The following is a 115,343-nucleotide window of genomic DNA, read 5'->3' as shown; positions in this document are numbered from 1 at the left end:
GACCGTTATCCGGCACATCAACCGCAAACTGCTCCAGACGCGCAGGCGGAAAACGGCTGAATCCCTGTGGGGTGAACCACAGCTGACGATCGAGCCAAAGTAATTTAAAGCTATAGCGTCGACGAGGCTGCCCGCTGGAGAGATCGATCGCCGCTCGCCACGCGGTCACACCCGGCTGCGGCTGGCTGCGCTGCTTGTGCATAGCCAGCGAAATCTCTTCGTTATCGTTTTCTGCGCGTAGCGTCACCCGCTGGGGTGGATTTTCCCCCACCAGCCATAATGTAATCGTCAGTTGATCTTTGTTTTGCTTAACAAATGGGGCAACCGGAAGGTGCCAGGCGTTCAACATCACGTATCCCCTTTGATGATAATGACGTCACCTTGCCATAGCGAAGTGCAGGATCACTCATCATCTTAACGTTTATTGGGGGAGGAGTTCGGGGGAGGAGAAACTTGCCGGGTAACGCAAAGCTACCCGGCAAAAATATTACTGTGCTTCAGCCAGTTGGCGCTCGCGACGGCGCTTGAATCCCCATCCGACCAGCAGCAGGACAATCCACGCAAAGCCGACGTACAGCGAAATGCGGGTATCCGGATGATAGCCGATGAGCGCGATGATAAAGACCAGGAAAATCAGGCCAACAACGGTCGTCGTTACCCCACCCGGAACTTTAAATTTCAGCGCTTTGACCTCATCCGGCGGCAGACGACGACGGAAAGCAATCTGCGACAACAGGATCATAATCCACACCCATACCGTGGCGAAGGTCGCCAAAGAGGCGATCACCAGGAAGACGTTTTCCGGCATGATGTAGTTAAGATACACCGCAAACAGCAGCGCGATAGTCATCACCATTACCGTCACCCACGGCACGCCACGACGCGACGTCTTGGCGAACATTTTCGGGGCACTGCCCTGCTCCGCCATGCCGTGTAGCATACGCCCCACACCGAAGACGTCAGAGTTAATAGCCGACAGCGACGCAGTCAGAACCACAAAGTTGAGGATCCCGGCAGCAAAAGTAATGCCCATATGCTGGAACGTCATAACGAACGGGCTACCGTCGGTACCCACCTGGTTCCACGGGTAGATAGACATAATGACGAACAGCGTCCCCACATAAAACACCAGGATACGCATTGGTACGGAGTTGATGGCGCGCGGAATAGATTTTTCCGGGTCTTTGGCTTCGCCTGCGGTAATCCCGATAATCTCAATCCCGCCATAGGCAAACATCACCATTTGCAGCGACATCACCATGCCGAGCCAGCCGTTGCTGAAGAAGCCACCGTTGCTCCATAAGTTATGGATACCGGTTGGTTGCCCGCCGTTGCCAATCCCCCAAATGATGATACCGAAACCGGCGACAATCATGATGATAATGGTGGCGACTTTGAAGAACGAGAACCAGAACTCCAGCTCACCAAACACCTTCACGCTCATCAGGTTGATGGCGCAGATAATCAGCACCACGCTGAGTACCCAAATCCAGTGCGGTACCGCCGGGAACCAGACGCCCATGTATATGCCGAAGGCTGTCACGTCGGCAATGGCGACAATCAGGATTTCAAAACAGTAGGTCCAGCCGGTAATGTAGCCTGCCAGCGGTCCGAGGTTTTCCTGCGCGTAGCGCGAGAAGGAGCTGGCTGCCGGGTTATGAACAGACATTTCGCCCAGCGCACGCATAATAATGTACGCCGCGACACCGCCGATAATATAGGCCAGCAATACGCTTGGCCCCGCCATTTTGATAGCGTCGGCCGAGCCGTAAAACAGCCCGGTACCAATTGCTGAACCTAATGCCATAAAGCGGATGTGCCGGGTGCTCAGCCCACGCTTTAGCTTGTTATTACTTTCCATCGATTCCTAACCTGTTAACACAATAAAAAAACCACGGGGCCATGTTAATAGCCCCGTGGTTAAAACTTATTGTCAGTGATATTAGTGTGCGCTGGAGGTCACTTGTCGACCCGCGGCGCGATCCCAGATAACTGCCAGGACCACCATCACGACTGTTGGCATCAACCACGCCAGCCCCTGCTCCGCCAGCGGTAAACGCTGGGTCCAGGCCGGTAACACGTCGCCAATTGCAGAAGCTTTAATGCCATCAAGGATACCAAAAATCAGGCTGATAAACATCGCAGGAGCAATGACGCGGGAAGAATTATGCCACCATGAGCGGGTAAAGCTTAATACAACCAGTGCGATACATGGCGGATAGATAGCCGTCAGCACCGGAATAGAGATCTGAATCAGATGGCTCAGACCCAGGTTAGAAACCACCATCGAGAAGCCGCCGAGGATAAATACCAGCGTGCGATAAGACAGTGGAACGTACTGGGCAAAGAACTCTGCGCACGCACAGGTCAGGCCAACCGCGGTGACCAGACAGGCGATGAAAATCAGCGCCGCCAGCAGGAAGCTTCCTGCACCGCCAAAGGTGTGCTGAACATACGCATGCAGAATCGCCGCGCCGTTAGCAGACTGATCGACCAGAATCGCGCTGTCTGAACCCAGACGGAACAGCGCGAGATACAGCAGCGTTAAGCCCACACCCGCCATTAAACCCGCCCAAACGGTATAACGGGTCAGCAGACGCGCTTCAGTAACACCACGCGAGCGAGCGGCGTTAACGATAACAATACCAAACACCATCGCGCCCAGCGTATCCATGGTCAGATACCCGTTCACGAAGCCATTAGAAAACGCCGCAGTTTGATAGGCTTCCATCGCATTACTGATCGGGCCTGCTGGCCAGACGATTGCAGCGACAGACAGGACCACCAGCGCCAGAATTTTCAGCGGTGCCAGGAAATTACCCACCGTATCCAGCAGTTTGCCCGGATAAAGCGAAACCAGAATGACAATCGCGAAATAGATAACGCTATAGATAAACAGCGGCAGCGCAGAGTCACCAGTCAGCGGTGCAATCCCGACTTCGAAAGAGACCGTCGCGGTACGCGGGGTAGCGAATAACGGCCCAACGGCCAGATAGCAAACGGTCGCCAGCAGCAGACCGGCAACTTTACCGATAGGCGTGCTCAGTCGGTCCACACCACCGCCGACTTTCGCCAGCGCGACAACGGTAAGAACCGGCAGGCCAACGGCCGTAATCAAAAAGCCAAAAGCCGCAGTCCAGACGTGTTCACCTGCCTGCAAACCAACCATTGGGGGGAAGATGATGTTACCTGCACCAACGAACAGTGCAAATGTCATAAATCCCAAAGCGATAATATCGCGCGATTTTAACTGATGGGTCATAAAGTCTTACTGCCTGTGGATGTGGTGTTGAAAATAGTAAATTTTTGCCTTTCCCTGGGGGACAATACAGCGGCATTTTTGCTCAATTCCAGCGGGAAACACTCCCGACCTGGCGCGGCGAAGAATAGTTTTTCGATTTACCGCGTAAATGCAGTCGGTATGACAGCACCTGGAGCGCAATTTAAACGCTTATAACGTTTTAAAGCAAGGTGGGATCCAAAAACCAGAACAATATAGCGATATGAAAAATAGGGTTAGCACAAAACACCATTTCATGGAAAAAGGTATGGGTAATAATTCGAACAAAAAACAATCAAACGTCGTAAAATTCAGGAGGCATCTATTGACCACATAAAAAAAACCAGCTTGCGCTGGCTTTTGGAAAGATTATCTTACGAATACGTCTTAGCCGTTACTTTTGGCAATGAAACGTTCCGGGATCATGAAACTAAATCGCGTCTCTTTGCCTGGTTCGCTTTCGATGTTCAAACGGCTGTCGTGGTGATGCAGCGCATGTTTCACGATAGCCAGCCCCAGCCCGCTACCACCCGTTTGTCGCGATCTCGCCTTATCCACACGATAAAAACGTTCAGTCAAACGTGGAATATGCTCGGGGGCAATGCCCGGACCGTTGTCTTCCACGCAAAACTCCGCCCCCGACGCCACATGCTGCCAGCGTACGGTAATGTGCGTTCCCGCTGGTGTGTGGTTAACCGCGTTGTACACGAGATTCGAGATAGCGCTACGCAACTGCTCCTCGTTGCCTCGCACGTTCAGGCTGTTATCGACATCAAAGGTAAAGGTATGTTTATGCTGGCTCAGGGTTTGCGCTTCGTGCTCGATCACGCGCAGCATCATGGGCACATCGACTTTCTCATTCAGCTGCAACGTCGGCGCAGCTTCAATTTTTGACAGCGTCAGCAACTGCTTCACCAGGCCTTCCATACGGTACGTTTGCTCACGCATGGTATGCAGTGCTTTTTCGCGCGTTGTCCCTTCCAGCGGGTGCTCCTGCATCATTTCCAGGTAGCCTTGCAGCACCGTCAGCGGTGTGCGCAACTCATGGCTGGCGTTGGCGAAAAAGTTACGCCGTGAACCTTCCAGTTGGTGCATCTGGGTAACGTCGCGCGCCACCATCAACAATTGCTTATCGGTATAGGGCATCACGCGAATTTCCAGATGCCGTCCGGTATTGAGCACCAGATTGATTGGCCGGCTAAAATCGCGCGTTTTCAGATATTGTGTGAATTCCGGGTAGCGCAGCAGGTTAAGAATATTTTGCCCGCTATCGTCCGGCCAACGCAGTCCCAGAACCTGCTGAGCCAGTCCGTTACACCAGAAGATACCGCCTTCTTCGGTGGTCAACACCACCGCGTCGGGTAGGGATTCCGCCCCGCTGCGAAAACGTTTAATCAGGTTACCCAGTTCTCGACGGCGCTTTTTGTTGCGAAGCTGCATTTGATGCAGCCCATATAACAACGGCTCCCAACTGCCTCGCCCCGGCGGCGGCGTCATACTTCTGTCGACCCATAACCACCAGGATAAACGTAATAAATTCCAGAAATGCCAGATAAGCAGGCCCGTTACCGACGCCAGTAAAAACCAGGGCAGGTAACCGAAAAAAGCGCTAAGGATAAATGCCGGTATGCAGCACAGGATCAGCTCCAGTACCAACCTTTTCCATGACAATCGTTCTAGCAAACGTCTTACTCCATAAACGGCCTAATCCATCAGGCCCTGATTCTTGTCAGTCAAAAGCGGGTCGAAAAACGATATCCCGTCCCGCGAACTGTTTGCACCATACGATCGTGTCCGCTGTGCTCCAGCGCTTTACGCAAGCGGCGGATATGCACATCCACTGTCCGGTCTTCTACGTAGACATTGGTTCCCCAGACATGATTGAGGAGTTGTTCACGACTGTATACGCGTTCGGGGTGAGTCATAAAGAAGTGCAACAGTTTGAATTCGGTCGGCCCCATATCCAGCGGTTCTTCGCCGGTCATTACGCGATGCGAAGTGGGATCAAGACTCAGCCCCTGCATCTCAATAACCTCTTCCACCGCCATGGGGGAAATTCGACGCAGCACAGCTTTAATACGCGCCACCAGCTCCTTGGGAGAAAACGGCTTGGTAATATAGTCATCCGCACCGGTTTCCAGACCCCGGACGCGATCTTCCTCTTCTCCCCTCGCCGTCAGCATCATCACGGGGATCTCCCTCGTCATGGCTTCGCGCTTGAGATGCTTAATAAACTGTAGACCCGAGCCGCCGGGAAGCATCCAGTCAAGCAGGACGAGATCCGGCCAGGGTTCATTGAGTTGGTTCACAGCACTGTCATAGTCTTCGGCTTCTACGGGTTGAAAACCGTTTTGCTCGAGCACGAAGCAGACCATTTCACGAATTGGAGCTTCATCTTCTACGACCAGAATACGTCTCGCCATGATTTGCCCTGTTTATAATTAAATCGTTTGCCATCAATACGGTGCCATTATGCGTCAGTTTTATGACAGATTTATGAAAAGATAGTCCAGGTTTAACGCAGCCAGACGAATTATGACAGCCCGGAGACAAGATATTACCGTCTCTGAAAGGTTATAATCCCCGCCACTGTTTTATCGTCATGGAACTCTTATGCGCATCCTTCACACGTCTGACTGGCATCTGGGCCAAAATTTCTACAGCAAGAGCCGCGCCGCTGAACATCAGGCCTTTCTCGACTGGCTGCTGGAAACGGCACAATCCCAGCAGGTGGATGCCATTATTGTGGCGGGCGATATTTTCGATACCGGCTCACCGCCAAGCTACGCCCGTGAGCTGTATAACCGTTTTGTCGTCAATCTGCAGCAAACTGGCTGTCATCTGGTCGTGCTGGCAGGCAACCACGACTCCGTCGCCACGCTCAATGAGTCCCGCGATATTCTGGCGTTTCTCAACACCACGGTCGTTGCCAGCGCCGGCCATGCGCCGCAGGTGTTGCCGCAACGTGATGGCACGCCGGGAGCGATCCTGTGTCCGGTTCCTTTCTTACGACCACGTGACATCATTACCAGCCAGGCCGGGCTAACCGGACAAGAAAAACAGCAGCATCTGCTGGGGGCGATCACCGACTATTACCAGCAGCAGTATCAGGACGCCTGCACGCTGCGTGGCGATCGAAACCTGCCCATCATTGCGACCGGCCATTTGACCACCGTTGGCGCCAGTAAAAGTGACGCCGTACGTGACATTTATATCGGTACGTTGGACGCCTTTCCGGCGCAAAACTTTCCACCCGCGGACTACATCGCACTGGGGCATATTCACCGGGCGCAGGTTATCGGCGGGACGGACCATATTCGCTACTGCGGTTCACCGATTGCCCTTAGTTTTGACGAGTGCGGCAAAAACAAATGTGTACATCTGGTGAGCTTTGAAGCGGGGAAACTCAGCGCCGTTGAAAATCTCACCGTACCGGTCACCCAGCCGCTTGCGGTACTGAAAGGCGATTTAGCCGCCATTACCACCCAGCTTGAACAGTGGCGTAACGTGCCACAAGAGCCGCCGATATGGCTGGATATTGAAATCACCACCGACGACTATCTGCATGACATGCAACGTAAGATCCAGGCCTTAACCGAAGATTTACCGGTCGAGGTGTTATTGGTGCGCCGCAGTCGGGAACAACGTGAACGTATTATGGCCAATGAACGACGCGAAACGTTAAGCGAGCTAAGCGTAACGGAAGTTTTTGACCGCCGCCTGGCGCTGGAAGAGCTCGAGGAGCCTCAGCGTGAGCGGTTGAATCAGCTGTTTAGCGCAACCTTACACACGCTTGCCGGGGAGAGTGAAGCATGAAAATTCTCAGCCTGCGCCTGAAGAACCTCAACTCCCTGAAGGGAGAATGGAAAGTCGATTTCACGGCAGAACCTTTTGCCAGTAACGGGTTATTCGCCATCACCGGGCCAACGGGCGCGGGGAAAACCACCCTGCTGGACGCGATTTGCCTCGCCCTGTACCACGAAACGCCGCGCCTGAATACAGTGTCACAGTCGCAAAACGACCTGATGACCCGCGACACCGCGGAGTGTCTGGCCGAAGTTGAGTTTGAGGTGCGCGGCGAAGCCTACCGCGCATTCTGGAGCCAGAACCGGGCGCGCAATCAGCCCGAGGGCAACCTGCAGGTCCCGCGCGTAGAGCTAGCCCGCTGCGCTGACGGTAAAATCCTCGCCGATAAAGTCAAAGACAAGCTGGAGATGACAGCCGAGCTTACCGGGCTGGATTACGGGCGTTTTACCCGTTCGATGCTACTGTCTCAGGGCCAGTTTGCCGCCTTTCTTAATGCCAAACCGAAAGAGCGCGCCGAGCTTCTGGAAGAGTTAACTGGTACTGAGATCTACGGCCAAATCTCCGCCATGGTGTTTGAAAAGCACAAGTCAGCGCGTACGGAGCTGGAAAAACTGCAGGCCCAGGCCAGCGGCGTGGCGCTGTTAGCACCAGAGCAGGTGCAGTCCCTGACGGAAAGTTTGCAGGTACTTACTGACGAAGAAAAACAATACCTTACCAGCCAACAAACTCAGCAACAGCACCTCAACTGGCTTATTCGGCAAAATGAGCTTCAGACGGACATAAACCGCCATCAGCAGGCATTACAGGCAGCACTTCAGGCGCAAGAAGACGCGCAGCCGCAGCTGGCAGCGCTGAGCCTGGCGCAGCCGGCCAGAGCATTGCGCCCTCACTGGGAGCGAATCCAGGAACAAACGGCTACTATCGAGCGTACGCGCCAGAAGATTCAGGAAGTGAATACTCGCTTACAAAGCAGCTTAGCGCTGCGCGGGTGTATCCGTCAGCAAGCGCACACGCAATCGACCGCGATACTCGCCGAACAACAGACGTTAACCGACTGGCTGAACGAACATGACCGCTTCCGCTTATGGAGTAGCGAACTGGCAGGATGGAAAGCGCTGCTGGCGCAACAGTCCGACGCCAGCGCCCAGCTACGCCAGTGGCAACAGCTGCGGGAGAACGACACACGTAAGCTCGATGCACTGGCGCTTCCCACGTTGACCCTTTCGCCGCAGGAAGTGACAGAAGCGCTGGCTCAACATGTGCAGCTTCGTCCACTACGCCAGCGCCTCAGTAATCTGCACGGGCAAATCGTCCCGAAGCAAAAGCAGCTGGCACAGCTACGCGCTTCACTGCTGCAGCGCCAGCAAGAGCTGACCCAGCGCAACGCGGTACTTGCCGAGAAACGTCAGCGCTATAAAGATAAAAATCAGCAACTTGCCGATGTGAGACTCATTTGCGAGCAGGAAGCCCGCATCAAAGATCTGGAAAGCCATCGGGCATTACTGGAATCCGGCAAACCTTGTCCGCTTTGTGGCTCTACTACACATCCGGCTATCGAGCGTTACCAGACGCTTGAGCTGAGCGTAAATCAGGCACGACGTGAAGTGCTGGAAAAAGAGGTCAAAACGCTGGCCGATGAGGGTTCAACCCTGCGCGGGCAGCTTGAGGCGATAACGCAGCAACTTCAGCGCGATGAACATGAAGCACAGAGGCTTTCTCAGGAGGAGCAAGCACTTACTCAAGAGTGGTTGACCGTTACCGCCAGCCTCAACGTATCGCTACAACTGCAGGATGACATTGCCCCGTGGCTGGCCGCTCAGGAAGAGTACGAACAACAGCTTCACCAGTTAAGCTTGCGTCATACCCTGCAGGCGCAAATCGCCGCGCATACCGAACAGATTACTCAACTCCAACAGCATATTGACCAGCGCCAGGCAACGTTAACCTCAGAGCTGGACCGTCATGGTCTGGCCCTTCCGCCCGAGGATGAAGTCTCCTCATGGCTAAGAGAACGGGCGAACGAAGCGCAAATGTGGCAACAGCGCCAGAATGAACTGACTGAGCTACAGGCCCGGATTGCCCAGCTTGCGCCGCTGCTGGAAACGCTGCCAGAATCTGAGGCGCTTTCTGAAATCATTGAGGATCTGTCGCTGGAAAACTGGCGGCAGGTGCACGACGATTGCCTCTCTTTACAGGGACAGTGGCAAACCTTGCAGCAGCAGGAAGCACAGGACGTTCAGCGCGCCGCAGACATTCAGGCGCAGTTTGATGCCGCATTGCAGGCCAGCATCTTTGACAACCGTGACGCCTTTATTGCCGCCCTGCTGGATGAAGAGACCTTCAACCGTCTTGAGCTGTTGAAACAATCGCTGGAAAACCAGCAACAACAGGCACAAACGCTGCTTAATCAGGCCCAGCAGGCGCTGGTGACTCATCAACAGCAGCAACCAGCCGGGGTGGATCTCACTCTCACGGCACAACATCTTCGCGACACGCTGGCGCAGCTCACCCAACTGCTGCGGGATAACACCACTCGTCAGGGAGAAATTCGCCAGCAGCTCAGGCAGGATACTGAAAACCGCCAGCAGCAGCAGGCGCTGATGCAGGAGATTGAAAAAGTCGCGCAGCAGGTCGAAGACTGGGGCTATCTGAATGCGCTGATCGGCTCGAAAGAGGGAGATAAGTTCCGCAAATTTGCCCAGGGACTGACGCTGGATAACCTGGTCTGGCTTGCCAACAACCAGTTAACCCGTCTGCACGGTCGCTATTTGTTGCAGCGCAAGGCTAGCGAAGCGCTGGAGCTGGAAGTGGTCGATACCTGGCAAGCCGATGCGGTGCGTGACACGCGTACGCTCTCCGGAGGTGAGAGCTTCCTGGTGAGTCTGGCGCTGGCGCTGGCATTGTCCGATCTGGTCAGCCACAAAACGCGAATTGACTCCCTGTTCCTCGACGAAGGCTTCGGCACGCTGGACAGCGAAACGCTGGATACCGCTCTGGACGCACTGGATGCACTCAACGCTACCGGTAAAACCATTGGCGTGATCAGCCACGTCGAAGCAATGAAAGAACGCATTCCGGTGCAAATCAAAGTGAAAAAAATCAACGGGCTGGGTTACAGCAAACTCGACAACACTTTCAGAGTGGAATGACGCTGATTTTTCGACGTATTGATATTGCCGACAAGATCGGCAATATCATTCCCTGCATATTATTCTTACGCTTAAAAAATAACCGCTAGCGGTAAATCATATCAAAGGTCGCCGTGGCGTTGATTTCGCCGGCCCGCAAGTTCTCATTTAAACGTATGACGTGAGCTTTAAACGGCAGAGCGACGCTCCCTTCTGCACCATTTTTTATCGTGGACAGGAGCTCGCCAAAATTCACTAACCGATCGTTATATAAAATTTGCACACCGACACCTTGCGCAGACGTCGGAGAATCAAGATCATTTAATGTCAGAATAGTGCTATCGCCTGCTGCCGTTGTACCAGAAAATAATACATTGACATTGGTATCCTGATCGCACGTCAAATCAATTTTAAAATCAACCGCATCACCAGTATCACCCGGGTTATTCAGACTGACAGTTTTAAAGTAACGACCCAAATTAACAGAAATATTCTTACTATTAAGCACACAACTGGCACTGTTAACTACCACATCTGCATCGGTAAAGTTAATATGAAGTTGAGCGGCGGATTCATATATTCGGGAAGCACTAAATCGTGATAATTGCAAGGGAGTATCTGTAATAGGTTGCCCGGTTGAGATTAATCGCACCTCAAACATTGCCGATACATTTGTGTATTCACAGCCATTGCATGTTTTTGAACCTTCAGCCTTCGCCGGAGAATAAAAAATACGGGCATCACTTGGTGAGTAGCTTTTGCCACTATCAACAGACAACCACCAAATTTTAATCCCAATACCTGGGTTATTCGTCTGATAAACATATTCTTCAACACCATTTACCAGCGTCAATGATGAGTCATCATATCCACGATAGATTGGGTGCACCCCATTACAAAATATATCCGATTGATTTGGAGCACTAAGATAACCGCTATCCCATAGGACAGTTCCTGCAGGGACATCGCGCTGAGCGTTAATAGTCGGAACGGTGACCGTATAGGTTGCAGCTGTCGTATCATTTTTATAATAACATGAAGCATAACTTACCACTGACCAGTTTAGTACAAAAAATACAATCACATACCTAATGAAGGATATCATTATCACTTTCACCTTTATTTACACTCTGCCGCTAATATAGCAACGGTTTTGTTGGTAAGTTCATCGGCAGGAATAGCAATCTGCGCGGTACACTGCTGTGTTGCTTTCTCACCCCACTTCACCATAACGCGATCGCCTGCCGATACACCGGTTAAATAAACCTGTCCATTATCACCCACGATACTGGCATAATTTTTTTCGTTTTCCCCTGCCAATGCCGCAAGCGCGCCGAAAGGAACGTTATTTCCATTATGTTGTAGCGTTAACAAAACACGTATACCGGTGCGTGCAGAAAATGTTGCCAGTGTGACCGCACCACGCGAAGGAATCACCTGTTTGACGGGCTCCTCAATATCAACCTGCGGGTTACTTGCCGTATTCAATATAATGTTATTCGTTCGATAGGGTGAGGCATATGGAATAACAGCGTAGCCATAGGAATCAGTATATACGCCGGTACTGTTTTCTACTTTAATATCAGGCCCATCGTCGGCATCGACTAAGGTCACCGTTTCAGGTAGCGACTGTGCTAAAGTAAACCCGCCAGCATGGCCGATAATCCCACCTTGTAACTTATAATTCACTTGCCTGCTGTTGTTGTCATAATTGTACCCACCAGAAACAGAGCCAAATGAGCCTTGCCAGGTGGCATTCATACTTCCATTCTCCCCCATTCCATTATTCCCCCAGGACTGCTGGAGATTATAATTGAGGTTATCATCCTGCAATGCAGTACCACTGATCCCAATCAGATGTTGCTGACTACGATGACGGTTATCTGTATAAGTATAATTCGCCCAGGCACTGGGTAACCATTTATCTAAGGGAATACTGACAGTAAATGAAACCTGCTCATCTCGATGTGAGGTTGGCGTTTGCGTCAACGAATAGTTGAGCATAAATCGGATCCGTTCCCAGTTCTGGTTATAACCGACAGATACCGTGCGCTCATATCCCGCCAGTCCCCAGTAATCTTGCTGATAACCGGAGATATAGAAAGAACCTAGCTCATTCAGGCTCTGGCTGATATTTACCTGAAAGCGGCTACGACGGTTATTGGTATTGCGATAAGCATAAAAACTGTCGTCATCAATATCGTTAGTTCGGTTATTTAACGTTTCCGTAAACGTATAAAAATTACGGGTAGAGTAACGATAACTCGCAAGCGTAAGATTGGTGTTGGTCGTATCGATATTCTTCGCATACTGGGCACGATAAGACATCCCCTGCCAGACGTTATCAGCCACTTCGCTTCTGGCCGTTGTGGCATCAAACGAAAACGCGCCAAAATCATGAAGATCAATACCAAAACCTAATGCCGCGGAACGATAAAAATCACTGCCCAACACGCCGCTATACACGGTAAAACCATAAGGCAACCCATAGATAAGTTGCGCTTCGACCAGATTAGGATCCTCTGATGTATCATTATTTTGGTAATGCCCGGCGGCAACGCTATATTGCAATGCCCCCTGTCGCTGCATGATAGGTAAAGAAGACGACGTCTGAACGAAGCTACGCTCACTCCCATCAGCCTCCGTGATTGTTATATCGAAATCACTGCCGGAAGATACCTGCGGTACATCCGTAATTTCAAACGCCCCTGCGCTGACATAGGTTTGATAGAGAGTGTAGCCATTTTGCTTAATGGTCACCTTAGCATCGCTTTTCGCAATCCCCCGGATCACCGGCGCAAACCCTTGTTGGCTATAGGGCAGCATAGCGGTATCTGTTTGCAGACGAATACCACGAATCGGAAGGCTGTCAAAAATATCTCCCGCAGTAGAGCTATCACCGAGCGTTAGTTGGCTACGCAGGCGCTTTATATCCCGCTGAATATACGTCGAAATGTTTTCCCAACCATCTCCGCTTTGGTAATTTCCATTGTTTCGTATGCGCCACGGCCCTACATTCAGTCCACTGTTTAAACTCAGGTAATTTTGTGTCGACGAGCCCTGAGAGCTGTAGTGTGTTTTAGAGCCGCTATAGTAATAACCCAACAGTGCAGCAGGTATCCCATCATCCCAATTATCAGGGTCGATATACCCCTGCACTTCCTGATTAACAGCAACTTGCGGAACACGAATATCCAGCCGTTGTTGCTGAGTGGAGAAAGTCCAGGAAGCCTCTTCAATGTAACGTCCGATATCATCAACCGTGGCGTCATCAGACATCGTTTTCATCAATGGCATTTTGCTGACATTGACGCCATAGGCGGCCAGTTCTGATTTTTTTAACACGGGAATGAGTGCGGTATGGGCTTCATTAAGCACATACGTCACATTCTTTTTTTCAACAAAATGATTATTAAAATAAACAGAACTGAGGTAGACGCCTGGTGCAAGTGCATTATCGTCTAAAAAAGTACGGATCGCCTCTGCGCTGTCTATTGGGGAATCAAAACGTAGCGCATCAATATTAAACTCATCATCAGCAACTTGAGATTCAGCGATACAAAACGGACTACACAACATCAACGCGGTGGCAATAGCTGATAATTTCAATGAGAGAATTTCATGATTATTATTGATAGGCCGCATATTGTGGATATCCTTATCCGCCAAATTTAAAGTGACTTTTCCTGTTCGGAAGTGGCATTGCCGTAGTCGTCGATTGCACTCCATCGAACAGACTTAGCGTTCCCACCAGGAAGGGAATAGATCATTTTTGAATAGGGTGAAATCATCATAGACACAGCAGAAAGCGTATCTTTCGGCGGCTTTACCTCTTTGCCGTCAACGGTCATATTATGCAAAGAAATATAGTATGCAGTCGGGTTATCCACAGCCAAACGTCCACCTGAAACAGAAAATATCAGACTTTTGTATGCTTCTTGCGCGTCGTTTTTATTTAATCCTTTTGGTCGCCATATCAGCTTAATACGGCTGCGGGTAGCCAATTGTAGCTTACTTTGTTGTACTAACACTTTAGGCGTCGCTTCGATAGACTTGATATTAGCCCAAAAAATTTGTTCACGATCTTTTTTCAGGATGTCATTTTTATCGACTGAGATAAAATGTAGGATATTCGTCTGTCCGCCAATAAGTTTAAATAACGGAGGAGTAATAATAAGAGGAGGCTTACTTTTATCATTCTTATCGAAGTTATCAACCCATGCCTGAACAAGCTGATTTCCATTACCCGTATTTTTTACCGTTGCCTGAACTTCATCCACATCTCCAGGATAAATAATACGCGTATTACTAATTTGCACCCCCGCCGAAGCAGTGTTTTGAAAAAGAATGAATATTGCTGAAAACAGCAAACCAGAAATGTTGAGATTCATCATTCATCCCTTATGGCTAAATCTCGAAAAGAATTACAGGACATACCCTGATTATCCTATGGCATATCCTGTCTGAACTTACGTCACACCCACTCTACGTCCCTTATGGATAGTAAATGGTATAGGTTGTGGTTGCGGCAAACTCGCCGCCTTTGATACTCGCCGGATCAACGGTTGCCACAACTTTTGATGTGAAGTTAAACGTCAGGTCATTTTCTTCGCTTGCCCCGGTCGTTTGAGCAAAAGCAGAGTTCGCTTCGTCGTTAAAAACGACTTTATCATTGCTGGCATCAGCGCCATAAACCACAATACCAACACCGGTATCAACGCCGCCAGTAAGCGCTTTCAGCTGCGTATTTTCCGTTGCGGTATCACCTGCAAAGGTCAGGTTTACCACAGTATTTGCCGGGCACTTAGTCAATTTAATTGCAAATGGCTGAACCTGAGACGCTTCTTCGCCAATACCAGCAAAGGCGTTCGTCCCCAGCGGGGTAAAGGGTACCTGAACATCTTCGCTGTCTGTATCAACCTGGCAAGGTGGGTTAATAATAGTACCGGTAAAAGTGACGGTGCCCTGGTCATCAGTTAAGTCTGCCGCATGCGCAACATTGATAGCCGCAACAAGCAACAAAGAGGCAGAAAGGAGTACTTTCTTTTTCATGTGAAATTTCCCTATAATAAATTTTATTATCTTTCGAATGCTGCCTCTGAAATTTCCGCCAAAGACTTTTGCATATAAAAATCCCAAACAGTCCTCAGAAGAGGTCCGAAAGATAGAATCTTATGCGTTCTAACCCAATGGATATTGTGGTCGACATATATAATATAATATGATTTTTATTTCATCAATAGCGCAAAGACAAAAAACAATACCATTATAAAACAGCAAGTTAAATAAATTAATCACACAAAGAAAAACAATATTTAAATAATTTATAGCTATGCATTTTATATATAAAAAATAAATCACTATCGATTCATATTCGTTATGAATACAACAATCCATTCCCAACCAGAAACCGCCCATCAATAAAACATTATTTTAGTGTATTTTATATATTGAAAAGACTACAATTCCGAGTCCGTATGTTATCGGCATCTAACATGCAAATAATTGCTTTCAAGAATAATTGCAATCGTTCGTTCAGACTTCACAAATATGATAGCATTAGCCCTACTTAGCTGTTGTTGCTGCGTATGACAGGTGGTATGAAAAAAGTCATTTTCTCTTTAGCCCTGGGGACGTTTGGGCTGGGCATGGCCGAGTTTGGCATCATGGGTGTACTCACCGAATTGGCGCGGGACGTGGGAATTTCCATTCCTGCCGCTGGCCATATGATTTCGTTTTACGCCTTTGGCGTGGTGCTTGGCGCGCCCATTATTGCACTCTTTTCCAGCCGCTTTTCGCTCAAGCATATTCTGCTGTTTCTGGTCACGCTGTGTGTGATTGGCAACGCCATTTTCACCCTCTCCTCCTCGTATTTTATGCTGGCGGTGGGCAGGCTGGTTTCAGGCTTCCCGCACGGCGCATTTTTTGGCGTTGGCGCAATTATCCTGTCGAAGCTCGCCCGCCCGGGAAAAGTCACCGCCGCCGTCGCGGGCATGATTTCGGGTATGACCGTTGCCAATCTGGTTGGCATTCCCGTCGGCACCTGGCTGAGTCAGGAATTTAGCTGGCGCTATACGTTCCTGCTGATTGCCGTCTTTAATATCGCCGTGATGGTCTCGGTCGCTTTTTGGGTGCCCAACATCAGCGATGAAGCAAAAGGAAACCTGCGCGAACAATTTCACTTTTTGAAAAGCCCCGCCCCGTGGCTCATTTTCTCCGCCACCATGTTTGGTAACGCTGGGGTTTTCGCCTGGTTCAGCTATGTCAAACCATACATGATGTTCATCTCCGGTTTTTCCGAAGCGCTGATGACCTTCATCATGATGCTGGTAGGATTAGGAATGGTGTTGGGAAATCTGCTGAGCGGTCGGCTGTCTGGTCGCTATACGCCGCTGCGCATTGCGGTGATAACCGACTTCGTGATTGTGCTGGCTCTGCTGTTGCTCTTTGCCTTTGGCGGGATCAAAGCCGCGTCGCTGACCTTCGCCTTTATTTGCTGCGCGGGCCTGTTTGCCCTGTCGGCACCGCTGCAAATTTTATTGCTGCAAAATGCTAAAGGAGGGGAGCTGCTGGGTGCGGCTGGCGGGCAAATTGCCTTTAACCTCGGCAGCGCGATTGGCGCCTACAGCGGTGGCATGATGCTGACGCTGGGCTTTGCCTACAACTACGTGACGCTGCCGGCGGCACTGCTGTCGTTTTCTGCGATGTCGTCACTGTTGCTGTACGGTCGCCTGAAGCGCGCAGTACCCCAGATGACACACGCTGCCGGATAGCATCTGCGCTACCCGGCTACGCGAACCTTACTCCTGCGGCCACAGCCAGGCCGCACCGCGTACACCGCTGGAATCCCCGTGTAGCGCCTTGCGTAGAGGCGTTTCGCATTCGCCGCCAAAGACAAACTGCTTAATCAACGTCGGAACGTTTTGATACAGTCGGTCGACATTGCTCATTCCGCCCCCCAGCACAATGACGTCCGGATCGAGAATATTCACCACATGTGCCAGTGATTTCGCCAGACGACGCTCATAGCGGCTCAACGCCTGCTCCGCAAGAGAATCCTGCGCAGTAACAAGACTGATAATTTCATTGCCTTTGAGCTGCTTACCGCTCAGACGCTGGTAGTCGGTGGCAAAGCCGGTCCCGGAAATGAAGGTTTCAATGCAGCCTTGTTTACCGCAATAACAGGGGACTTCCTGTCGGAAACGCAGCTCATCTTCGTCCATCCATGGCAGCGGATTATGCCCCCACTCGCCCGCGGTACCGTTACCGCCCGTGTGCGCCCGACCATTCAGTGCCACGCCTGCGCCACATCCGGTGCCGATAATCACCGCAAACACGGTTTGCGCCCCGGCCGCCGCACCATCCACCGCTTCTGAAACCGCCAGACAGTTGGCATCATTTGCCAACCGCACTTCACGATTCAGACGCGAACTCAGGTCTTTGTCAAAAGGTTGTCCGTTAAGCCAGGTCGAGTTGGCATTCTTTACTACCCCGGTGTAGGGCGAGATTGAACCTGGAATGCCCATTCCCACGGTTCCCGTCTGCCCGGTGGCGTTTTCCGCCATCTCCACCAGCGTGGCGATGGTTTCTATCGTTTGCCGATAATCATCACGCGGCGTGGGCAGGCGATGGCGAAAAAGCTGCTCGCCCGCATCGCCAAGCGCAATAACTTCCGTTTTCGTACCGCCCAAATCGATACCTATACGCACTGTTTGCTCCTCTTCCCGATTAACAATGCAAGCATAGCGACAATTCGCTATCATGCCCGCTGGATTTAACGACAAGGCCGTGGAAATTATCATGCTGTGGTTCAAAAATTTAATGGTTTACCGTCTTAGCCGCGATGTTTCTTTGCGAGCCGAAGAGATGGAAAAACAGCTGGCATCAATGACGTTCACCCCTTGCGGTAGCCAGGATATGGCAAAAATGGGCTGGGTTCCGCCGATGGGATCGCACAGCGATGCATTAACGCATACCGCCAATGGCCAAATTATTATCTGCGCCCGCAAAGAAGAAAAAATTCTGCCGTCGCCGGTTATCAAACAGGCGCTGGAAGCCAAAATATTCAAACTGGAAGCTGAGCAAGGTCGCAAACTTAAGAAGACCGAAAAAGACTCGCTGAAAGATGAAGTTCTGCACTCATTGCTGCCGCGCGCCTTTAGCCGCTTCAGCCAGACAATGATGTGGATCGATACCGTCAACGATCTGATCATGGTTGATTGTGCGAGCGCGAAAAAAGCCGAAGATACGCTGGCGCTGCTGCGTAAGAGTCTCGGTTCGCTGCCGGTCGTTCCGCTGACGATGGAAAACCCTATTGAGCTGACGCTAACCGAATGGGTTCGCTCCGGCACCACGGCGCAGGGCTTCCAACTGCTGGATGAAGCTGAACTGAAAGCAATCCTTGAAGACGGCGGTGTGATCCGCGCGAAAAAGCAGGATCTGGTCTGCGACGAAATCGCCGTGCATATCGAAGCGGGCAAACTGGTTACTAAGCTGGCCCTCGACTGGCAGCAGCGCATTCAGTTCGTTATGTGTGACGACGGTTCCATTAAGCGTCTGAAGTTTAGCGACGAGCTGCGCGATCAGAACGAAGATATCGACCGCGAAGATTATGCTCAGCGTTTTGATGCCGATTTCATCCTGATGACAGGTGAACTGGCGGCGCTGATTAAAAGTCTGGTGGAAGGATTAGGCGGCGAAGCGCAACGTTAAGCCGTGTTTAGCGAATGGCGACTCAATATCGCCATTCGTCATTTTTACGCTTACAGGTAACGGCAAAGATACGATGTTGGCTCTGCTACCTGCAGATGAAACTCGCTGTTGCCCGGTACGTTAAACACGTCTCCTGCGGCATACACTTTCCACTCGGTTTCCCCTGGCAGCAGCACGTTCAGTGCGCCACTTACTACCGTCATCTCTTCAGGCGCCGCAGTACCAAAGGTATATTCACCTTCAGCCATCACGCCTACACTGGCGCGGCCAGTACTGCTGCTGGTAAAACCGATCGATTTTACTTTGCCGGAAAAGTATTCATTACTTTGAAGCATACAACTGGCCCTATCTCGTGATTAAGTTAGGAACCAATATAGGGGGCTGATGTTCCACCTGTCACGCAAAATTACGCCAGCAATTCCGAAGCCAGTCGAGCAATCAACACATTGGACAGCAAAACCGGGACATCCAGCGACTTTTGCAGTAAATCACGATGACGCTGATGAAACCCCAGGCAGTCCAGCATAAGAACATCAGCACCTTGCTCAAGGAGATATTTCCCGGCATCAATCAGCTGTTGTTCAGAACCTTCTACTGGATTCGCCACGGCGTACACTGGCGGAGTTTGTAACACCTGCCACTTTTGTGTCTGGGCTTTGAGCAATTCAGCAACAGGTACAATGACCCCAACCTGATGCCCTTCGACAATTGAAGCCACTAACGGGGGAATAATGCGTATGGGTTCCAACAAGATACTATTGCGGGCGGTCAGACGGGTGATTGAGGCGGTACTCATCAGCAGGATCACATCAAATCCCTGATTATCGAGAACCTCCACAATGCTTTGCAGCGAGCGTTCCACTTTCTGGCGTGAGACATGAGCAAGTTGGTGGTCGCTAAGCAGCGTTAATAACAGCTCGTCACCGGGTGAAGCCCCGTACTCGGCCATCACATCTTCTCGCTGCATCTGCCCCAGCAGACTGTGGTGAGTAATGTGCTGTTCATCAATATATTCCGTCAGGAGCGGTAACATCTCACACATCGGCACAACGCCAATCGTGAGGATAGCCAACGACGTACTCATTTGTTGCTCCACCGTCTTCTTACTTTGCTGTGAAATCCCGGATAAGTGCCGGGCGCTGACCTGTGCTACAAATGCTCAAAAGCGTAGCAGTAGATCGGCGGTGTATTGTGTAAAGATTCCAGATCATTCCAGTACTGGATTGTTATTGTTTAATTTTCAATTTTTACTGTATACGGCGAAATTTAAAATAATGTGATGCACGCCCGGACTGGCACTTTTAAGACTCGTGCCAGAGCGGTCTTCATATCAGGTTTTATCGGGGTCTTCGTAGCGTTTTTTAGCATCCATCGCTTCCTGAGCTGAAGGATGCTCACTGATCAACGAATTCGGTTTAGGGTGATCGGCACGAAGTTGATACCAGGTTACCGTCTGACCTGGCGTCCCTTTTTCAACCGTAACAATGGTCGCTTGACGTGGATAAGGTGGTTGTGTCGGCATAGTTCTTCCTTTTCACTGGATGAACATTAAGTATAGACACCGCCCTGCAACCGTGGCGCTGCCTGCGCCAGTATCCCAAGAATGTCTTCCACTACCTGCGAAGGCGGATTGGTGGCATCAACGATATAGTGCGCAGCCTCACGATACAAAACATCGCGCTGGGCGAGCACTTCCTGAACCTCTTCGGTCAACGGTTTGCCGGTTAGAGTCGGTCGCAATCCTTCTTCAGGCGTGGCCTCCAGACGATCAACCAGTACCGATACCGGTGCGCTTAGATAGATAACCACGCCGTGGCTGCGCATGTAATGACGATTAAATTCGGTAAGAATGATACCGCCGCCGGTCGCAACAACCGTGGCAGGAGCTGTAACAGCCTGCAGAGCGGTCGTTTCCTGGGCACGAAACCCTTCCCATCCTTCTCTTTCGACGATTTCCGCCACGGTCATTTGCACGTGCGATTGCAACCAGCGATCGGTATCAACGAACTGGAAATCAATAGCCTTTGCCAGCGCCATACCGGTTGTCGTCTTACCACACCCCCGGGGGCCAACAAGAAAAAGAGGTTGCGTCATCACAGAATTTCCCCAGAGAGCCGCCAACAAGCGGGATCTGATGCGGTTAAAAATATAATCATATCATCAAACTAGTACATCGCCAAAACCGTAAAGAAAAAATTACAGAAAGAATGGCAAGATGAGTTAACCCCTACTATAACAAGAATTCATAATGAATAAAGTGTAAATAATAAATTACACACTCTATTTTCTACGCTGAACTTCCAGCCACCACTTATCCAGTTCAGCCGCAAAATGCTGTCTGTCGCGGGGCGAAAGGCTGTCCGGCCCCCCGGTCTGGATACCGCTGGCTCGCAGTGTATCCATAAAATCACGCATCATCAGACGCTCGCGGATCGTGGCTTCGGTATAGCGTTCGCCGCGCGGGTTAAGCGCCGCCGCACCTTTTTCAATCACTTCAGCCGCCAGCGGAATATCTGCCGTTATCACTAAATCACCGGCGCTGCACTGACGCACAATCTCGTTATCAGCCACGTCAAAGCCCGCAGGCACACGTAATGTGCTGATGAAACGCGAAGGCGGGACGCGCAGGCTTTGGTTGGCCACCAAAACAAGCGGCATTTGCATGCGCTCAGCGGCGCGGTACAAAATGTCTTTAATCACATTCGGACACGCATCGGCATCCACCCATATTGTCATAACTTCTCCCCACTGGTGTGCTGTCGCACATTGTCGCGTGCTTTTACTTTCAGGCAAAGTGCTGTTTCTCCTTCTGAACATATTCATTCCGCGCTAAGCTTAGCTTTCCCAGATTTACCCTAAATAATTCGGGTTGCAGGCAGGCGGCAAGAGAGTGAGTCCCGATGAGCTTACTCTGGTAAGTAATTCGGGTGAGCGAACGCAGCCAACGCACATGCAACTTGAAGTATGACGGGTATAAAACAATGAATATCATCCATAGGGAGTGACAAGATGGACAAGAAAATTGGTTTTATCGGCTGCGGTAATATGGGCAAAGCCATTCTTGGCGGCATGATCGCCAGCGGTCAGGTTCTCCCCGGACAAATCTGGGTCTACACCCCTTCCCCCGATAAGGTCGCCGCGCTACACGACCAGTACGGCATTAATGCGGCGCAGTCTGCACAAGAAGTCGCGCAGATCGCTGATATTGTTTTTGGGGCCGTAAAACCAGGCATCATGATTAAGGTGCTGAGTGAAATTACCTCCAGCCTGAACAAAGATTCCCTTGTCGTCTCGATTGCCGCGGGCGTCACCCTCGATCAACTCGCTCGCGCGCTGGGCCATGACCGTAAAATCATTCGCGCGATGCCAAACACGCCATCGCTGGTGAATGCCGGAATGACCTCCGTCACGCCGAACGCCTTAGTTACACCGGAAGAAACAGCCGACGTGCTCAATATCTTCCGCTGCTTTGGTGAAGCTGAAGTCATTGCGGAGGGGATGATTCACCCGGTTGTTGGCGTCAGCGGTTCAGCACCGGCCTATGTATTTATGTTTATCGAAGCGATGGCAGATGCCGCCGTTCAGGGGGGGATGCCCCGCGCGCAGGCTTATAAATTTGCAGCACAAGCGGTAATGGGTTCGGCGAAGATGGTTCTGGAAACGGGTAAACATCCTGGCGAATTGAAGGATATGGTGTGCTCGCCAGGTGGAACCACCATTGAGGCGGTACGCGTCCTGGAAGAACGCGGTTTCCGTTCATCGGTGATTGAAGCGATGATTAAGTGCATGGAGCAGTCGGAAAAACTCAGCCGCTCCTGAGTTAACACCGCCGGACGTCAGGCCGCCGCTTCAGTGCGGTTACGTCCGGAATTCTTTGCTTTGTAGAGAGCCATATCTGCTGATTTTAACCATTCTCGATAGTGTTCAGTTTCAGACGTCAGCGGCGCAACGCCCACGCTAATTCGCAGGTCAACCTGCGGCGCGCAAGATAAACGCAGTTGGGTAAGCCGTTCGTGAACACGAGACATCGCTGCAATCGCGCTGCTCGCTGACGTGCCACACATGATTACCGCAAACTCATCACCGCCAAAGCGACCAATCACATCGCTACCGCGTAAGGTCATCTGTAACTGGCGGGTCAGTGCAACAATGGCCTGATCCCCGACGTCATGGCCCCAGGTATCATTGATACTCTTAAAATGGTCGATATCGATGATAAGGAGCGTGGCATCACGCTGATGGCGGCGGCAATTATCAAATTCATTCCGCAGCAACAGTTCCCAATGACGTCGGTTATAAACCCCGGTCATCCCATCTCGCGTACTCATAACCTGTAAGCGACGTTTATGTTCTGCCAGCCTGATGAGCGTCTGGTAACTCACCCAGGCAAATAGCAACGGGTAAACCACTAACACCGGCAGCGACAGCAGCACACTCAGTTGCGTACTGCTAAAAGCCACGGGAATATCCGTTAACTGTAACGTCACCAGGCAGGAAACCACCATCAACACGGCGCCTGCGATGAAGACACGCATACCCCCTGCGCCCATCAGGTTGATACAGATAATCATCAACAGCGCCGTGGATGGCAGCAAGTTTATCCCCATAATCCCCATCCACATCCCGGCGAGGATGGCATCGGCTTTTAAGTTGGTATATTCGCTATGCAGTGGATCGATAGCTTTACTTGCCAATTGCCATGCCAGATGCGGCCAGACAAACGCCCATCCCACCAGCAAAAGCCACCAGCCTCCGGTTATTGGCTGAGAAACTAATACCGACGCGATAGGGAAAAACATTCCCCCCAGTCCCACCGCTCGCGGCAGCCTGATTCGTCGGGCAAATCGCAGACCGGAACGTTGGTGGTCATTTTGATGAAGCAATATAAATGCTTCATTCGGGACGACCTTCTTTTGATAAAAGTTTTCATCATTCATCGTATTTGGGAATATTCTGAAACAAATTTCCCAAATTATAGGAAGGGGTCTGGTAGCGGAAGTATGATATTTCGGGTGAGCGATTTTACCTGCTCACCCGGAAGTGCTAAGCAGATTTTTTCAGGCAAGCGCTCATAAACTTATTACGATCATCGCCTTTCAGAGACTGTTCCGTCGCCTTGACGTTGCATTCACGCATTTTCTGTTGCTGTGGCGTCAGGCTCTTTTCCTCAGGTGCAGATTTACTGTTTTTCAGGCAATCACTCATATAGGTCTTACGCGCATCCCCTTTTAAGGTCTGCGCCGTGGCCTGCTGATTGCAGGTGGTCATACGCTGTTGTTGCGGGGTTAACGTCTTCTCGGCAGCACCGACGGTAGTTAAAAAAATCAGACCAAAAAGTAACGTCATTAATAATGTAATTTTCATAGCACCATCCTTTTCTGAACGACGACACACAGGTAAGTTTGGCTGCTAACGATAAAAATACCACCCGACGGCAAAAGTATTGCCGCCGGGTATCAGCTTATTTCAGTCCTAACGCCGCTTTCATGGTGTAAAACAGATCGGTTTGATCGGTCAGGCCAACCACATTCGCCGCATGAGGGCCATAGGCTGCAATACGCAGTTGGCTGCCGGTGTGCTCCTGGGACTCTTCTTCAGAGTTGCCATAGCTAATGACCATCACCGCGCCATCTTTAGTGTTCAGCGCCTGCGTCAAACCTGGCGCTTTGGTATCCGGTGCGACGATCTGGCTGGCATGCGCGTGGTCAGCGGTTACCACAACCAGGGTGTTGCCATCTTTCTTCGCAAAGGCAAGTGCACGCTGCACTGCTTCATCCAGATCGACCGTTTCACCAATTTGTCCACACGGGTTAGCGGCATGATCTTGTTTGTCGATTGACGCGCCTTCTACTTGCAGGAAGAAACCTTTCTCATTTTTGCTTAACAGCTCAATCGCTTTATCCGTCATCTGCGCCAGCGTTGGCACGCTGTCGTTACGTTTTGGATTTGGCGTACAGGTCACTACCGGCTTATCCAGGTTGCCGTGATAAGACGCTTTCGGCCCTTCCCAACGCACTGGCATATTACCGTCTGAGAACAGACCCAACAGCGGTTTATCCTGATTCGCTTCGCTAACAGCCGCCAGCGTCGCGGCATCACTCACCATCTGGTAACCACGGGCCTGGGCTTGTTCTCGCAGCGTTTTACCCTGCCACTCACCTGCCGTAGCGGTTTCAGTAAAAGTCTTTGCCCCGCCGCCTAACGTAACATCCGCACGAGCATTCAATAATTGTTCGGTAATTGACCCTTTACCGCCTTTTTCCAGCGCGTTCGTCGGGCATTTTTCAGCCGTCACGCTCGGGCCATAGCATTTACGCGAAGTGACATGGGCAACCAGTGAGGCCGGCGTGGCATCCTGTAATTCAGCCGTGGAAACGTTGCCTGTCGCCAGACCTGCCGCTTTGGCCATTTCCAGAATCGTGGTGTGATCTTTTTCATGAATATCCACACCCAGTGCCCCATTATAGGTCTTCACGCCGGTTGTCCATGCTGTCGCAGATGCTGCTGAATCTGTCACATAATCGGGCTTGCCCGTTTTCTTATCCAACGCATAATGTGTGTATTGTCCGGTCAACGGTAAAGCATCAATACCTTTAAAAAAGCCGCCCGCGCCTTCAGCATAATTTCGCGCTGCCGTTATTTCGGAGTCGCCCATCCCATCGCCAATCAGTAAAATTATATTTTTGGCCGGTTTATCGTTCAGGGATTCGCGCAGAGCTGCCGTTTGATCGGCAGACAATCGGCGAGCGCCACCCGGCGTGGTGATATCTCCCTGAGCAGCACGATTATCCATAACCGCTACAGTAGATGTTTCTGCATTAATAACCGGGGTAAACAGCAAAGGTAACAGGGCAATAGCCAGAGCGCTTTGTTTCACTTTATATTCTCCATGTATAAATACGGTAAAATTAAAACAAAGCGACTATAAGTATTTGATGTGACACTTTTATGATAATTTGCGGTTACCCCACCACAGATGGATCACAACGCTTTTGGTACGCACTCGCCAGCATTATGTATGTTCGTCAGAAACGCGGGCATGCGGTTTCCGCCAGCCAGCGCCCCCTCAATTTGACGAATAAATATTTGCCGATCGTTCCACGCCATATTGCTCAGCATTTCGATGATTACCCGCTCTAACGTTTCGACCTGTGCCGCCAGATCTTGCGATTCTTCTTCTTTTTGCGCGAGCTTAAGTAACAACTCAGTGACGAGGTTTTTCATTTGCCTATTCCCTTAACAAAATATGGGTCACGTTATCATTAAGGCTCACGACTGCCTAGAGGATGAAAGTTGTATTTTTATAAGAAATAAAACGATTTGCGAAAACAATCACAACACAAAATAAGGGAAAATGAGTCCTGAAGCAGAATGATTCAATATAAAAAGGTAAGAAAATTAATAATCACACAAATATATAAAACACAATTATGGATTAACAACGCTGACAAGCAGCGTTGTTAATCAGGACCTCAACGAGCCGCGCGCCGACGTCGCAACGCGATAGCCAGTTGCCAGATATTGATAAGCACAATGCTTGCTGTAGCAATGAACACCCAACGGAACCCCGCCATTGCCGAAACCGTTGCCCCCATCAATGGCCCTGCGACGTTGCCAAGGTACATAAATGACTGGTTATAGCCAAAGATGCGTCCGGTTATCTGGTCGCTGGAGTATTTCACCAACAGCGTCTGCACCGCCGGCAACATCGCACCATCAGCAAAGCCGAGCAGAAAACGTAGAATTCCCAACTGCAACGGCGTGGTAACCCACGACATGGCAAAAAACAGCACCACCGCGAAGATTAACGTCGCCATTAAAATCCGCTCAGTACCAATACGGTCGCCTAATTTACCAAGTCGGGGCGCGGAAATCAGAGCAGAAATGCCCGGTACTGAGGCTATCAGCCCACTGAGAAAAGCAATATTCGAACTGTCCGGGACCATCGATTTAATAAACAGCGCCAGAATAGGCCCAATTGAGCCGTTACACAGTTGAATCACCATAGTGGTAAAAAATAAGCTGATCACCAACGCCGGATGCGAAAGCGAGGCAAACACGGCCTTCCCACTCAGACGTTCGCTTTTTTTAATCGTCGGGCGAACGCCCTCTTTGATCAAGAACAGTGTGACCAGAAAACTCACCACCAGCAAGGCGGCGGTAATACAGAATACCGCCCGTAAGCCAACATGATCGGCGATAAAGCCTCCCATCAGCGGTCCGCCAATGACGCCGCTAATTTGCGCCGTAGAGAGCGTACTCAGCGCCCAGCCGCTGCGCTCGCGTGGAACCTGGGACGCAACCAGCGCCATCGCATTAGGAATATAGCCGGAGGTTAACCCCATCACCCCGCGCAGCAGAAAAAGCTGCCAGACGTTAGTGGCAAATGCCTGTAGCAAAATCGCAATGGCCATCCCCAGTGAGGCCCGCAGCAGCATCAGCTTGCGTCCTTTGCGGTCGGCCAGACTGCCCCACATCGGAGAAACAATGGCTGAAATCAGGAAGGTGACGCTGAACGTTAATCCGGACCACATTGATAGCGCTTCATGCGAGGTCACGCCCAGTTGGGAGATATAGAGTGGTAAAAAAGGCAAGATTTGGCTAATCGCCAGTCCGGTAAAAAAGCACCCGAACCAAACGGAAATAAGGTTAACTCTCCAGGATTCCATAAGGACTCATAACGATAATTAGCTGAAAACTGCGAGCAGCTTAACAAATTACTTAGCCGAATAAGGGTCTACAGGTGCGATAAATCACAGTTTAGGATTTTATCTTCCCGCTCATCATATTTGTGATATAGCTCACATCAAACCCATAATATAAACAGGGGATTGTGCTTCCCGCGCGATCTGCGTGTATGTCCCCTTCTAATCCCCTGTCATTCGCCAAAACAATCTGCCAGAAGCCGAGGAAACCTGCGTTTTGTCGTGGTAATGTATGTGCTTTGCATTCATGGAATGGGTTTTTAAGATGGCAAAGTTGCGGGTAGGAATCGTATTTGGTGGTAAATCAGCGGAACATGAAGTGTCATTGCAATCGGCAAAAAATATTGTCGATGCCATCGACAAGACTCGCTTTGACGTTGTGCTGTTAGGTATTGATAAACAAGGGCAATGGCACGTCAGCGATGCCAGTAACTATCTGCTCAATTCAGACGATCCGGCGCATATTGCGTTGCGACCTTCTGAGACCAGCCTGGCGCAGGTACCGGGTAAACAAGAGCACCAGTTGATCGATGCACAAAACGGTCAACCGCTGCCGACGGTCGATGTTATTTTCCCGATCGTACACGGTACTTTGGGTGAAGATGGCTCTCTGCAGGGCATGCTGCGCGTGGCGAACCTGCCGTTTGTCGGTTCTGATGTGCTGGGTTCTGCTGCCTGTATGGATAAAGACGTGACCAAACGTCTGCTGCGTGATGCCGGGTTAAATATCGCGCCATTTATTACGCTCACTCGCGCGAATCGCAACAGCATCAGCTTTAGTGAAGTGGAATCCCGCCTGGGTCTGCCGCTGTTTGTAAAACCGGCCAACCAGGGATCGTCCGTTGGCGTCAGTAAAGTAACCAGCGAAGCCCAATACGATCAGGCCGTCGCGCTGGCATTTGAATTCGATCATAAAGTCGTTGTGGAGCAAGGGATCAAAGGCCGCGAGATCGAATGTGCGGTACTGGGCAACGATCATCCGCAGGCCAGTACCTGTGGCGAGATCGTGCTGAACAGCGATTTTTACGCTTACGACACTAAATACATTGACGATAACGGTGCCAAAGTTGTCGTTCCGGCAGCAATTGCGCCAGAGATTAACGATAAGATCCGCGAAATCGCCATTCAGGCCTACCAGACTCTGGGCTGTGCCGGCATGGCGCGCGTGGACGTCTTCTTAACTGCTGAAAACGACGTTGTGATCAATGAGATCAACACGCTGCCTGGCTTTACCAACATCAGTATGTATCCGAAACTGTGGCAGGCGAGCGGTTTAGGCTATACCGATTTGATCACTCGCCTGATCGAACTGGCGCTGGAACGCCATGCTGCGGATAGCGCGCTGAAAACCACTATGTAAACCCGTCAGGATGCCTGATAGAGCTATTGGGCATCCTTTGCTTCATCATCTTCAACGCGGCGGCGGATGATTAATCCGGCCAGCCAAAAGCTAATCACCCAGGTCACCAGCCCCACCGCATAGGTTTGCCATCCCTGCGCTTCAAAACCTAATAACCCCACCACGCCATTCAGAATAAAGATAAGCCCAATAGCGAAGGCATAGTAGTGCCAGTCTCGGCGGATTTTTACAGGCAGGTTCATAACAGCTCCGGTGGAAATACAACACAGTAAGGCATCCTCGCACATTTCCCCGAGGGCGTCTGTGGCCTGTGCGGAATTTCTTAAATGTAACTCAGTTTAACTTAAGGTTACATAATTGTGACCGCCAACAAAAAACCGAAATCCAGGAATAATCTCTACCCGAAATTACCATCATTCTGATATTGACATTGCCGATCACCTGTCAGACTCACTCTCAGTTCCAGGCATTACGTCAAAAAAAGCAGGTTATTTCCGGAGGTCTTTATGGCTGATTTTACGCTCTCAAAATCCCTGTTTAAGGGCAAGCATCGGGATCCCTCCTCCCTGCCCGGCAACATTGCGTATGCCGTATTTGTGCTGTTTTGCTTCTGGGCGGGTGCACAGATTTTAAATCTGTTGGCCCACGCGCCCGGCATCTATGAAGAACTGATGCAGCTGCAAATGCAGGAGACAGGACGCCCGCGGGTTGAAATCGGTTTAGGCGTCGGTACCCTCTTTGGACTGATCCCCTTCCTGGCCGGAAGCCTGATTCTTGGCGTCATAGCGGCGGTCATGCGCTGGCGTCACCGTCATCATAAAGATGACTGATTCATACACTTCGCCCGACGATCGTCCACCCGTTTAGCAAACCACGCAGTAGTCAGATTACGCGTGATCTTCGGGCTTTCCAGTTGAATGCCCGGCAGCATTTCACGGGGTAACGTTTTCCCGGTCTTCGCTTCCGCCAGCTTATAAACCTTTTCGTACAATGCGGTTTTTTCAAAGGCCAGGCTGTCACCTTTTTGCAGTTGCAGGCGGATCTCACTCTCGCTCATCCCTAGCTTCCCGGCTAGTTTACGTACCGCCAGCTCCGTTTTGCCCGGCTCACTGCTGCCATAGAGAATCAAATCCCCGTCCATCGCCAGCTTCACTCCACTGGCTTTACTGACCGCATTCTGGAAAGCTGCATTGCGGCTCGCATACCATCCGGCATTAAAATCGGCGAAGCGGAAGATTGGCGCACTGTAATTCGCCGGGTAGTTGAGCAGATGATACGTACCGAACCACAACCCACCACGGCGGCTAAACACTTCCTGACGTACCGTCCCCGCCATTTTCCACGGATACCCGCTGGTGTGCTGCTCAGCAAACGCGATACTGACCTGCATTGGACCACCGGTATGTACCGGATTAAGCGATCCGAACAATGTCTGCCCCATCGGCACCATGTTGATGAAATCATCAAAGATGGCGCTAAGCTGTTTTTCCGTCTTCACCGTATCCAGACGCTCGCTGTAGCTTTTCCCCGTTGGCGAGTTAATCTTTAGCGCGGTATGCACGACAAACAGCGGGATATGCATGCGTTCTGCGCGACGGTCAATCTCTTCCCAGGCGATTTTGCTTAAACCAGGAACAGCCGGATCGGCCTGGAAGTTTGACTCCTGCTGCGCTACCGCCAGCACCGAACAGATGTTTTCAACCGTCGGTGCCAGCTTCTGGCTTTCAAAGGTCTTTGCCAAATCCTGCGCCCACGCGTCCCGGTCTTTCACGCTGGCGGGCATTTTCTGGCGCACCACGCTCGCCACATCGACGGCTTTCTCCCCCTTTTTTAGCGGCTGCGCAGGTTGGCTACTACATCCCACCAGCACCAGTGCTGCCAGACCGGACAAGGGGTAAAGACGGGAAACCGTCGACATAACATCTCCTTATTATTAACTCAGCGTATGGGTAACTTCCTGAATATCCTGACCATCAAGCTCTCGTTCAAAGCTGCGCAGACGCTTATAAATAGACATCAGTTCTACTAACGTTGTCCAGGAGTTAATCAGATACTGGAACGAGCCGCGCACCTGGCCAAACACGTTAGTGATTTGCGTCATCAGGCCGAGCGTAATCGTACCGGCAACAATCGACGGAAACAGCAGGAACAAGCCGAAAACGTTATCAACCTGCAGGTAAAGAATACGGGCAATATTGAAGTACATATAGTGAAAATAGAGACGGAAGTAGTTTTGCCGTACCGCATGGAACAGTTCACGCACCGTCGGTGGCGTCGCACGGTTGCCATCATCTTCGCCATAGACCAATTCTTTACGATAGGCCGCTTCCACGCGCTGGTTTTTAAACTCCAACCCAGGAAGTTTTATCCCGACCACGGCCAGCAAACCGGTTCCCATCAGCGACCAGACAATCGCGGCAATCACCAGGCCATAAGGCACATGTCCAACAATCGGCAGGTCAGGAACATGGGCAGAGAGCGTAACCAGTACAGGCAGGAAGGCAATCAGCGTCATAATTGCGTTGATAAAGCTGACGCCCATATCTTCCAGCGTAGAAGCAAAACGCATGGTGTCTTCCTGCACACGCTGCGCTGCGCCTTCGATGTGACGCAAATGCTGCCAGTGCGCCATATAGTGTTCGTTCATCGCGGTACGCCAGCGGAACACATAGTGGCTGACGAAGAAGTTGTTCATCACGCCAATGACTACGGCTATCAGCGCAATACCGAGAAAAATGCCCACTTCATGATAGAACTGCTCAATCTTCACCTTGTGTGGTGCGCTGAGCGCAGTTTGAATCAGGTCATAAAATGGCGCATACCAGGCGTTGACGGCGACGCCGACTTCAACCAGAAACCAGGTCACAAAAATAATCAGCGATGTGCCCAGAATAGACCAGTACTGCCAGCGGTGTGGACTGTAGAGAAACCAGAACAGCGCGAACACCCCGACACAAAGAATGTAGTACGCATAAAAAATCAGGTAATCCAACGACCAAAAACGCGCTGCGCTAATAGGTACGTCTCCCGACGCGCCGGTAATATGTGCAACCCAGGCTCCCCCACCTGCTTGCCAGAATACAACGGCGACCAGTGCCCAAATAAATGCCGAAATAAAGAACGGCCCCGGCTTTGGGAAAAAAGACTTAAACATAGTGCTCTCCTGCTAACTTCTTATCGTTATGACGACTGCTGTGCATTTGCCACCGTAGAGTGCGGAGGCCAGACGGCTTACGCCCAAAAACACAAGCTGAAACCGACAATTGTGACCAAAACCGAGGCACTTAGTTCGCACCTCGGTTATGAAGAATTGTTTCTGTGGTTTTCACACTCGACAACGTTCCAGTATGTGCAGATTATCACAGCGTGAGATCACAAAAGCGAACATCCGCAATCCAGGAAACTCCTGTGTTTACTCATCGTTACGTTTTTCCCACTATCATTGGTTGATAAGCGCTTTGCAATACGCCGATGAGTAGTATAAATACGCATACGCACGACATCCTTTTTCACTTTCTCTAACTCATGGACACCACCGTTGAAACGTAGTCTGCTTTTTTCTGCCGCGCTGTGTGCGGCGTCATTGACATCTGTCCAGGCGGCACAGCCTATAACCGATCCGGTCTTCGCCTCTGATATCGTTGATCGTTATGCCGACCATATATTTTACGGCAGTGGTGCTACGGGGATGGCGCTCGTGGTGATTGATGGTAATCAGCGTGTATTTCGCAGTTTTGGTGAAACACGCCCCGGCAATAATGTTCACCCGCAACTGGATTCCGTAATCCGCATTGCCTCAATTACCAAATTAATGACCAGCGAAATGCTGGTGAAATTACTCGATCAGGGCACGGTCAAACTCAACGATCCATTGAGTAAATATGCACCTCCTGGCGCACGCGTACCCACTTATCAAGGAACACCAATTACGCTGGTGAATCTGGCGACGCATACCAGCGCATTGCCGCGCGAACAGCCAGGCGGCGCGGCCAAGCGCCCGGTATTTGTCTGGCCAACCCGCGAGCAGCGCTGGAGCTATCTCTCAACGGCTACGCTTAAAGCCGCACCAGGATCGCAGGCTTCTTATTCCAACCTGGCGTTTGATCTGCTGGCCGATGCGCTGGGTACCGCGTCCGGTAAGCCTTATCCGCAGCTGTTTGAAGAAAAAATCACCCGTCCGCTGGGGATGAAAGACACCACCTTTACGCCATCTCCCGATCAGTGCCGACGCCTGATGGTCGCGGAAAAAGGTGCCAGTCCTTGTAACAATACGCTGGCAGCGATGGGCAGCGGCGGCGTCTATTCAACGCCTGGCGATATGATGCGCTGGATGCAGCAGTATCTTTCTTCTGACTTTTATCATCGTAGCCAGCAGGCCGACCGGATGCAGACGCTGATTTACCAGCGTACGCAGTTAACTAAAGTGGTGGGAATGGACGTTCCAGGCAGAGCCGATGCGCTTGGTTTGGGCTGGGTCTACATGGCGCCGAAGAATGGCAGACCGGGAATTATTCAAAAAACCGGTGGCGGCGGTGGCTTCATTACCTATATGGCGATGATCCCACAGCAAAACGTTGGGGCATTTGTCGTAGTGACGCGCTCTCCGCTGACCCGTTTTACCAATATGAGCGACGGTATCAACGAACTGGTTGCAGAGTTGAGCGGGTACAAGCCACAGGTCATTCCTGCATCCTGATTCAATACTCAAAAGGCAAACGGTTAATGCACACCAGTTTGCCTTTATTCATTTCAATGTAACCGCCTTTACGCAATGCTGCGAGAACCTCAGCGACAACCGAGCGTGAAATTCGTGTGCGTTGGTGAATATAGTTCATAACGCCGATGCGTGAACGAAGGGCTTCATCCCATTTCGTCATAGAGATCAATGTCGCGCGGATCTGATCGTAGGAGTTGTTGCCGATCAACTGCAGATCGCGTAATTCAAGCATGGAGTTTTGCCATGCCAACCAACAAAAAGCTTCACGCCAAAGCTGGCACTCTTCAATTATATTAATTGTTTGCGAGGCGGGTAGATGGTATCCCGTACAATCGCTTTCCGTGATTAATCTGTATTGTATATCTGTTTTTATCACACCATCTGAAAGCCCCATAATAAACGGTGCCTGCGCAATACCGACCAGCACATTCTCCCCTCGCCTCAGGGAAATTACACCATTTAAAATGATAAAGGTATCGTCACTGTTTATATCACTGGAATAAATTATTTCTTTATCGTTATCACACTCAAAGTGTTTGCCATATTTTGACAAACATTTATCAAGCTTACCAAATTCCACAAGCGGTTTATTTGCAGACAACATTTGGGCATCCCTTGCAATAAATGCCCGTCAAATCCGTGACGGGCATTTTTCTGAGTTAGATTATCTTTTCTTTAACAACAAGAGATGTCTTACCAGGTATATTTAACACCAACATTTGCAGACCAGTCTTGATCAACATCGCCACCACCGAGGTAGTTAGCATCGGTGTATGCGCTGAAGTTTTTGGTAAAGCTGAACTGAGTACCCAGTCCAACACGTACCGCAGAACCTTCTACACCGTTGTCGATAGAGTCGCCGTTTACGTCAGAATCGTTGTTAGAGTCGTCGTAAACGTAGGCCAGTTTGAAGTACGGGGTCAGCGCCTGGTCGTCGCTATAAGCGAAGGTATAACCTGCATCGACACCGAGTTCATAACGCATGCTGTCATAAGACTGACCGTCAACTTTCATGTCGTTGCTCAGCTTATAGTCATCACCAGACTGGAACAGACCGGATACGCTGCCGTATGGCGTTACGTAACCTGCGTCACCCAGTTTCAGGTCATAACCCAGTTTCAAGCCAAAGCCCCAGGCATCAGAAGAGGTGCTTCCATCAACATACTGACCGTTGCTCATGTTAGCAGTCAAATCGTTGTTGAAGTGAGAGTAGCTTAAGTTACCGTCAACAAAGATGTTGTTGGCAAAGTGAGCAGAAGAGTAGATGTAGGCAGTCTGGCTATCCTGATCCACCTGACCGGTACGGTCGCTCATATCACCTTTCGCGAAGCCTGCTGCAGCACCGACAATCCACTTAGCGTTGTTACCATCAATTTTGGAATCAACACCGACCATGATGCCGTTAACATCCTGATCGTAGTTAATGGTGCCATTATCTGCATCGAAGCTACCACCGAAGTAGCTAACCCATGCACCACCGTTATCAACCAGACCATGACGCGCGTTAGTCAGACGAGTACCAACGGTATCTTGTTCCAGGTTCCAGATATTGGTGTTAGCAGACGGAATGCTCAGCGCCATGTTCGCGTAGTCTGTCAGTTCCATCTGCTGCAGAACAACGGTGTTACCCTGCTGCTGTGCCTGATAGGTGTAAGCACCCAGGTCAGCTTTGTTAGCTGCAGAGAAGGTCGCAGTGCTGTTCGCGTCGTTAACGTAGACCAGCTCATTACCCTTGTAATCCGCAACAGAACCTGCGCCAGTCGCGTTGTCGATACGGACTTTATAGTTACCGGTTGCCGCCGCTACATGGTCACCATAGTTATCAACTTCAGACTGATCGCCTGAGGTGTCGGAATCGCCGTTACCGTTGATAGTCAGATGACCATCAGAGTTCATCGCGATCACGCCATAACCGTAGTTAGACTGAGATTTATCGTTAGTGCGATCGTTGGTCAGATCAGCATTCAGCACATAGTCAGTGCTGTTGATGTCGAAAACACCCGCGTTAACATGGTTATAAGCGTCGGTGTAGCTAGTCAGGTTCAGGGTATCAACCTGCAGTGCATTACCGGTACTGTTACCCACATCCAGAACGCCGTTGTTAGTGACGTTAATGGTGTTTGCATACAGCGCAGCTTCAAGCACATTCCAGCCAGCAGAAACATCATCGGCGATTGTGACAGTACTGTTGTCGATAGACAGCGTATCCGTCGCAACGTGACCATCTTCGTTGATGTTCAGTGCAGAAGCACCGGTCAGAGAGATAGAGTCAGCAACCAGCTCAGAATCACCCACGTTGACGACAGAACCGCTGTTGATGCTCAGGGTATCAATCAGGGAAGTTTTGGTAGTATCCCACTGTGAAGCACCGTTCAGCGTGACGTTGAACAGGCCGCTCTGGTAGACAGCGTTGCCAACTACATGACCATTTTCGTCATAAGAAGTTGTGTCGCTATCAATACCGTAGGTTGAATCCGGCCACAGGCTGTTAGCGGTGATGTCGATCAGCGTAGCGGTGGCTTCAGTGCCTGCAGCGTAGCTGTCATAAACGCCGTCACCATCGGTGTCAACCTGGTGCACGGACATTGCCGCGCCGACCCACTTACTGCCGTTGTTCAGTGTCAGATCCAGACGGTCAGTACCGTCCCAACCATTGGTATCCAGGTCAGCATCGGTATCACGATAAGTGTCAGCACCGTTCGGGAAGAAGTTCTCATCGAAGTTGCTGGAGAACAGCACGTCACCCATCAGTGTGGAATTGTTAAACGTTGCGGTGGTCTGCATCGCGTTATCCGCATTTGGATTAGCAATAACCGCTAATGCAATATCGTCTGCAGTATAAGAGCCGCTGTAGTCGCTTGCATTGCTGGTGTTACCAAACCAACCGGTGGTGCCTTCGTCAGTCCATGAACCAGAGGTCAGGGTAGAATCGCTGACAGCGATAGTGTTGTTAAATACTTCACTGCTGTTTACGCCAGTGCTGACGGTATTATCGTCAATGTCTGCCCACTCGTAACCCTGAGTCAGGGTTATGCCAGCGACATGAGAGTTGGCGGAGATAGACAGATCAACTTCTTGATCCAGAGTGATAGCCGTACCCAGGTTATAAACGTCGACAACGTGTGTGTCAGCTGCGTCATTATACGTACCGTTGTAGGTATAATGTTCGTAGTTGTCATCGATAGTTGAATTGATGACGTTCATCGCCAGGCGATCGTAGTAATAGTCAGTACCCGAACGGTTAGTACAATCCGTGGTCATACATTCGGATGTCACCATACCGTGAATGGTGCTGTTTTTAATCGTCAGGCTATTGTTATTGGTGTTAGTAGACAGCCCATCATCCAGATAATAAGTAGAAATAACGCCGTTGACAGTGGCGTTATTGATTACCGGATAAATATCACCGTTATAAATACTATCGGTGTCGTAATTGTTCCAACCAACATATCCATCATAATAGACGCCATCCGCATAGGATGCGTCATTATAATGAGCAAACGTTGTGTAGGTGGTCCCAGAGATATCAGTTGAAGCATTCGCCTGAGAAGTGATTGCCAAAGTGCAGGCTAATGCTAATTGTGAGACTACAAGTTTCTTTTTCCAAGTGTGCATTTGTCATCCCTCCTCAGGGACGTAATATAGTTGATCCATCAATTATCAATGCAAAGAAAACATTTTATGTTTCGCGGGGAAGATTATGCGGTTTCACAAAGGAAAGGTTCAATTATTCTTTGGTTTAAGTCCGATTACGGACAATAGACATGCAAATTATTCGAAACAGCAAATAAACGTAAAAATCATTTTTATTTTAGACAGTTACATGTAAAACCATTGGCAAAACAATATATTAAACTTATGATTAACTTAAAAATTAAACGTCAGTAAATAAATACCGTTAAATCTCGCCACTTAATTAAAAATTAAATTAAACTAAATTCACCATAAAACTAATCACTATTTAAAATAGTCATAATTGCAAAAATAGAGATAACACATAATACCAAGCATTGATAACATCAACATAACCTCGGCATAACGCCAACTTTCGTAAACCCCTCGCCCTCAGGTTCGGGTATACTACGGCCTTCGATTCCACAAACATCAGGCATACCATGACAGACCTAATCCAACGCCCTCGTCGCCTGCGCAAATCCCCTGCGCTGCGCGCTATGTTTGAAGAGACAACACTCAGCTTAAATGACCTGGTGTTGCCGATCTTTGTTGAAGAAGAACTCGACGATTACAAAGCTATCGACGCCATGCCCGGCGTGATGCGCATACCAGAGAAACACCTGGCGCGCGAAATCGAACGTATTGCTAATGCAGGCATCCGCTCGGTCATGACCTTCGGGATTTCTCATCACACCGATGAGACCGGCAGCGATGCCTGGAAAGAAGACGGTCTGGTGGCGCGCATGTCGCGTATCTGTAAGCAGACCGTACCGGAAATGATCGTCATGTCCGATACCTGTTTCTGTGAATACACCTCGCACGGTCACTGCGGTGTATTATGCGAACACGGCGTTGATAACGACTTAACCCTTGCTAACCTCGGCAAACAGGCAGTTGTTGCCGCAGCAGCGGGCGCAGATTTCATCGCCCCTTCCGCCGCAATGGACGGCCAGGTACAGGCGATTCGCCAGGCGCTGGACGCCGCGGGCTTCACCGATACTGCGATCATGTCCTACTCCACCAAGTTTGCCTCTTCTTTCTACGGCCCGTTCCGTGAAGCCGCAGGCACGGCGCTGAAAGGCGATCGTAAAACATATCAAATGAACCCGATGAATCGCCGTGAAGCGATTCGTGAATCGCTGCTGGATGAAGCCCAGGGCGCAGACTGCCTGATGGTGAAACCGGCTGGCGCGTATCTCGATATTCTGCGTGATATCCGCGAGCGCACCGAGCTGCCGATTGGCGCTTATCAGGTCAGCGGTGAATACGCGATGATCAAATTCGCGGCGATGGCAGGTGCAATAGATGAAGAGAAAGTGGTTCTGGAAAGCTTAGGCTCGATCAAACGCGCTGGCGCGGATCTGATCTTCAGCTACTTCGCACTGGATCTGGCCGAGAAAAAAATCCTGCGCTAGCCACTTTGTTGCCGAATGGCGACTTCGCCTTATCGGGCCGACAGTTCCAGGCCCGATAAGTAAAACCCCACCAACAATCACCCTGCCCGATAAAAAGGCTGATCCCCGAGGATCGTCGCCCGGTGCATAATACGCCGCTGCGGCAGATAATCCGCATTGGCATAATGTTGCGTGACGCGATTATCCCAAATCGCCACATCGTTGGGCTGCCAGCGCCAGCGCACCTGAAACTCCGGTTTGGTGATATGGGCGAATAAAAAGCTTAGTAACGCCTCGCTCTCTTTTTCCGTCACATCGACAATTCGCGTAGTAAATCCCTCATTCACAAACAGTGCCTGTTTACCGCTTACCGGATGGGTCCGCACCACCGGATGTAGCAACGGTGGATGTTTAGCGACCGCCTCCAGCCAGCGCTGATGCTCTTCTGGTGTCTTGCGGTATTTATATTCCTGGAACGATTTACGGAAATCATGCTCTGCCCGCAGGCCACTCAACAGCTGACGAAACGGCTCAGACAATGCGTCATAAGCGGCAATTCCGCTGGTCCATAGAGTGTCTCCCCCGGCCGATGGCAGCTCTTTTGCTGCCAGAATCGCCCCGGCAGGCGGCGTGTCGATAAAGGTGACATCGGTGTGCCAGTTGTCGTTATCCGGCGGATTATCGTTATGGGTATCCAGCACGATAATTTCCTCTACCCCTTCGGCATGTGGATAGACAGGGTGAATATGCAGATCGCCGAAACGCAGCGCCAGTGCCCGCTGCTGTTGTGGCGTAATCACCTGCTGCCGCAGAAACACCACCTGGTGGCGCAGTACCGCATGATAAAGCTGTTCAAACTGATTATCGCTCAGCGGACGCGTCAAATCCGCACCAGTGATTTGTGCGCCAATGTACGGCCCCAGCGGGGTAATGCTCAGACGTTCACTCATTGTACTTCTCCATGCCAGGGCGTCAGGCGACGCTGAAGCGCGCGCAGACCCAGTTCTAAAATAAATGCGATAACGGCAATGACCGCAATCCCTGCCAGCACCACATCCGTTGCCAGAAACTCACCGGCTGACTGCACCATAAATCCTAACCCTCGCGTGGCAGCGATCAGTTCAGCTGCCACCAGCGTCGACCAACCCACGCCAAGCCCGATGCGTAACCCGGTGAGGATCTCCGGTAATGCCCCCGGCAAAATAACAAACCACAGCACCTGCGCACGGCTGGCCCCCAGCGACTGCGCGGCGCGCACTCTCACCTGCTGCGCACTTTTCACCCCCGCCAACGCCGACATCGCCACAGGGGCGAAAATCGCCAGATAGATCAGCAGGATCTTGGAGGTTTCACCGATGCCAAACCAAATGACCATCAGCGGTAAATAGGCCAGGGGAGGAACCGGACGATACAGTTCAATGATCGGATCGAGAATGCCGCGCATCGTCGGACTCAGCCCCATCGCGATCCCAACCGGAACGCCCAGCAGCACTGCCGCCAGCAGCGCGATAACAATACGTGTCAGACTCGCCGCCAGATGCTGCCACAGCGTGGCATCCATAAACCCTTGCGGCCCGGCAATGACGATCAGCTTTTGTAAAACCTGTCCCGGCGGCGGTAAAAACAGCGGACTGATTAACTGCAGCGCCGCCACCGTCCACCACACCGCCAGAATGACGGCCAACGTACCAAGGCTTAAGGTAATCTGCCGCGAGAACGGCCAGCGCCAGTTCAGCACCCGCTGGCGACGGGGTTTATCATTAATCACCACGCTCATGAGAATGCCTCCCGTTGTTCAAAGACACGACCTAACACGTACTCGCGCATGGCGATAAACTGCGGATCGGACTTAATGCTGCGGCTCGACTCTCCGGCCACAAAGCGACGGGCGAAATTGAGCGGCAGACGTTCCAGTACCCGGCCTGGTCCTGGGGACAGCAATACCAGTTCTGTCGCCATAAACACCGCTTCTTCAATATCGTGGGTAATCAGCAGCACCTGTTTGCCAGTCTCATGCCACAGCTTCAGCAGCAGGGTTTGCATCTGCTCGCGGGTAAAGGCGTCGAGCGCACCAAAGGGTTCATCCAGCAGCAACAGCTGCGGGTTGGCCGCCAGCGCCCGCGCAATGCCGACGCGCTGACGTTGTCCACCGGAAAGTTGCCAGATAAAGCGTTTTCCCGCGCCCTCCAGCCCGACTTTCTGCAACATCTCCAGAGCAATACGCTGACGCTGCGGCTTGTCCACGCCCGCCAGCTGCAGCCCAAAAGCCACGTTGTCCTGCACGTTGCGCCAGGGCAGCAGTCCTTCGTTCTGGAACACGACCCCGCGATCTGCCCCCGGACCGTCAACCCTGTTACCCGCCAGCGTGATGCTGCCATGCTGATACGGCACAAACCCGGCAATCAGATTTAACAACGTGGTTTTCCCGCAACCGGAAGGCCCGAGTACCACCAGCAGTTCACCGCTATCGAGCGTCAGGTTGATATCCTCCAGCGCCGGTTTTCCACCGTAGCTGGCGGCAAGATGAGAGATTTGCAGCATCATCGCCTCCTTATTTATTGCACGAAGCGATCGGTAACGTACTGGCTGTAATCTGTCGCGACAGCAGGGACTTTGCCCTGCTCTTTAAGGAACTGCGCGGTGTCGATAATCGCTTTGTTCACCGGGCCGGTTAGCTCAGCGGTTTGCTGTTGCGGTGTCAGATAAGTGTTACCTTTCACCAGCCCCGGAACATCCGCCTCCGGTACGCCGCTCAAACGCGACAGTTTGCTGATATTCTCCGGCTGCTTCAGCCATTCATCAGGATTAGCGATATAAGGCTGCTGGGCATCGATAGCGCTTTTGGCAAAGGCTTTCACCACCTCAGGATGCTTCTCGGCAAAATCTTTGCGCACCACCCACACGTCCAGCGTCGGTGCCCCCCACTCGCCAACCTGCGAGGAGTCGGTTAACACCTTTCCGTCTTTTTCCAACGCGTTGACCGCAGGTGCCCAGACATATGCACCATCAATATCTCCGCGCTGCCATGCGGCAATAATCGCTGGTGGTTGCAGGTTCACAATCTCCACCTGGCCGGGTTTAATCCCCCAATGTTTCAACGCCGCCAGCAGGCTGTAATGGGTGGTGGATATAAACGGCACGGCAATGCGTTTGCCAATCAAATCTTCCGGTTTACTGATGTTTTTCTTCACCACCAGCGCTTCAGAATTGCCGAGCTTTGATGCCAGCAGGAAAACCTCAATAGGCACCTGCTGACTGGCAGCGACCGCCAGCGGGCTGGAGCCAAGATTACCGATCTGCACATCACCGGATGCCAGCGCACGAACGATGCTCGCCCCGCTGTCGAATTTGCGCCAGTCAACGGTCGCCCCGCTCTCTTTGGCAAACGTGTTGTCCGCCTGCGCCACTTTGGCAGGTTCGGCGGAGGTCTGATAAGCAACGGTGACGTTCACCGCCTGCGCCTGAAATGCGATGAATGCCAGTGCGGCAAGAAGTGCGTTACGCGATGAAATAGCCATGATTGTCTGCTCCCCTGTCTTGTTATGGAGGCAGTATTTCGTTGCGGCACATTTTGATAAAGGAATTAAAAATTCTGGCTAAGAACAAAGCGTTTTTAGAAAAAAAGCGGCAATAGTTAGCTATTTCGCTCATTACAGAACGTAGGCCGGATAAGGCGCTTGCGCCGCCATCCGGCAATCAATGCCTGATGCGCTGCGCTTATCAGGCCTACACTCGCTACAACACCCGGCAAATTATTGCGATTTTGTTACATTCGTTACATATCCGCGCCACGATGATTGCCAGCGCGGCGCTGGCAGGCATCATAGAGGCCATTGTCAGCAAGAGAGCAATATCATGATTCATGTTGTGCTGGTGGATGACCATGTGGTGGTGCGTTCCGGCTTTGCGCAATTACTCAGTCTCGAAGACGATCTGAACGTTACCGGTCAGTACAGCAGCGCGGCGGAGGCCTGGCCTGCACTTCTGCATGATGATGTCAGCGTCGCGGTAATGGATATCGCCATGCCGGATGAAAATGGCCTGAGCCTGTTAAAACGACTGCGGGCGCAGAAGCCCGGTTTTCGCGCCATTATTCTCAGCATTTATGACTCGCCCACGTTTGTGCAAAGCGCGCTGGACGCTGGCGCCAGTGGTTACCTGACCAAACGCTGCGGCCCGGAAGAACTGGTGCAGGCGGTACGCTCGGTGGGCTTGGGCGGACATTACCTGTGTGCCGATGCGCTGCGTGCGCTACGCGGCGGCGAGCAGCCCGCGCAGGTTCTGGAAGTTCTGACCCCGCGCGAGCGTGAAGTGTTTGATCTGTTGGTCAAAGGCGACAGCGTAAAAGAGATCGCCTTTAAGCTCGACCTCAGCCACAAGACGGTGCACGTTCATCGGGCGAACGTGCTGGGCAAACTGCAATGCCACAGCACCATCGATCTGGTGCATTTTGCCCTCGACCACCAGCTATTGACGGGGCATTAATGTCGCGTAGCCTTCGGCATTGGGTTATTTCTCTGTTTATTCTGCTGTCCTGGGGATCGGGCTGGCTGATGCTGTGGACGCTGGGGTTTTACCTGACCCACAACGGCCAGCAGGCGGCGCTATTTCTGCCGCACGGCGTCTATCTCGCGCTGTTAATTCTGCTTTCTCGCCGTTACTGGCCCGCGCTGATACTGCCGCCGGTGTTGATGTTGTTCTGGCTGCACAGCGAGCAATTACTGAATGGCTATATCCTGCTGGCTGCGCCGTTAATTAGCCTGATTCCGGCGAGCATCGGCCAGTCATACTGGCACCGCTTTCCCCTTTACTGGCAACGCTTAACGCTGCTGCTGGCCGCCGTAACGCTCACCTCATTGCTCAATACCGCCCTGCTTTCACCGTTTATCCAGAGCCCGGCAACGCTGATTGGCCTGGCGTCGTTTACCGGCGGCGTGTTGCTGACGCCGTTTGTTTATCTGATCTATGAATTTCTGCGCCAGCAGCACCGCTATCATCTGCTCGGGCTGGATACCACCAATCCCCCGCTGCGCACCTCGCTTATCATCTGGTGTAGCCTGTTTTTTATTATTGGCATCGGTACTCAGATGGTGCTGTCGCCGGAGATCGAGCGCCTGTTGCTAATCGTGGTGTTTTTACCAAACGTGGTGATGGCGTGGAAATTTGGCTGGCAGGGCGGCGTGTTGTCAGGATTGCTCGGCAGTATGATGATCACTATCGCCCGGCAAATCGGCGTCGGGTTCAGTAACTTACTGGAGCTGGAGATTTTCCTCGCCACCCAGGCTCTGCTGGGTATAGGGCTGGGGATCGCCATCAGCCGCCAGCAGCATCTGGCGCAAAACCTGCACCATTATCGCCAGCGTCTGGAAACCGAACTGGCGGCGCGTCGCGCGCTGACCGAACAGCTGATCCGCACCGAAGAAAACACGCGCAAAAGCCTGGCGCGGGAACTGCACGACGAAATTGGTCAGAACATCACCGCCATTCAAATTCAGTCGCAACTGGTCAAACGTGCACCGGGTCGTGAGCAAACGCTTGAGGCTGCGAATCAAATCAACGACCTGGCCCGGCGTATTCACCACTCCACCCGTCAGCTGCTGCGCCAGCTGCGCCCCCCCGCGCTCGATGAACTGTCTTTTAAAGATGCACTACATCATCTGGTGAATGAATTTGCTTTTGCTGAACGGGGTATTCGCTGCCGCTTTGATTATCAGCTAGAAAATACGCCAGAAAACGAAACGGTGCGCTTCACGCTGTATCGCCTGTTGCAGGAGTTACTCAATAACGTCTGCAAACATGCCGATGCCAGCGATGTGTCGATTACGCTGCGCCAGCGGGAACATTGCTTGTTTCTGGACGTCGCTGACAACGGCGTTGGTATTCTGCCAGAAAAAATTCCCGGTTTCGGTATCCAGGGGATGCGTGAGCGGGTGAGCGCCCTTGGCGGTGAACTGACGCTCGAATCAAACAACGGCACGCGAGTAATTGTTAACCTGCCCACAAATTTGCAACAAACCAGCCGCTAACCAGGAAAAAGTCTTAGTCACTGCGGACTTTCTCTCATCCCCTTTTGCTTTCACTTTCCTATAGTCAGCACAAACGGAGACTGCCATGCATACACGCTCAGCCAGCGAAACAGACCAACAATACCGGGCGCTACGCCCCCGGCTGCTGATGTGTATGGTAATTGGTTACGCCGCGTTTTATCTGACGCGCAAAAGCGTTAACTATGTCCTCCCGGCGCTGCAAACGGATCTGGGTCTGGATAAAGGCGATATCGGCCTGCTTGGGTCACTGTTTTATCTGACCTATGGTCTGTCGAAATTCACCGCCGGGCTGTGGCACGACAGCCACGGACAACGTGCGTTTATGGGTATTGGTCTGTTTGCTACCGGCGTTTTAAACGTGCTGTTCGCCTTTGGTGAATCGCTGACGCTGCTGCTGGTGGTCTGGACGCTGAACGGATTTTTTCAGGGCTGGGGCTGGCCGCCCTGTGCCCGACTACTAACCCATTGGTACTCGCGCAATGAACGTGGCTTCTGGTGGGGCTGCTGGAATATGTCGATCAACATCGGTGGCGCCATTATCCCACTAATTAGCGCTTTTGCCGCCCACTGGTGGGGCTGGCAGGCGGCCATGCTGGCACCGGGGATAATCAGTATGGCACTGGGAATCTGGCTCACCCTGCAATTGAAAGGCACGCCCCAGGAAGAAGGGTTACCCACGGTTGGGGAATGGCGGCATGACCCGCTGGAGCTACGTCAGGAGCAGCAAAGCCCGCCGATGGGGCTGTGGCAAATGTTGCGCACTACCATGCTGAAAAACCCGATGATCTGGCTGCTCGGCGTGTCGTATGTATTGGTCTATTTGATCCGCATTGCGCTGAACGACTGGGGCAACATCTGGCTGACGGAAAGCCACGGTGTGAATCTGCTCAGCGCTAATGCCACGGTGATGCTATTCGAAGTTGGCGGTTTGCTGGGGGCGCTGTTTGCCGGATGGGGATCGGATCTGCTGTTCAGCGGTCAGCGTGCGCCGATGATTTTGCTGTTCACGCTGGGGCTGATGGTTTCCGTCGCCGCACTGTGGCTGGCACCAGTGCACCACTACGCGTTACTGGCAGTGTGTTTCTTTACCGTGGGCTTTTTTGTGTTTGGCCCACAGATGCTAATTGGCCTCGCAGCCGTTGAATGCGGACACAAAGCGGCGGCAGGTTCAATTACCGGTTTTCTCGGGCTGTTCGCCTATCTGGGGGCCGCGCTGGCGGGTTGGCCGCTGTCGTTGGTCATAGAACATTACGGCTGGTCGGGAATGTTCAGTTTGCTCTCGGTTGCCGCTGTCTTTATGGGTTTATTGCTGATGCCGTTGCTCATTGCGGGCATTACCCCTTCTCTCAGTCAAAGGATAAAACAATGAAACTGACGCTTACCTCTACCCTGATCGCTTCCGCTCTGACGCTGGCAGCCTTCAGCAACGCAGCCCAGGCGCAGGGCCGTCTGGTGGTGTATTGCAGCGCCACCAACGAGATGTGCGAAACCGAAACCAAAGCCTTCGGTGAAAAATATGATGTGAAAACCTCATTCATTCGCAACGGCTCTGGCAGTACGCTGGCGAAAGTGGATGCAGAGAAGAAAAACCCGCAGGCGGATGTGTGGTACGGCGGTACGCTGGATCCGCAATCCCAGGCCGGTGAAATGGGTCTGCTGCAGCCGTATAAATCACCAAACCTCGAACAGATCATGGAGAAATTCCGCGATCCCGCGAAGGTCAAAGGTAATCTCTCTTCGGCGGTTTACGTCGGTATTCTGGGCTTTGGCGTTAATACCCAGCGCCTGAAAGAGAAAAACCTGCCGGTGCCAAAATGCTGGAAGGATCTGACCAAACCGGAATACAAGGGCGAAATCCAGATTGCTGACCCGCAAAGCTCCGGTACCGCCTACACCGCGCTGGCGACCTTTGCTCAACTGTGGGGTGAAGATCAGGCCTTTGATTACCTGAAACAGCTAAACGCCAACGTCTCTCAATACACCAAATCCGGCATTGCCCCGGCGCGTAACGCCGCCCGCGGCGAAACGGCTATCGGCATTGGCTTCCTGCACGACTATTCGCTGGAAAAAGAACAGGGCGCACCGCTGGAGCTGATTTCTCCATGCGAAGGCACCGGTTATGAAATCGGCGGCGTCAGCATCCTGAAAGGTGCGCGCAACATCGACAACGCCAAACTGTTCGTTGACTGGGTGCTGTCGAAAGACGCGCAAGAGCTGGCGTGGAAGAAAGGGAAATCCTATCAGATCCTGACCAACACCACCGCCGAGACCTCCCCTAACTCGCTGAAGCTCGACGACCTGAAGCTTATCAATTACGACATGGATAAGTACGGCTCGACTGACGTACGTAAGGCGTTGATCAATAAGTGGGTTAGCGAAGTTAAGATGGGTAAATAAGCCCACGTTGCGTTCATTTGCCGGGTACGGCGTAAACGCCTTACCCGGCCTACATTACCGGAAACGCTATGTCACACACACTTGCACTCCATCCCGTGAAAAAACGGGATGCGATATTTCTTTGGGTTTTGCTCGGCTGGCTGGCGTTTGCCCTGCTGCCTAGCTGGAGCCTGGACTACGGTCTGCTGGAGTCAACGCGGGAAGAAATACTCGCCGCCTACGGCTGGTCGCAGTTCAATATCAGTTGGCTGTGGTATCTGCTGCCAAGCCTGCTGCTGGTGCGCCCATTCCATGAAGCCAGGCGCGAACAGCGCAGCCGCCATTATCTTGACGCGGGTTGGGCATTTTTCTGTATGGCCTTTATTGTCGCCAGCGCCACCCTTGAGGGGCGCGGCTTAGGCTATGCCACCATCGTGCTGTTTGTGGCGCTTGGCGCAATCATGACCCTGGCGCTCACCCGCCTCGAATGGCTGGGCGGTGACCGTTTCGTCATCGGCTCGCTTACCGCGATTGTCGCGCTGATCGGTATTTTTATCGTCTGGCCGAGTATCGCCATTTTCATTCCGATGTTCACCAACGACGCCGGGGAATTTGCCCCGTTGGCGTTTATGAATGTGCTGTCGCAGGCACATATTATTCAGGTGATCCTCAACTCAATTATGCTGTCGATTGCCGTCGGCGTCGGCTGTACCTTCTTTGGTCTGGTACTGGCTATCTACACCACCCGTATCGCCAGACGTAGCGCCATAATCGGACGTATCTTCTCGATTTTGCCGATCGTCACTCCGCCGTTTGTCGTCGGTTTAGGCGTCACGCTGATGATGGGACGCTCCGGTTACATCACCGAGTTTATGGTCGAATGGTTTGGTTTAACCAACACCAACTGGCTGTATGGCTTTACCGGCATCTGGCTGGCGCAGGTTCTGGCCTTTACGCCGATGGCGTTTATGATCCTCGACGGAGCAATCAAAACCATTCATCCGTCGCTGGAAGAAGCGTCATACACCCTGCGTGCCAGCCGCTGGCAGACCTTTAACGGCGTGTTTGTCCCGCTGCTGAAACCCGCACTGGCTAACGCCTTTTTGATTGTGGTCGTGCAGTCGCTGGCTGACTTTAGTAACCCGCTGGTGCTCGGCGGTAACTTCGACGTGCTGGCAACGCAAATCTACTTCTACATCACCGGTTCGCAGCTTGACTACCAGGCCGCCAGTACGCTGGGTGCCTTCCTGCTGCTGTTTTCGCTGCTGGTGTTCTGCGTGCAGTATATGTGGATTGGTAAACGCTCATACGTCACCGTTTCCGGCAAATCCTACCGGGGCGACGTACAGCCGTTGCCGGTAACGCTGGTATGGAGTGTGGTCGCGCTGCTGGCAGTGTGGATTGCCTTTAACGCCCTGCTCTACGGCAGCATTTTCTACGGCAGTTTCACCGTCAACTGGGGCGTGGACTACACCCTGACGCTGGCGAACTTTACCAAACTGTTCGGTCAGGGGATGAGCGACGGCGCGTGGCCTTCACTGCTCGACACCCTGCTCTACGCCGGGATTGCCGCGCCGATCACCGCGATCTTCGGCCTGCTGATCGCATGGATCGTGGTGCGCCAGCAGTTTAAAGGCAAGAAGACCATCGAGTTCACCACCATGCTGTGCTTTGCCGTTCCGGGCACCGTCGCGGGCGTATCGTACATTCTGGCATTTAACAGCGCCCCGGTGTATCTCACCGGCACCGCCGCCATCGTGATTATCTCGATGGTGATGCGTAACGTCCCGGTCGGTATCCGCGCAGGCATCGCGGGCTTGGGCCAAATCGATAAATCACTGGATGAAGCCTCACTCAGCCTGCGCGCCGGTTCTCTGCGTACTATTACGCACATCCTGCTGCCGCTGCTGCGCCCGGCGATCCTCTCGGCGCTGATTTACAGCTTTGTGCGCGCCATTACCACCGTCAGCGCCATCGTGTTCCTCGTCACGCCGGATACCCGCGTAGCGACGGCCTACATCCTGAACCGCGTGGAAGATGGCGAATACGGTGTAGCGATTGCCTACGGTTCCATTCTGATCGTGGTGATGCTGGCGATTATTTTCATCTTTGACTGGCTGATCGGTGAATCACGTACCTCCCGTTCAAAAGCCAAAAACCAGGCGTAATGGAGCGCACTATGACTCAGAAAAATTTCGTTGAACTGCGCAACGTCACTAAACGATTTGGCAGTAATACGGTAATCGACAATATCAACCTCACCATCCCGCAGGGGCAAATGGTGACGCTGCTCGGACCATCCGGCTGCGGCAAAACCACTATTTTGCGCCTGGTTGCCGGGCTGGAAAAACCGAGCGAAGGGCAAATTTTCATTGATGGCGAAGACGTCACCCATCGCTCTATTCAGCAGCGCGATATCTGCATGGTGTTTCAGTCCTATGCCCTGTTCCCGCATATGTCGCTGGGAGAGAATGTCGGTTATGGCCTGAAAATGCTCGGTGTACCGCGCGCAGAGCTGAAAGCCCGCGTCAAAGAGGCGCTGGCGATGGTGGATCTGGAAGGATTCGAAGACCGCTTTGTCGACCAGATCTCCGGCGGTCAGCAGCAGCGCGTGGCGCTGGCCCGCGCGCTGATCCTCAAGCCGAAAGTGCTGCTGTTTGATGAGCCGTTGAGTAACCTCGACGCCAACCTGCGTCGCAGCATGCGCGACAAGATCCGCGAGCTGCAAAAGCAGTTTGATATCACCTCGCTGTACGTCACCCACGATCAGAGCGAAGCCTTTGCGGTTTCCGATACCGTGCTGGTGATGAACAAGGGACACATCATGCAGATCGGCTCACCGCAGGATCTTTACCGCCAGCCCGCCTCCCGCTTTATGGCGAGCTTTATGGGCGATGCCAACCTGTTCCCGGCAACCTTCAGCGACGGATACGTTGATATCTACGGCTATCATCTGCCGCGCCCGCTGCACTTTGCTACACAGGGTGAAGGGATGGTCGGTGTGCGCCCGGAAGCGATCACGCTCAGCGATCGCGGCGAGGAGAGCCAGCGCTGCGTGATCCGCCATGTCGCCTATATGGGGCCGCAGTATGAAGTGACGGTGGAATGGCACGGGCAGGAGATTTTATTGCAGGTCAACGCTACGCGTCTGCAACCGGACGTCGGCGAGCAGTATTATCTTGAAATCCATCCGTACGGCATGTTTGTTCTGGCGGATGCGGCATAACGTTTTGTGGCTTTGTAGGCCGGATAAGGCGCTTGTGCCGCCATCCGGCAATGCCTGATGCGCTGCGCTTATCAGGCCTACAATGAACGATGTAGGCCGGATAAGGCGCTTGCGCCGCCATCCGGCAATGCCTGATGCGCTGCGCTTATCAAGCCTACAATGAACGATGTAGGCCGGATAAGGCGCTTGCGCCGCCATCCGGCAATGCCTGATGCGCTGCGCTTATCAGGCCTACAATGAACGATGTAGACCCGATAAAACCCTCAGCTTCGCGCTTTTAGCGCGGCAATATCCGCAGGCGTGGTGCGACAGCACCCGCCAATTAACCGTGCGCCAGCGGCCTGCCACTGCGGCAGATAATCCGCCAGCTGCGCGCAATGTTCACCGTGATGATGCCAGGTTTTGCTCACGGCATCGTAATGCTCGCCCGAGTTCGGATACACCACCAGCGGCAGCACCGTTAAACCGTGTAAATGCTGCAACGCAGCGGTGGTGTTTTCCAGCGCAATACAGTTAATGCCTAGCGCCACCACCTGCGGATAACCCGCCAGCAACGCAACCACGTCACGCAGCGGCGTACCGTCGCTCAGGTGCTCGCTGTCGCGCAGGGTAAATGAGAACCACGCCCGCGCACGCGGATATGCGGTCAACAGCTCAGCCAACGCCTCAATCTCGGCGAAATTCGGCAGGGTTTCGCAGGCCAGCAGATCGGCCCCGGCATCCAGCAAGGCTTCCACGCGCGGGCGATGAAACGCCTGAAATGCCTCAACGCTACAATGATAATCGCCACGGTATTCAGAGCCATCCGCCAGATACGCGCCGTAAGGCCCGACGGATCCCGCCACCAGCAGCGTTCCCGCCTGCGGGTTCTCTGCCAGATACGCTTCACGGGCTTTACGCGCCAGCTCCACGCTTTTGCCAATCAGCGCTTTCGACTGCGCTTCATCCAGACCTCGCGCGGCGAAGCCCGCCGGCGTCGCCTGATAGCTGGCAGTGATCGCGCATTGCGCCCCCGCCCGATAGTAATCAAGATGCACTTCGCGGATAAGCTCCGGGTTTTCTACCAGCACTTTGGCTGACCACAGGCTGTCGGCTAAGTTACACCCTCGCGCTTCCAGCTCCGTCGCCATCGCGCCATCCAGCAGCAGGATATCCTGTTTATCGAGGAGAGCGCGTAACGGATTATTCTGCGACATGTTCTGGCTCCTGTTTTGCGTTTCGGGGTTGAGTAAGGAAATAAGCACCATAGCACAACGCAACAAACGGTAACCCGCACCACAACGCAATTCTCTGCGCTGGATCGAATGCCAGCCCTACACAGGCCACCAGGCACAGCACAAAACCTAATACTGGCACCAGCGGATACCACGGCGCGCGATAATGTAATTCACTCAATGCCTTACCTTGTTGCAGATGACGGCGACGAAAAACAAAATGCGAGGCGCAGATACTCAGCCACACCGCTACCACCGCAAACCCGGAGATTGCCGACAGCGCAACAAATACCGTGTCCGGGGCCACCACGCTGGAAAACAGCGCCAGCACACCACCGAGCATACTGACCGACAGCGCCGTCAGTGGCACGCCGTTTTTCGTTACTCGCGCAAAACAGGCCGGTAGCGTACGTTCATTCGACAGCGACCACAGCATGCGCCCGGAGGCATATAACCCGGAGTTCGCTGCAGAAAGAATAGCCGTCAGGATCACGAAGTTAAAAATATCAGCGGCGTACGGGATCCCTACTTTCTCAAACACCAGCACAAACGGGCTTTTCTCCACGCCCGCCTGCTGCATCGGGATCAGCGCTGCCAGCACAAACACGGTGCCGATAAAGAAAATAATCAGTCGCGCGATGGTAGTACGAATCGCTACCGGGATAACTTTGCGCGGGTTTTCCGTTTCACCGGCGGCAATGCCGATAAGCTCGGTACCCGAAAAAGCAAAGTTCACTGCAACCATAGTCATCAGAATCGGTAAGCCACCGTGCGGGAACCAGCCTTCCGCCGTGATATTACTCAGCCCCGGCGCGGGCGAGCCATCCTGCATCGGAATAAAGCCGAAAATCGCCGCCCCACCGAGGATGATAAAGGCGATGATAGTGACCACCTTGACCAGGGAGAACCAGAACTCCCCTTCGGCAAAAAAGCGCGTGGAGATAACATTCAGACCAAAAATAATCGCGCAGAACACCACGCACCAGACCCATACCGGCACCTGTGGAAACCAGTACTGCATACAGAATCCGGCGGCGGTAAAGCTCGAACCCAGCGCCACAGTCCAGGTCAGCCAGTAGAGCCAGGCCACGGTATACCCGGTAGCCGGACCAAGATAGCGCGCGGCATAAACGTGAAACGCCCCGGTCTCCGGCATCGCGACCGACAGCTCGCCCAGACACTGCATAACCAGCCAGACCACCAGCGCGCCAATCAGATAGGCCAGCAGCGTTCCCGCCGCTCCAGTGGTGGAGATGATGTACCCGGTATTGAAGAATAATCCTGTGCCAATCACGCCGCCCAAGGAAAGCATAATCAGGTGACGCGTTTTCATTGTGCGCTTCAGTGGCGCATTTTGTTGTGTTGTTTGCATATAACCTTCTAAACGTATGGACATCTAAACATCCAAAGAAGGTTTGTTATACCGCGTTTGTTAACAGAATGCAAAGTCAACCCTGCACCAGACGCAGATGACCGCGTCGGGCGCTTAATAGCGGGTGGGGATTAATAATCAGATACAAAAAGGGCCGCCAGCTCATAACGCCTCCGTTGCCATGTTTTATCTAAACTTTGGCAACACAGTTGACTGACGGCGTTCACCCGGAAGTAGGAACCAAATCTCCCCACTCACACAACCGGATGAATGCTTAAGCACCGCTGGCCGGGAGCGGCATCTGCGATTTGCGGCTCATCAGAATAAATACCGCCAGGCCTGCCAGCAAAATGCCCGGCGCAGAAGCCGCCATCACCCCTACCGTTCCGGTACCGAGCGCTAACATTTTCCCTGCCAGCAGCGGGCCGCTCATCGCCCCCAGACGCCCGACTGCGACGGCGGTGCCCACACCTGTGGCGCGGATCTGCGTGCTGTAAAACAGCGGCGCCAGCGCATACAACACGCTTTGCCCGCCGGTGGCGAACATCCCGGCCACAAATCCCGCCATTAGCATGCCGCTCAATGACGACACCGTACCCAGCGCCAGCAGCGAAGCCAACATCCCAGTGTAGATCAGCAGCGACATCACCACCGGGCGCAGTTTATCCATTAACGCCCCGAGAATTAACGTGCCGCTGGCCGCGCCAATTTGCAGAGCAAACATTACGCCTGCCGCCTGCGATGGTCGAAAGCCCTGCTCCACCAGCAGCATCGGCAGCCAGTTGATCAGCATATACACCACCAGCAGGGTGAAGAAATAGCACAACCACAGCAGCAGCGTGGCACTCGCCGTCGCTGGCGCAAACAGGGCACGCAGCGGTGCGGCGGCCACTTGCGTTTGTTGGGTATAAACCTGTGATTCCGGCAGCCAGCGCATCAACAGCGGCACCAGCAACAGCGGGATCACCCCGCCTACCCAGAACACCGTTTGCCAGGCGGAGGCCAGACCGCTAAACCCAAGCGCCGCCGCCAGCGCCGCGCCAATCGGCACGCCGCAGTACATCAGGCTCACCGCCGTACCGCGAAAACGCGGGCCCGCCGCCTCGGAGGTCAGCGCGATCAGATTCGGCAACGCCGCGCCCAGCCCGACACCGGTCATCAGACGGGCAAAAACCAGCGATGAGAAATCCCAGGAAATCGCCGTCGCCAGCGAGAACAGGCCGAACAGCGCCACAGAGGCAATGAGAATACGCTTGCGGCCGTAGCGGTCAGCCAGCATGCCACCCACCAGCGCACCGGGCAGCAGCCCGAGAATGCCCGCACTGAAGATCCAGCCCATCTGCATTTTATCCAGCGCAAACGCGTGGGCGATACCGACGGCAGCGATACCGGCGGCCTGTAAATCCAGCCCTTCCATCAGGGCAACTAAAAAGCAAAGCCCAACGGTCAACGTCAGGCGGTAAGATGCGGGGGTACGGGTCGTCATAAGATGTCCCTCTGAGGTCACGATGCAGGTGAATCGCGGCTGATACGTTGCCAGCCGCGTTATCATTTTTTATTTGCGGTTGCGCAGGTCCAGCGCTACGTCGACGATCATATCTTCCTGTCCGCCCACCATCCGACGTTTGCCCAGTTCCACCAGAATATCTACTGCGCTCAGGTCATAACGTGCTGCCGCCACTTCGCAATGACGCAGGAAGCTGGAGTACACCCCGGCATAGCCCAGCGCCAGCGTTTCACGATCCACCCGCACCGGGCGGTCTTGTAGTGGACGCACTAAATCGTCGGCGGCATCCATCAGTGCATAGAGATCGGTGCCGTGCTGCCAACCAAGCTTATCCGCAGCGGCGATAAATACCTCCAATGGCGCGTTGCCCGCGCCTGCGCCCATCCCGGCCAGGCTGGCGTCGATACGGTCACACCCCTCTTCTACCGCGGCAATGGAGTTCGCCACCCCAAGACTCAGGTTGTGATGCGCATGCATTCCGGTTTCTGTTTCCGGCTTCAGCACCGCTTTCAGTGCGCGGAAGCGGGCGCGAATATCGCTCATGTTCATTGCGCCGCCGGAATCGACCACATAAATACAGGTCGCTCCGTAGTTTTCCATCAGCTTCGCCTGCTGCGCCAGGTTCTCCGGTGTGGTCATATGGCTCATCATCAGAAAGCCGACGGTATCCATGCCAAGCTCACGCGCATACTGAATATGCTGGGCCGACACGTCTGCTTCAGTGCAGTGGGTCGCCACGCGCACTACCCGTGCGCCGGCCTGATATGCATTTTTTAGGTCATGAATAGTGCCGATACCCGGCAGCAACAGCGTGGCAATTTTGGCATGCTTCACCACGTCCGCCGCCGCTTCAATCCACTCCAGGTCGCTGTGCGCACCAAAGCCGTAGTTAAAGCTGGAACCTTGTAAACCGTCGCCGTGGGCCACTTCAATAGAATCAACCCGTGCGTCGTCCAGCGCTTTGGCTATCTGGCGCACATTCTCCAGCGAATATTGATGACGAATGGCGTGCATACCGTCGCGCAGGGTCACGTCAGAGATATAGAGTTTTTTACCGTTCATGCTGCTTCTCCTGCCTGACGAGCGAGGGACTGCGCCATCTTCTCAGCGGTCGCCAGCGCGCTGGAGGTCATAATGTCGAGGTTGCCCGCGTAGGCTGGTAAATAGTGCGCCGCGCCTTCCACTTCCAGATACACCGCGGTTTTCAGCCCAGAGAACTGGCCGATACCCGGCAGATTCACCGGTTTATCTTCCGGGATGACTTCAAACTGGACACGCTGTTTAAGGCGATAGCCCGGCACGTAGGCCTGCACCGCCGCCGCCATCTCATTAATCGACGCTTCAACTTCAACCTCAGAGGCCGCTTCGCTCAGCACATACACCGTGTCACGCATCATCAGCGGCGGCTCGGCCGGGTTAAGGACAATAATGGCTTTGCCTTTTGCCGCGCCGCCGACCACTTCAATCGCCTTCGAGGTAGTTTCGGTAAACTCGTCGATATTGGCGCGGGTACCCGGCCCCGCCGATTTACTGGCGATCGAGGCGATAATCTCGGCGTAATGGACTTTTGCCACGCGAGAAACTGCCGCCACCATTGGGATGGTTGCCTGTCCGCCGCAGGTCACCATATTGACGTTCTGCTGATCAACGTTGGCTGCCAGATTCACCACCGGCACGCAGTAAGGACCGATTGCCGCGGGCGTCAGGTCGATCAGGCGGATGCCTGGTTTAACGGCACGTAGCGCGGCGTCGTTCTTCACATGCGCGCCTGCGCTGGTGGCGTCAAACACAATGTCGATATCAGCGAATTCCGGCATGTCGATAAGCCCTGTCACCCCTTCATGGGTGGTGGCAACGCCCATGCGTCGGGCACGCGCCAGGCCATCAGATTCTGGATCGATACCGACCATCACCGCCATTTCCAGATGCACGCCGTGACGCAGAATTTTTATCATCAAATCGGTACCGATGTTGCCGGAGCCGATAATGGCGACTTTACGCTTACTCATGACTGACTTCCTTTTGTAACCGCCGCTGAAAAGGTGGCGGCGACTGAACCAATACCGTCGATATGGGCTTCAAAACAATCGCCCGCATTCACCGCCACCATCGGACCTAACGCTCCGGTGAGAATAATGTCTCCGGCACGCAGCGGCTCGCCGAGGCTGGCCATTTTGCGCGCCAGCCAGACGGCGGCGTTGATCGGATGTCCCAGGCATTCGCTGCCGCGCCCGCTGGAGACCTCTTCGTTGTTGCGCGTCATTTTCATCGCGCAGTTTTTCAGATCTAATCCTGCCGGACGCTGTGCCGGACCGCCGACCACATACACGCCACAGGAGGCGTTATCCGCCACGGTATCAACAAATTTGATCGACCAGTCGCGGATACGGCTGCCGACCACTTCCAGCGCGGGAAGTACCCACTCTATGGCGTTGTAAAGCTCGTCAAAAGTGGTGTCGGTATTGGACAGATCGCGGTTCAGCACCAGCGCAATTTCGGCTTCAATACGCGGTTGCAGCACACGGGAAAACGGGATGGTTTCGTTATCGCCATAACACATATCAGCAAACAGCGTACCGAAGTCCGGTTGATCGACACCCAGCTGTTGCTGCACTTTCGGGTGCGTCAGCCCCACTTTGCGCCCGACCACGCGACGCCCGCGCGCCACGTCGTACTGCACGTTGATGCGCTGAATGGCGTAGGCCGCTTCGGCGTTATCCACACCAATTAATTCACGCAGCGGGGCGATGGCTTCCCCTTTTTCTTCAGCCTGACGTAAATCGGCGGCTAGCTGCTCAAGATTACGATTCGTCATGTCCGTTCCTTAAGGGCGTGTGAGGAAATTCAGCACCAGTTGGTTAAAGGCATCCGCATGTTCCCACTGCGCCCAGTGCCCGCAGTCGCGGTAGATGTGCAGTTCAGAACCGGCAATCCCGGAAAGCAGGCGCAGACCGGCATCCATCGGCACAAAGCGGTCATTGCGTCCCCAGACAATCAGGGTCTGGGCTTTGATTTCACCCAGACGCGGGCTGAAATCCGGGAACTGTTTCGGGTTGGCCTCCAGACTCTGGACAAAGTTTTCCAGGTGATCGCGACGCGACAGCATGTTATTCAGGCGCGCCTCAAACAACGCCTCGGTCAGGTCGCTGGTGTCGAAGACAAAGATCTCCATCATCAGCTTCAGGTTCTCGATGGTCGGCTCACGATACAGCTGATTCAGGCGCTTGATACCTTCGGTCGGCATCGGGGTAAACAGGCTCATGCCGCCCGTTCCGCCGCCCATTAATACCAGTTTGCCCACGCGCTCCGGCCAGCTCAGGGTAAACGCCACAGCACTGTGACCGCCCATCGAGTTACCCAGCAGGTGGACTGTTTGAATATCCAACTGATCGACCACGCTTTTCAGGATGCGGGCGTTGAGATCGGATCGCGAACCGCGGTTAACGATCCCATCGCTTTTGCCCCAGCCAGGACAATCCAACAGGATCACCCGGTATCCGGCCTGTACCAACGGATCGATATTACGGCTGAAGTTTGCCCAGCCCGTCGCGCCAGGACCAGAGCCATGCAACAGCACGACGGTCTCATCGCCCTGCCCACAGTCATTGAAATGCACGCGTAGGGTTTCGCCTGCTTCCTGCACCTCCAGAAAACGACTGGTAGCGGCTTCGGTTTGCGGTTGGTAAGTCATGATGTTCTCCTGCATATTCAGTTCTGTTTTAGTTCTGTGTAGTGGCGCTCAGGGAGCCGAATCCGGCGATCCACTCCGGGATCGGGCGGTAATAACGGCCTTCGCTGCGCCAGTTGCCAAAAGCAGAAATGGCGGCAAAGGCGGCAACCCAGGTTTTAACTTCGTGCGTTGATTTGCCCGCCATCGCGGACAGCTCTTCGTTACTGACCGCGTCCAGCTCCTGCAAACGCCCCTGCTCAAGCAGGGTCATAAAACGGTTATCCCAGACAGGGTTAAGCGGGTGTAGCGTGTTTTGATCGACCACAAACTTCTCGGCGGCGCTGATCACCCGCTGCTGGCGCAGCTCGCGCTCGTTTTCAGGTAACAGTTTGCCGCTGCCGAGCAGGCGGTCACGCATATGAGCATCAGCCTTCGCCAGCTCCGGTACCGGCGGCTGATGCGACAGACCACCGGAGCCTAAAAACAGCACGCGCTTATTCAGCGAGCTGGCGAAACGGCCAATCGCTTCACCGAGCATGCGGGTACGCTGAAAGCCCGGCAGCGGCGTGGCGACGCCGTTAATAAACACTGGCAGCACCGGCACCTTATCCAGGCCGCCGAGCAAAAACTCCAGCGGCTGCGCGAAGCCATGATCGACCTGCATGTTGTAGGACACGGCGAGATCGATACCGCTTTTCATTACCGCGTGGGCGCAGGCTTCAGCCAGATCTGTCGGCACCGGCAGTTCCCCCGCCGCGCTACCAAAATCGCCGATCGCCGTAGCTCCAACGCCTAAACAGAACGGCGGCATCACGTCGTAGAAAAATCCGTTGTAGTGATCGGGGGCAAACAGCACGACCAGTTCAGGTTCGAACGCCGCAATACGTGCCCGAGCGCTGGCGATCACGCCGTTAACCTCGTCGAGCACAGCCTGTGCCGGGTCGACATAGCCCACCAGCGGCGAGTGGGAAAGACAGTGAAGATAAGCGTGCATATCAGGCAACCTTTTCAACAGGAATGTCGGCAGTAGCGCGAGTGAGCGTCATCACCGACGCCAGTTTATTCAGGGTGCTGCCCAGGGTTTGCGGAATGGCGATGGCGGCCACGAAGCGGTCCGGGCGCATTACTACCAGCGCGGCGTTGTGCTGGGCAAACCACGCGCGCAGGCGGTTTTGCGTATCGCCAATGCGGGTAACGCCGTCGTGGTTATCCTGATCGGTATGTATCTGCGTATCCGGCACGACCTGGATAAAACGCGTCCCCAGCGCCTGCCACTGTTGGATCTGCGCCTCGCTCATGCCCCATAGTGGGTTACAGCCCCAGCCAATCACCGCGAAATTCGGTCCGATGACGTTGTCGAGCAACGTCACTTCGCCCGATTCCAGCGTCACCTTCGGCTGGATAAACATCTTGCCGACCGGTGAAGTTTTCGCGTCGCCTTCACGCACCAGCGCCCCGGCGTGGTACTGCGGCATCGGCTTAAACCGCATTTCAAGGAAGTAGCGTTTGACCGGCGGAATATAGTTCAACAGCCAGGAAACCCCATCGCGTACCGCGCCGTGCCAGCGTTTGGGCGGCGCAAGTACGTTGCCAGCGGTCACGGAGAGGTCGATCATCGCTTTGGCGTGGTCGCGGCGTTCCTGCTGGTAGGTATCCAACAGCGCATCGTCGGCTTTACCGTTAATCACCAGCGCCAGTTTCCATGCCAGGTTGAAAGCATCGCGCATGCCGCTGTTGTATCCCTGACCCTGCCAGACCGGCATAATGTGCGCCGCATCGCCCGCCAGCAGCACGCGGTCAATACGAAAACGTTCGGCCAGACGAGCATTATGGGTATACACGCGCTGGCGGATCAGCTCGACGTTGTCCGGGTTCGGCAGCACTTTGCTCAGCAACTGGCGCATATTCTGCGGCTCGCTAAGCTGCGCTTCGGTTTCCCCCGGCATAACCATAAACTCAAAACGGCGCACCGCGTGCGGCAGCGCGGCGGAGACATACGGGCGCACCGGATCGCAGCACAAATACACATGCGGCGTGCTGAGCGGATCGTTGGCAATATCCACCACAATCCACTGATTCGGCGCGGTTTTACCTTCAAACGGCACGTTCAGAGAACGTCTGACGTTGCTGCCGCCGCCGTCGCAGGCCACCAGCCACTGGGCCTTCACCGTTTCACGTTGACCGTCTGGCGCTTTCAGATTTAGCGTCACTTCGCCGTTTTGCTGGCTGAAGGCCTCCAGTTCGCGGGAGAACAGGCAGCGCACGTTGGGAAAACGCGACAACCCTTCCAACATCACCGCGTCCACCTGCGGCTGAATAAAAGCATTGCGGCGCGACCAGCCAAATTCGTCAGTCATCGGTTGGATATCAGCAAAGCAGCGGCCTTTCGGGGTGAGAAAGCGCATTGCGTGCCACGGCGTGGTGTGCGGCAAAACGTTCTCGACCAGCCCTACAGACTGCATAGTGCGCAGCGCTTCATCGTCAATGCCGATGGCGCGAGGATAGTCGATCAGCGTGTCGAGCTTCTCCACTACCAACACCTCAATGCCCATCTGACCAAGATAGTTGGCCATCATCAGCCCTACCGGACCAGCACCGGCAATCGCCACCTGCGCGGTATGCTGCACAGCGGGTTGGATATCCGGGTTTTTTGTTGTCATTTCAGAACCTCACGACTCGGACAAAACACAATTGCGGACCCTGGTGAGGCGCAATTTGTTTTGTTAAAAATATGTGAATAATTTTTTGTTGTGCGGTCAGTATAGAAGCGAGTTTTTGCGCTACAATCAAAACATGCCAGGATGTGCACTAAGTGCACAACGTTGTTTTATCTGTAGATTTGTCAATGAATATGAAAAATGACGAGAGCACTGAGTACAAAACCGTACGCGGATTAACGCGCGGATTAATGTTATTAAATATGTTAAACCGGCTCGATGGTGGGGCCAGTGTTGGCTTGCTTGCTGAGTTAAGCGGCCTGCATCGCACCACGGTCAGACGGCTGCTGGAAACCCTGCAGGATGAGGGTTACGTCCGGCGCAGCCTGTCTGATGACAGCTTTCGCTTAACCATTAAAGTCCGCCAGCTCAGCGAGGGGTTTCGTGACGAGCAGTGGATTTCTGCACTCGCCGCCCCGCTGCTGGGAGATTTGCTGCGCGAGGTCATCTGGCCGACCGACGTTTCCACGCTGGATGTGGACGCGATGGTGGTACGTGAAACCACCCACCGTTTCAGCCGTCTGTCGTTTCACCGGGCGATGGTAGGGCGTCGTTTGCCACTGCTGAAAACCGCATCCGGCCTGACCTGGCTGGCATTTTGCCCGGAGAATGAACGGCAGGAACTGATTGAAATGCTTGCCTCCCGATCGGGAGAAGAGTTCCAGCTTGCGCGCGAGCCGCTGAAGCTCAATGCCATTTTGACCCGCGCGCGAAAAGACGGTTTTGGGCAGAACTTTCGCGGTTGGGATCAGGAGGAGAAAATCGCTTCTATCGCCGTCCCCATCCGCAGCGAACAGCGGGTGATCGGCTGCCTGAATTTGGTGTATATGGCCAGCGCCATGACCATCGAACAGGCCGCGGAAAAGCATCTTCCGGCCTTACAAAAGGTGGCGAAACAGATAGAGGACGGCGTCGAATCGCAGGAGATTTTGGTTGCCGGGAGGTGAGATGGATCACAGTTATGCGGATCATCTGATTGATAGCTGGCATAACTCACTATCCGGCCGATAAAACTCTGTGACCTCTTGCCCAAAAAATATCTTCATTACATAGTGTGCATTCGTTTTCTGCCAGGAGGCTGCATGTTAAAGGTCATTGCTGAGGATTTCATCAAACCTGAGTATATTGAAACTGTTCTCCCGTTGTATCGTGAGCTAATAGCGGCAACGAAGAAAGAACCGCACTGCATTGCTTACGACCTCTATATTGATGAAAAAGATCCGGGGCATTTTATTTTTATCGAAGAATGGCCAAACCACGCGGCTCTCGATGAACATTGTGCCAGCGAGCATTTCCAGCGACTTGTACCATTAATCGATCAATACACGCGCCAGGAAGCACGTTACATACTGATGGATGACGTGGTAAATCCGGCAGTCTCGTGATAATGAAGAAAGTAGTTGGAATACTGTTAATTATGTTTTTGGCAGAATGCTCAACACCAGGAAAGACAGTCTTTTACTTCCCTGGTCGCTGAGGGCTTAAAGCCTCTTCAAAAGAGGCTTTAAGCTTTGCAACAATGCATCCCACGGATTACAAAACGGAATCATCACTGTTCCAGATATTAAGCGCATTTTTACGAGGCCATTTTCATCGCGGCACCAATAACTGCCATACACATACTGCTCGCAAGTAAAACAATAAACCAATATATATAATTATTAAACTTTGTAAATAACCAGATAAATCTAAGCAATGACAATGCAGCAATAGAAATAGAAGACACAAACATTGTAAATATATAAATACCAGAAATTATCCATCCTGCTTCTTCGTAAATACTCTTCATTGTAAAAATAAGGATAGATAAGTAAAATGCTGATAAAGCAAGCCCGCTCAGAAAATCATAATAATCGATGTATGTGATGTTTTTATCTTTCTGCGGAAGAGCTATAAACTTTTCAAGTTTCTCATTGTCTACTCGTGACAAAAACCGATTAATTAGCGGAGTAAACATCACTAAAATCATCACCAAATGAATGAATAGTAAAGAAAGTTTAATTCTGTCATCAACCGATTCATTCTGTGGCCAGATAGATATTATTTCATAATCCATTTTTGCAAGGAGAAAAAAGCAAATGGCCGATGGTATATATTCAGAAGATATAGCTTTCCATATTTTTTTAAAAATCACTTATATTACCCCATTAGTTATACCGGTGAATCACTATTAGTTAACCGCGCTACTAATCTGCAAATAGTTGGCGATCATATTTATTTAATACGGATAATATATACCTATTCAGAAACGGATTGCTACCTACTAATTTTATCACTACATACCTGAATCACGTAAATTACACATATCAAAAAAAAACCGAAACCCGCTCCTGAAAAGCGCGGCGTTCCGGTTTTTATTCAGTCCGAAGGGTTTCAGACTTTAAGCAGTTTCACCGTCGCGTCAATGTCGATTTCATCTTCCGAGAAGATCAGCGTCGTGCCCTGGAAGGTGGTGATAGCCAGCTTTTTCAGCGTGCGCATTTCACCAGGCTTCACGTCTGATTTCGGTCGGATGCTGTTCATCAGCACGCCGACAGACAGCACAGCATTTTCTTTGTCGATACGGGTCTCTACAGGGACTTCTTCGCTGTAGACCAGGAATGACTTGATCGAGGTGAGCTTCAGACGCTCGCCTGCAATATAGATGTACTTGCTGTCTGGTATGACTTTTACCGCGTAGGCAGACAAGCCTTTGTTGTTGGTGGTGGGCTCAAAAGTCACCGCCGCGTCTTTCTTGATCAGCTCAGGATTAGCAACCTTAATCACATGAAAATAGCGGTTGTCGCCGTTTTCATCTTTGATAAATCCAAAGCCTTTATCTTTAAACCACGTTGTGATTGTTCCGTTCATTGCTGTTTCCGCCTGATTAAACCTATTACTTGTAGAGTATACCTACTCAATTTGCGCGCAGTGTAAAACACAGGCCATGTCTTTGGCTACTCGTTACCCCAACGATTGAGGAACTCCGCAATATCATCGATACGCTGAGCGTCGACACCTGCCACGGTAGCCATCTCCTGCTGCGCTTCTTCGCTGATCTCTTCGTTGTTCATCAAACGAGTGATCAGCTGCTGGAAGTAGTGCGCCAGCGCGTCACGTTCTGTGTCGCTCACCGGCTTTGCGGCCTCGGTCGCGTACTCGTCGGCGATATCATAATATTTTAGTGGAATGTCGTTGTTCATCAGTTGCTCCGGGGTAAATGCGTGTGCCAGCAGTTGCCTGCCGCGTCTGGTGTGAATGATAGCATTCTTATTTCATGGTTCGCGATCTGTTTTATTGGTCACTATGCATTACATATATCAATAATGTTTTCCGGCACAACTTCGCATTTAATAAACCTTTCCGTATTTAAATAACAGCATTCTTATTCAGTTCGATATAATAGCTACTTATTAAATAACGAGCCACCAAGGAAATATTAAATTACTTTAATTCTAATTACATTATCGACATCTGTAATCCGCAGTTGGCCCAATCCCATCGCTAGTCGCCCATTTGCCCACATTCATCTTCTGGACAACACTCTACGATGACACCACTGACCCAACACGTGGAGCAAACACCATGAACATCACGCAAATCCGTAACGCTACGCAGCACATCACTTTTGGTGGCAAAACCTTTCTGATCGACCCTATGCTGGCGGCAAAAGGTACTTATCCGGGCTTTGCCGGTACGGCTCGCGCCGAGATCCGCAACCCGACCGTTGATCTGCCTGTCGATATCGACACCCTGCTCAACGTTGATGCGCTGATCGTGACCCATCTGCATGAAGACCACTGGGATGAATCCGCGGCTCGTGTCGTACCGAAAGACAAACCGATTTATGTGCAAAACGATCGCGATGCGCAGGTACTGCGGGAACAAGGTTTCACGCAACTGACCGTACTGACGCAAAACACTGCGCTTGGTGATATCACCCTGCGTAAAACCGGCGGCCAGCACGGTTCGGATCGCGCTTACGCCATCCCGCAAATGGCTGAGCGTCTGGGTGATGCCTGCGGAGTTATCTTCCAGCATCCGGCGGAAAAAACGCTGTATCTGGTCGGGGACACCATCTGGCGCGACGAGGTGGAAACCAACATGCGGACTTTCCAGCCAGGCGTGGTCATTCTGAACGCAGGCTTTGCTCACGTTATCGGGTTTGGCCCAATTATCATGGGCGCGGAAGATGTGCTAAAAACCCACTTCACGCTGCCCGAAGCACAAATTGTGGCGACCCACATGGAGGCGATTAACCACTGTCTGCTGACCCGCGCAGCCTTGAAAGAGTACGCCTGCGACAACCAGATTGCGCAATTCGTTAACGTGCCGGAAGATGGCGAAACCCTGACGTTTTAAACTCCACAGAGGACTCGTATGCAACCGCTTAACGTCGCCATTGTTGCCGTGGAAGATTTCAGCCCGTTTCACTTCTCGGTGCCGTGCATTATTTTCAGTGACAAAGTGGCGACGAAAAAGCGTTTTGAGGTGCAACTGTGTGCAGAACAGCCGGGCATCGTTTCCTCGCAGGATGGCTTCTCCATTAACGCAGCCTGCGGCTATGAAGCGGTGGAGGCCGCCGACATTGTGGTGATCCCCTGGTGGGGTACCACGGCACATCGGCCACCACAAAGCCTGCTTGATGCGCTCAATCGTGCGCGACAAAACGGCGCGCAGATTGTTGGGTTATGCCTGGGTGCGTTTGTGCTCGGCTACGCCGGTCTGCTGGATGGCAAACGGGCGGCTACGCACTGGGAGTTCGAGCAGGATTTTCAGGCCCGCTTTCCGGCAGCTCATCTGGATATCAACGCGCTGTACGTGGATGACGACGGTATTATTACCTCGGCAGGCACCGCCGCTGCGCTGGATTGCTGCCTGTACGTCATCCGCCAGCGTTTTGGCAGCACGGTGGCGAATCAGATTGCCAGACGGATGATTGTGCCGCCACATCGCGAGGGCGGCCAGGCACAGTTTATCGAGCAACCGGTGGCGAAAAATACCAAAGATCAGCGCATCAACGCCCTGCTCGACTATTTGCGCCAGCATCTCCATGAACCGCATAATCTTGACGAGCTGGCGCAACGGGTGATGATGAGCCGTCGCACCCTCACCCGTCATTTTATGAAGGCCACAGGGTCAAGCGTGGCCGAATGGTTGATTGCCGAGCGCCTGCGCCGTAGCCAGACGTTGCTGGAGTCCAGCCAGTTACCCGTTGAACGCATCGCAGAACAGGTTGGTTTTCAGTCGCCCGTCACCTGGCGCCAGCATTTTAAATCCCACTTTGGCGTTAGCCCGGCTGAATGGCGTAAAACCTTTCGCGGTGATTAGCCTCTTTTTTGCGCCAGCCAGATGGTGTGCCCGGTGCAGTGCGGATCTTCCATCACCATCTCGACCACCGCAAAACCGTGTGCTGACAGCAGTGCGCGGTATTCATCCGGCGCGAGGCTGGCGTGAAACAGCGGCTCACCTTCAAATTGCCCCATCGCGATGCCGTTGTCCGTACCGCTGGTAAACATCAGCGCGCTACCGGGATGGCTGAGGCGGTCAAAAATCGGGAACATCTTTTGCTGGTCCTGCTGAGTTAAATGGAAAAAGCTGTCCCAGGCGATCAGTCCATCGAAAGTCTCATTGAGTGCCAACTCGCGCATATCCTGTTCCAGCCAGCGCTGTGCAGGATAAGTGTTTCGGGCCCGCGCCAGCATCGCCGGGGAACCATCAACGCCGGTAAGATGAAAACCTTGCTGGATAAAATAACCGGCGATCGGCTGACCGTTGCCGCAGCCAATATCCACAATGCTGCCCTGCCCGCCCATCACGGAAATAAATTTATCGAGCCAGCTTTTCTCGAACAAGGTGCGCGAGCGCTGGCTGGCAAAAGCATCCGCATGGCGTCGGTAGATGGACAGAATATTTTTTGCCGCAGAATCGCTCACAATGTCCTCACTTTTTTCTTCTGTTAGGTATAACGCCGATAAATCCTTCAGCACGCTATCCTCAAACCCTGGAATGCGCCTCGCAGAACCCATGCGCAAATACCCCAAAACCGTCCCGCTGTGGCATCATAGCGCACAGATAACGTCATTACAGGGGTGATAAACGTGAAACCGGTAACGCTATACGATGTGGCAGACCATGCAGGTGTCTCTTACCAGACCGTCTCTCGCGTCGTGAACCAGGCCAGCCACGTTTCCGCAAAAACCCGACAGAAAGTTGAGGCCGCGATGGCGGAACTCAATTACATTCCTAACCGCGTTGCACAGCAGCTGGCTGGCAAACAGACGCCACTGATTGGCGTTGTGACGGCAAACCTTGCCCTGCATGCCCCCTCACAAATCGTTGCTGCCATAAAATCCCGCGCCGACCAGTCCGGTGCCAGCGTGGTGATCGCCATGGTCGAGCGCAGCGGCGTTGAGTCCTGTAAAGCCGCGGTCCACAATCTGCTTTCTCAACGCGTAACCGGGCTTATCATCAACTATCCGCTGGATGAAGAAGATGCCATTGCCGTGGCAGCTGCCTGCGGTACAGTGCCGGTGCTGTTTCTCGATGTCTCTGACTTGACGCCAATTAACAGCGTGATTTTCTCTCATGACGACGGCGCGCGCCTTGGCGTTGAACATCTGGTGCAGCACGGACATCAACAGATCGCCCTGCTGAGCGGGCCGCACACTTCCGTTTCGGCAAGGCTTCGGCATGCGGGCTGGCACAAGTATCTGGCACATTACCAGCTACAACCCGTTGTGGAGCTGGAAGGCGACTGGAGCGCGATGTCTGGTTTTCAGCAAACGATGCACATGCTGAATAACGGTAACCTCCCTACCGCCATGCTGGTCGCTAACGATCAAATGGCGCTGGGCGCGATGCGGGCAATCAGCGAGTTCGGTCTGCGGGTTGCGGTGGATATATCGGTAATTGGCTACGATGACACCGAAGACAGCGCCTGTTACATCCCACCGCTGACCACCATCAGGCAGGATTTTCCGTTGCTGGGTGAAACCAGCGTCGACAGGCTATTGCAACTCCCCCGTGGCGGCTCCAGCGTGGGTAACCAACTGCTTCCCGTCACCCTGGTCAAGCGCAAAACGGTTCTGCCTCCCGATACGCAAACCACCACTCCCCAGGCGCTGGCTGATTCACTGATCCAGCTGGCGCGGCAAGTTTCTCAGCTCACACCCAAATTGTGAACGCATAACAATTGTGTGAGTCAGTTCACTTATTGAACGCCCCATCCTTTACAGCAAGGAGCGCTTGTTCGTATTTTGATTGAAATTGTGAGCGAGTAACAAATTCAAACAGGATACCGTTATGAACCTGAACACAGATTCACTCTCCGCTGTTCTGGCCCGCCGCGACTGGGAGAATCCCGGCGTCACGCAGCTCAACCGGCTGGAAGCAAATCCGCCATTCTGTAGCTGGCGCTCAGCGGATGATGCACGTACCAATCAGCGTTCGAGTCAGTTACGCTCGCTGAATGGCCAGTGGAAATTTGCCTGGTTTGCCGCGCCGGAGGCTGTCCCAGAAAGCTGGCTGACAAGCGATCTGCCACAGGCAGACATCATCAACGTCCCCTCTAACTGGCAGATGGCCGGTTATGATGCGCCAATTTATACCAACGTCACCTACCCAATCCCGGTGAATCCTCCGTACGTTCCGGCACAGAACCCGACAGGATGTTACTCGCTCACATTTAATGTTGAAGAGGCGTGGTTAGAGGAAGGTCAGACGCGCATTATTTTTGACGGCGTGAACTCCGCGTTTCATCTGTGGTGCAACGGTCGCTGGGTCGGCTACGGTCAGGATAGCCGTCTGCCGTCTGAGTTTGATCTTAGCGATTATCTGCTGCGCGGCGAAAACCGTCTGGCTGTGATGGTGCTGCGCTGGAGCGACGGCAGCTATCTGGAAGACCAGGACATGTGGCGCATGAGCGGCATTTTTCGCGATGTCTCCCTGCTGCATAAGCCCACTACGCAAATCCGCGACCTGCGCATTAATACCCGTTTTAATGACGACTTCAGCCGCGCCACGCTGGAAGCGGAAGTCAGAGTGGGTGGCAACGAGAACGAAGATTTACGCGTCACCCTGCAATTGTGGGAAAGTGAAACGCTCACCCACGAAACGACCTCACCGCTCGGCAGCGAGATCATTGATGAACGCGGCGCTTATCATGACCGGGTGACTCTGCGTCTGAACGTCGAAAAACCGGCGCTATGGAGTGCCGAAACGCCCAATCTGTATCGCGCCGTTGTGCAGTTACACACCGCAGGCGGAGTACTGATTGAAGCGGAAGCCTGTGACGTTGGTTTTCGTCAGATTTGTATCGAAAACGGCCTGTTGCTGTTAAACGGCAAGCCGCTGTTGATTCGCGGTACCAACCGCCATGAGCACCATCCGGTCAACGGCCAGGTGATGGATGAGGCGACGATGGTGCAGGACATCATCCTGATGAAGCAGAATAACTTCAACGCCGTGCGCTGTTCCCATTACCCGAACCATCCGCTGTGGTACACCCTGTGCGATCGTTACGGCCTGTATGTGGTCGACGAAGCCAACATTGAAACCCACGGCATGGTGCCGATGAATCGCCTCACCGACGATCCCGCATGGTTGCCTGCCATGAGCCAGCGCGTCACGCGCATGGTGCAGCGCGATCGCAACCACCCGAGCATTATTATCTGGTCACTGGGCAATGAATCCGGCCATGGCGTCAATCACGACGCGCTCTACCGCTGGATAAAATCAGAAGACCCGTCACGTCCGGTGCAGTACGAGGGCGGTGGAGCTGATACTGCCGCCACCGACATTATTTGCCCGATGTACGCCCGCGTCGATCAGGATCAGCCCTTCCCCGCAGTACCCAAATGGTCGATTAAAAAGTGGCTGTCGATGCCCGGCGAACAGCGTCCGCTGATCCTTTGTGAATACGCCCACGCTATGGGCAACAGCTTTGGCGGCTTCGCCAAATACTGGCAAGCGTTCCGTCAGTATCCGCGCCTGCAGGGCGGATTTGTCTGGGACTGGGTGGATCAGTCGCTGACCAAATATGATGAGAACGGCAAAGCATGGTCAGCCTACGGTGGCGATTTTGGCGACACGCCTAACGATCGTCAGTTTTGCATGAACGGGCTGGTGTTCGCCGATCGCACTCCGCATCCGGCGTTATATGAGGCCAAGCATGAACAGCAGTTTTTCCAGTTCACGTTACTGCCGGGCGCTGAACGCCAGATTGAAGTGACCAGCGAATATCTGTTCCGCCGCAGCGATAACGAAGTTCTGCACTGGTCGATTGCCCTTGACGGCAACCCGCTGGCCGCCGGAGAAATCATTCTGGATATCGCCCCACAGGGTCGCCAGGTGATTACCCTGCCGAACGTTCCGATGCCGGACACCGCAGGCGAACTGTGGTTGACGGTGCGCGTAGAGCAGCCTCAGGCGACCGCATGGTCAGAAGCCGGGCATATCAGCGCCTGGCAACAGTGGAAGCTGGAAGAGAAGCTCAGCCTGGTACGTCCATCACGCGTCAGCAGCGCACCACAGCTGGATGTTAGTGAGAGCAATTTTACCGTGGTGGCCAACAACACACGCTGGCAATTCGATCGTCATTCCGGCCTGCTAACACAATACTGGATTAGCGATGAAGCCCAGTTGGTAGGCCCGCTTACTGACCAGTTCACCCGCGCGCCGCTGGACAACGACATCGGTGTGAGCGAGTCAACCCGCATCGACCCTAACGCCTGGGTTGAACGCTGGAAGGCCGCCGGTCACTATCAGGCTGAAGCAACGTTACTGCACTGTGCTGCCGATACGCTGAGCAATGCGGTACTGATCACCACCGAACATGCGTGGCAGTATCAGGGCGAAACGCTGTTCGTCAGCCGAAAAAGCTACCGTATTGACGGCAATGGTGAAATGCAGGTAACGGTGGATGTCGACGTTGCCAGCAGTACGCCACATCCGGCCCGCATCGGCCTGAGATGCCAGCTGGCGCAGGTTGCGGAGCGAGTGAACTGGTTAGGTCTCGGCCCGCATGAGAACTACCCGGACCGTCTGGGCGCCGCCTGTTTCGATCGCTGGGATCTGTCGCTTGATGAGATGTACACCCCGTATGTTTTCCCGAGCGAAAACGGTCTGCGCTGCGGTACGCGCGAACTGTACTACGGTGCGCACCAGTGGCGCGGAGACTTCCTGTTCAACATCAGCCGCTTTAGCCAGCAGCAACTGATGGAAACCAGCCACCGCCATCTGCTGCAACCTGAGGCGGGCACCTGGCTCAATATTGATGGCTTCCATATGGGCGTCGGCGGCGATGATTCGTGGAGTCCTTCCGTATCGCCGGAATTCCAGCTGAGCGCCGGACGCTACCACTTCCAGTTCGTCTGGGGCCAAAAAAAATAATATAAGCAGGGCAGGTTGATACCTGCCCGCATTTATAGGAAGTCTGTTATGTATTATTTAAAAAACACTAACTTTTGGATGTTTGGCTTTTTCTTCTTCTTTTACTTTTTTATTATGGGTGCGTATTTCCCCTTCTTCCCTATCTGGTTACACGATGTAAACCATATCAGCAAAGGCGATACCGGCATCATCTTCGCCTGCATCTCACTGTTTTCTTTGTTATTCCAGCCAATTTTCGGACTACTGTCCGATAAGCTTGGCCTGCGTAAACATCTGCTATGGGTAATTACCGGCATGCTGGTAATGTTTGCCCCGTTCTTTATTTACGTATTTGGCCCATTATTGCAGGTTAATATTTTACTGGGTTCAATTGTCGGCGGGATTTACCTTGGCTTTATTTACAATGCCGGTGCCCCAGCGATTGAAGCCTATATTGAAAAAGCCAGCCGCAGAAGCAACTTTGAATTTGGTCGCGCGCGCATGTTTGGCTGCGTGGGCTGGGCGCTGTGCGCCTCGATTGCCGGAATTATGTTCACCATCAATAACCAATTCGTCTTCTGGTTAGGCTCTGGCTGTGCGGTCATTCTGGCATTGCTGCTGTTATTTTCAAAAACAGATGCCCCCTCTTCTGCAAAAGTTGCGGATGCGGTAGGCGCCAATAACTCGGCATTCAGCCTGAAGCTGGCGCTGGAGTTATTTAAACAACCAAAACTTTGGTTCCTCTCCCTGTATGTGGTCGGCGTTTCCTGTACTTACGATGTGTTTGACCAGCAGTTCGCCAACTTCTTTACCTCATTCTTTGCCACCGGCGAACAGGGTACCCGCGTGTTTGGCTACGTCACGACGATGGGAGAATTACTCAACGCCTCGATCATGTTCTTTGCACCGCTGATTGTGAACCGAATTGGCGGAAATAACGCCCTGCTGCTGGCCGGTACGATTATGTCGGTAAGGATTATTGGCTCGTCATTCGCCACCACTGCACTGGAGGTCGTTATTCTCAAAACGCTGCATATGTTTGAGATACCGTTCCTGATCGTCGGCTGCTTCAAGTACATCACCAGCCAGTTCGAAGTACGTTTCTCGGCCACGATTTATCTGGTGTGTTTCTGTTTCTTCAAACAGTTAGCCATGATTTTCATGTCAGTTCTGGCCGGGAAAATGTATGAGAGTATTGGTTTCCAGGGAGCTTATCTGGTGCTGGGGATTATTGCGCTGAGCTTCACGCTGATTTCCGTATTTACCCTTAGCGGTCCGGGGCCCTTTTCCCTGCGGCGTCGTCGCGAAAGCGTCGCGCTGTAAAAGCCTCTTTGCCGGATGCACCACTCGCGTGGTTTATCCGGCCTACGATACTAAAAGGCCCGGTAAGCATTGCGCCACCGGGCATCACACGATGTTACTCTTCGATCGCCTGACGGATTTGCTGCAACGACGCGGGATCGTCAATGGTCGTTAGATCGCCAGGATCGCGGCCTTCACAGATCGCCTGGATCGTCCGTCTGAGCATTTTGCCAGAGCGGGTTTTCGGCAATTGCGACACAAACCAGACGTGCGCCGGGCGGCCAAAATTACCAATCTGACTGTCCACCAGCGCCATAATCGCCTTCTCTTCCGAATGTGCGATGTCGCGATCTTCAAGGCTGTCGCTCTGTTTAGGAATGACAAACGCGACCGCGACCTGCCCCTTCAGCGCGTCCTTCACGCCGACCACAGCCACTTCGGCAACGTTCGGATAGCTGGAAATACTCTCCTCTATCTCACGCGTCCCCAACCGATGCCCGGCCACGTTGATGACATCATCCGTACGACCAAGGATGAAGTAATAGCCGTCCGCATCGCGAATCCCCCAGTCAAAGGTGGCGTACACCTGACGAGAAAACAGCGACCAGTAGGTATTCACAAACCGCGCGTCATCACCCCAGATAGTCTGGATACAGCCCGGCGGCAGCGGCCCTTCAATCACCAGCATGCCCTTTTCATTCGCTTCGCAGGGCTCACCGGTCACCTCATTGAGCAACTGCACGTTATATCCGTACATCGGCACGCCTGGGCTGCCCAGCCGCGACGGGCGGTCGTCCAGCCCGCGAGCGATCGCCATAATCGGCCAACCGGATTCAGTCTGCCAGTAGTTGTCGATAACCGGGACGCCCAGCGTTTCCGTTACCCAACTGGCGGTCGGTTCATCCAGCGGCTCACCCGCCAGATACAGCACCTCCAGCGAGGAAAGATCGTGATTGCGGATTTGCGCGGTCGGGAATTTCTTCAGCACGCGGATGGCGGTTGGGGCGGAGAACATCCGGCTGACCTGATACTTCTCAACAATTTTCCACCATACGCCACAGTCTGGATACGTTGGCAACCCTTCGTAAACCACTGTCGCCATCCCCGCCAGCAGCGGGGCATACACGATATACGAATGCCCAACTACCCAGCCGATATCCGACGCGCAGAAGAACACACCGCCCGCTTTACCGCCGAAAATGGTGTCCATCGAGGTCGCCAGCGCGACCGCGTAGCCGCCAACGTCGCGCTGGACGCCTTTCGGTTTACCGGTTGTCCCGGAGGTGTAGAGAATGCAGGACGTTTCGTTCGACTCCAGCCAGGCAACCGGTACCCGCGCGCCGAGATGCTGCTGGCGCAGCGTGGCAAAGTCGAGGTCTCGCCCCTCTACCCGCGCCATTTTCGCCAGACCGCGATCGACTAATACCACATGACGCGGCTGATGCTGCGCCTGATCGATCGCATCATCGAGCAGCTTTTTATACGGCAGGACTTTACCGCCGCGCGCCCCGGCATCCGCCGACACGATAACCACCGGTCGGGCGTCGTCGATACGCGCCGCTACGCTGTGCGAGGCGAAACCACCGAACACCACCGAATGGATCGCCCCTATACGTGCGCAGGCCAGCAGCGTAATGTGCGCCTCGGCGATCATCGGCATATAAACCAGTACCCGATCGCCACGCTGTACGCCCAGCGACAACAACATCGCCGCCGCGACGTTCACTTCGTCATACAGCTGACGAAAGGTAAACGTGCGTTCTTCTTCAGTTTCTGAAGAAACGGCAATCAGCGCCAGCGCGTCAGGCTGTTTCTCCAGCCAGCGGTCAATGGCGTTGTGGCACAGATTGGTCGTACCGCCGCAAAACCAGCGGGCAAACGGCGGATTACTGTGGTCCAGCACCTGCGTATACGGCTGCTGCCAGTCAATACGCTGGGCCTGTTCGGCCCAGAACGACTCCGGCTGTGTAATAGAACGTTGATAAAACTCGCTATAAGACATAATGCTCTCCTGTTGAACTTACGCCTGATGAGTCGGGTTTTAGATAACGAACAAATCCAGATACTCATTGACCGGCATCTGCTCCAGGCGAGTTCTGTCCAGGGAGACATCCAGGATGCGCTGCTGCTGACGGGTCGGGAACTGACGCGCCAGGTTAATTTTGAACTTCTCGACCAGCTTCGGCATACCGTCGTTACGACGGCGCGCGTGGCCGATTGGGTATTCCACTACCACTTCTTCAAAGCGTGAGCCGTCGGTGAACTCAAGCGTGATGGCATTCGCGATGGCGCGTTTTTCAGGGTCGTGGTAATCCGCAGTGAAGGTCGGATCTTCGAAGCAGTTAATCTTTTCACGCAGCGCATCAATGCGTTTATCCTGCGCCACGCCGTCTTCGTAATCTGCCGCCGTTAAGCGTCCGAACAGCAGCGGGATAGCCACCATGTACTGGATGCAGTGGTCACGATCCGCCGGGTTATTCAACGGGCCTTTTTTATCGATGATGCGGATACAGGCTTCGTGCGTACGAATGGTCACTTTTTCGATATCGGCAGCGGTCTTACCTGCAGCCTGTAACTGCTCGTACAGCGTCATCGCCGCTTCTACCGCGGTCTGCGAGTGGAACTCTGCCGGGAAGGAAATTTTAAACAACACGTTTTCCATCACGTACGAACCGTACGGGCGCTGGAAGCGGAAAGATTCGCCTTTGAAAGAGACATCATAGAAGCCCCAGGTTTTCGCCGTCAGTGCAGATGGGTATCCCATTTCACCGGTTTTCGCCATCAGCGCCAGACGCACAGCACGTGAGGTGGCATCGCCAGCCGCCCAGGATTTACGCGTGCCGGTATTCGGCGCATGACGATAGGTACGCAGCGACTGACCGTCGACCCACGCCAGCGAGACGGCGTTGAGAATTTCATCCCGGTTCAGGCCAAGCATCTCGGCAACCACCGCCGTGGAAGCGACTTTTACCAGCAGGACGTGATCCAGACCGACGCGGTTGAAGGAGTTTTCCAGCGCGATACAGCCCTGAATTTCATGGGCTTTAATCATTCCGGTTAACACTTTTTTCATGGTTAACGGCGCTTTACCCACCGCCACCGCATTGCGCGACAGCCAGTCAGCCGTCGCCAGAATACCGCCGAGGTTATCGGAAGGATGACCCCATTCTGCGGCCAGCCACGTGTCGTTAAAGTCCAGCCAGCGGATCATCGCACCGATGTTAAACGCCGCCTGCACCGGATCGAGCTGGAACTGGGTACCCGGTACGCGCACACCGTTCGGGACGACGGTACCCGGTACAACCGGCCCCAGCAGTTTTTTACAGGCCGGATATTCCAGCGCTTCCAGGCCACAGCCAAGGGTATCAAGCAGGCAATAATGCGCGGTGTCATACGCCACCTTCGAGGTGATCTCGTAGTTCATGACATAATCAACGATATCAACGATTTCACGGTCAAATTCAGGGCGGACGTTCGAAATATGTGCAGACATAGGGTACATTTCCTGTTTTTTATCTTTAGAGGTTTTGCATTAGCAACGTTTTTCAATCGAGACAAATACGCGATCTTCCGGGCCGGTATAGTTGGCGGAAGGACGGATAATTTTGTTGTCCTGACGCTGTTCGATGATGTGCGCCGCCCAGCCAGTGACGCGGGCGATAACGAACAGTGGTGTGAACATTTCAGTGGGGACGCCCATCATGTTGTAAGAGACTGCCGAGAACCAGTCGAGGTTGGGGAACATCTTTTTCGTTTCCCACATCACCTCTTCCAGACGGTCGGCGATGTTGTACATTTTCAGCGAACCGCCTTCCTGAGAAAGCTGTTTCGCCACGCTCTTGATCACCTGGTGGCGCGGGTCGGCGATGGTGTAAACCGGGTGACCAAAGCCAATCACCACTTCTTTATTTTCAACGCGTTTACGGATATCTGCTTCGGCTTCATCCGGCGTTTCATAGCGTTGCTGGATCTCCAGCGATACTTCATTCGCTCCGCCGTGTTTCGGCCCACGCAGTGCGCCAATCGCACCGATAATCGCGGAGTACATATCAGAGCCAGTTCCCGCAATCACACGCCCCGTGAAGGTAGAAGCGTTAAACTCGTGCTCGGCGTACAGCACCAGCGAAATGTGCATCGCCTTTTCCCAGCTTTGTGATGGCTTTTCACCATGCAGCAAATGCAGGAAGTGACCGCCAATAGAATCATCGTCGGTTTCCGGCTGAATGCGCTCGCCGTTATGGCTGTAGTGATACCAGTACAGGAGGATAGAACTGAGCGATGCCAGCAGTTTGTCGGCAATATCGCGTGCGCCGGAGACGGTATGTCCTTCTTTTTCCGGCAGCGTACAACCCAGCGCGGAAACACCAGTGCGCATCACGTCCATCGGATGCGAGGCGGCAGGCAGCGCTTCCAGTACGGTACGCACGTTAGCGGGCAATCCGCGCAGCGCTTTCAGTTTGCTTTTATAGGCGGTGAGCTCATCGCGGGTGGGTAATTTCCCGTGAATCAGCAGATGCGCAACTTCTTCAAATTCGCACTGTTGTGCCAGATCAAGAATATCGTAGCCACGATAGTGCAGATCGTTACCGCTTTTACCCACGGTACATAAGGCAGTATTTCCGGCAGCGACGCCTGACAGCGCAACCGATTTTTTGGGTTTAATGACATGGGTACTATTTTGCAGGATCGTTGTGTCGCTCATGTTGTCCTCGTCATTATTGTAATATGTAGGGTACTAATTTATTGCCGGATGGCGGCTACGCCTTATCCGGCCTACGACGGTTACTTTTTTGTGTACAACGCGTCGAGTTTCTCTTCGAACTGGTAGTAATTGATGCTTTCATACAGCTCGTTGCGCGTCTGCATAATGTCGATAACGTTCTTTTGCGTACCTTCCTGACGCAGCACGTTGTAAACCTTCTCCGCCGCGCGGTTCATGGCGCGGAAAGCTGACAGCGGGTATAGCGCCATCGCAACGTTCGCGCTGCGCAGTTCATCGGTGGTAAACAGCGGTGTGGCGCCAAATTCAGTAATGTTGGCGAGAATTGGTATCTGTACCGCATCGGCAAACTGGCGGTACATCGCAAGTTCGGTAATGGCTTCCGGGAACAGCATGTCAGCGCCCGCTTCGACATACGCCTGGGCACGATCGATGGCAGCCTCTAATCCTTCTACCGCCAGCGCATCGGTCCGCGCCATAATCACAAAGTTGGGATCAGTGCGCGCATCAACGGCGGCGCGGATCCTGTCGACCATCTCTTCTTTCGAGACGATCGCCTTGTTCGGACGATGACCGCAGCGCTTAGCGCCAATCTGATCTTCAATATGCAGCGCAGCAGCACCCGCTTTGGAAATCGACTTGACGGTACGCGCCACGTTGAATGCAGACGATCCAAAACCGATATCCGCATCCACCAGCAATGGCAGCGGGCAAACATCCGTAATGCGACGAATATCAGTCAGCACATCATCAAGGGTAGAAATGCCGAGATCCGGCAGCCCCAGCGACCCCGCAGCGACACCGCCGCCGGAGAGATAAATCGCTTGATACCCGGCACGTTGAGCCAGCAGAGCGTGGTTGGCGTTGATGGTGCCAACGATTTGTAATGGGTTTTCTTTAGTGAGCGCAGCGCGAAACGCCAGCCCTGGGGAGTGTAGAGACATATCCCGTCCTCTTGTTATCAACTTGTTATCGTTCGTTGATATTTCTAAAGCAAGGGGTATGCCAGGGAGCTTATTTTCTCTTCAATTTAATTTTTATCTTTTAAAACAACAGATTAAATACAATTTTTCTATTTTTGTTGCACAAAAGCGTGTCAGCTATCGTTTCATGAAACGTTCCTTCACGTTTCATTGCAACATTTATGAAACACAACTAAACCCTACTACTCGGTTCCTTAATTTTTGGGGTTAGTTATGGCAGATACGCATCTACCGCCGCGTGTGAACGACGACAAACCGGTTATCTGGACAGTCTCGGTCACCCGCCTGTTTGAACTGTTTCGCGACATCAGTCTGGAGTTCGACCATCTGGCGACCATCACCCCCATTCAGCTTGGTTTCGAAAAAGCGGTGGCCTATATCCGTAAGAAGCTGGCCACCGAGCGTTGCGATGCCATCATTGCGGCAGGCTCCAACGGCGCATATCTGAAAAGCCGTTTGTCTATTCCGGTGATCCTGATTAAACCCAGCGGATTCGACGTGCTACAGGCACTGGCAAAAGCGGGAAAACTCACCTCGTCAATTGGCATCATTACCTATCAGGAACCCCTCCCGGCGCTTCTCGCGTTTCAAAAAACTTTCAATTTGCAGCTTGAACAGCGTAGCTATATCACCGAGGAAGATGCTCGTGGGCAAATCAACGAGCTGAAAGCTGGCGGTACACAAGCGGTAGTTGGTGCGGGGTTGATTACCGATCTGGCAGAAGAAGCAGGCATGACCGGCATCTTTATCTATTCGGCGGCCACCGTGCGCCAGGCCTTTGTCGATGCGTTGGATATGACCCGCCTGACATTACGCAGAAACGGTCAGTACGCCTCTGGCGATACGTTGCGCACTCGCTACGCGCTCGGAGATATGCGCGGTCACTCTGCGCAGATGGAACAGGTACGGCACACCATTATGCTGTACGCCCGTTCGCGTGCGCCGGTCCTCATTCAGGGCGAAACAGGAACGGGTAAAGAGCTGGCCGCACAGGCCATTCACCGTGAGTTTTTCACCCGTCAGGAGAATCGGCGCGGTAAACCCTCACCGCCGTTTGTTGCCGTCAACTGCGGGGCAATCACCGAGTCATTGCTGGAAGCGGAGCTGTTCGGCTATGAGGATGGCGCCTTTACCGGCTCTCGCCGAGGGGGACGCGCGGGCCTGTTTGAAATCGCTCACGGCGGAACCCTGTTTCTTGACGAGATAGGCGAGATGCCGCTGCCGTTACAAACCCGACTGCTGCGTGTGCTGGAAGAAAAAGAGGTTACCCGGGTCGGTGGACATCAGCCGATTCCGGTCGATGTCCGGGTGATTAGCGCCACGCACTGTAATCTGGAACAGGAGATGAAGCAGGGGGAATTTCGTACCGATCTGTTTTATCGGTTGAGCATTTTACGCCTCAAGCTGCCGCCGCTGCGCGAACGGTTGCCCGATATCCTGCCACTGGCGGAAGGCTTTTTAAAACAGTCGCTGGCGGAACTGGACGTGCCGTTTTCTGAGCCTGTTCGCAAGGGGCTGGGGTTAAGTCAGCCGACGTTGCTGAATTATGGCTGGCCGGGGAATATCCGCGAACTGCGTAATATGATGGAGCGCCTGGCACTGTTTTTAAGCGTCGAGCCGCAGCCAGAGCTGAATGTGGATTTTTTACAACAGCTGTTACCGGAACTGGCCATTGTTGCAGACTCACCGCAAGCATCGTCATTGCTGACGCCGCAACAGGTGTTGGCACAATTTGATGGTGACAAAACTGCCGCCGCGCGGTATCTCGGAATTAGCAGAACCACGTTCTGGCGCAGGCTAAAAGAAAAACCGCCGGTACAATGACCGGCGGGTATCGTGTCTTTTACAGTAGCGCGTTATTTTTTCTTGTAAATATTCGCTGTGCCATGGATTTTGTTATCCGTTTGGCCGGAGGTTAATACCACCACGTCAGCACCTTTCTCTTCAGCTTTCTTCAGAAGGTCTTCTTTAGCATCCGAAGTAGAGACTTCATTACTCGTTGAAATATCACCGATTTTTGTATACTGAGACTCAACCTTTTCAAACTCAACCTTCGTCATAAATTCCGCGGCGTACGCGTTGGTCACAACAAAAGCTAACGCACCAATAAGTACTTTAATTCCAGTTTTCATATAAAAGCTCCAGATTTTGTTATATATGCCATCATCGACCCCTGAACATTCGACATGCGAGTCAAGGATGATTAATAAGTAGTTCAGCCTGGCAAAAAGATCCAGAGCAGGCGGAAATATAAAGAGATTTTGCGAATCGTTGATAACAGAAAACCTGTGCCGTCGCGTTATCTGACGCGCCAGGCTTGCACAAAATAGTCTATGAAGTCATTTGCAAATCTCAGCGCGTTTCACTGCGCAGTGTGAGTGAATACGCAGAATGATGAACACACTAAAATTATAGTGTTAGCTGTCACTTAAGCGCTTACTAATGGAAACGTTGTCTATGGAACCTTTGCACGCCGTTGTACTCACCGTCAGCCTGTTTGTTTTAACCTTTTTTAACCCCGGCGCAAACCTGTTCGTGGTAGTACAAACTAGCCTGGCATCCGGACGACGCGCAGGTGTGATGACCGGTCTGGGTGTTGCCTTGGGTGATGCGTTTTACTCCGGCCTTGGGCTTTTTGGTATGGCAACGCTAATCACCCAGTGTGAAGAGATATTTTCATTGATTAAGATTGTCGGCGGCGCCTATCTGCTGTGGTTTGCCTGGAACAGCATCCGCCATCAGGCCACGCCGCAAATGCCCACTCTACAGCAACCGCTTTCCGCTCCCTGGTATGTGTTTTTCCGCCGTGGATTACTAACGGATTTATCAAATCCGCAAACCGTACTGTTTTTTATTAGTATCTTCTCGGTCACCTTAAGCGCAGACACGCCTACGTGGGCCAGACTGATGGCCTGGGCAGGCATTGTGTTGTCTTCCGTTATCTGGCGTATTTTTCTCAGCCAGGCATTTTCTTTGCCTGCCGTGCGACGGGCGTATGGTCGCATCCAACGCGTTGCCAGCCGGGTGATTGGCGCAATAATAGGTGTTTTCGCGCTAAGACTTATTTATGAAGGTATTAGCCATCGATAAGAGAGTTTAACTTGACCATTGTGAGGTAATTGTCCGTAATACCGCCTGAATTTTTAATCGCAGGTTGAGTGGCAGTGAGATGGAACAGGTTGAACCGGTAAACGACACATTACTCCTTACAGAATGGCAGGCGCTGATACGACAAACATCGCCTGACGTTCACACGCTCCTCACATCGTTAAGCGATGAAGAGATCCGCCATTTAGTGACCGTTTTTTATGACTATATGCTCTCCCATGCCCAGAGCGCATTGTTCCTCAATACAGAACAGGTCAGTACCCGCCTCAGCGGCAGTATGTTTGACTGGTTACGCAGCGTGCTTGGCAGCGCGCACGAAGATCTACCGCAGCTGCTGGCCAAACAGCGAGAAATTGGCGTGGTGCATGCCCGTATCGGCCTGCCCATCGATCTGGTAAACCGCGGCGCGCGTAAGCTCAAGGATGAGCTGTATCGGGTATTGAAAACCAAAGCTGACGACTCGTCTTCCCTGCTGAGCAATGCTATCTGTTTCAGCAGCCTGGCAATGGATACTGCGCTGGAGGCCATGACCGTCTCCTATTCCCCAAGCCACCAAAACTCTCTGCATACGCAGGAGCAGTATCGCCTGCAGACCATTTACGATGACGTTAACGTCGAACGCGAACGACAAATTCGCTCATTTACCGACTGGGAAAATCAGTTTATCTATAACATCGCCATCGGTATGCCTTTCGGTGAGATGGTATTTCTGGCAAATTCTGATTTTGGTATGTGGTTCTCGCATAAAGGAAAACACATTCTCGGCAACAGCAATCTGTTGAAAGAAATGGAATCGCTGATAGCAGAGATCGACAACCGCATGACGACCACCTTTTCGCATCAGCATCAGCCAACAGAACCTGAGAGGATGAGCCTGTTGCAGGATGTCCGCCAGCTATCGGCAAAAATCCATTTCCTGCTCGCCTCAATGTTTGACGCACTGGTTAAACAGGAAAATGGTAAAGACTCGCTGACCCAGTTACTTAACCGCCGCTTTATTCCAACCATCATGCGGCGTGAGATTTCGTTAGCGTTACATGCGCGGAAGCCCTTCACCCTGGCGATGCTGGATATCGACTACTTTAAGCAAATTAACGACAACTATGGGCATAATACTGGTGATATGACGCTCAAAAACGTCGCAGCGGTCATTTATGATCATATCCGTAGCAGCGATTACGTGTTTCGCTATGGTGGTGAAGAATTTATGATCCTGCTCGTCGAGTCAGACAAGTCGCAGGCCAGTATTATCCTCGAAACGCTGCGTATGAAGATTGCCGAGATGTGCATGGCGGCATCGGCGGCAGAATCATTTTCTATTACCGTCAGCATTGGCATCGCCGAATATGACTATCATCCCGACTATAAACAGTTGGTTGATAAAGCCGATCGCGCGCTTTATCTGGCGAAAAGTAATGGCCGCGATCGCATAGAGGTATATCAGGAATAACCTTCTCCGCCATAGAGAAATAAATACCCCATTCAGGGTATTTATCTGATCGGCGATAAATACCGAGCTGTTATTTTTATTCAGGCATATTGGCATGATGAAAATAACAGCCACGTAATAAGATGCAAATCAAATACACCAAATCTGAATAGCGCTAGCATATCCCGGTGATGACGCCTTCTGAATGCAGAAGGGGAAATATGAGGGATAGTATAAAACCATGAACGGGAAGAAGAGAACACGCTGGCAGCGCCGTCCAGGCACGATCGGAGGCAAACTGCCGTGGAATGACTGGCGCAACGCCAGCAGCTGGCGAAAAGCCACCCAGTTTCTCCTGATGGCTATTAATATTTATATTGGCGTAACGTTCTATTACTGGGTCCGCTATTTCGAAACCGCCGGCACCAGCGTCTATATTCCAAGGCCAGGTGGTATTGAGGGATGGCTACCAATCGCGGGTTTGATGAATATCCGCTATACGCTGGAGACTGGTTTTCTTCCGCCTATCCATGCCGCCTCCATGCTGCTGTTAGTTGCGTTTATCCTGATTAGTCTGTTGTTAAAAAAAGCCTTCTGTTCGTGGTTATGCCCGGTGGGCACGCTGTCCGAACTGCTCGGCAATCTGGGGAAAAAAGTATTTGGTCGCAACTTCACGCTGCCGCGCTGGCTGGATATCCCGCTGCTCAGTCTGAAGTATTTGCTGCTGAGTTTCTTTTTGTATATCGCCCTGTCGATGCCTGCACAGGGGATTCAGTATTTTCTAATGTCGGCCTATGGCATGATTATCGACGTGAAGATGCTCGATTTCTTTCGCCATATTGGCTCCGCTACGCTCATCTTTGTTGTCGTTATCAGTGTCCTGAGCCTGTTTATTCGCAATGCCTGGTGCCGCTATCTGTGCCCTTATGGTGCGCTGCTCGGTTTGTTCTCGCTGCTCTCACCGTTTAAAATCCGCCGTAACGCAGACAGCTGCATCGACTGCGGAAAATGCGCGAAAAACTGCCCGTCGAATATCCCGGTCGACAGACTGATTCAGGTGCGTACCGTGGAATGCACTGGCTGCATGACCTGCGTTGAATCCTGCCCGGTGGCCTCAACGCTGAGCTTCTCACTGCAAACACCACCGGGGGCGCAAGACAACGGTAAACCGTTATGGCGACAGAGGACGCTATCAGGTGTTGCCATGACGCTACTGGTGCTTGGCATTCTGTTTGTCACCATTGGTTATGCCGTTTATGCCAATGTCTGGGATACGCCAGTGCCCGATCATATGTATTTCCAGCTGATCCCGAAGGCAAAGATGATCGGCCATTAATTTTTTTATCAGTATGTTCAAAACCCTGCCAATTCTGGCAGGGTTTCCCGCCTGTCCTGCCATTTTAAGACAATTGAACTTGTGCCATCGCGCTCTCGTTTATACAACCTTAAATATCATCTGTAATAATTTTTCTATTTTGTTATGGGCGACTGGGATCAAAATAATGAACGGGATAACATCATGACTAAAATAAAACTGGCACTGCTATTACCTCTGTTTATGGCAGGTTGTACGATGAATGACGGGGAATTAAGAAACGCTTACGCTCAGCATTATCAGCAACCTACCGCTTATGTAGATGCTTATAAACAGAAAATAGCCAGTATGGATATTCATGCGCTGGCCCAATATGCCGCCGCAGAAGATAAGAAAAAAATGCGCGGGCAGCCAAGACTGAAAATCGACGAATTTATTACCATTGAGAACGTGCAGGCGAAAGGAAATCGGGTGGTCTACGATTACTCACTGTCCGAAAGCTGGCTGGCGCTGTCCGCAGATAAACAGCGCGAAAAGCAGACCAATATGAATAAAGACCTGATCTACCGTACCTGCTCGCTGGAAACGGTACGTCTGGCGCAGGCAAAAGGGCTGGAAGAAGAGCATAACTATTACAGCCAGTACCCAGACAAAGTCGCCTTTACGCTGAGAACCAGCGCGCAGATTTGTCTGCAGAACGGTTTTACACAATAGCCGCAATCACAAAGCCTGATGCGCTGCGCTTATCAGGCCTACGATTTGCACGCTGCCGTAGGCCGGATAAGGCGCCAGCGCGCAGATTTGTCTGTAAAACGGTTTACACAATAACCGCAATCCACTATGCCTGATGCGCTGCGCTTATCAGGCCTACGATTTGCACGCTGCCGTAGGCCGGATAAGGCGCCAGCGCGCAGATTTGTCTGCAGAACGGTTTTACACAATAACCGCAATCCACTATGCCTGTTGCGCTGCGCTTATCAGGCCTACGATTTGCACGCTGCTGTAGGCCGGATAAGGCGCCAGCGCCGCATCCGGCTAAAACATCAGAATTTCCAGGACACACTGCCGACAATGCTGCGCTCGGCGCCGAAGTAGCAGTATGAGAGCGAGTTACAGGCTGCAACGTAGCGCTTGTCGGTCAGGTTGTTAACGTTCAACTGCGCGCTCAACCCTTTAATGCCGATATTCGTTAAGTCGTAACCAATCACCATATCCACCAGTGTGTAGGACGGCAGGGTGTGAGTATTCAGGCGATCGCTGGTAATACCGTTAACGTAGCGCACGCCTGAACCCAACGTCAGGCCGTCCAGCGGACCGCTTTTCACATCGTAGCTCAGCCAGGTACTGGCCTGGTTACGCGGGGCGTACACTGCGCGCTTGCCCTGTTCTTCCGGGCTGCTTTTCTTATAGCGAATGTCGGTATAGGTATACGCCGCCTGCAAACGGAAGCTATCCGTCAGTTGGCTAATTGCCTCCAGCTCCACCCCTTCAGATTCAATTTCCCCAATCGAGCGGTACGGATCGGTCGGCTCTTCTTTGGTGGCTATATTCGTCTGATTGATACGGAATACCGATGCGCTGAACTGGCTGTTGAGTCCTTCCGGCTCATATTTCAGCCCGGCTTCCCACTGCTTGCCTTTCATCGGATCCAGCAGATTGCCGTTCTCATCGGCAAAGCTGGTTGGCGTAAAGGCAGTGGAATAACTCACGTACGGCGCAAAGCCGTTATCGAATAAATAGAGCAGCGCGGCACGGGTACTGAAGTTGTTTTTATCCAGATCGCTGCGAGTATCCTTGATCTTATCAATGTTAGAAACGCTGACCTGATCGTAGCGACCACCGAGCGTAATACGCCAGCGATCCCATGACATCTGATCCTGCAAATAGTAACCCGTCTGGCGCAGCTTGTGTTTCTCACGCGCATACATGTCGATGTAATCAGGCTTCGCGCCGTACACTGGGTTAAAAGCGTCAATCGGCGGGAAAGCGCCGTAGTAACCGGTAGTATTGTTGCTGCGATCCTGATAGTCGATCCCCACCAGCAGACGGTGGTTTACCTGCCAGGTATCAAAGCTGCCGTCGAGCTGGTTATCCAGCGTAATCGCCGACATTTTTTCATCGGAGCCGGAGTAACCGCGATTAAGCTCGGTTTCATTCAGCCAGCCCGCCGCATACACCTGATTCAGCTCAACGTCGGTATGCAGATAGCGCAGCTTTTGCCGCACCGACCAACCGCTATCAAACATATGCTCAATGTTGTAGCCCACCATGTTTTCACGGCGATCGTATTTGTCGTAATCATCCTCGCCTTCGTAAAAGGTGTTGGAGATCTTTTGCCCGTAATGCGGAACCACGGTGCCGTCATACGGCAGACCGGAGTGGCTACCGCCTTCCGGGTCGCGGTGCAGATAGGCCATCAGATCCAGACGCGTCTGGTCGGTGATACGCCAGGTCAGGCTGGGCATCAGCGCGTAACGCTCTTCCTTCAATGGACCAAACTGCGAGTCCGCGTAACGCGTCATCCCGCTCAGTCGCGCCGCCACGCGATCGTTATCATCCAGTGCCCCGGTGACGTCAAACGCCGCGCCGCGCTGGTTATTGTTGCCGGCAAACAGCTTCACCTCACCGCCCGCATCAAACGACGGCTTACGCGAGGTCAGAGCCACAATGCCACCCGGGGAGGAACGGCCATACAGTACGGAAGCCGGGCCACGTACGACTTCGATATCTTCGAGGAACCACGGATCGACCACCAGCGAGCTGTGTGAGTTGGTGTCGCCCATCATCTTCAGACCATCAAGATAGACGTTATCCAGGCTACCGTCAGAAAAGCCACGCAGCACGATGTAGTCAAAGCGGTTGGAGGCGCCAATCTGATTGCTGTACACACCCGGCGTATAGCTGACGGCCTGGCGCACGCTGGTTGCGCCCTGCTCTTCAAACTGTTCACGGGTAACGATCGATACCGACTGCGGCGTTTCAATATCCGGCGTGGCAAGCTTCGTGGCCCCGCTCTGCATCTGCGAGGTGACAACCACCGTATCGTTTTTTGTTGTTTCCTGCGCCAGCAGAGGAAAAGCCACGCTGCCGGTAACCCATCCCACCAGCAGCGCCAAGCGAGTCTTCGCGAACATGAATATCTCCAAAGGCATGTCTAATTGTAAGTGAGAATTATTACCTTTTTGCTGGCGGAGATAGCTATGCCGGATGCCAGGTTGCCTATGCGCAGTGCCAAATTGTCAGGAAATCACGTGCGTAAAACGCAAATATGGATTAGCAAAGTTTGAGCAAATCACCGGGTGAAAAGCCGTAACGGCGGCGAAAAGCGGTAGAAAAGTTGGTGGCGTGCTGATAACCCGACATCCAGGCCGCCTGCTGTACGCTATATCCTTCCAGTAGATAGCCGCGTGCACGTTCCAGACGGCAATCGCGCAGGTAGTCGAACACCGAACAGCCATAGGCTGCGCGAAACTTACTGCGCAGGCTGCTGGGACTCATCGCTGCGCGTTGGGCCAGTTCATTAAGGGTGTAATCATTTTCGGGACTCTGCTCCAGCAATCGGCGAACGACCTCCAGCCGCTGCTGCTCACCGCTCGCCGCAAGACGTTTACCGCTCTCGACCTGACACACGCTGAGGCCATGACCAAACAGTTGTAATATCAGCCCTTCCAACATCAGCTGACGAGAAACATGGCTAATTGTGCTCTGCTGCGCGTACTGCAGTCCGCTGAGTAAAAACCCCGGCACCTGCCAGATAAGCGTCGGCGTCTGGCATCTTTCCCACTCACGCATCAACGATTCGAGCAACCCCGTGCGACACGCGCCGTCGGGATACAAACCGAGCGATAATGTCCGCAGTTTACAATCAGCATGATGACGGGCACGCATCGTCTGGTGCTCACTCAGGCGTGAGCTAAACGCCATGCCGGAGCGCACCACGTGCTCCTGTCCGTTAAGCGTCAGGATCACGCAGCCTTCCAGTACCACCAGCATATACAAAGGGCTGTCGTGACGAGAGGTGGTTTCGTAGGGTTGCAATACCTGTACGTCGGAGTGCGTCACGCACATCCCACATGGGAGAGTCATCTCCTCAATTTCACCTTGCAGAACAGGGCTGCCAGACGGTAAATCCGGCCTTTGTGCCAACTGGGGAAAGCGGTAATCGATCCCGTAGCGCTCACCAAAATCCATAAACTCGCTGACGGAGAAAGTGCGAGCGACGCGTCCGGAGGCATTCAGGGCGGTGGTATTGTTCATGCTGTCTTCTGCGCAGAAAATGGGATTAACGGTTTATAACTGAAGCAACATTACCATTACCTGCGCAATACGACAATAATAATGAGAACCATTATCAATATGGGTGATTAGCAGAATAAACAGCTTAATCCAGCCAGTTTAGATCTGCCGAGGAGACACACGGCGCAGCCTCTTTTAACCAGCGATACAGCAGCTCAATATTTCTAAGCCGTGTTGAAGTCTTTGGCCAGACAAGGTAATAGCCCTCGCCAGTTGCTACCGCATCTTTAAACGGTAACGCCAACATCCCTGCCTGAATGGCCGCCAGGCTTAACAGCAGGTCGGCAACGGACACGCCATGACCGCTCATCGCGGCAAGACTGCCCTGCTCCAGGGTGTCGAACACTTTGCCTCGCGCAAGATTCAACGCCGGAAACTTCCCGGTGCGTTGCAGCCACCGACGCCAGTCACGGCGATCCGCTGAGGGATGAATCAGTTCACAGGCAGAAAGATCGCGCTGCGCCTGCACCAGCAGTGCGGGTGAGCACACCGGGATAAGCCACTCCTGAAACAGCAACCGGCTGTCGGTATCGTCACCAAAATGGCCATTCCCTAACAGGATCGCACAGTCATACGGTTCACGACCGAAGGATACCGAATCGGTATCCATCCAGACGCTGGAAATTTCGACAACCGGGGTCGGATGCGCTTCACGGAAATGACGCAGCACGTCCAGAAGCCAGCGCATCGTCAACGTAGACGGCGCTTTCAGCCGTAGCTCATGACTGCTGCTGCGAAAGGCATGACACGCGTGTTCCAGACTCTGAAACCCAGCCGTCAACTGCTGCGCCAGCCCTTGGCCAGAAGGCGTTATCTCGATACGCGGGCCGCTACGGACAAATAGCTCACAACCAAACCATGCCTCCAGCGTGCGAATATGACGGCTTACCGCGCCCGGCGTCACGTTAAGTTGAATAGCGGCTTTACTGAACGATCCCAGACGGGCTGCGGCTTCAAAAGCCCTCAGGGCATACAACGGAGGTAGCGTCATTCTCAGCTTCTATGTTGAGTTTTACTCACAGTAGAGCGCAGTTTTATTCGTTTTTCAATGCGCCACGCAGGCGGAATACTGATGGAAAATATCATCAGGATAATCAGGTATGAATTTCACTTTACTGGCTGCCTATAGCCTCAGCGTAGTAACCCTGCTGTTAACTCCGGGTCCTGTCGTGGCGCTGATTACCACCACCGCGTCGCAGCACGGCTATCGCCGGGCCTTTCTCACGCTGATTGGCACTAACGGCGCTTCTTTAGTATTGATTGCTCTGGCTGCACTGATGCTAGCTGGCGTGGTATCAATCTCTGCGATATGGCTTGGCGTACTGGGTCTTGTGGGATCGCTGTATATCGGTGTGATGGCGATTAGCGGCCTGCGGGCCAGGGACTCACACCTCGGACTGAGTGCGCCAAAACGCGATAACAGCGGGCTTATCCATGGATTTCTGACAGGGGTCGCTAACCCAAAGGACATTTTGTTTTTCGTAGCGTTTTTTCCCCAGTTCATTGCCATTACGCAAGATTTCACCACCAGCATTCTGACGCTAACGCTGGTGTGGGTTATTTTTGATGTTACGGTGCTGTCTTTTTACATCATGGTTTTCAAACGCTGGATGCCAGAGCGGTTTGCCAGACGCAGCGTTTTTATCTCCTCCCTGTTTCTGCTCGCGGTGGCGGTGTTTGGCATTATTTATAATGTACACGCGCTACAAATGCTCTCACCCGCGATGTGATCCCCAACGAATTGTTCAGCCAGACATCTCATCTTGCACCGGGAGGAATAAAATAAGAACAAATCGACATTAACATTATTAATGGATTTATAAACCAGGATTCAGAAAATATAGACGATAACATTTTCCTGGCGTTCAACTGGCACCCTTACCCATGACAACGCATCAACGGCGACAGGTGCCATTTCATTTTCTAAGCGAAGTAAAGGAGTGTTGCCATCTGGTACAACCGTGCTTTCACCGATCTCAAGAACGCCCCGAAAAGAAATGGACACATTGTCTGGCGTATCCGACAACCTTATCCATTCAGTTGTAATCACTAACTTTCGAGTAAACATTCGCTGTCCTTTGCGCGTGGTATAAATCCGATAATTTCACAGGTAGATCAATACACTCTTTGAACAAACAGAAATTTGTCCCCCATATCAGTTAAGCATTACTTAACTGAAAGAAAATTGAAGTAATAAAACTCATTCGAAATATGTTTCACAAATTCAACCGGCAGGTTATGTTTGATGAACGTTAACTTTGCAAACTCAATATCGCCGTACACTCGAATACAGAAAGGTTTGACTATCTCGCCCTGCACGCCAAAGCACTCCTGAAGCCGGGTGTCATCCATAAAAATAAAGTCACCTTTTCTGACCTTAATACTTTCATGAAGGCCTTGCCACTTCTCCGGAGTGAGCAGAAAGCTCTCCCATCCATTATTTCTCAACACTTCAATCGTGTGAGTAAATTTAAAATAGTCGTTTTGCATTGTCACATCACCACTCGATGTGGCGTACAAATATTCTATTTTAAATTTAAGTTGTGCATTGAGGCTTTTTTTCTTCCCCTCATCAATTAACCACTGAAGCTCACTGACAATGCTCTTCGAAAATATTTTTCTTTTTTTGGCAATAGCCAGCCAATGCATAATGAATAGATGCTCTGACATTTTAGAGTAGATTTTATGATCCTTTATTGCAATACCAATTGCGACTAACGCACTCCAGGTAAAGGCTTCCAGATCATCCTGATAATGATGTCGTAACGTACTAACTCTTCCAGAATCCCTTACCACTTAAACCTGCCCAAATAAATCATCATTGTTATTCCACGTCATTCTTGTATTACTCTATTAAAAAATTACTACAACTAAAATCGCCAAAATATGATCCAGATTAACTTATCTCTATGTAATAAACGTGCAAATATAATACATCATACTTATTAATCATTAATCCGGGGTGGCTCAACAATGACTAATAAGAATAATGCGATAAAGATAAAGGTTAATAATAATCACCAGTAATCAATATCACCTTTTGTGATGAGACCTGTAAACAGAAAAAGCAAACTACCGGGCATTCAGCAACCCGGAAGTTTGCTTATTACAGACGAAGTTAATAGAAAATACCGATGATCAGGGTATGCGTTACAAAGCCCACGATCAACGGTACGGCGGTACGTTTAACCACATCAAATGGCGTTATTTTCGCCCCACTGGAAACGGCAATCACCACGCCGGAAACCGGTGAAATTGCCCGCCCCATATGTGATGCCTGTTGCATCGGCAGGATCATGGCAACAGCGTTAGCGCCCATACTTGCCGCGATTTGCGGGATCAGCTCAACGAAAGCAAGGAATGGCGCATTACCCGATCCCATAATAATTGCTGCCGCCAGCGTCACCAGCGCAAACACCACCGCCATAGCAAATGGAGGTAATCCCACGTGCTCCGCCATCAGGATTAATTGATCAATGGCACCAATAACTTTAATCCCGTGAGCAAAAACACCTGCCGCAACCAGTAGCCCAACCACCCCGGTAAAGGCGGTGCCCATGCCTTTAAGGAAATGGCTGAATCCTTCGCATACTGACTTTAAATCACGCACCCGCAGCCACTCAATCAACATGCAGACAGCCATTGAAATGAGCACAATGGTGATAATATTCAGGTTAATACCACTGACGAACATTTCCGATGATCCCACCGCCATCAGTATCGGAAGCATCGGGAGAAGCGCATAAAAAGCCGGGGCTTTTCCTGAATCAGTCACCTCAGCGCTACCGATTTCCCGTGGAAGCGTCCCCGCTTTACGGTCGCAATGCCGCTGCCAGAAGAAATGGCAGACACCCACGACCAGCACGGTTGCCAGCGCTGCGGGTCCCTGGTGGTAAACAACGTATTCCACCACATCCATATTGACCGCTTTAGATCCCCTGATAGCATCGATGGCCGTCGGGGTATACGCCACACCAAGCGAGGTGGCAATAACCCCAGCAGCCGAGGCCGCAGAAAGCCCTAACCCCAGCATAATGGGGAACATCGTCCCCATCAGCAACACGGCAAGCCCGGTAGCGGATGGGATGGCCAACTGCAGGAGGCTGGCGAGCAGATAGGAGAAAAATAGAAGCACATAGGGCGAACGCAGCGCGCGCAAAGGTTTCGTCACGACCCGCACAACCGCTTCATTTGCCCCGATATGATCCATGTAATGCGCAAATCCCATCAGTGCCATAATCATCAGGCCGAGATCGGCAGCACGCGTACTAAAGAGATCGCGCATCACCTCGAAAGGATCGAGAAATGAAATCCCCGTACTGGCAACGCCCTTCGGTAATACAGAACCCCATCCGGTTAACGCCGTACAAATCATCAACACCAGGCCCGCAATGAACAGCACCGGTTCAGCGCGATAACCTTTCAGTATCAGACGCGCGACCACCACGATAACCAGTAGGGCAATTAACACCTGAATCATGGCTGAGCTCTCCTCTGCGCGAACTCAGCAAAGGTTTCCTCAATGACCGCTACCACCACATCGCTGGCGGCTCGCAGTGAACGCACCGGTAGATATTCATAAATTGAATGAAAGTTATGAGCACCGGTAAAAATATTCGGGCAAGGCAGTCCTTTCTGCGATAGCACTGCGCCATCATACCCACCACGCATGGCGACAGGTTGCGGGGTAATGCCACACTTCTGATACGCGCGTAACGCAATATCAATCGGGTAGTGTGCATCGCCCTGCAAGCTATTGAACACATTGGCATAGCGATCGGTTAAATGACAGACCACGCTGTTTTCTCCCCACAGCGCGCAGGTGCTGACGGCAAGCTGGCGGATATATGCCATACGCGCCTTATACCCTTCTTCGGTAAAATCCCGGATATCCAGCTTAAGCACCGTACGGGCGCTGTTACCCTGAAGCTGTTTTACCCAGTAATACCCTTCGCGTCCTTCCGTATACTCAGGCGCCTCTCCACCGGGCAGCATCGCAATAAACTTATGCGCCATCAGCAGAGAGTTCTTCAGCTTACCTTTGGCCGACATAGGGTGCGCGGACTGGCCGGTAAAGATGATTTCCGCATCACCCGCGTTCCAGTTCTCATAGACAAACTCTCCAATGCCGCAGCAGTCCAGGGTATAGCCAAAATCAGCGCCAAACGCCGCAACATCAAACGCTTTTGCTCCCCGTAATCCCTGCTCTTCATCAGGAACAAAACCGACCTTCACCGGCCCATGCTTAATCTCCGGATGCGCTACAAGGTACTCCAGGGCATTCATAATCGCGGCGATGGCGGCTTTATCATCAGCCCCTAGCAGACTGGTACCATCCGTCACCAGCAGGTCATCACCGATATAATTTTTCAGTTCCGGGAATTCACTTTCACGCAGATAAATATTCAGCTCCTGGTTCAGACACAAATCCCCACCGCTGTAGTGAAGACGTTGCGCATTTGTGTCCGCGGTCTGTTCTGCGCTGGTATCCAGATGACCAAAAAAGGAAACGACAGGGATGGTGTCATCGGTATTTCCAGGTAAGGTCGCGGTCACAATAGCGGTATCCCTGACCTCAATGTTTTCCATTCCTAATGCTTCAAGTTCTACTGCAAGTAGTTTTGCCAGTTCCATTTGACCAGGTGAAGAAGGCATTATCCCATTAGCACCATTTTCCCTTGAGGTCGTGGTATTGATTTTCGTGTAGTTAATAAAGCGTTCAACAATATCCATTCCAGGAGATCCTTTAATGTATCATTTACGAGGTACTGCAAGAGAAGACCTGCATACAGCGTGGGTTGAATAATCTGAGAACAAAATAAAATCAGCGCTCATCCCAGAACGCTGATTTTATGGGTATTACGACAACGATTTATATAAAGGAAGATAAAAAAAGGCCAGTAATTATACCTGTGATTAAAAACTCCTTTTGATTGATAAAATCATATTCCCTGTCTGTTTTTACTACATTTTCCATGGTGTTAAGCTAACAGAAGTCATAAACGGCATTCGTATGTCTAAGGGATAATAAAAATCATTTAGATTCTTGCCCCCGATACCGACACAAGACATACCATCGCTATATTTTTTTAATGAACAAATGCTGTAACAGCAACATGCAACCGTTTGCACCTCTCTACAAATAGCCACTTAACGCACTAAAATCCGTGAAAAAAATCACAATTACTTCAAAAGCGAAAATTAACATAACGCTTAAAAACAGATAGTTATAAGAAAAACTATATAATACCCCTATAAATAAAGATGAAATCACACTATTCACCATGAAATAGATTCATAGCGATACTATTTCAACATTACCGTATGGTTCACAGAACAAAACCTGTCGTCATCACTAATGCAAAACAACAAGAACAATAATATTAAATTATCTATATATGACGATTATCAAAATTATACACAGGCAAAAAAAACCTCTCCCCTGAGAAGAGATTCAGGGCAGAGGTAATACGGGTGTTAAGGACATTTTTATAGTTTTGATGATAACAGAAGAGCTTCTTGCTGGATTGAGTATACACACTTCACGACGTTAAGAAAATTCCTAAAAAGAATTAAAAGAAAACACCATTAAAAATCCTTTTTATAATAAAGACATGTTTATCAAATAAAACAAAATTAGGATAGGGAAAAATTAAATATCACTAATCTATAGTATGACGCAAGTGGGACTCACAACGCATCATTACGGCCAATACCGCTACTGACGATGTCTGAATATTCAATAAATTTAATATATCCATACACTGCTCAGCTAACGAGAGTTAAAAAATTATAAAATAAGCTAAACGCAATTTTTCGTCATAGATCACATTTTCCCGACAGAACGATTCCCCTACTCGCCCAGGCTGGTATGATTCAGCAGGTAAATACCTTTCAACTCAACCCGAGGCTTTGATGCTGGAGAATGTAATCATCAGATAATCAGCTTACCGACCTTTTCAGGCCGGACTGGTTATCAATGCGCCGAAATCGAATGCGGACACCGCTGTGTGTTTGCACGTTTTGCACATGATGATTAAACAGGTTTTCCAGTATGAATTTATCCCGTCAGGAACAACGTACCTTACACGTTCTCGCCAAAGGTGGCCGTATTGCTCACGTCCGCGATGCATCTGGTCGCGTCATTTCCGTCGAATGCTATAGCCGCGAAGGGTTACTGCTCTGCGACTGCACGCTCGACGTATTCAAAAAACTCAGAACGAAAAAGCTGATCAAATCCGTTAATGGTCAGCCCTACCGCATCAATACCACCGGGCTGAACAACGTTCGCGCCCAACTGGATAATCGCTAAGGAGAGAGAGATGGATATCCCGAAGATTTTTACGATCAGCGAAAGCGCACATCGCATTCATAATCCGTTCACCGCGCAAAAATATGCGACGTTAGGTCAGGTTTTACGGATGCCCCCAGGAACCCGCATCCTGGATCTCGGCAGCGGCTCGGGCGAGATGTTGTGCACCTGGGCACGCGATCATGGAATTTCCGGCGTTGGTATCGATATGAGCCAGTTATTCAGTGAGCAAGCCACCCTGCGGGCAAGTGAATTGGGCGTCACTGAGCACGTGCGTTTTATTCATGCCGATGCAACAGGTTATATCGCCGAAGAAAAATTCGATATTGCCGCCTGCGTTGGTGCAACCTGGATTGCCGGCGGCGTTGCCGGAACGATCAAACAGCTGGAACAAAGTCTCAAACCAGGCGGGATCCTGCTCATCGGCGAACCGTACTGGCGTCAGATGCCCGCAACGGAGGAGATCGCTATGGCTTGCGGCGCGGCTTCAGTAGCCGATTTTCTTTCTCTGCCAGAACTCGTTTCGTCTTTCGACCTGCTCGGTTATGACGTGGTGGAAATGGTACTGGCTGACCAGGAAGGTTGGGACAGATACGAGGCGGCAAAATGGTTGACGATGCGCCGGTGGCTGGAGGCAAATCCGGACGATGAGTTTGCCGCCGAAGTCAGAGAACAACTGAGAAGTTCACCAGTCCGCCACGTTGCATTCACCCGGGAATATATCGGGTGGGGCGTGTTCGCACTCATGCAGAGGTAATAAATGCAGTCGGTATAGCCTGGCAGGTTATACCGACTTTTTCATCGCATCATCGCTTACTTCATTAATACTTCAACAAATTTAGCTAACCATTGCGGATGCGCGGGCCATGCTGGTGCCGTCACCAGATTGCCATCAACGTAGGCCTGATCAATGCCAATATCGGCATAATGTCCACCGCTCAGACGAACCTCGGGCGCACAGGCCGGATAAGCGCTACAGGTCCGGTTTTCTAACACCCCCGCCGCCGCTAACAGTTGGGGCCCATGACAAACTGCGGCGATAGGCTTACCGGCAGTGTTGAAATCTTGCACCAGCTTAATGACATCTGGATTCAGTCGAAGATATTCCGGAGCACGCCCGCCGGGGATCAACAGTGCGTCGTAATCGGCGGCCCGCGCCTCGGCAAAATTCGCATTTAACGTAAAACGATGCCCCGGCTTTTCACTGTATGTCTGTGCCCCATCAAAATCGTGAATGGCGGTTTGAACGTAGTCACCCTGACTTTTATCCGGACAGACGGCCTCCACACGATGCCCAAGCATTTGCAAAGCCTGAAAAGGCACCATCGTTTCATAATCTTCGACATAATCTCCGACCAGCATCAGTATCTTCTTCATTCACATCCCCCACTCACGGTTATTAATGATGAGAAATAACGGCCATCTTTACTATAGTCCACACGGTTCATGGCATTAATAAATACAACAGAACAATCGGCCAGATCACAATCCACGGCAAGGCCCGTCAGACGGGGCTCAGAGCTAACGGCGTGCCATATGTTCATGCTGATAAATATAAATTATATATAAATATATAGTTGATAAATATTAATAGTCGCCAGTCTCACTCATTATATAAAACTAAGAGATTGCAACGCATATCTCTTGTGCTATATTTCGTGTGAAATTTACCCGCGATCACTTTATTTATTATTCAATATTTAAAATACGCAGAATATTTATTATCTATTATTATTTTATTCACCTGATATCAGGTAAAAATACGCAAAGGTTAATCCTATGATGACAAGACGTTCATTCGTCAGGCAAGGCCTGGTGACTTCAACGAGTATGCTACTCGCCGGTATGACGGGCTTCAGCTTTAGCCAATTTGCCCGCGCAACAGAGAACCGCCGCTGGCAAATGCCTGATGAAGGCGCACCACATACGGCAACCTGGATGGCGTTTGGTGCCAGTGCGGAGATCTGGGAACCTCATCTGCTACCGGTGGTGCAGGAAAACCTGGCGTTAGTTGCCAAAACCATCGCCGCATTTGAACCCGTTAATATGTTAGTACGCGAAGAAGACAGCGAGCTCGCCGCGCGTCTGTGCGGGCCGTCAGTCAATCTTCTGGTTCACCCAATAGACGATCTGTGGATCCGCGACACCGGGCCGGTGTTTGTGAAAAGCGCCAGCGGCGCGCTCGGCGGTGTGGGATTTAATTTCAACGGCTGGGGCAATAAGCAAGAGCACGAACGAGATGCCGATGTGGCTGAATTTGTTACTGATTACGTTCATGCCGAGTTTATCCCCTCGGTACTGACTCTGGAAGGTGGCGGTATTGAGGTGGACGGCGAAGGCACGGCGATTATTACCGAGAGCTGCGTGCTTAACTCCAACCGTAATCCTGGCGTCAGCAAAGCCGAATGCGAAGAAGAACTAAAGCGACTACTAGGTCTGGAGAAAATCATCTGGTTGCCGGGTATTGCCGGCAAGGATATTACCGACGGCCATACAGATTTTTACGCCCGATTCACGCATCCGGGTACGGTGGTGGCGGGTCTTGAGCAGGATCCGTCATCCTTTGATTACGCGATCACCCGACGTCATCTGGACATATTACGGGCCGCCACGGATGCCAAAGGCCGACGGTTGGAGGTAGTCACGCTGGAAGGACCTTCTACCATCCGCCAGACTTATGCGAGCGATGATTTCGCCGCGGGGTATATCAATTTTTATCTGTGTAATGATGCCGTCATTGCACCGCAATTTGGCGATAAGCGCACCGATCGTAATACCCATACTATTTTGCAGGAGCTGTTTGCCGATCGTGAAATTATTCAGTTGAATATCGACGGTATCGCTGCCGGTGGCGGCGGTATTCACTGCGCGACACAGCAGCAGCCTCGTTAATGATTAACAATTGAGTGTGTTGTGGGAAGGTGGGGAAACTCACTTTCCTGGCAATAAAAGAATGATTTTCATATCAAGGTGTAGCCATTAGTTAATATTAAAAAAGAGTAGCCTAACTAACATTCACGAAACAAATAACATTAAATAATAACAATTCAATAGCTTTCATCGATCTTTCATGGTATTTATGTTCTGCCAAACCTATCGATGAAAACTATCAAAAAATTTATATTGATCGTTTTTATCGATCGACTATTCTGTCTGAAATAATGACTTCTGACGCAACTTTTATTATCAGTACAGCCACAAAGATTGTTCTCCCCTGCGTTGTGAAACACAGTGAAATTATCGAGGGTCACATTCAAAAAATCCATATAACATACTTTAGAATAGTTTTCAATTAGCGAAAAGATCCAAAAATACACATTTCAAACCTCTAGTCTAACCTGTTTTAAGTAGATGACTTAAATCGAGAACGGTGATAACTCACTGAGAATTGCGAATGATGATATTGCTAAGAAAAACGGAAAGTATAAATTTCATTAATACATTTAGAGACTATTTTTGTGTCGGCATCGCGTTTTTTGCATTACAGCTGGTCGCAGGTCATCTCAGTAAGCAAGAGGATGTTACGGGTATAACACTGCATTTTTACGATCTCACTTTACCTCTCATTTCTGCACTGCTGGTTTTATACCGGCAAAAGGCGCTGCCAATTTTGGCTGCCTTTTTCTTGTATGCGCTTTACTCTTACTCTTTATCTTCGGTATTCACACTAACGGCTCAGCTACTGGCTGCTCTCATTAGCCAGACACTCTACTTTTTCTCGACAGGCAAACGAGGCGCGGTTAGCTTTGGTCGTAGCCAGCTTACAACCCTGCGTATTGTCTGGCTCGTGTGTTGCAACGCCTTACTATTCATCTCAATTGATCACTGGTTCCAGTCGAACACAGCCTCTGCACCGATCGCAAACCTTTTTACACTACAAACATTAATTAACTTACAGTGGCTGATGAACTCTTGCCTGACTGGCATCCCTTTTTGTTATCTGTTGCTTAGAAGCGTTCAAAATCCTGCATGGTGCATTCTATACATTAGACAAGTAAAGGCGCTGATAAAATCCGGCCCTCCTATTCTGTATCAAGTATTATGGCTGGTGTTGTTACTCTGCATTATGTCCGCTTTGATCGTCATCAGAGAGGATATTCTTATATTTACAGACTATTCATTACTGTGGTTACTTCCAGTAATGCTATGGGGAGTGATCTGTATTGGCCATGCTTTGATATCCCCTGTATGGGTAACAATGCTTATCCTGTTGGGATATTATATAAACAGTTATATTCCACCTGCTAACTATAATAATTATTTACATAGCCTCGTGATTTCCTCCACGATAGTGTTTGTCTTTTCTATTACGATTGTTGTTACCGGTGTACTTGTGGTTCATAACCGAAAATATCTCCGCCGCCTCAAACAACTTTTTAGATCAGAGCCTAACACCGGACTGCCTAACTTTCAGGCCCTGCAAATGGACATCCGTAAACACGCAACAGAGTGCTTGTGTTACATCCGTTGTACAGAGTTGAATACGCTGGAGCAAACTCACGGCATAGAATTCCGTTTTGAATTTGTAAAAGCGCTAAGTGCATATGTACGTAAATTGATTAAGGGTACAGGTGACATTTATTACGCACCAGGTCATGGAATAATTCTTCGCCTTAATGCTGTCCCTGATATTCCTGATCTCTACAAGGACCTAAACTCTTTTCGTTTTATCTGGAAGGACTACCAATTAGGGCTATCTTGTGGTGTGGCGTATACCACCGAGAAAAACCTGATTAAAAATTTATCTCAAGCAATTAAGCATCTTAATACCCAAAGCTACATCTCGTTAATGCAGGGGCAACCGTTGTTACTCAGCCCGCAAGTGCCAGGTGATAAAATTGTCAGCCAGGCTGTCATTCGTCATATGTTGCAAAAGGCAATTGACAGAAAGTCGTTTGAGCTTATGGCTCAACCCATCGTATCAACGATGCTGGTTGTTCAGCCGATCGTTTCAACCACGGGACTGACACGTTATCACGAGATACTTATTCGGATAAAAATGGTTGATGGTAAGTTAATCTTTCCAGACACCATCCTACCAGTTGCTCGCGAGGCAGGATTACTTCCTGCGCTGGATATCACTGTTATAGAGCAAACATTTCGTTTTATACAGTCACGGCAGAAATCTGACCCAAACAGTCACTTCTCCATTAATCTGACGCCTGACTCGCTTAATAAAATTGATTTTCTTGATAATGTTTTTACATTGTTTAGAAAATACTCAATAGCACCTGAACGTATAATATTTGAAGTTATTGAATCAGATATTATTGACAACGCTAATGTCACTGATGTTCTGAGAGCGCTACGTAAAGCCGGTTCTAAAATTGCTATTGATGATTTTGGCACAGGAGCATCAAGCTATTCACGACTACGAACGTTAGACGCAGACATTCTGAAAATTGATGGTTCCTTCATCCGTAATATATTGACCGATGAATTTAGTCGATGCGCCGTCAGATCCTTCTGCGAAGTAGCAAAACTCAAGAACATGGAAGTAGTCGCTGAGTTTGTTGAAAATGAGGAAATTGAAAAGATGCTAATTACGATGGGTATTGGTTGGTTACAGGGATACCATATAGGGAAACCCGTTCCTATTGAGTTGGCTGAATTATAATTCAGTAATTATAATAATAATTATATTCCTACATTGATTCACTTACCGGCTCCCGTGCCGGTTTTTTTATTCCCTAAAGCAAGCGGGACTTTAATTAAAGCAGGTATGCCGCGGCCGTTTGCCGCGACATACCGTGTTTCATTTTTAACTCAACTCAGCCGAATGCTACGGCCAATTCAGCTTCCATCACTCCCAGGCGCGCTCAGATTTCGCGGCGTCAAACTGCGGCGGCGGTTTGCGAAAACGTCCGGTCAGCCAGGCAAGATACACCAGCCCAACGCCGGCCCATACCAGTCCCAACGTCAGCGATGTCACCTCAAGATTCACCCACAGTACGGCAACCGTGGCGGCACCGACCATTGGCAATACCAGATAGTGCAGCTTCTCCTGCCAGGTATGCTTGCGTCCTTCACGACGCCAGAAGTGGTTAAACACGGAGAGATTAACGAACGTAAAGGCCACCAGCGCACCAAAGTTAATCAACGCCGTGGCAGTCACCAGGTCAAAAAACAGGGCCGACAGCGCCACAATCCCGACCATGATGACGTTCAACGCGGGAGTACGCCATTTGGGATGGACATAACCAAAGTACTTCTCCGGGAAGACGTTATCGCGGCCCATCACGTACAGCAGACGCGAAACGCTGGCATGCGACGCCAGACCTGAAGCCAGCGTATTCACAAAGGTGGTACACAGGAAAATAGACTGGAACAGCTTGCCGCCGACGTACAGCGCAATCTCCGGTAGCGCCGCATCCGGGTCTTTGAATCGGCTAATGTCCGGGAAGAACAGTTGCATAAAGAACGAGGCGGCAATGAAGATCAGCCCACCGTACAGCGCGGTAAGAAAAATAGCTTTCGGGATGGTGCGCGCAGCATCCGGCGTCTCTTCAGATAGAGTCGTCACCGCGTCAAAGCCGAGAAACGAGAAGCAGACAATGGTCGCCCCGGTGATAATCGGGATCAAATGCGCATTCTGGCTGATAAACGGTTGCAGCGACCAGACGGTCCCAACCCCTTCCCCTTTGTGCAGCCCCTGCACCACGAGGAAAATGAACACCACGATGATCGCCACCTGCACCAGTACAAACAGCGCATTGAAGTTCGCTACCAGATTAACGCTTTTCAGATTGGCCGCGGTGAGGATCGCGACGAACATCACCACCCAAATCCATGGCGCAACCCCCGGGAACAGCGCGGAAAGGTAAATTTTCGCCAATAGTACGTTAATCATCGGCAGGAAAAGGTAGTCAAGCAGTGACGACCAGCCGACCATAAACCCGACATGCGGGTTGATCGCTTTTTGCGCATAGGTATAGGCCGAACCGGCCTGTGGAAACTGGCGCACCAGCTTTCCATAACTGATGGCGGTAAACAGTACTCCCGCCAGGGCCAGCAGGTAGGAGGCCGGAACATGGCCATTGCTGATACCCGAAACAATGCCAAAGGTGTCAAACACCGTCATCGGCGTGAGATAGGCAAGCCCCATCACCACCACCTGCCACAGCTTGAGGGATTTACGCAGCTGTGCTTTGCCCGGCTGGGCAGAATGATCCGCAGAAGAGTTAGTCGACATAGTTTTCCTCCCCGCTACGAGTCCAGATCTGCGTTCGAAACGTGGGTACAGCAGACCTGGGTCGTGTCGGGGAGGAATGGCATAAAAAAGGCGTCAATGGGGTACGGCACAGATGCGGTCCGTATTTACTGCGGGAGCCATGAATACTCACGCGGGGCGGGTTTTTAAACATTGGCATCATCACATTTCCTCGTCACAAACTCTGTCGGTTATCTGAAGACCCGTTGTCGCCCGCGCTCCATTACGCGACATCCGGGAAATGGCAGGTATTCCTGCAATTTTTACGGGCTGGCTCCGCTCAGCCCGCATGATGCGACTTCTTTTTCAATGACCTGTACAACGGTCAGGCGTTTTTCAGCATCCACTCAATTTCAGTGTCGGTAATCAGACGTTCAAACTGGATAAGCTCATCGTTTTTACAGGCGTGATACACATGGCTAAACCGCTCACCCAATAGTTCACGCAGACTGTCATTTTGCATAAACTCCCACAGTGCATCGCTCTGGCGAATCGGGAACGGCAGCCCTTCCTGCTCCAGACCGTTACCCTCAACTTCTTCTTGTAACGGCAGTTCGTTATCCAGACCGTGAAGGATCCCCGCCAGAATGGTCGACATCACCAGATACGGGTTGGCATCAGCCCCCGCTACGCGATATTCAACCCGATGGTTATCACGGTCGCCGCAGGGAATCCGCAGCGCTACCGTACGATTGTTGTGCCCCCAGGACGCCTGGGTCGGAACATACATCCCCGGCTGGAAGCGGCGATAGGAGTTCACATTCGGCGCCAGAAGCGCCATTGATGCGGGCATCAGATCAATCATCCCAGCGAGCGCACGCTTTAATAACGCGGAATCATCGCCATTCGCATCAGCCAGCACGTTCTCACCTTTGTTATTCATGACGCTGATGTGGATATGCATCCCGCTACCGGCATGCTCCTCATAAGGTTTTGCCATAAACGTGGCATGCATCTTATGTTTCTCCGCCACCAGCCGTACCAGACGTTTCAGCGCCAGCGCGTCATCGCAGGCGTCGAGCACGTTGTCGGTATGGTAGAGGTTGATTTCAAACTGCCCTGGGGAGGCTTCAGCCACCGCGCCGTCGGCCGGGATCAGCTGCAAACGGGCCAGTTCATCGATATCGTTCAGCACATCAGCAAAGTGGTTCAGGTTATCAACCGAATAAACCTGACTTTGGGTATTACGATCGTCCGTTCCCGGCGCGCATGGCGGCTGCAGATAACCTTCGGGGTCACGCTTACGATCGAGTAAATAGAACTCCAGCTCTACCGCTACGACGGGGAACAGACCGCGCTGGCGAAGTTTCTGCCAGAGTCGGTTTAGTACGTTCCGCGGCTCAACGTCAAAGGGAGCGCCATCTTCATCCAGCATCGTCAGCATCATCTGCGCAATAAATTCCGGATCGGCAGCCGAAGGGGTTAACGTACCTGCCACGGGTACACAGGTCCGATCGGGTTCGCCAAGCTCCTGGCCTAATCCCGCCTCTTCGACCACATTGCCCAGAATATCCATCGCGAAAACGGATGCCGGGAAATAGCAGCCTTTCTCTAACTTATGCAATCCCGCAACGGGAAGGCGCTTACCGCGAAAACAGCCATTAAGGTCGGTTAACAACACATCCACATACTGCGTATTAGGATAGCGTTCCAGATACTGCTTAACTTCGCGCGCAAACGCGCTACTTCGTCTCTCTTCAGAATGCTGAACAAAATTCTCAACTTCTACGATATTGGTTTCCATGATTCACCGCCGTTGGCCTGGTAAGCTGTTCTGTGATTTAACTGTTAAATATAATGTCCACCCTTCGACTCTGGATGCAAACAAATTGTTTGTCAAATGTTAAATTAAGTTTGCTAGAAGGTTACTCCACTGCTAGATTGAGAAAATAATGAACGGAATGGCACAACAAGGAACCGTTTGGCAATAATTTATTCCAAAACGTGAGGTCGATCATGGGCAATATATTTGACAAGCCAGTTATTGGTGTAGTGATGTGTAGGAACAGGCTTAAGGGTCACCAGACCCAGACTCTGCAAGAAAAGTACCTGAATGCGGTATTAAATGCCGGTGGATTACCGATAGCGCTTCCCCATGCGCTTGCGGAACCCGAATTGTTGAACGCGCTGTTACCGAAACTGGACGGTATCTTCCTGCCAGGAAGCCCAAGCAATGTGCAGCCGCACCTCTATGGTGAAAATGGCGATGAGTCTGACGCCGATCCCGGGCGTGATCTTCTGAGCATGGCGCTAATTACCGCCGGGCTCGAAAGGCGCATTCCCATTTTCGCCATCTGCCGGGGCTTGCAGGAATTAGTTGTCGCCACTGGCGGGACTCTGTATCGTCGCCTGTGCGATCATCCACAGTTCCTGGAACATCGTGAAGATGCGGAACTCCCGGTGGAGCAGCAATATGCACCATCTCATGAAGTCCAGGTTCAACAGGGAGGATTGCTATCTCAGTTAATACCAGGTTGCAGCACGTTTTGGGTTAACTCCTTGCATGGTCAGGGCGCAAAAACCCTTGGCCCGCAACTGCGCGTGGAAGCACGCTCGCAGGATGGATTAGTGGAAGCTGCCAGCGTCCATGACCATCCTTTCGCGCTCGGCGTGCAGTGGCACCCGGAATGGAACAGTAGCGAATACGCCCTGTCGCGTTTGTTACTTGAAGGTTTTATCACCGCTTGTCAGAACCACCTCGCTGAAAAACAGCGACTCTGACCACTACAGTTAAGGAAATGCAATTATGAGCGATGACGGCCTGGCGCCGGGTAAACGTTTGTCAGAGATCCGCCAGCAATTGGGTCTTTCGCAGCGTCGTGCCGCCGAACTGTCTGGGTTAACGCATAGCGCCATCAGCACCATAGAGCAGGATAAAGTCAGTCCTGCCATCAGTACGCTGCAAAAGCTATTGAAAGTATATGGGCTGTCGCTCTCCGAGTTCTTCGCGGAACCGGAAAAGCCTGACGAACCGCAGGTGGTTATCAATCAGGATGATTTGATTGAGATCGGGAGTCAGGGAGTATCCATGAAGCTGGTACACAACGGAAATCCGAATCGTACGCTGGCAATGATGTTTGAAACCTATCAGCCAGGCACGACAACCGGGGAGAGAATTAAACATCAGGGTGAAGAGATTGGCACAATACTGGAAGGTGAAGTGATACTGACCATCAACGGTCAAACGTATCCTCTTGTTGCAGGACAAAGCTATGCCATTAACACCGGCATACCACACAGTTTCAGCAACACCTCGGCAGGGATCTGCCGCATCATCAGTGCCCACACTCCCACCACTTTCTAATAAGTAGCGGCCTGAGTTTCTCAGGCCTTCTTAAATAACGCGCATTAACAGGGTACATCCCTGGGGCATCGTGCAGCCTGATTTTGCCTGAAAAAGATCAGCAACGAACTTTATCTTATTGATATAAAAGGAGTAGCTATGAACTTTCAGAATCTTAAATATTGGCGTGAGAAAGCCAGCCATTATTCACCAGAGACCCGTTTATTTATTAACGGCGAATATTGTGCCGCCGCTGATAACGAAACCTTTATTACGCTGGATCCGGCAGGACAACGTCCTCTGGCTAAAGTCGCCCGCGGTAAAAAAGCGGATGTGGACCGCGCGGTAACCGCAGCCCGTACCGTGTTTGAACGCGGAGACTGGTCGCAAGCATCACCCGCAGAGCGCAAAGCGGTACTGCACAAACTCGCCGATTTAATGGAGCAGCATCACGAGGAGCTGGCGCTACTGGAAACGCTCGATACCGGTAAACCGATTCGCCATAGCCTGCGTGATGATATTCCCGGCGCGGCACGCGCCATCCGCTGGTATGCCGAAGCTATAGATAAAGTCTATGGCGAAGTTGCCACCACCTCGGTGAACGATCTGGCACTGATTGTGCGCGAACCGGTAGGCGTGATTGCCGCCATTGTACCGTGGAACTTTCCTCTGCTGCTGGCCTGCTGGAAACTCGGCCCGGCACTGGCTGCGGGTAACAGCGTGATCCTCAAGCCTTCCGAAAAATCACCGCTGACCGCCATTCGCCTGGCTGCGCTGGCTAAAAAAGCAGGTTTGCCCGATGGCGTTCTCAGCGTTGTTAGCGGGTATGGTCACGAAGCGGGTCAGGCGTTGTCACAACATCCGGATGTTGATGTGATCACCTTTACCGGCTCGACCCGTACCGGCAAGCAACTGCTCAAAGATGCTGGCGACAGCAACATGAAACGCGTCTGGCTGGAGGCCGGAGGTAAAAGCGCCAATATCGTGTTTGCCGACTGCCCGGATCTACCGAAAGCCGCCGCTAATGCAGCGGCAGGCATTTTCTACAACCAGGGTCAGGTCTGTATCGCCGGTACGCGCCTGCTGCTGGAAGAGAGTATTGCCGACGAATTTATCGCGCTGCTGAAAGAGCAGGCGAAAAACTGGCAGCCTGGCAACCCGTTGGATCCGGAAACCACGATGGGCACGCTTATCGACAATGCGCATGCCGACACCGTAGACACGTTTATTCGCGACGGTGAAGCGCAAGGCACGCTGGCGCTGGATGGCCGCAGCCACGTACATCCCGCCGCTATCGGCCCGACGATTTTTGTCGATACCGCACCGCAGGCCCACGTCAGCCGCGATGAAATCTTCGGCCCGGTACTGGTCATCACCCGTTTTAGCAGCGAAGCCGAAGCTCTGGCGCTGGCTAACGACAGTGACTACGGCCTCGGCGCCGCGGTCTGGACCCGCGATTTGTCGCGCGCCCACCGTATGAGCCGTCGCCTGAAAGCCGGCTCAGTCTTCGTGAATAACTACAACGACGGTGATATGACCGTGCCGTTCGGCGGTTATAAGCAAAGCGGTAACGGACGCGATAAATCCCTGCATGCGCTGGAAAAATTTAGCGAACTGAAAACCATCTGGATCTCCCTGGAGTCTTAATCATGACTGAACATACCAGCAGTTATTACGCCGCAAGCGCCAATCAGTACGAACCGTTTCCGACCCTTAGCGAATCGGTTAGCTGTGATGTTTGCGTCGTGGGCGGTGGATATACCGGACTCTCCTCCGCCCTGCATTTAGCGGAAATGGGTTATGACGTGGTGCTACTGGAATCCGCGCGTATTGGTTTCGGGGCCAGCGGACGTAACGGCGGTCAGTTGGTGAACTCCTACAGTCGCGATATCGACGTCATCGAACGTACCTATGGCCCGGACGCCGCTAAAATGCTCGGTGGAATGATGTTTGAAGGCGGCAATATCATCCGCGAACGCATCAAGCGTTATCAGATCGAATGCGACTATCGTCCCGGCGGGCTGTTTGTAGCGCTGAACCACAAACAGATGGAAACGCTGGAAGAGCAGAAGTCGAACTGGGAACGCTACGGCAACACGCAGCTTGAACTGTTAGACAGCAGTGAAATTCGTCGCGAAGTCAGCAGCGATCGTTATGTCGGCGCGCTGCTCGACCACAGCGGTGGTCATATTCACCCGCTGAACCTGGCGATTGGCGAAGCTAACGCCATTCGTCTGAACGGCGGACGCGTCTACGAACAGTCGCCAGTCACCCGTATTCAGCACACCAGCCCGGCGGTGGTAAGCACTGAAAAAGGCCAGGTGACGGCCCGCTTTGTGATCGTCGCGGGCAACGCCTACCTCGGAGACAAACTGGAACCTGCGCTGGCAAAAAGCAGCATGCCGTGTGGCACGCAGGTATTAACCACCGAACCGCTGTCGGCGGAGATGGCGCGTTCGCTGATCCCGAAAAACTACTGTGTGGAAGATTGTAACTACCTGCTCGATTACTACCGTCTGACCGGCGATAACCGCCTGCTGTACGGCGGTGGCGTAGTCTACGGCGCTCGCGATCCGGACGATATTGAGCGTCTGGTGATGCCGAAACTGCTGAAGACCTTCCCGCAATTGCAGGGGGTAAAAATTGATTACCGCTGGACCGGTAATTTCCTGTTAACGCTGTCTCGTATGCCGCAGTTCGGCCGTCTTGATACCAACATTTACTATATGCAGGGCTACAGCGGCCACGGCGTGACCTGTACTCACCTGGCAGGACGGCTGATTTCGGAACTGCTGCGCGGGGACGCCGAGCGCTTTGACGCGTTCGCCAAACTGCCGCACTACCCGTTCCCGGGAGGCCGCAGCCTGCGCATTCCGTTTACCGCCATGGGGGCGGCATATTACAGCTTACGCGATCGCCTTGGGGTTTAAGTTCTTCCGCGATAAACCCGACGCACAGGGCGATCCCCCCTGTGCGTTTTTTTATTCCTGGAAAGCGAAAAACAGATAACAGGTACGAAAATATCGCAATAGGACATAACCACACTCTTTGCATTGTTTCTCCCTTCCGATCGGATACGCTTTTTTAGATATCGCTGGCGGCATGCGCCAGAACTCAACGGGGGAAGAAACGCGTGTTATGAATACGAATAACGAGGAGACCTTTTATCAGGCGATGCGTCGCAAAGGCGTAAGCAGACGCAGTTTTCTCAAATATTGTAGCCTCGCGGCTACATCGCTTGGGTTGGGAGCCGGAATGACGCCCAGAATTGCCTGGGCGCTGGAGAACAAACCCCGGATCCCGGTAGTCTGGATCCACGGGCTGGAATGCACCTGCTGCACCGAATCATTTATCCGCTCCTCTCACCCACTTGCCAAAGACGTCATCCTCTCCCTGATTTCCCTCGATTACGACGACACGCTGATGGCCGCCGCCGGAACGCAGGCCGAAGAGGTATTTGAAGACATTCTGAGCCGCTACCACGGCCGATACATTCTGGCAGTCGAAGGCAACCCTCCGCTGGGCGAGCAAGGGATGTTTTGCATCAGCAGCGGGCGTCCTTTTATTGAAAAGCTAAAAAGAGCCGCAGCAGGAGCCAGCGCGATTATCGCCTGGGGAACCTGCGCCTCCTGGGGCTGCGTGCAGGCTGCCCGGCCTAACCCTACCCAGGCTACGCCGATCGATAAGGTGATCACCGATAAGCCAATCGTGAAAGTGCCCGGCTGCCCGCCGATTCCGGATGTCATGAGCGCCATCATTACCTACATGGTGACATTTGATCGTTTGCCTGAACTCGATCGTCTGGGTCGTCCGCTGATGTTCTATGGTCAGCGTATTCACGATAAATGCTACCGCCGCGCCCACTTTGACGCCGGGGAGTTCGTTGAGAGTTGGGACGATGACGCCGCCCGCAAAGGCTATTGCCTGTACAAAATGGGCTGCAAAGGGCCAACCACCTATAACGCCTGTTCCACCACTCGCTGGAATGGTGGCGTTTCCTTCCCCATCCAGTCCGGCCACGGTTGTCTGGGATGTTCGGAAAACGGCTTCTGGGATCGCGGTTCGTTCTACAGCCGCGTGGTTGATATTCCACAAATGGGGACGCATTCAACCGCCGATACCGTGGGCCTCACCGCGCTAGGCGTCGTGGCGGCCGGTGTCGGTATTCACGCAGTCGCCAGCGCCGTCAATCAACACCACCGCCACAAACAGCAACTAGCCGACGCCGGACAACAATCTCCAGACAATAAGGATAAACAGGCATGAGCAATTCGTATCAAACCCAGGGATATACGGTCAATAATGCCGGTCGCCGCCTGGTTGTCGACCCCATCACGCGCATTGAAGGCCATATGCGTTGTGAAGTGAACATTAATGAGCAGAACATCATCACCAACGCGGTTTCCTGCGGCACCATGTTCCGCGGGCTGGAGATCATTCTACAGGGGCGCGACCCGCGCGATGCCTGGGCATTTGTCGAACGAATTTGCGGAGTGTGCACCGGCGTACATGCGCTCGCCTCGGTCTATGCCATTGAGGACGCTATTGGCATAAAGGTGCCCGACAACGCCAACATCATTCGCAATATTATGCTGGCGACGCTGTGGTGCCACGACCATCTGGTGCACTTTTACCAGTTAGCCGGAATGGACTGGATTGACGTGCTGAATGCACTGAAAGCAGACCCGCGCGCCACATCGCAGTTGGCACAAAGCCTTTCAGCCTGGCCGATGTCTTCTCCAGGCTACTTCTTTGACGTTCAAAATCGCCTGAAGAAATTTGTCGAAGGCGGTCAGTTGGGGATTTTCCGCAACGGTTATTGGGGACATCGGCAGTACAAGCTGTCGCCAGAGGCCAACCTGATGGGCTTTGCCCACTATCTGGAAGCGCTCGATTTTCAGCGTGAGATCATCAAAATCCATACGGTGTTTGGCGGTAAGAATCCGCATCCGAACTGGATTGTCGGCGGGATGCCGTGCGCTATCAATATCGATCAGAGCGGCGCGGTAGGCGCAGTCGATATGGAACGCCTTAACCTGGTGCAGTCGATCATCACCCGCACCGCCGACTTCATCAACAACGTCATGGTGCCTGACGCGCTGGCTATCGGCCAGTTCAATAAACCCTGGAGCCAGATTGGCACCGGGCTTTCTGATAAGTGCGTCTTAAGCTACGGCGCGTTCCCGGATATCGCCAATGACTTCAGCGCGAAGAGCCTGTTGATGCCTGGCGGCGCGGTGATTAACGGTGATTTTAACAACGTCATGCCGGTGGACCTGGACGATCAGCAGCAAATTCAGGAGTTTGTCGATCATGCCTGGTATCGTTATCCGGACGATCAATTAGGCCGTCACCCGTTCGAAGGGATTACTGAACCTTGGTATAACCCGGGCGATGTCAAAGGCAGTGATACCGATATCAAGCAGCTCAACGAACAGGAACGCTATTCGTGGATTAAAGCCCCGCGCTGGCGGGGACACGCTATGGAAGTTGGGCCGTTGGCGCGTACGCTGATTGCCTATCACAAAGGGGATGCCGCCACGATTGAATCCGTGGATCGCATGATGTCCGCCCTCAAGCTGCCACTATCGGGTATGCAATCAACGCTGGGACGTATTCTGTGCCGCGCGCACGAAGCGCAGTGGGCCGTGAGCAAGCTGCAATATTTCTTCGACAAGCTGATGACCAACCTGAAAAACGGCAATCTGGCTACCGCAAATACCGAAAAGTGGGAGCCTGAAAGCTGGCCGCAGCACTGTCGCGGGATCGGTTTTACCGAAGCGCCGCGCGGAGCATTAGGCCACTGGGCATCGATTCGCGACCAGAAGATCGACCTGTATCAATGCGTGGTGCCGACCACCTGGAATGCCAGCCCGCGCGATCCAAAGGGACAAATTGGCGCTTACGAGGCGGCGCTGATGGGCACCCAAATGGCGATACCGGATCAACCGTTGGAGATCCTGCGCACCTTGCACAGCTTCGACCCCTGCCTGGCATGTTCAACCCACGTACTCGGCGACGACGGCAGCGAACTTATCGCCGTCCAGGTTCGCTAAGCGTTAAGGAACGGAACGATGACTGGAAAAACATCCCCACGCGTCGGGGAGGCGCGTGATACCGCCACCAGCCACTATGTGTTTGAAGCGCCAGTACGCTTGTGGCACTGGCTGACGGTGGGCTGCATGTTGGTGTTGATGGTGACCGGATACTTCATTGGCCGACCGCTGCCGTCGGTCAGCGGTGAGGCCACTTATCTGTTCTATATGGGCGACATTCGGCTGGTGCATTTCGCCGCCGCCATGGTGTTCACGGTGATACTGCTGATGCGCATTTACTGGGCCTTCGTCGGTAACCGTTATTCACGCGAACTGTTTATCGTGCCGGTCTGGCGGCGCAGCTGGTGGCAGGGTGCGTATTCTGTGGTGCGTTGGTATCTGTTTCTGGAAAAAAAACCGGGAGATGATATCGGTCATAACCCCATCGCACAGGCGGCGATGTGCGGTTATTTCCTGCTTTCCGTTTTTATGATCCTCACCGGTTTTGCCTTATACAGCGAACATAGCCAGTACGCCATTTTTACCCCTTTCCGCTATGTGACGGAGTTTTTCTACTGGACCGGCGGGAACTCTCTCGATATCCACAGCTGGCATCGGTTAGGGATGTGGTTCATCGCCGCCTTCATCGTAGGCCATGTGTATATGGCGATTCGTGAGGACATCATGTCTGACGAGACCGTCATCTCAACCATGATTAACGGCTTTCGTAGCCATAAGTTTCCCAAGGGTCAGCACGATAAGGAGGCGTCATGAGCGAACCTAACGTCATCGTGATGGGCTTAGGCAACCTGCTGTGGGCAGATGAAGGGTTTGGTATTCGCCTCGCTGAGCGCCTGTACGCTCATTATCACTGGCCTGAATCGGTAGAGATTGTTGACGGAGGCACGCAGGGACTGAATCTGCTGGGCTACGTTGAGCAGGCCAGCCATTTGCTGCTGCTTGACGCCATCGACTACGGGCTTGAGCCGGGAACCCTGCAAACTTACGCCGGAGACAAAGTCCCGAGTTACCTCAGCGCTAAAAAAATGAGTCTGCATCAGAACAGCTTCTCTGAAGTGCTGGCTCTGGCGGATATTCGCGGCCATCTCCCCGCGCACATCGCTCTGGTGGGACTACAGCCGGTACAGCTGGACGACTATGGCGGCAGCCTGACCGACATCGCGCGCGCTCAGCTCCCGGCGGCAGAACAGGCCGCGCTTACGCAACTGGCCGCGTGGGGCATTGCGCCACAGATAAGCGATGAAACGCGTTGCCTGAACTATGACTGCCTGTCGATGGAAAACTATGAAGGCGTGCGTATTCGCCAGTATCGCGTAACGCTGGAGAGATAATTAACATGTTGAATGACCAACCGTTTTCTGCGCTATGGCAGCGAATGCTGGCTAAGGGCTGGCAACCGCTGAGCGCATCTGAACTGGATGACTGGATAACCCGCGTGCGTAATGGCGTGGTCCTGCTCAGTAGCGATCCCCGCCGTACACCGGAAGTCAGCGATAACCCGGTCATGATTGCCGAGTTGCTCCGCGAGTTTCCCCAGTTTGACTGGCACATCGCCATGGCGGATCTTGAACACAGCGAGGCGATCGGCGATCGCTTTGGCGTGTTCCGTTTTCCGGCTACCCTGGTGTTTACCCAAGGTGAGCTGCGCGGCATTCTCAGCGGTATCCACCCGTGGGCCGACTTGCTCAACCTGATGCGTCCCCTCGTTGAAGAACGTATACCGCCGGAGTCTGCATGATGAGCGATTCCTTTTTTCATCTGCTGGGGCCAGGAACGCAGCCGGGTGATGACAGCTTCAGCATGAACCCCTTGCCCCTCACCTGCCAGGTCAACAGCGACCCCAGCATGGCAACACTGGAAAACTGTCCGCACAGCCCGGCGGTGATGGCATTGTTAGCCGATGTGCGCCACCAGCTCACCCAGAGAATTCCCGCCAAACAGGATGTGCTGGGATGGGATTTATCCTCGCTCAATGCAGACGATCTCACCTTTCTGAATACGCTACTCGGCGAAGGCGAAGTTTCCGTGCGCATTCAGCATGCTGACGGCAGGGCGAGCGAGATTCAGGAGTCGATTTTCTGCGGTATCTGGCGGGTGCGTTGTCAGAATGACAAGGGGCAATGGCAGGAACATCTGGAAGCAGGTAGCGCGCCACGGGCGCTGTGGCAGGCGGCAACAATCAATACGCTGCCGGACGATAGCCTGCTGCCTCCGCCTATAGATGGGTTGATGAATGGCCTGACGCTGGCCCAGGAACTGCTGGCGCACGTGCGCGATCCGGCAGCGCAACCCCATAGCATTAACCTCACCCAACTGCCGATTAGCGACGCGGATCGCCTGTTCCTCGCCCGCCTGTGCGGCGAAGGGCACATTCAAATCCGCACCATCGGCTACGGCGAGAGCCAAATCGACGCCACGGCGCTGCGCCATGTCTGGCATGTTCGCTGTCTGGATACCCTGAAAGGGCTTCTGCTTGAGAGTTATGAGATCTGTCCGTTGCCGGAACTGGTGTTGGCCGCACCGGAAGATCTGCTCGACTCGCTCGAGCGGCTGGATGAAGTCTGCGGCTGGCTGGCATCCGGCCCGCCTGCCTGATCCCCTCTTTAGACCCGCGTACTTGTCTACTGCGGGTCTGACGTTTTTTTCTTACCTATTCACTCTCTAATGCCTGATGGAGTTCGCATGTGGGACGTCATTGACCTATCGCGCTGGCAGTTTGCGCTGACCGCGCTGTACCATTTTCTGTTTGTTCCCCTGACGCTGGGGCTGATTTTTTTGCTAGCCATCATGGAAACCCTGTTCGTGGTGACCGGCAAAACAGTCTACCGCGACATGACGCGTTTCTGGGGAAAGCTATTCGGTATTAACTTTGCGCTCGGCGTGGCAACCGGCCTGACCATGGAGTTTCAGTTCGGTACTAACTGGTCGCTCTATTCCAACTATGTGGGTGATATTTTCGGTGCCCCGCTGGCGATGGAAGCCTTGATGGCCTTCTTTCTTGAATCCACCTTCGTGGGGCTGTTCTTCTTTGGCTGGCAGCGCTTAAACAAGTATCAGCATTTACTGGTGACC

Annotated in this window: 100 protein-coding genes (2 of these 100 running past the window's edge); 43 read left to right on the top strand and 57 right to left on the bottom strand. The window is 52.3% G+C overall.

Features of this window, described 5'->3' with window-relative positions; all coding sequences use genetic code 11:
- From malZ to phoB, 5 genes are all read right to left on the bottom strand, one after another.
- Positions 1–349: the 5' end (the start) of a maltodextrin glucosidase gene (malZ, locus tag OGY67_RS17010; protein ID WP_071445895.1), read on the bottom strand. Its footprint begins 1,469 nt before the window's first position; 349 of the gene's 1,818 nt are visible here — the first part of the coding sequence; the start codon lies at positions 347–349; the stop codon falls past the left edge of the window.
- Positions 350–487: 138 nt separating this feature from the next.
- Positions 488–1,861, bottom strand: a complete 1,374-nt coding sequence (proY, locus tag OGY67_RS17005; RefSeq protein ID WP_008783922.1) for a proline-specific permease ProY — start codon at positions 1,859–1,861, stop codon at positions 488–490.
- An 81-nt stretch (positions 1,862–1,942) separates the two neighbouring features.
- Positions 1,943–3,262: a branched-chain amino acid transporter carrier protein BrnQ gene (brnQ, locus tag OGY67_RS17000; RefSeq protein WP_003021501.1), complete on the bottom strand. Its 1,320-nt coding sequence runs from the start codon at positions 3,260–3,262 to the stop codon at positions 1,943–1,945.
- 405 nt (positions 3,263–3,667) lie between these two features.
- Positions 3,668–4,963, bottom strand: a complete 1,296-nt coding sequence (gene phoR / locus OGY67_RS16995; protein WP_286574266.1) for a phosphate regulon sensor histidine kinase PhoR — start codon at positions 4,961–4,963, stop codon at positions 3,668–3,670.
- Positions 4,964–5,013: 50 nt separating this feature from the next.
- Positions 5,014–5,703 carry a phosphate response regulator transcription factor PhoB gene (gene phoB, locus OGY67_RS16990; RefSeq protein WP_103284804.1) on the bottom strand — a complete coding sequence of 230 codons (690 nt, stop codon included), beginning with the start codon at positions 5,701–5,703 and terminating at the stop codon, positions 5,014–5,016.
- A gap of 190 nt (positions 5,704–5,893) precedes the next feature.
- On the opposite strand from phoB, the gene sbcD reads away from it, so the two are divergent.
- Both sbcD and sbcC read left to right on the top strand, forming a co-directional pair.
- The gene (gene sbcD, locus OGY67_RS16985; protein ID WP_079934857.1) at positions 5,894–7,096 is read left to right on the top strand and encodes an exonuclease subunit SbcD; all 1,203 of its coding nucleotides are present in this window, start codon (positions 5,894–5,896) and stop codon (positions 7,094–7,096) included.
- The gene (sbcC, locus tag OGY67_RS16980) at positions 7,093–10,236 is read left to right on the top strand and encodes an exonuclease subunit SbcC (RefSeq protein ID WP_286574263.1); all 3,144 of its coding nucleotides are present in this window, start codon (positions 7,093–7,095) and stop codon (positions 10,234–10,236) included. The genes sbcD and sbcC overlap by 4 nt, the downstream gene beginning before the upstream one ends.
- A gap of 85 nt (positions 10,237–10,321) precedes the next feature.
- On the opposite strand, the gene OGY67_RS16975 is transcribed toward sbcC, so the two are convergent.
- From OGY67_RS16975 to OGY67_RS16960, 4 genes are all read right to left on the bottom strand, one after another.
- Positions 10,322–11,320, bottom strand: coding sequence for a fimbrial protein (locus tag OGY67_RS16975; RefSeq protein ID WP_174770632.1), 999 nt, complete (start codon positions 11,318–11,320; stop codon positions 10,322–10,324).
- Between the two features lie 14 nt (positions 11,321–11,334).
- A complete protein-coding gene (locus OGY67_RS16970) occupies positions 11,335–13,860 on the bottom strand; it encodes a fimbria/pilus outer membrane usher protein (protein WP_286574261.1) in 2,526 nt (841 codons plus the stop codon).
- A 26-nt stretch (positions 13,861–13,886) separates the two neighbouring features.
- A complete protein-coding gene (locus OGY67_RS16965) occupies positions 13,887–14,609 on the bottom strand; it encodes a fimbrial biogenesis chaperone (protein WP_286574259.1) in 723 nt (240 codons plus the stop codon).
- 100 nt (positions 14,610–14,709) lie between these two features.
- Positions 14,710–15,267 carry a fimbrial protein gene (locus OGY67_RS16960; protein ID WP_079934862.1) on the bottom strand — a complete coding sequence of 186 codons (558 nt, stop codon included), beginning with the start codon at positions 15,265–15,267 and terminating at the stop codon, positions 14,710–14,712.
- Between the two features lie 548 nt (positions 15,268–15,815).
- Here OGY67_RS16960 and araJ point away from each other — a divergent pair.
- Positions 15,816–16,988, top strand: a complete 1,173-nt coding sequence (gene araJ, locus OGY67_RS16955; protein ID WP_032942515.1) for an MFS transporter AraJ — start codon at positions 15,816–15,818, stop codon at positions 16,986–16,988.
- A 27-nt stretch (positions 16,989–17,015) separates the two neighbouring features.
- On the opposite strand, the gene mak is transcribed toward araJ, so the two are convergent.
- Positions 17,016–17,924: a fructokinase gene (gene mak / locus OGY67_RS16950; protein WP_286574257.1), complete on the bottom strand. Its 909-nt coding sequence runs from the start codon at positions 17,922–17,924 to the stop codon at positions 17,016–17,018.
- 91 nt (positions 17,925–18,015) lie between these two features.
- On the opposite strand from mak, the gene rdgC reads away from it, so the two are divergent.
- Positions 18,016–18,927, top strand: coding sequence for a recombination-associated protein RdgC (gene rdgC / locus OGY67_RS16945; protein WP_003021479.1), 912 nt, complete (start codon positions 18,016–18,018; stop codon positions 18,925–18,927).
- A gap of 50 nt (positions 18,928–18,977) precedes the next feature.
- Here the strand turns inward: rdgC and ppnP are convergent, their stop codons facing one another.
- The 5 genes from ppnP to OGY67_RS16920 all read right to left on the bottom strand — a co-directional run bounded on the left by ppnP (position 18,978) and on the right by OGY67_RS16920 (position 21,663).
- Positions 18,978–19,262, bottom strand: coding sequence for a pyrimidine/purine nucleoside phosphorylase (ppnP, locus tag OGY67_RS16940; RefSeq protein ID WP_003021477.1), 285 nt, complete (start codon positions 19,260–19,262; stop codon positions 18,978–18,980).
- A 71-nt stretch (positions 19,263–19,333) separates the two neighbouring features.
- Complete coding sequence (locus OGY67_RS16935) at positions 19,334–20,011, bottom strand: AroM family protein (RefSeq protein ID WP_003830963.1); 678 nt, start codon at positions 20,009–20,011, stop codon at positions 19,334–19,336.
- A 246-nt stretch (positions 20,012–20,257) separates the two neighbouring features.
- Positions 20,258–20,449, bottom strand: a complete 192-nt coding sequence (yaiA, locus tag OGY67_RS16930; RefSeq protein WP_003021472.1) for a protein YaiA — start codon at positions 20,447–20,449, stop codon at positions 20,258–20,260.
- Between the two features lie 26 nt (positions 20,450–20,475).
- Positions 20,476–21,021, bottom strand: coding sequence for a shikimate kinase AroL (aroL, locus tag OGY67_RS16925; protein ID WP_008783910.1), 546 nt, complete (start codon positions 21,019–21,021; stop codon positions 20,476–20,478).
- A 186-nt stretch (positions 21,022–21,207) separates the two neighbouring features.
- The gene (locus OGY67_RS16920) at positions 21,208–21,663 is read right to left on the bottom strand and encodes a YaiI/YqxD family protein (RefSeq protein ID WP_048214806.1); all 456 of its coding nucleotides are present in this window, start codon (positions 21,661–21,663) and stop codon (positions 21,208–21,210) included.
- Positions 21,664–21,936: 273 nt separating this feature from the next.
- Between OGY67_RS16920 and proC the strand changes: the two genes are divergently transcribed.
- Positions 21,937–22,746 carry a pyrroline-5-carboxylate reductase gene (gene proC, locus OGY67_RS16915; protein WP_204558866.1) on the top strand — a complete coding sequence of 270 codons (810 nt, stop codon included), beginning with the start codon at positions 21,937–21,939 and terminating at the stop codon, positions 22,744–22,746.
- A gap of 17 nt (positions 22,747–22,763) precedes the next feature.
- Here the strand turns inward: proC and adrA are convergent, their stop codons facing one another.
- The 5 genes from adrA to OGY67_RS16890 all read right to left on the bottom strand — a co-directional run bounded on the left by adrA (position 22,764) and on the right by OGY67_RS16890 (position 27,596).
- A complete protein-coding gene (adrA, locus tag OGY67_RS16910; protein ID WP_095533161.1) occupies positions 22,764–23,879 on the bottom strand; it encodes a diguanylate cyclase AdrA in 1,116 nt (371 codons plus the stop codon).
- A gap of 91 nt (positions 23,880–23,970) precedes the next feature.
- Positions 23,971–24,291, bottom strand: coding sequence for a phosphate starvation-inducible protein PsiF (psiF, locus tag OGY67_RS16905; protein ID WP_003830956.1), 321 nt, complete (start codon positions 24,289–24,291; stop codon positions 23,971–23,973).
- 97 nt (positions 24,292–24,388) lie between these two features.
- The gene (gene phoA, locus OGY67_RS16900) at positions 24,389–25,804 is read right to left on the bottom strand and encodes an alkaline phosphatase (protein ID WP_286574255.1); all 1,416 of its coding nucleotides are present in this window, start codon (positions 25,802–25,804) and stop codon (positions 24,389–24,391) included.
- A 104-nt stretch (positions 25,805–25,908) separates the two neighbouring features.
- The gene (locus OGY67_RS16895; RefSeq protein WP_057068908.1) at positions 25,909–26,151 is read right to left on the bottom strand and encodes a sigma-S stabilization anti-adapter protein IraP; all 243 of its coding nucleotides are present in this window, start codon (positions 26,149–26,151) and stop codon (positions 25,909–25,911) included.
- Positions 26,152–26,399: 248 nt separating this feature from the next.
- Positions 26,400–27,596: a multidrug efflux MFS transporter gene (locus OGY67_RS16890; protein ID WP_100272851.1), complete on the bottom strand. Its 1,197-nt coding sequence runs from the start codon at positions 27,594–27,596 to the stop codon at positions 26,400–26,402.
- A gap of 301 nt (positions 27,597–27,897) precedes the next feature.
- Between OGY67_RS16890 and ddlA the strand changes: the two genes are divergently transcribed.
- Positions 27,898–28,992, top strand: coding sequence for a D-alanine--D-alanine ligase (ddlA, locus tag OGY67_RS16885; protein WP_286574251.1), 1,095 nt, complete (start codon positions 27,898–27,900; stop codon positions 28,990–28,992).
- Between the two features lie 23 nt (positions 28,993–29,015).
- Here the strand turns inward: ddlA and OGY67_RS16880 are convergent, their stop codons facing one another.
- Entirely contained in the window at positions 29,016–29,234 is a 219-nt protein-coding gene (locus OGY67_RS16880; RefSeq protein WP_003830949.1) for a DUF2754 domain-containing protein, read from the bottom strand.
- A 264-nt stretch (positions 29,235–29,498) separates the two neighbouring features.
- Between OGY67_RS16880 and OGY67_RS16875 the strand changes: the two genes are divergently transcribed.
- The gene (locus OGY67_RS16875; RefSeq protein ID WP_032942507.1) at positions 29,499–29,822 is read left to right on the top strand and encodes a DUF2755 family protein; all 324 of its coding nucleotides are present in this window, start codon (positions 29,499–29,501) and stop codon (positions 29,820–29,822) included.
- Here the strand turns inward: OGY67_RS16875 and OGY67_RS16870 are convergent.
- Both OGY67_RS16870 and sbmA read right to left on the bottom strand, forming a co-directional pair.
- A complete protein-coding gene (locus OGY67_RS16870) occupies positions 29,807–30,910 on the bottom strand; it encodes a DUF1615 domain-containing protein (protein ID WP_286574250.1) in 1,104 nt (367 codons plus the stop codon). The genes OGY67_RS16875 and OGY67_RS16870 overlap by 16 nt on opposite strands.
- A gap of 15 nt (positions 30,911–30,925) precedes the next feature.
- A complete protein-coding gene (gene sbmA, locus OGY67_RS16865) occupies positions 30,926–32,146 on the bottom strand; it encodes a peptide antibiotic transporter SbmA (protein WP_003021430.1) in 1,221 nt (406 codons plus the stop codon).
- Between the two features lie 384 nt (positions 32,147–32,530).
- On the opposite strand from sbmA, the gene ampH reads away from it, so the two are divergent.
- Complete coding sequence (gene ampH / locus OGY67_RS16860; protein ID WP_003830945.1) at positions 32,531–33,688, top strand: D-alanyl-D-alanine-carboxypeptidase/endopeptidase AmpH; 1,158 nt, start codon at positions 32,531–32,533, stop codon at positions 33,686–33,688.
- A 1-nt stretch (position 33,689) separates the two neighbouring features.
- Here the strand turns inward: ampH and iprA are convergent, their stop codons facing one another.
- Positions 33,690–34,313, bottom strand: coding sequence for a hydrogen peroxide resistance inhibitor IprA (iprA, locus tag OGY67_RS16855; RefSeq protein WP_003830944.1), 624 nt, complete (start codon positions 34,311–34,313; stop codon positions 33,690–33,692).
- Between the two features lie 89 nt (positions 34,314–34,402).
- Positions 34,403–37,324 carry an autotransporter adhesin EhaB gene (ehaB, locus tag OGY67_RS16850; protein WP_286574249.1) on the bottom strand — a complete coding sequence of 974 codons (2,922 nt, stop codon included), beginning with the start codon at positions 37,322–37,324 and terminating at the stop codon, positions 34,403–34,405.
- A 500-nt stretch (positions 37,325–37,824) separates the two neighbouring features.
- Between ehaB and hemB the strand changes: the two genes are divergently transcribed.
- Positions 37,825–38,799: a porphobilinogen synthase gene (gene hemB, locus OGY67_RS16845; protein ID WP_003830941.1), complete on the top strand. Its 975-nt coding sequence runs from the start codon at positions 37,825–37,827 to the stop codon at positions 38,797–38,799.
- A 77-nt stretch (positions 38,800–38,876) separates the two neighbouring features.
- On the opposite strand, the gene tauD is transcribed toward hemB, so the two are convergent.
- From tauD to tauA, 4 genes are read right to left on the bottom strand one after another with little or no spacing between them, the layout of a single operon-like run.
- Positions 38,877–39,728, bottom strand: coding sequence for a taurine dioxygenase (tauD, locus tag OGY67_RS16840; RefSeq protein ID WP_204191551.1), 852 nt, complete (start codon positions 39,726–39,728; stop codon positions 38,877–38,879).
- Positions 39,725–40,555: a taurine ABC transporter permease TauC gene (tauC, locus tag OGY67_RS16835; RefSeq protein ID WP_008783892.1), complete on the bottom strand. Its 831-nt coding sequence runs from the start codon at positions 40,553–40,555 to the stop codon at positions 39,725–39,727. The genes tauD and tauC overlap by 4 nt, the downstream gene beginning before the upstream one ends.
- Positions 40,552–41,319, bottom strand: a complete 768-nt coding sequence (tauB, locus tag OGY67_RS16830; protein ID WP_048235995.1) for a taurine ABC transporter ATP-binding subunit — start codon at positions 41,317–41,319, stop codon at positions 40,552–40,554. Before tauB ends, tauC begins: the two co-directional genes overlap by 4 nt.
- Positions 41,320–41,333: 14 nt before the next feature.
- Positions 41,334–42,296, bottom strand: coding sequence for a taurine ABC transporter substrate-binding protein (gene tauA / locus OGY67_RS16825; protein ID WP_003830936.1), 963 nt, complete (start codon positions 42,294–42,296; stop codon positions 41,334–41,336).
- Positions 42,297–42,633: 337 nt separating this feature from the next.
- On the opposite strand from tauA, the gene OGY67_RS16820 reads away from it, so the two are divergent.
- The 6 genes from OGY67_RS16820 (at position 42,634) to fbpC (ending at position 50,427) form a co-directional block, all read left to right on the top strand.
- Positions 42,634–43,263, top strand: a complete 630-nt coding sequence (locus OGY67_RS16820; RefSeq protein WP_286574248.1) for a response regulator transcription factor — start codon at positions 42,634–42,636, stop codon at positions 43,261–43,263.
- Entirely contained in the window at positions 43,263–44,804 is a 1,542-nt protein-coding gene (locus OGY67_RS16815) for an MASE1 domain-containing sensor histidine kinase (RefSeq protein ID WP_286574247.1), read from the top strand. Before OGY67_RS16820 ends, OGY67_RS16815 begins: the two co-directional genes overlap by 1 nt.
- Positions 44,805–44,889: 85 nt before the next feature.
- Positions 44,890–46,194 carry an MFS transporter family glucose-6-phosphate receptor UhpC gene (gene uhpC / locus OGY67_RS16810; protein WP_003830933.1) on the top strand — a complete coding sequence of 435 codons (1,305 nt, stop codon included), beginning with the start codon at positions 44,890–44,892 and terminating at the stop codon, positions 46,192–46,194.
- Positions 46,191–47,222 (top strand): ABC transporter substrate-binding protein, encoded by a 1,032-nt coding sequence (locus OGY67_RS16805; RefSeq protein ID WP_057067130.1) that lies wholly within the window; start codon positions 46,191–46,193, stop codon positions 47,220–47,222. Before uhpC ends, OGY67_RS16805 begins: the two co-directional genes overlap by 4 nt.
- Before the next feature lie 68 nt (positions 47,223–47,290).
- A complete protein-coding gene (locus tag OGY67_RS16800; protein ID WP_008783887.1) occupies positions 47,291–49,369 on the top strand; it encodes an ABC transporter permease in 2,079 nt (692 codons plus the stop codon).
- 11 nt (positions 49,370–49,380) lie between these two features.
- Entirely contained in the window at positions 49,381–50,427 is a 1,047-nt protein-coding gene (fbpC, locus tag OGY67_RS16795) for a ferric ABC transporter ATP-binding protein (protein WP_286574246.1), read from the top strand.
- Positions 50,428–50,690: 263 nt separating this feature from the next.
- Here fbpC and mmuM read toward each other — a convergent pair whose 3' ends face one another.
- From mmuM to OGY67_RS16750, 9 genes are all read right to left on the bottom strand, one after another.
- Positions 50,691–51,623 carry a homocysteine S-methyltransferase gene (gene mmuM, locus OGY67_RS16790; RefSeq protein WP_167820258.1) on the bottom strand — a complete coding sequence of 311 codons (933 nt, stop codon included), beginning with the start codon at positions 51,621–51,623 and terminating at the stop codon, positions 50,691–50,693.
- Positions 51,610–53,013 (bottom strand): S-methylmethionine permease, encoded by a 1,404-nt coding sequence (mmuP, locus tag OGY67_RS16785; protein ID WP_001373486.1) that lies wholly within the window; start codon positions 53,011–53,013, stop codon positions 51,610–51,612. Before mmuP ends, mmuM begins: the two co-directional genes overlap by 14 nt.
- 274 nt (positions 53,014–53,287) lie before the next feature.
- On the bottom strand, positions 53,288–54,499 hold the full coding sequence (gene mhpT, locus OGY67_RS16780; RefSeq protein WP_286574244.1) for a 3-(3-hydroxy-phenyl)propionate transporter MhpT: 1,212 nt from the start codon (positions 54,497–54,499) through the stop codon (positions 53,288–53,290).
- 69 nt (positions 54,500–54,568) lie between these two features.
- Positions 54,569–55,582, bottom strand: coding sequence for a 4-hydroxy-2-oxovalerate aldolase (gene mhpE, locus OGY67_RS16775; protein ID WP_032942491.1), 1,014 nt, complete (start codon positions 55,580–55,582; stop codon positions 54,569–54,571).
- On the bottom strand, positions 55,579–56,529 hold the full coding sequence (gene mhpF, locus OGY67_RS16770) for an acetaldehyde dehydrogenase (protein ID WP_186413674.1): 951 nt from the start codon (positions 56,527–56,529) through the stop codon (positions 55,579–55,581). The genes mhpE and mhpF overlap by 4 nt, the downstream gene beginning before the upstream one ends.
- Positions 56,526–57,335, bottom strand: coding sequence for a 2-keto-4-pentenoate hydratase (mhpD, locus tag OGY67_RS16765; RefSeq protein ID WP_286574241.1), 810 nt, complete (start codon positions 57,333–57,335; stop codon positions 56,526–56,528). The genes mhpF and mhpD overlap by 4 nt, the downstream gene beginning before the upstream one ends.
- A 9-nt stretch (positions 57,336–57,344) precedes the next feature.
- Positions 57,345–58,211: a 2-hydroxy-6-oxonona-2,4-dienedioate hydrolase gene (gene mhpC / locus OGY67_RS16760; RefSeq protein WP_048214822.1), complete on the bottom strand. Its 867-nt coding sequence runs from the start codon at positions 58,209–58,211 to the stop codon at positions 57,345–57,347.
- A 28-nt stretch (positions 58,212–58,239) separates the two neighbouring features.
- Positions 58,240–59,184, bottom strand: coding sequence for a 2,3-dihydroxyphenylpropionate/2,3-dihydroxicinnamic acid 1,2-dioxygenase (gene mhpB, locus OGY67_RS16755; RefSeq protein WP_286574240.1), 945 nt, complete (start codon positions 59,182–59,184; stop codon positions 58,240–58,242).
- Position 59,185: 1 nt separating this feature from the next.
- Positions 59,186–60,850: a bifunctional 3-(3-hydroxy-phenyl)propionate/3-hydroxycinnamic acid hydroxylase gene (locus tag OGY67_RS16750; RefSeq protein WP_057067123.1), complete on the bottom strand. Its 1,665-nt coding sequence runs from the start codon at positions 60,848–60,850 to the stop codon at positions 59,186–59,188.
- A 191-nt stretch (positions 60,851–61,041) separates the two neighbouring features.
- Between OGY67_RS16750 and OGY67_RS16745 the strand changes: the two genes are divergently transcribed.
- A complete protein-coding gene (locus OGY67_RS16745) occupies positions 61,042–61,854 on the top strand; it encodes a DNA-binding transcriptional regulator (protein ID WP_048226474.1) in 813 nt (270 codons plus the stop codon).
- Between the two features lie 135 nt (positions 61,855–61,989).
- Complete coding sequence (locus OGY67_RS16740; RefSeq protein ID WP_008783873.1) at positions 61,990–62,292, top strand: putative quinol monooxygenase; 303 nt, start codon at positions 61,990–61,992, stop codon at positions 62,290–62,292.
- A 191-nt stretch (positions 62,293–62,483) separates the two neighbouring features.
- Here the strand turns inward: OGY67_RS16740 and OGY67_RS16735 are convergent, their stop codons facing one another.
- From OGY67_RS16735 to OGY67_RS16725, 3 genes are all read right to left on the bottom strand, one after another.
- Entirely contained in the window at positions 62,484–63,041 is a 558-nt protein-coding gene (locus OGY67_RS16735) for a hypothetical protein (RefSeq protein ID WP_223849069.1), read from the bottom strand.
- A 239-nt stretch (positions 63,042–63,280) separates the two neighbouring features.
- Entirely contained in the window at positions 63,281–63,757 is a 477-nt protein-coding gene (locus OGY67_RS16730; RefSeq protein WP_003830914.1) for a cold-shock protein, read from the bottom strand.
- 86 nt (positions 63,758–63,843) lie between these two features.
- Positions 63,844–64,089, bottom strand: coding sequence for a YmjA family protein (locus OGY67_RS16725; RefSeq protein ID WP_003021350.1), 246 nt, complete (start codon positions 64,087–64,089; stop codon positions 63,844–63,846).
- A gap of 382 nt (positions 64,090–64,471) precedes the next feature.
- Here OGY67_RS16725 and OGY67_RS16720 point away from each other — a divergent pair, with 382 nt between their 5' ends.
- Both OGY67_RS16720 and OGY67_RS16715 read left to right on the top strand, forming a co-directional pair.
- Positions 64,472–65,248: an MBL fold metallo-hydrolase gene (locus OGY67_RS16720; protein WP_032942484.1), complete on the top strand. Its 777-nt coding sequence runs from the start codon at positions 64,472–64,474 to the stop codon at positions 65,246–65,248.
- Between the two features lie 18 nt (positions 65,249–65,266).
- A complete protein-coding gene (locus OGY67_RS16715; RefSeq protein WP_250671268.1) occupies positions 65,267–66,217 on the top strand; it encodes a GlxA family transcriptional regulator in 951 nt (316 codons plus the stop codon).
- On the opposite strand, the gene OGY67_RS16710 is transcribed toward OGY67_RS16715, so the two are convergent.
- The gene (locus tag OGY67_RS16710; RefSeq protein WP_432264913.1) at positions 66,214–66,822 is read right to left on the bottom strand and encodes a class I SAM-dependent DNA methyltransferase; all 609 of its coding nucleotides are present in this window, start codon (positions 66,820–66,822) and stop codon (positions 66,214–66,216) included. The two genes, OGY67_RS16715 and OGY67_RS16710, sit on opposite strands and share 4 nt — an antisense overlap.
- A 165-nt stretch (positions 66,823–66,987) precedes the next feature.
- Here OGY67_RS16710 and OGY67_RS16705 point away from each other — a divergent pair, with 165 nt between their 5' ends.
- The 3 genes from OGY67_RS16705 (at position 66,988) to OGY67_RS16695 (ending at position 72,580) form a co-directional block, all read left to right on the top strand.
- Entirely contained in the window at positions 66,988–68,070 is a 1,083-nt protein-coding gene (locus tag OGY67_RS16705) for a LacI family DNA-binding transcriptional regulator (RefSeq protein WP_286574234.1), read from the top strand.
- A gap of 121 nt (positions 68,071–68,191) precedes the next feature.
- Positions 68,192–71,278 (top strand): beta-galactosidase, encoded by a 3,087-nt coding sequence (locus OGY67_RS16700; RefSeq protein WP_286574233.1) that lies wholly within the window; start codon positions 68,192–68,194, stop codon positions 71,276–71,278.
- A gap of 48 nt (positions 71,279–71,326) precedes the next feature.
- A complete protein-coding gene (locus OGY67_RS16695; protein WP_286574231.1) occupies positions 71,327–72,580 on the top strand; it encodes an MFS transporter in 1,254 nt (417 codons plus the stop codon).
- Positions 72,581–72,674: 94 nt separating this feature from the next.
- Here the strand turns inward: OGY67_RS16695 and prpE are convergent, their stop codons facing one another.
- The 4 genes from prpE to prpB all read right to left on the bottom strand — a co-directional run bounded on the left by prpE (position 72,675) and on the right by prpB (position 78,223).
- Positions 72,675–74,561 carry a propionate--CoA ligase gene (gene prpE / locus OGY67_RS16690; protein WP_057067078.1) on the bottom strand — a complete coding sequence of 629 codons (1,887 nt, stop codon included), beginning with the start codon at positions 74,559–74,561 and terminating at the stop codon, positions 72,675–72,677.
- 39 nt (positions 74,562–74,600) lie between these two features.
- Positions 74,601–76,052: a bifunctional 2-methylcitrate dehydratase/aconitate hydratase gene (locus tag OGY67_RS16685; protein WP_286574229.1), complete on the bottom strand. Its 1,452-nt coding sequence runs from the start codon at positions 76,050–76,052 to the stop codon at positions 74,601–74,603.
- Positions 76,053–76,091: 39 nt separating this feature from the next.
- Positions 76,092–77,261, bottom strand: coding sequence for a bifunctional 2-methylcitrate synthase/citrate synthase (prpC, locus tag OGY67_RS16680; protein ID WP_008783864.1), 1,170 nt, complete (start codon positions 77,259–77,261; stop codon positions 76,092–76,094).
- Positions 77,262–77,341: 80 nt separating this feature from the next.
- Complete coding sequence (gene prpB / locus OGY67_RS16675) at positions 77,342–78,223, bottom strand: methylisocitrate lyase (protein WP_286574227.1); 882 nt, start codon at positions 78,221–78,223, stop codon at positions 77,342–77,344.
- A 252-nt stretch (positions 78,224–78,475) separates the two neighbouring features.
- Here prpB and prpR point away from each other — a divergent pair, with 252 nt between their 5' ends.
- On the top strand, positions 78,476–80,086 hold the full coding sequence (gene prpR / locus OGY67_RS16670) for a propionate catabolism operon regulatory protein PrpR (RefSeq protein WP_057067073.1): 1,611 nt from the start codon (positions 78,476–78,478) through the stop codon (positions 80,084–80,086).
- A 32-nt stretch (positions 80,087–80,118) separates the two neighbouring features.
- Here the strand turns inward: prpR and yahO are convergent, their stop codons facing one another.
- Entirely contained in the window at positions 80,119–80,394 is a 276-nt protein-coding gene (gene yahO / locus OGY67_RS16665; RefSeq protein ID WP_032942474.1) for a DUF1471 family periplasmic protein YahO, read from the bottom strand.
- 325 nt (positions 80,395–80,719) lie between these two features.
- On the opposite strand from yahO, the gene OGY67_RS16660 reads away from it, so the two are divergent.
- The 4 genes from OGY67_RS16660 (at position 80,720) to OGY67_RS16645 (ending at position 84,828) form a co-directional block, all read left to right on the top strand.
- Positions 80,720–81,352: a LysE family transporter gene (locus OGY67_RS16660; protein ID WP_003830900.1), complete on the top strand. Its 633-nt coding sequence runs from the start codon at positions 80,720–80,722 to the stop codon at positions 81,350–81,352.
- A 79-nt stretch (positions 81,353–81,431) separates the two neighbouring features.
- Entirely contained in the window at positions 81,432–82,820 is a 1,389-nt protein-coding gene (locus OGY67_RS16655) for a diguanylate cyclase (RefSeq protein WP_048236011.1), read from the top strand.
- A gap of 220 nt (positions 82,821–83,040) precedes the next feature.
- Positions 83,041–84,135 carry a 4Fe-4S binding protein gene (locus tag OGY67_RS16650; protein WP_286574226.1) on the top strand — a complete coding sequence of 365 codons (1,095 nt, stop codon included), beginning with the start codon at positions 83,041–83,043 and terminating at the stop codon, positions 84,133–84,135.
- Positions 84,136–84,318: 183 nt separating this feature from the next.
- Positions 84,319–84,828, top strand: coding sequence for a hypothetical protein (locus tag OGY67_RS16645; protein ID WP_234693037.1), 510 nt, complete (start codon positions 84,319–84,321; stop codon positions 84,826–84,828).
- A gap of 329 nt (positions 84,829–85,157) precedes the next feature.
- Here the strand turns inward: OGY67_RS16645 and foxA are convergent, their stop codons facing one another.
- The 3 genes from foxA to OGY67_RS16630 all read right to left on the bottom strand — a co-directional run bounded on the left by foxA (position 85,158) and on the right by OGY67_RS16630 (position 89,401).
- A complete protein-coding gene (foxA, locus tag OGY67_RS16640; protein WP_100247269.1) occupies positions 85,158–87,266 on the bottom strand; it encodes a ferrioxamine B receptor FoxA in 2,109 nt (702 codons plus the stop codon).
- 121 nt (positions 87,267–87,387) lie between these two features.
- On the bottom strand, positions 87,388–88,371 hold the full coding sequence (locus OGY67_RS16635) for a helix-turn-helix transcriptional regulator (protein ID WP_071444609.1): 984 nt from the start codon (positions 88,369–88,371) through the stop codon (positions 87,388–87,390).
- A 124-nt stretch (positions 88,372–88,495) separates the two neighbouring features.
- Entirely contained in the window at positions 88,496–89,401 is a 906-nt protein-coding gene (locus OGY67_RS16630) for a LysR substrate-binding domain-containing protein (RefSeq protein ID WP_048236016.1), read from the bottom strand.
- 109 nt (positions 89,402–89,510) lie between these two features.
- Between OGY67_RS16630 and OGY67_RS16625 the strand changes: the two genes are divergently transcribed.
- Complete coding sequence (locus tag OGY67_RS16625) at positions 89,511–90,140, top strand: LysE family translocator (protein ID WP_286574223.1); 630 nt, start codon at positions 89,511–89,513, stop codon at positions 90,138–90,140.
- Between the two features lie 101 nt (positions 90,141–90,241).
- Here OGY67_RS16625 and OGY67_RS16620 read toward each other — a convergent pair whose 3' ends face one another.
- The 4 genes from OGY67_RS16620 to pepT all read right to left on the bottom strand — a co-directional run bounded on the left by OGY67_RS16620 (position 90,242) and on the right by pepT (position 94,143).
- Positions 90,242–90,478, bottom strand: coding sequence for a hypothetical protein (locus OGY67_RS16620; protein ID WP_020996594.1), 237 nt, complete (start codon positions 90,476–90,478; stop codon positions 90,242–90,244).
- Between the two features lie 98 nt (positions 90,479–90,576).
- On the bottom strand, positions 90,577–91,206 hold the full coding sequence (locus tag OGY67_RS16615; RefSeq protein WP_048226383.1) for a DUF2913 family protein: 630 nt from the start codon (positions 91,204–91,206) through the stop codon (positions 90,577–90,579).
- Between the two features lie 322 nt (positions 91,207–91,528).
- Complete coding sequence (gene dcuC / locus OGY67_RS16610; RefSeq protein ID WP_003830889.1) at positions 91,529–92,890, bottom strand: C4-dicarboxylate transporter DcuC; 1,362 nt, start codon at positions 92,888–92,890, stop codon at positions 91,529–91,531.
- The gene (pepT, locus tag OGY67_RS16605; RefSeq protein WP_079935107.1) at positions 92,887–94,143 is read right to left on the bottom strand and encodes a peptidase T; all 1,257 of its coding nucleotides are present in this window, start codon (positions 94,141–94,143) and stop codon (positions 92,887–92,889) included. The genes dcuC and pepT overlap by 4 nt, the downstream gene beginning before the upstream one ends.
- Before the next feature lie 1,321 nt (positions 94,144–95,464).
- Between pepT and OGY67_RS16600 the strand changes: the two genes are divergently transcribed.
- The gene (locus tag OGY67_RS16600) at positions 95,465–95,722 is read left to right on the top strand and encodes a YjhX family toxin (RefSeq protein ID WP_008783846.1); all 258 of its coding nucleotides are present in this window, start codon (positions 95,465–95,467) and stop codon (positions 95,720–95,722) included.
- Between the two features lie 10 nt (positions 95,723–95,732).
- Entirely contained in the window at positions 95,733–96,479 is a 747-nt protein-coding gene (locus tag OGY67_RS16595; RefSeq protein WP_008783845.1) for an SAM-dependent methyltransferase, read from the top strand.
- 56 nt (positions 96,480–96,535) lie between these two features.
- Here the strand turns inward: OGY67_RS16595 and OGY67_RS16590 are convergent, their stop codons facing one another.
- Complete coding sequence (locus tag OGY67_RS16590) at positions 96,536–97,099, bottom strand: DJ-1/PfpI family protein (RefSeq protein WP_286574222.1); 564 nt, start codon at positions 97,097–97,099, stop codon at positions 96,536–96,538.
- 402 nt (positions 97,100–97,501) lie between these two features.
- Here OGY67_RS16590 and OGY67_RS16585 point away from each other — a divergent pair, with 402 nt between their 5' ends.
- Both OGY67_RS16585 and OGY67_RS16580 read left to right on the top strand, forming a co-directional pair.
- Positions 97,502–98,614 (top strand): agmatine deiminase family protein, encoded by a 1,113-nt coding sequence (locus tag OGY67_RS16585; protein ID WP_286574220.1) that lies wholly within the window; start codon positions 97,502–97,504, stop codon positions 98,612–98,614.
- A 502-nt stretch (positions 98,615–99,116) separates the two neighbouring features.
- The gene (locus OGY67_RS16580) at positions 99,117–101,339 is read left to right on the top strand and encodes an EAL domain-containing protein (protein WP_286574218.1); all 2,223 of its coding nucleotides are present in this window, start codon (positions 99,117–99,119) and stop codon (positions 101,337–101,339) included.
- A gap of 186 nt (positions 101,340–101,525) precedes the next feature.
- On the opposite strand, the gene OGY67_RS16575 is transcribed toward OGY67_RS16580, so the two are convergent.
- Together OGY67_RS16575 and OGY67_RS16570 are read right to left on the bottom strand one after the other, a co-directional pair.
- Positions 101,526–102,914: an APC family permease gene (locus OGY67_RS16575; protein ID WP_048236023.1), complete on the bottom strand. Its 1,389-nt coding sequence runs from the start codon at positions 102,912–102,914 to the stop codon at positions 101,526–101,528.
- 343 nt (positions 102,915–103,257) lie between these two features.
- Positions 103,258–104,676, bottom strand: a complete 1,419-nt coding sequence (locus OGY67_RS16570; protein ID WP_003830879.1) for a glutamine synthetase family protein — start codon at positions 104,674–104,676, stop codon at positions 103,258–103,260.
- 212 nt (positions 104,677–104,888) lie between these two features.
- Between OGY67_RS16570 and puuD the strand changes: the two genes are divergently transcribed.
- From puuD to appC, 11 genes are all read left to right on the top strand, one after another.
- Entirely contained in the window at positions 104,889–105,653 is a 765-nt protein-coding gene (gene puuD / locus OGY67_RS16565; RefSeq protein WP_003830878.1) for a gamma-glutamyl-gamma-aminobutyrate hydrolase, read from the top strand.
- Between the two features lie 25 nt (positions 105,654–105,678).
- Positions 105,679–106,236: an HTH-type transcriptional regulator PuuR gene (gene puuR, locus OGY67_RS16560; protein WP_003830877.1), complete on the top strand. Its 558-nt coding sequence runs from the start codon at positions 105,679–105,681 to the stop codon at positions 106,234–106,236.
- 138 nt (positions 106,237–106,374) lie between these two features.
- On the top strand, positions 106,375–107,862 hold the full coding sequence (gene puuC / locus OGY67_RS16555) for an aldehyde dehydrogenase PuuC (RefSeq protein ID WP_279850371.1): 1,488 nt from the start codon (positions 106,375–106,377) through the stop codon (positions 107,860–107,862).
- A gap of 2 nt (positions 107,863–107,864) precedes the next feature.
- Positions 107,865–109,145, top strand: a complete 1,281-nt coding sequence (locus OGY67_RS16550; RefSeq protein WP_057068772.1) for an NAD(P)/FAD-dependent oxidoreductase — start codon at positions 107,865–107,867, stop codon at positions 109,143–109,145.
- Between the two features lie 208 nt (positions 109,146–109,353).
- Positions 109,354–110,481: a hydrogenase 1 small subunit gene (gene hyaA / locus OGY67_RS16545; protein WP_286574214.1), complete on the top strand. Its 1,128-nt coding sequence runs from the start codon at positions 109,354–109,356 to the stop codon at positions 110,479–110,481.
- A complete protein-coding gene (hyaB, locus tag OGY67_RS16540) occupies positions 110,478–112,271 on the top strand; it encodes a Ni/Fe-hydrogenase large subunit (RefSeq protein ID WP_286574213.1) in 1,794 nt (597 codons plus the stop codon). Before hyaA ends, hyaB begins: the two co-directional genes overlap by 4 nt.
- An 18-nt stretch (positions 112,272–112,289) precedes the next feature.
- Entirely contained in the window at positions 112,290–113,024 is a 735-nt protein-coding gene (hyaC, locus tag OGY67_RS16535; protein ID WP_032942451.1) for a Ni/Fe-hydrogenase b-type cytochrome subunit, read from the top strand.
- Complete coding sequence (hyaD, locus tag OGY67_RS16530) at positions 113,021–113,602, top strand: hydrogenase 1 maturation protease (RefSeq protein ID WP_008783836.1); 582 nt, start codon at positions 113,021–113,023, stop codon at positions 113,600–113,602. The genes hyaC and hyaD overlap by 4 nt, the downstream gene beginning before the upstream one ends.
- A 5-nt stretch (positions 113,603–113,607) precedes the next feature.
- A complete protein-coding gene (gene hyaE, locus OGY67_RS16525) occupies positions 113,608–114,009 on the top strand; it encodes a hydrogenase-1 operon protein HyaE (protein ID WP_048236031.1) in 402 nt (133 codons plus the stop codon).
- Positions 114,009–114,866, top strand: a complete 858-nt coding sequence (locus tag OGY67_RS16520; protein ID WP_167820345.1) for a hydrogenase expression/formation protein — start codon at positions 114,009–114,011, stop codon at positions 114,864–114,866. The genes hyaE and OGY67_RS16520 overlap by 1 nt, the downstream gene beginning before the upstream one ends.
- Before the next feature lie 87 nt (positions 114,867–114,953).
- A protein-coding gene (gene appC, locus OGY67_RS16515) for a cytochrome bd-II oxidase subunit 1 (RefSeq protein ID WP_286574210.1) crosses the window boundary here: on the top strand, positions 114,954–115,343 show its start. It continues 1,155 nt past the right edge of the window; 390 of the gene's 1,545 nt are visible here — the first part of the coding sequence; the start codon lies at positions 114,954–114,956; the stop codon falls past the right edge of the window.

Source organism: Citrobacter sp. Cpo015, from assembly GCF_030333035.1.
Taxonomy (GTDB): Bacteria; Pseudomonadota; Gammaproteobacteria; order Enterobacterales; family Enterobacteriaceae; genus Citrobacter; species Citrobacter portucalensis.
Note: the sequence above shows the minus strand (reverse complement) of the source record. Positions and strands in the feature narration are given on the sequence as shown.

Coding starts and splice junctions, on each gene's coding strand:
- psiF (WP_003830956.1), bottom strand. CDS start 24,291: ATGAAAATTACATTATTAATGACGTTACTTTTTGGTCTGATTTTTTTA.
- OGY67_RS16720 (WP_032942484.1), top strand. CDS start 64,472: ATGAACATCACGCAAATCCGTAACGCTACGCAGCACATCACTTTTGGT.
- OGY67_RS16750 (WP_057067123.1), bottom strand. CDS start 60,850: ATGACAACAAAAAACCCGGATATCCAACCCGCTGTGCAGCATACCGCG.
- OGY67_RS16730 (WP_003830914.1), bottom strand. CDS start 63,757: ATGAACGGAACAATCACAACGTGGTTTAAAGATAAAGGCTTTGGATTT.
- OGY67_RS16975 (WP_174770632.1), bottom strand. CDS start 11,320: ATGATATCCTTCATTAGGTATGTGATTGTATTTTTTGTACTAAACTGG.
- OGY67_RS16935 (WP_003830963.1), bottom strand. CDS start 20,011: ATGAGTACGTCGTTGGCTATCCTCACGATTGGCGTTGTGCCGATGTGT.
- proY (WP_008783922.1), bottom strand. CDS start 1,861: ATGGAAAGTAATAACAAGCTAAAGCGTGGGCTGAGCACCCGGCACATC.
- sbcD (WP_079934857.1), top strand. CDS start 5,894: ATGCGCATCCTTCACACGTCTGACTGGCATCTGGGCCAAAATTTCTAC.
- OGY67_RS16875 (WP_032942507.1), top strand. CDS start 29,499: ATGGCTGATTTTACGCTCTCAAAATCCCTGTTTAAGGGCAAGCATCGG.
- hyaD (WP_008783836.1), top strand. CDS start 113,021: ATGAGCGAACCTAACGTCATCGTGATGGGCTTAGGCAACCTGCTGTGG.
- tauA (WP_003830936.1), bottom strand. CDS start 42,296: ATGGCTATTTCATCGCGTAACGCACTTCTTGCCGCACTGGCATTCATC.
- mhpE (WP_032942491.1), bottom strand. CDS start 55,582: ATGAACGGTAAAAAACTCTATATCTCTGACGTGACCCTGCGCGACGGT.
- mhpC (WP_048214822.1), bottom strand. CDS start 58,211: ATGACTTACCAACCGCAAACCGAAGCCGCTACCAGTCGTTTTCTGGAG.
- mmuM (WP_167820258.1), bottom strand. CDS start 51,623: ATGTCGCAGAATAATCCGTTACGCGCTCTCCTCGATAAACAGGATATC.
- OGY67_RS16625 (WP_286574223.1), top strand. CDS start 89,511: ATGAATTTCACTTTACTGGCTGCCTATAGCCTCAGCGTAGTAACCCTG.
- aroL (WP_008783910.1), bottom strand. CDS start 21,021: ATGACGCAACCTCTTTTTCTTGTTGGCCCCCGGGGGTGTGGTAAGACG.
- OGY67_RS16685 (WP_286574229.1), bottom strand. CDS start 76,052: ATGTCTGCACATATTTCGAACGTCCGCCCTGAATTTGACCGTGAAATC.
- mhpD (WP_286574241.1), bottom strand. CDS start 57,335: ATGACGAATCGTAATCTTGAGCAGCTAGCCGCCGATTTACGTCAGGCT.
- ehaB (WP_286574249.1), bottom strand. CDS start 37,324: ATGCACACTTGGAAAAAGAAACTTGTAGTCTCACAATTAGCATTAGCC.
- tauB (WP_048235995.1), bottom strand. CDS start 41,319: ATGCTGCAAATCTCTCATCTTGCCGCCAGCTACGGTGGAAAACCGGCG.
- OGY67_RS16520 (WP_167820345.1), top strand. CDS start 114,009: ATGAGCGATTCCTTTTTTCATCTGCTGGGGCCAGGAACGCAGCCGGGT.
- OGY67_RS16550 (WP_057068772.1), top strand. CDS start 107,865: ATGACTGAACATACCAGCAGTTATTACGCCGCAAGCGCCAATCAGTAC.
- ppnP (WP_003021477.1), bottom strand. CDS start 19,262: ATGCTTCAAAGTAATGAATACTTTTCCGGCAAAGTAAAATCGATCGGT.
- sbmA (WP_003021430.1), bottom strand. CDS start 32,146: ATGTTTAAGTCTTTTTTCCCAAAGCCGGGGCCGTTCTTTATTTCGGCA.
- hyaB (WP_286574213.1), top strand. CDS start 110,478: ATGAGCAATTCGTATCAAACCCAGGGATATACGGTCAATAATGCCGGT.
- hyaC (WP_032942451.1), top strand. CDS start 112,290: ATGACTGGAAAAACATCCCCACGCGTCGGGGAGGCGCGTGATACCGCC.
- tauC (WP_008783892.1), bottom strand. CDS start 40,555: ATGAGCGTGGTGATTAATGATAAACCCCGTCGCCAGCGGGTGCTGAAC.
- foxA (WP_100247269.1), bottom strand. CDS start 87,266: ATGCCTTTGGAGATATTCATGTTCGCGAAGACTCGCTTGGCGCTGCTG.
- phoB (WP_103284804.1), bottom strand. CDS start 5,703: ATGGCGAGACGTATTCTGGTCGTAGAAGATGAAGCTCCAATTCGTGAA.
- prpC (WP_008783864.1), bottom strand. CDS start 77,261: ATGAGCGACACAACGATCCTGCAAAATAGTACCCATGTCATTAAACCC.
- ddlA (WP_286574251.1), top strand. CDS start 27,898: ATGGCAAAGTTGCGGGTAGGAATCGTATTTGGTGGTAAATCAGCGGAA.
- OGY67_RS16700 (WP_286574233.1), top strand. CDS start 68,192: ATGAACCTGAACACAGATTCACTCTCCGCTGTTCTGGCCCGCCGCGAC.
- OGY67_RS16580 (WP_286574218.1), top strand. CDS start 99,117: ATGATGATATTGCTAAGAAAAACGGAAAGTATAAATTTCATTAATACA.
- puuC (WP_279850371.1), top strand. CDS start 106,375: ATGAACTTTCAGAATCTTAAATATTGGCGTGAGAAAGCCAGCCATTAT.
- hyaE (WP_048236031.1), top strand. CDS start 113,608: ATGTTGAATGACCAACCGTTTTCTGCGCTATGGCAGCGAATGCTGGCT.
- mhpF (WP_186413674.1), bottom strand. CDS start 56,529: ATGAGTAAGCGTAAAGTCGCCATTATCGGCTCCGGCAACATCGGTACC.
- OGY67_RS16630 (WP_048236016.1), bottom strand. CDS start 89,401: ATGACGCTACCTCCGTTGTATGCCCTGAGGGCTTTTGAAGCCGCAGCC.
- prpE (WP_057067078.1), bottom strand. CDS start 74,561: ATGTCTTATAGCGAGTTTTATCAACGTTCTATTACACAGCCGGAGTCG.
- OGY67_RS16600 (WP_008783846.1), top strand. CDS start 95,465: ATGAATTTATCCCGTCAGGAACAACGTACCTTACACGTTCTCGCCAAA.
- mhpB (WP_286574240.1), bottom strand. CDS start 59,184: ATGCACGCTTATCTTCACTGTCTTTCCCACTCGCCGCTGGTGGGCTAT.
- iprA (WP_003830944.1), bottom strand. CDS start 34,313: ATGTTGTCTGCAAATAAACCGCTTGTGGAATTTGGTAAGCTTGATAAA.
- dcuC (WP_003830889.1), bottom strand. CDS start 92,890: ATGATTCAGGTGTTAATTGCCCTACTGGTTATCGTGGTGGTCGCGCGT.
- OGY67_RS16655 (WP_048236011.1), top strand. CDS start 81,432: ATGGAACAGGTTGAACCGGTAAACGACACATTACTCCTTACAGAATGG.
- puuR (WP_003830877.1), top strand. CDS start 105,679: ATGAGCGATGACGGCCTGGCGCCGGGTAAACGTTTGTCAGAGATCCGC.
- OGY67_RS16880 (WP_003830949.1), bottom strand. CDS start 29,234: ATGAACCTGCCTGTAAAAATCCGCCGAGACTGGCACTACTATGCCTTC.
- OGY67_RS16695 (WP_286574231.1), top strand. CDS start 71,327: ATGTATTATTTAAAAAACACTAACTTTTGGATGTTTGGCTTTTTCTTC.
- puuD (WP_003830878.1), top strand. CDS start 104,889: ATGGGCAATATATTTGACAAGCCAGTTATTGGTGTAGTGATGTGTAGG.
- pepT (WP_079935107.1), bottom strand. CDS start 94,143: ATGGATATTGTTGAACGCTTTATTAACTACACGAAAATCAATACCACG.
- OGY67_RS16960 (WP_079934862.1), bottom strand. CDS start 15,267: ATGAAAAAGAAAGTACTCCTTTCTGCCTCTTTGTTGCTTGTTGCGGCT.
- OGY67_RS16635 (WP_071444609.1), bottom strand. CDS start 88,371: ATGAACAATACCACCGCCCTGAATGCCTCCGGACGCGTCGCTCGCACT.
- mhpT (WP_286574244.1), bottom strand. CDS start 54,499: ATGACGACCCGTACCCCCGCATCTTACCGCCTGACGTTGACCGTTGGG.
- yaiA (WP_003021472.1), bottom strand. CDS start 20,449: ATGCCGACACAACCACCTTATCCACGTCAAGCGACCATTGTTACGGTT.
- araJ (WP_032942515.1), top strand. CDS start 15,816: ATGAAAAAAGTCATTTTCTCTTTAGCCCTGGGGACGTTTGGGCTGGGC.
- rdgC (WP_003021479.1), top strand. CDS start 18,016: ATGCTGTGGTTCAAAAATTTAATGGTTTACCGTCTTAGCCGCGATGTT.
- yahO (WP_032942474.1), bottom strand. CDS start 80,394: ATGAAAACTGGAATTAAAGTACTTATTGGTGCGTTAGCTTTTGTTGTG.
- OGY67_RS16740 (WP_008783873.1), top strand. CDS start 61,990: ATGTTAAAGGTCATTGCTGAGGATTTCATCAAACCTGAGTATATTGAA.
- hyaA (WP_286574214.1), top strand. CDS start 109,354: ATGAATACGAATAACGAGGAGACCTTTTATCAGGCGATGCGTCGCAAA.
- OGY67_RS16800 (WP_008783887.1), top strand. CDS start 47,291: ATGTCACACACACTTGCACTCCATCCCGTGAAAAAACGGGATGCGATA.
- brnQ (WP_003021501.1), bottom strand. CDS start 3,262: ATGACCCATCAGTTAAAATCGCGCGATATTATCGCTTTGGGATTTATG.
- OGY67_RS16660 (WP_003830900.1), top strand. CDS start 80,720: ATGGAACCTTTGCACGCCGTTGTACTCACCGTCAGCCTGTTTGTTTTA.
- OGY67_RS16745 (WP_048226474.1), top strand. CDS start 61,042: ATGAAAAATGACGAGAGCACTGAGTACAAAACCGTACGCGGATTAACG.
- mmuP (WP_001373486.1), bottom strand. CDS start 53,013: ATGCAAACAACACAACAAAATGCGCCACTGAAGCGCACAATGAAAACG.
- prpB (WP_286574227.1), bottom strand. CDS start 78,223: ATGTCTCTACACTCCCCAGGGCTGGCGTTTCGCGCTGCGCTCACTAAA.
- OGY67_RS16715 (WP_250671268.1), top strand. CDS start 65,267: ATGCAACCGCTTAACGTCGCCATTGTTGCCGTGGAAGATTTCAGCCCG.
- tauD (WP_204191551.1), bottom strand. CDS start 39,728: ATGAGTGAACGTCTGAGCATTACCCCGCTGGGGCCGTACATTGGCGCA.
- OGY67_RS16725 (WP_003021350.1), bottom strand. CDS start 64,089: ATGAACAACGACATTCCACTAAAATATTATGATATCGCCGACGAGTAC.
- sbcC (WP_286574263.1), top strand. CDS start 7,093: ATGAAAATTCTCAGCCTGCGCCTGAAGAACCTCAACTCCCTGAAGGGA.
- OGY67_RS16920 (WP_048214806.1), bottom strand. CDS start 21,663: ATGACAATATGGGTGGATGCCGATGCGTGTCCGAATGTGATTAAAGAC.
- proC (WP_204558866.1), top strand. CDS start 21,937: ATGGACAAGAAAATTGGTTTTATCGGCTGCGGTAATATGGGCAAAGCC.
- OGY67_RS16620 (WP_020996594.1), bottom strand. CDS start 90,478: ATGTTTACTCGAAAGTTAGTGATTACAACTGAATGGATAAGGTTGTCG.
- OGY67_RS16575 (WP_048236023.1), bottom strand. CDS start 102,914: ATGTCGACTAACTCTTCTGCGGATCATTCTGCCCAGCCGGGCAAAGCA.
- OGY67_RS16970 (WP_286574261.1), bottom strand. CDS start 13,860: ATGCGGCCTATCAATAATAATCATGAAATTCTCTCATTGAAATTATCA.
- OGY67_RS16870 (WP_286574250.1), bottom strand. CDS start 30,910: ATGTCGACGGTTTCCCGTCTTTACCCCTTGTCCGGTCTGGCAGCACTG.
- OGY67_RS16645 (WP_234693037.1), top strand. CDS start 84,319: ATGACTAAAATAAAACTGGCACTGCTATTACCTCTGTTTATGGCAGGT.
- OGY67_RS16895 (WP_057068908.1), bottom strand. CDS start 26,151: ATGAAAAACCTCGTCACTGAGTTGTTACTTAAGCTCGCGCAAAAAGAA.
- fbpC (WP_286574246.1), top strand. CDS start 49,381: ATGACTCAGAAAAATTTCGTTGAACTGCGCAACGTCACTAAACGATTT.
- OGY67_RS16890 (WP_100272851.1), bottom strand. CDS start 27,596: ATGGAATCCTGGAGAGTTAACCTTATTTCCGTTTGGTTCGGGTGCTTT.
- OGY67_RS16595 (WP_008783845.1), top strand. CDS start 95,733: ATGGATATCCCGAAGATTTTTACGATCAGCGAAAGCGCACATCGCATT.
- OGY67_RS16805 (WP_057067130.1), top strand. CDS start 46,191: ATGAAACTGACGCTTACCTCTACCCTGATCGCTTCCGCTCTGACGCTG.
- OGY67_RS16820 (WP_286574248.1), top strand. CDS start 42,634: ATGATTCATGTTGTGCTGGTGGATGACCATGTGGTGGTGCGTTCCGGC.
- OGY67_RS16570 (WP_003830879.1), bottom strand. CDS start 104,676: ATGGAAACCAATATCGTAGAAGTTGAGAATTTTGTTCAGCATTCTGAA.
- OGY67_RS16590 (WP_286574222.1), bottom strand. CDS start 97,099: ATGAAGAAGATACTGATGCTGGTCGGAGATTATGTCGAAGATTATGAA.
- prpR (WP_057067073.1), top strand. CDS start 78,476: ATGGCAGATACGCATCTACCGCCGCGTGTGAACGACGACAAACCGGTT.
- OGY67_RS16965 (WP_286574259.1), bottom strand. CDS start 14,609: ATGATGAATCTCAACATTTCTGGTTTGCTGTTTTCAGCAATATTCATT.
- OGY67_RS16585 (WP_286574220.1), top strand. CDS start 97,502: ATGATGACAAGACGTTCATTCGTCAGGCAAGGCCTGGTGACTTCAACG.
- OGY67_RS16815 (WP_286574247.1), top strand. CDS start 43,263: ATGTCGCGTAGCCTTCGGCATTGGGTTATTTCTCTGTTTATTCTGCTG.
- OGY67_RS16650 (WP_286574226.1), top strand. CDS start 83,041: ATGAACGGGAAGAAGAGAACACGCTGGCAGCGCCGTCCAGGCACGATC.
- uhpC (WP_003830933.1), top strand. CDS start 44,890: ATGCATACACGCTCAGCCAGCGAAACAGACCAACAATACCGGGCGCTA.
- hemB (WP_003830941.1), top strand. CDS start 37,825: ATGACAGACCTAATCCAACGCCCTCGTCGCCTGCGCAAATCCCCTGCG.